This window comes from Nocardia spongicola (genome assembly GCF_047200775.1).
GTDB lineage: Bacteria > Actinomycetota > Actinomycetes > Mycobacteriales > Mycobacteriaceae > Nocardia.
In genome coordinates this window covers 1-115,343 of the sequence record NZ_JBJZOO010000003.1, presented here as the reverse complement: position 1 = coordinate 115,343, position 115,343 = coordinate 1, and the positions used below count along the sequence as shown (strand labels likewise).

Here is a 115,343-nt window from a genome sequence, read left to right as displayed (position 1 = left end):
GACGCTCAGCCCGCGGTCAGCCGTTCGGCCGCCGCGGCGATGCGCTCATCGGTCGCGGTCAGCGCGATCCGCACATGCTCACGCACACCGGGACCGTAGAAGTCGCCGGGGGCCGCGAGGATACCGCGCTCGGCCAGCCAGTCCAGCGTGTCCCGGCACGCAGTGCCGCGCGTTGCCCACAGATACAGACCCGCCTGCGAGTCATCAATCCGAAAACCAGCTTCCAGCAGTGCCTTCCGTAACACTTCGCGGCGTTTCCGGTACCGCTCGCGCTGCTGCGCCTCATGGGCGTCATCGCTGAGCGCGGCCGTCATCGCGGCCTGGACCGGGAACGGCACGATCATGCCCGCGTGCCTGCGCACCGTGAGCAGCTCCGCGACCAGAGCCGGATCACCCGCAATGAACCCGGCGCGATAACTGGCGAGGTTCGAGGTCTTGGACAACGAGTGCACCACGAGCAGGTTGGTGTGGTCGCCCGCGCACACCTCGGGGTCGAGCAGGGACGGTGCGCGGCCCGCCCAGGCCAGTCCGAGATAACACTCGTCGGCGGCGACGATCGTGCCACGCTCACGCGCGAATGCGACCACCTTGCGTAGATGCTCGACACCGAGCACCCGACCGGTCGGATTGGACGGCGAGTTCACATAGATCAACGCGGGCGTCTGCGGCCCGAGCCGGGTCAGCCCGTCGGCGCGGAGTACCCGCGCACCCGCCAGCAGCGCACCGACCTCGTAGGTGGGGTAGGCGATCTCGGGGATGACCACCATATCGCCCGAACCGAGGCCGAGCAGCCGGGGCAATCCGGCGATCAGCTCCTTGGTGCCGACCACGGGCAATACCGCCGCCGGATCGAGACCGGTGATCCCATAGCGCCGCTTCAGCGCCTCGACCGCGGCCGCGCGGAGCTCGGGGGTGCCATGCGTGGTCGGGTAGCCCGGCACCTCGGCGACCGAGCTCAGTGCCGTCCGGATCATCGGATCCACCGGATCGACCGGGGTGCCGACGGATAGGTCGACGATGCCGTCCGGATGAGCGGCCGCTTTCGCCTTCGCCGAAGCGATGGTGTCCCAGGGAAATTCGGGCAGCAGTGCACTGACCCGGCCACGCGGCGGCACCTCTGGCCTCACTCGCTCGCCATCGGGGGCAGTTCCTTGATGAACGGTGGGTCGTAGTCGACCTTGCCGACCTTCGTGGCACCGCCGGGTGAACCGAGATCGTCGAAGAAGTCGACGTTGGCGTTTATATATCCGCTCCACTGATCCGGGGTGTCGTCTTCATAGAAGATCGCCTCCACCGGGCACACCGGCTCACATGCACCACAGTCCACGCACTCGTCCGGATGGATGTACAGCATGCGACCGCCCTCGTAGATGCAGTCCACGGGGCATTCCTCGATGCATGCCTTGTCCTTCACGTCAACGCACGGTTCAGCGATGATGTACGGCACTGCCGCTCTCCTAGTCTGTCCTTGCCTGCGGGATAGTCCGCCCGGCAAACCCTATCCCGGCACCACACGTTACTACTGGTCAGCCTGTCCTAACATCTGGTGCCACGAACTTCACGACACCGCCGGGAAACGGTGATCGGTATCACTGCACCGGCACCGACAACAGCGGCATCCTGCGCTTCGGCGTGCCATAGGTCGTGGTTCGCTCCCGAGCGGGCCTTCCGATACCCTCGGCGATCTCGACCAGCTCGGCAACGGTTTTCGCCGAGCCGTGCTGCGAGCCTGCCATTCGGGAGATGGTCTCCTCCATCAAGGTGCCGCCGAGGTCATTGGCGCCGCTCGACAGCATCACCCTGGTTCCGATGGTCCCGAGCTTGACCCAGCTGGTCTGGATATTGGGGATCCGGCCGTGCAACATGATCCTGGCCAGTGCGTGGGCGGCACGATTATCCCGATTGGTCGGTCCTGGCCGCGCGGCGCCCGCGAGATACAGCGGCGCGCTCTGATGCACGAACGGCAGGAGCACGAACTCGGTGAACCCACCGGTTTCGTCCTGGATGCCACGCAGTACCCGTAGGTGCCCGACCCAGTGTTCCGGATTGTCCACGTGGCCGTACATCATGGTCGAGCTGGACCTGATATCCACTTGGTGCGCTGTGGTGATTACCTCGATCCACGCCGAGGCGGGCAGCTTGCCCTTGGTGAGTACCCAGCGCACTTCGTCGTCCAGGATCTCGGCGGCCGTTCCCGGAATGGTGTCCAGTCCGGCCTCTTTCAGCGCCACCAGCCAGTCACGGATGCTCTGCCCGCCACGCGAAGCGCCGTTCACAATTTCCATCGGGCTGAACGCGTGCACATGCATGGACGGCACCCGACTTTTGACCGCGCGGACCAGGTCCGCGTACCCGCTGACCGGCAGGTCGGGATCGATACCACCCTGCATGCACACTTCGGTGGCGCCGTCCACATGCGCCTCCCATGCCCGATCGGCGACCTCGTCCATGCTCAGTGTGAACGCGTCCGCATCGCCCTTACGCTGCGCGAAGGCGCAGAACCGGCAACCCGTATAGCAGATATTGGTGAAGTTGATATTCCGGTTCACCACGTAGGTGACATCGTCACCGACCGCATCGCGGCGCAGCTGATCGGCCAGCGCGGCGACCGCGTCGAGTTCGGCACCGTCCGCGGTGGCCAGTGCGAGATACTCGGCGTCGCTGAGCCCGGCCGGATCACGTTCGGCGGCGCGCAGCGCGGCGAGTACATCGGCGTCCAACCGTTGCGGCGGCGCCGCCGCGAGATCCCGAGCCTGTTCGCGGATGGTGTCCCAATCCCCGAAAGCACCGACCATCGAGGTGTCCGGTCCGCGGCCATCGCGGGGCCCTTCGTGGTCACGCCCGCTACCGCCACCGAACGCGGCATCACTGCGGTGGTCGGTATTGCGGCCCTCGGTATCGATGGCGGTATCGAGATCCACCCGCCCGGACGATTCCCAGGATTCGTCCGGTTCCTGCCAGGGCAGGCCGATCGGTAGCGCATCCGGGTTCGCCAGGCCGGTGGCCGGATCGGTGAGGGCGGCGACATGCGCACCGATCCGCGGATCCACCCACGGATTGCCCGCGCGTACATACTTAGGATGCGCGGAGGTCCGCTCGACCAGCTGATAGCCCGCCGCCTCGGTGATTTCGCGCAGAGTGTCCAGGTTCGGCCATGGCCGCTCCGGGTTCACATGGTCGGGCGTGACCGGGGAAACGCCGCCCCAGTCATCGATACCCGCATCGATCAGCGCGCGGCATTCGGCATGTGACACCAGGTTCGGCGGTGCCTGTACCGGAACATCGGGGCCGAGCACGATACGGGTGACCGCGATGGTGGCGAGGAATTCCTCGATAGCCGCATCGGGCACATCCCGCATCGCGGTGTCGTCCTTGGCCAGGAAATTCTGCACAATGACTTCCTGGATGTGTCCGAAAGCCTTGTGCTGCTTGCGAATAGCCATGATCGATTCGGCCCGCTCCGCCATGGTCTCACCGATGCCGACCAGGATGCCGGTGGTGTATGGCACCGAAAGGCGGCCCGCGTCCGTGATGGCCCGCAGGCGCACCGCGGGATCCTTGTCCGGGCTGCCGTAATGACAGTTGCCCTTCTCGGTGTAGAGCCGGGTCGCCGTGGTCTCCAGCATCATGCCCATCGACTGCGCCACCGGCTTGAGCCGGGCGATCTCCGCCCACGACATCACGCCGGGGTTCAAATGTGGCAGCAGACCGGTCTCTTCCAGCACCATGATCGATACGGCGCGCAGATAGTCCAGCGTGGAATCGTAGCCGCGCTCGTCCAGCCAGCGCGCGGCTTCCGGCCAGCGGTCCTCCGGGCGATCCCCCAGGGTGAACAGCGCCTCCTTGCAGCCGAGCGCGGCGCCGCGACGAGCGATATCGAGTACCTCATCGGGTTCGAGGAACATCCCCTTGCCCTCGGCACGCAATTTGCCCGGAACAGTGACGAATGTGCAGTAGTGACATTTGTCTCGACACAGGCGCGTCAGCGGGATGAAGACATTCTTGGAATAGCTGAGCGTCTTCGGACGGCCCGCAGAGGCCAGCCCGGCATCACGTATCCGCGCGGCACTGCGACACAACTCGACAAGGTCCGGCCCCGTCGCGTGCAACAGCACTGCGGCCTCGTCCACATTCAATGTGACACCATCACGGGCCCGGCGCAGCGCCCGGCGCATGGCCGACGGTGCGGGCGGGGTGGACGGAACGCTCGGGTTCGGTAGGTCGTTCACGCCCTCGATCATGCGCTACCCATCCGGAACTGTCTCCCTCCAGTGTTCGAAAACAAGGCCAAGCGTACGAGCCGCCTACGTGGCTCTGTTCGCCGAGGAGCCCGCTGGGTATGGGCACCACTGCGCGGTGACAACTACGCGATGAGCACAGCTATTCCAGAGCCGGATGCTCGATAGCGACAGCAAGCACGTAATCGTGCAAACATGACATCATGCCGCAGCTGCGCACGATCATGACCGACCCGGCCTGGCGCCCCAGCCAGAAGGCGAAACTCCTGTGGACCGTACATGCCGTGCTGGCCTGGACGATTCCGTTCGCGGCCCAAATCGTGTGGGCGGTGCTGGACTCCGCGCATCGCGGCTGGCAGCTCACGGTTTTCCTGCTCGCATTGACAGCGGCCGGGCTGAACATAGGCGTGGTGCCGTGGTGGCGGTACGCGGTACACCGCTGGGAGATCACCGACGAGGCTGTGTACACCAGGGTCGGCTGGCTCAATCAGGAGAGCCGGGTAGCACCGATCTCGCGGGTGCAGACCGTGGACACCGAACGTGGACCGCTGGAACGCCTGCTCGGATTGGCGACGGTAACGGTGACGACCGCATCCTCGGCGGGCGCGGTACAGATCAATGCCCTCGATCTGCCGGTGGCCGAGGAAACCGTGCAGCGGCTGACCCGGATCGCCGCCCAGCACCGTGGAGACGCGACGTGAGCGGTCTATCCCGAGGACCGCGGCGCGATATGACCACGCAGAGCTCCGCTCATGCGGGAAAGCACACCATGAGCGAGACAGGCGGCGTACAGGCCGAGCAGCCGTGGCAGCGGCTCGACAAACGGATGCTGTTGGTACACCCTGTCACCGAAACGATCCGATTCATCCCGGTGCTTATCGGCTCGGTGATCCTCAGCACCAGTAGCGACAACCCCCTGGCGAGCATTATCGCGCTACCACTGATCGTCGGGCTCGCTCTCACCCGCTGGCTCACCACGACGTATCGGGTGGGGCCAACGCACGTCGAATTGCGTACCGGGTTGTTACAGCGCAAGAAACTGTCGGTGCCGCGGCCGCGGATCCGGTCGGTTGACATCGAGGCCAGCCTGCTGCACCGGGTGCTCGGTCTCGCGGTACTGGCGATCGGGACGGGGCAGCAAGCCGAATCGGAGGAACAGTTCAAGCTCGACGCCTTGGACGCGCGTGTCGTACCCCAGTTGCGTGCCACGCTGCTCGCGCATACGACAGATCCGACAGAAGAGGAATTCGAGAAACAGAAGAATCCGCTGGAGAATGCCTCGGGCGAAGCAACGGCAAGGCGAACTCCTGCACACGAGATCGGGCATTGGACTCCGGCATGGGTGCGCTACGCTCCGCTATCGCTGACCGGCTTCGCGATCGTCGTACCGATCATCGGGATCGCGTTCCAATACGGACTCGGTGAACTCGCATTCCGATCGGATGTGATGGCAGATATAGAAGACGGTGGCGTCTTCGTTCTTGTGCTGACCGTGGCCGTCTTGTTGTCCGCCACTATTGCGCTGGTCAGCGCCGCGACCTGCGCAGACTATCTGGCCACCTATTTCGGGCTGCGAGTCGTCGATAACGGCAAGACTTTGCAGCTGCGGCACGGCCTGTTCACCACCCGCCAGATCACCCTCGACCTGGCCCGGCTGCGTGGAGCGACAGTGAAGCAACCGCTGCTGCTGCGCTTGGCCGGCGGCGCCGAACTGGAGGCGATCATGACCGGCGAGAATCCGTGCCAGACAATCCTGCCGAAGGCCCCGCGCGCCGCGGTCGAACATACCCTGAGCCATCTGCTCGCCCCGGTCGATATACGCGCCGATGCTATTGCGGCTCGACCGGACGCGATTGCCGATGGCGCGAACGCGGCCGGCGCGCACGCATTCACGGCGCCGGCCAGCGCGCCGCTGATCACGCACGGCTCGGCCGCCCGGCGGCGCAGGTACACCCGGGCTCTGGCACCGGTAGCTGTGATCGCTGCGGTGCTGGCAGGCATTTCGCTTACCGGACAGAACTATTCACCATGGTGGTGGCTGATACCAGGCATTGCCCTACCCGCCGCGCTCGCGCTGGCGGAAGACCGCTACCGTGGCCTCGGGCACACGGTACTTCCCCGCACGAGTATCAGCCCGACCTGGTTGATCACCCAGTCCGGCTCGCTCGACCGGAGCAGAGACTGCCTGGAAGCACCCGGTGTAATCGGCTGGACCGTACGCCAGACCTTCTTCCAACGGCGAGCCGGAGTAGCCACAGTGGTGGCGGCGACCGCCGCGGGCAAGAAGCGCTATTCGGTGGTCGACATCCGCCTCGCCGAAGCATGGGAGCTCATCGAGTCCGTCACACCGGGGCGGCTCGGCCACCGCCTGCCCGCCGAGCACCCCGGCGGCACTGAGCGGTGGCCGAACCACGGCGAAAACCACTGACCGCCGCACCCTGCGCCGGGCCTGCCGCTCTCCCGGCCCCGCCACCGAGCATCCAGCTCAGCCCCGGCTGAAGAGATGTGCGTTCACCTGGAAGTAGATATATACCAAGGGTGGAACTATTCCGCAGAAGAGCAGCAATACGGTAGGCCACGCCGGGCTGAGCAGAAGGTCACCACCGGGTCCGGTGCTCACACACACCAAGAACCCCAACGCCCAGGCGACCACAGGAAGCCCCATAGCGGCGGTACACGAGCTGAGCGACCGCATACCCGCGACAAGCAGAACATTCACCGCGCCTGCCACCGGAGCGGAAACCGGGAAGGCGATCGCGCCGAGATAGGTCGGCAGATACAGCACCTCTAATGACAGCGTGAGCAGAGCATTCAGCACGAGGACACCGGCGATCACCGCATTGAGCACCGGGCCGAAGCGGTGCTGTGCGGTGCCGGATTTTCCGGAGACGTGGTCGTCGAGCTCCGTCGTCACGGTACCGGCGGGTAGCCGAGGAGGGTCAACAGGTTGCTCTGCATCTCGGCGAACGCGTGCAGCGCCGAAATGTACAGATCGTGTTGCTCCTGCCAATACGGCTTCATACTGTCCACGAACGCCACGATCGCGTCCTGGAGTTCCCAGTTGTACATGGTGCCGAGTCTATTCCGGTCCGATCGCGCGTTCCCGCACCCGATCGACAGGAAGGACCACGCCCCGGAATCGAAAGAATCACCGCATCCGGCGAATCGACGAGAGTCATTGCCGGCCGATGGCTCTCGTCGAGTAGCCGAAGAACAGTATCCGGGTCAGACCAAGCCGGCGAACAAGTCGTGTTCCCGCCCATCCGGCCCGAGCGGCCCGAGCCGACCGCGCACCAGGATGAAGTGCTCTTCCGGCAATATCGGCTGCGCGATGTTGTTCGACAGCGCGAATTCCCGTCCGGACGGCGCGACACTGACCTGGGTGGCGTGTGCTCGCAGCGCGGCGCGCTTGGCAGACAGAACCTCGGAGACGTCGAGAACGGTGGTTACCGTGTGGCTCGGCACGCACGCCAGCTCCTCCGGGCCGGGCAGACGCCAACCGGGTGGCAGCGCACCTGGCAGCCCCTCGACCGTGCGCTTGGCCAATGCGGTGGTGTGCAGGCGCAGCATATCGGCGTCGGTGACCGTCCAATAGAACTTCGGGGTATCCCAGCCGCGAGCTGCCGCGGCATGCACCGCGGCCGTGGTGATCTCGTGCGCTCGGATGTGGTCGGGGTGGCCGTAACCACCTTTCGGGTCGTAACCGACCACTACCCGCGGACGCAACCGCAACAGCACCTCCGTCAGCGCCAGTACCGCCTCGTCTCCGGAGCGGGTGAACGCCATCGGCTTGTTCGCCTGCCCCGGAGACGAGGGGGCGGTGCCTGCCATTCCGGAGTCACGCCAGCGTCCAGCACCACCGAGAAAGCACGGGGGGCCCGCGTCGAGCTCCGCGAGCGCGCGGGTCAGCTCCGAGATCCGGTAGCCGCCGAGTTGGTCGGCGTGCTGTGCGGCCAAGAACGCCCACTCATCCCCGATTACCTCGCCTTCCTCACCGAGAGTGCAGGTGAGCACGGTGACCGGCACACCACGACGGCGGTACTGCGCGATCGTCCCTCCAGTGGTGATGGATTCGTCGTCCGGATGCGCGTGGACCAGCAGCAGGCCACCCGGTGCCGCCACGGTCACGGAATCCTGCGCCACATAGCCGCGTCACCGAAAATACCGGCCTGAATGGCACCGCTGAGCGAGGCACCATCCACTCTGGGACCGGCGGCGGCGACCACGTTGTCCTGCACTATCGGCAGCACCGTCGCCATGGACCACAGTTGGGGCTCGATATCGGCGAGCACCGAGTCCACGTCGATACCACGCAGCGCCGCATCGATCGCGGGTTGCAGAGCTGGATCGCACACCCCGGACAGGTTGCTCGGTGCACGCTGCGCCGCCTCCGTCATGGCCTGCACGGCGCCCGTGGCCGCTTCTGCCGGTGGCGGGCAGCCATAGCGGGATGCCAGCACCGTCGCGGGATCCGAACCGGCCACCTCCCAGCCGACAATCGCGTCGACAGTGCCTTCGATCAGTTTCTCGCCGTACAGCTCCTCGGCATCGAGGCTGCGTACTGTGGCATCTATCCCCGCGCTACGCAGCTGGTCGGCAGCGGTATGCGCCACCGCGAGCGCGGTGGCGTCCCTGTTGACCGCACCGATGCGCACGGTCAACGGCTCGCCGTCCTTGACGATGGTGCGTGGCTGTGGTGCGGGTGAGGTCTGCGACAGCATCGGAGGCGGCTCCGGCGCCCGGTTGTACCCGGCCGCGGCGAGTAGCGCGAATGCCTCGTCCTCGGAGGGGCGCGGTGGCGCGGTCGGCACATAGCCGGGATCGGACGGCGCGAGGACTTGAGCGCGCGCCGGTTCCACCCAGTTCCCTGTCTGCGCACCGACCGTCGCGAGCAGGACCGGGTCGAGTAATGCCAGCACACCGGCACGGACCTGTGGATCGCTCAGCTCGCCTACACGTCCGTTGAGCACCAGTTGCAGCACCCGTGACTGTGGCATGATCGCGGTCCGCACCGAGGGAATCGCCCCCAGCTGCGCCTGAGTCGCCACTCCCCCGTGCACCAGAGCCATCTGCACATCACCGGTGCGCAACGAACCCGCCAGTTGCGCGGTAGTACCGGCCCGGCGCAACAGGATCTGGCCCGGTATGGCCGGCGTACCCCAGAAGCGATCGTTACGTTCCAGCAGCATCTCGTCGCGACCGGGGTCCGCCGAGCGGATGCCGAACGGCCCCCCGGAAACCCGGACCCCGTTGACCTGACCGTTCATTCCTCTGGTGAACCCGCCTGGCGCATCCTTCAGCAGATGGGACGGCAGCAGATTGGTGAACAACTCACGCCAGCCGGGGTAGGGCTGCGACATCACCACGGTGACCGTCTTGCCCCCCGCCGACGAACCCACATCCGAGATCAACCGATAACCGGCCGGATCCACAACCCCCGGTTCGGAAATCATCTCCTGCCAGAGGTAATGGAAGTCCTCTGCCGCGATAGGCGCTCCGTCCGACCAGGATGCCTCGTTGCGCAACGTGTAGGTGATGGTGAACGGCTCCTGCGCGGTCACATCGGCCGAGAGCAGCAACGACGCATCCGGCACCCAGACCGTCGCACCCGGTATGTCCGGACTCGGCACCGGCCGGAACGGACTCGGCAGCACCAGCGAAGCGATCGCGGCGGTGGCAGTGGATTGGTCCGAACGAAGATGCGGGTTGAAAGCCGTGCCCACCGTGTCCAAGGCGACGACCACAGTGCTTTCCACCGGTTCCATCGGTGTGGACATCGGGCTATCGGTGCTTTCGATGGGCGGCGGCGGATTAGCCGCACAGCTGCTGATCAGCGTCAGCGCTGCCACAGCCGGCAACAATGTGCGCCACGTCGCGCGTTTTCCTGCGCCCACTTTCACGTTCGGGAACTCTACCGTATGGCCGAGTTCGACCGCAGATTCGCGCTCTTACGAACGAATCTCCGGATCGAGCGATACCCACGGAGAAGAATTCGGAGCCCGCCGCAGCGGCATAGCCATTCACCCAAGAATCCCTTGCCTATCAAGCTGTCTCGACAGATACCAGGACCACAGGTGTGCTGAACAAGACCGACCGGCCAGTGCGTAATTCCGCTGCTTCCAGAAAGGAAACGAAAGCAAGAATTCACTCGGGGATTAACCGGAGAACGAGATATCCGTTGCACGGAGGCCGCCTGCGAAACAGACGAAAACCCCATCCGAAGAAGAGCCTCCGACCGTATTGTGATTTCGGTAACCAATTCTCGGGTGGCCGCGGTGAATTACCGGGCCGGAAACCGGCGCCCCACGGGGACACCGGTTTCCACCTTACCGAAGTGACTACAGGGCCGCGCGATCGCGGGCCTTACGCCGGGACAGTTCACGCGCGCGCTCGTTCTGGCCGAGGATCACCTTACGCACCCGGACCACCTCCGGAGTGACCTCGACGCACTCGTCGGCGGCGCAGAACTCCATCGCGCCTTCCAGATCCAGGGGCAGCGGCTTGGCCAGCGTCTCGATCACATCAGCGGTCGAGCTGCGCATATTGGTCAGCTTCTTCTCCCTGGTGACATTGATATCGAGATCCTCGGCACGCGGATTGACACCGACGACATGGCCCTCGTAGGTGTCCGTGCCCGGCTCGACGAAGAACTGGCCACGGTCGGCCAGTTGGATCATGGCGAACGGCGTCACCGTGCCCGACCGGTCGGATACCAGCGAGCCGGTATGCCTGGCCCGGATCTCCCCCGCCCACTGGGCGTAACCGTGCGACACCGCATTCGCGATACCGGTACCGCGGGTCTCGGTGAGGAAATCGGTGCGGAAACCGATCAAACCGCGCGAGGGGACGATGAACTCCATTCGCACCCAGCCCGCGGCATGGTTGTTCATCTGCACCATCTTGCCCTTGCGTGCCGCCATCAACTGCGTGATCGCGCCGAGATATTCTTCGGGACAATCGATGGTCAGCTCTTCATACGGCTCGTGCACCTTGCCGTCCACCTGCTTGGTGACCACCTGCGGCTTGCCGACGGTGAGCTCGAAGCCCTCCCTGCGCATGGTCTCCACCAGGATGGCCAGCGCCAGTTCACCTCGGCCCTGCACCTCCCAGGCATCAGGGCGGCCGATGTCGAGCACGCGCAAGGACACGTTACCGACCAGTTCCTGATCCAACCGCGACTTCACCATGCGGGCGGTCAGCTTATGGCCCTGCACCCGACCGACCAGCGGCGAGGTGTTGGTTCCGATGGTGACCGAGATAGCGGGCTCATCGACGGTGATACGGGGCAGCGCGACAGGGTTGTCGATATCGGCGAGCGTATCGCCGATCATGATGTCCGGGATACCCGCGATGGCGACGATATCGCCCGCCCCGGCGACTTCGCCCGGCTGCCGCTGGACACCGACTGTCTGCAGCAACTCGGTGATCTTCACCTGCTTGACACCATCGGCGTGCATCCACGCGACGCTCTGCCCCTTGCGCAGCTCGCCATTGTGCACACGGACCAACGCGAGGCGGCCGAGGAATGCCGAGGCATCGAGGTTGGTGACGTGCGCCTGTAGTGGCGCGGTCGGATCGCCCTTCGGCGCGGGAATGTTCTGCAGCAGCACATCGAACAACGCGTCGAGATTCTCCGCGTCCGGCGCGTTACCGTTCTCCGGACGCACCTTGGACGCCTTGCCTTCCCGGCCGGAGGCGTACAGCACCGGCAGATCGAGCGCGAGCTCGGCGGCCTCGGCGGCCGCGTCGTCCAAGTCGGAGGCCAGATCGAGCAACAGATCGTGGCTTTCCTCGACCACTTCTTCGATACGGGCGTCCGGCCGGTCTGTCTTGTTCACCACCAAGATCACCGGCAACGAGGCGGCCAGGGCCTTGCGCAGGACGAACCGGGTCTGCGGCAACGGCCCCTCGGAGGCGTCGACCAGTAGTACGACGCCGTCGACCATGGACAGACCGCGCTCCACCTCGCCGCCGAAATCGGCGTGCCCCGGGGTATCGATCACGTTGATCACGGTGACCGAGCCATCGGGATGGTGGCGGTGCACCGCCGTGTTCTTGGCGAGAATGGTGATGCCCTTCTCGCGCTCCAGATCGCCGGAATCCATCACCCGATCAACGAGCTCGTCCCGTTCAGCGAACGCGCCCGATTGGCGCAGCATGGCGTCGACCAGAGTCGTCTTGCCGTGGTCGACGTGGGCCACAATGGCGACGTTGCGAAAATCGCGTGCAGACGACACGCCTGAATCCTCCTGCTGTTCGGTATTGGTGCCCGCCGACCCCTACAAACAGGTGGAGAATCGAAACTCACCGGGTATCGCGGCCAGCTACACCCTACCGGCAGTCCGGTTCGAGCAACGTTCCAGCCTTTGTACTAAGGGTATGCTAACCATCGTGGGCAAGGTCAAAGCGAAGCAGGTTTCGAGCCTGAAACCGAAGAAGAAGTGCTGCCGGAAGAAGAAGCGCTGCTTGAAGTGCCCCGTCGTGATCATGCGGATGAAGAAGTGCGAAGCCGCGGGAATCCGCGGTAAGGATCTCAAGAAGGCACTCGAGCAGGCCCGCGCTGCCTGACCCCGCCGCCACCGACATCGGGGCGGCCAGAGGCGAGAGGAAGCAGTGTCATGACGCAGCAAACCGTACTCTCCGACACCGAAATCACCGAGGCGCTCACCGAGCTGCCGGAGTGGGAGCGATCAGGCGACAATCTGGTCCGCACTACCCGAGCGGCCACGTTCCCCGCTGGTATCGAACTCGTGCGCCGAGTCGCCGCGGCCGCGGAGGTCGCCGATCACCACCCGGACATCGATATCCGTTGGCGCACGATCAGGTTCGCACTGTCCACCCACTCCGCAGGCGGGATCACCCCGCTGGACGTGGCGCTGGCTCATGAGATAGATCGCCTCATAACACAATCCAGCTGACCGGAGCCCTCCGTGGCCACGCAAGCTCCTACCTCCGGGCTCGACCGCGCGGGGCTGAAACCTATGCGCCCCGCACGGAGCCCTCCGTGGCCACGCGCACTCCCTCCTCCTGGCCTGACCGTGCGGAGTGTGAACCACACCAGATCACCCAGAGATAGAACAGCACGACGCCGAGCACGTCGACAGTGCCGAGCCAGGCCAGCACGCCAGGACGCGAGATCGTCCAGATCGTCTCCTGGAAGAACGACAGTACCCATGGAACCCCGACCAGAGCGGTCACCAACCAGAATCCGATCACGAATCGGACACCTGGCGCCGAACGCAGCGGTCCGTAGACCAACCACAGCACGACGGGAAGCAGCCATACCCAGTGATGTGACCAGGAGATGGGCGAGATCATCAGCCCGAACAGTTGCACCACGATCAGCGTGCCGAGCCGGTCCTCCGACCCGAGCGCGCGCCAGGCCAGATATGCCAGCACCGCGACCACGAGGACAGCCGCTATCCACCACAGGCCGGACTCCACGTCGTAGCCGCGCAGCCGGCTCAGCGCACCGCGCAACGACTGGTTCCACACCGAACCGACCGGTCCGATCCGATCGGCATCACCGAGCAGGGTGCCGAAGTACCTTCGTACCGCATTCGGCGCGATCACGAAGCTCAGCCCTACTGTCATGCCGAAAACCAGTGCCGACCACACCACGGTCGACCACCGCCGCCTGGCGAGGAAGTACAGACCGGTGATCGCGGGCGTCAACTTGATACCGGCGACGATCCCTACCAGCCCGCCGGAGATCCACCACCGGGAACTGCGTACCGCGAGCATCCCCGCGAGCATGAGGAACACGTTGACCTGGCCGTAATCCAATGTGGTCCGCACCGGTTCCAGCCACAGTCCCAGCGCGGTCCAGGCCGCTGTCACCGCCCGCCACCGCGAGGTGCGCAAGGTCTGCGCACCGAGCATGAGTTCGAGGCTGATGTACACCACCGCGTAGAGCGCAGCGACGACCGCGAATAACCAGGCGATCGCGACGACGGTGAACGGCAGATAGTGCAACGGGAAGAACATGACTGCCGCGAACGGCGGATAGGTGAACGGGAGCGGAAAGTCCGGCGTCTTCGCGGCATAGGTGAAGTCGTAGAGCCCGCCGGTCGACAACGCGGACGATCCATCGACGTAGACGTGCAGGTCGACGAGATTCATCCCGTTCTGGGAGAACAGCATCCAGAGCAACCTCGCCAGCACGGACAGACCGAGCACCGGCACGGCCCATCGGAGGTAACGGTTCACATCGCTGGCTTTCGGCTAGGGCGCGTCGGTTCGACATCCCGGACCGCAGGGTGTTCTTCGGCGACGGCACGGACGGATGGCACGGATAGATTAACCGCCGCGCCGATCGGCTCGGCGCCACCCTCGAATCATCGATAACATTTGCATCAATTATCACACCAGCAACATCGCGGGCGCACTCCTGTCTGCTAAACACGGATCGTCCACATAGATTTCGGCCCTATAGCTGTACACGTAGCCGTATTGTCCCTAGAGTGACCCCGAATCGATGTCACTTCGCAATCGAACCCTGATGTACCCGAGGTAAGGACGGCCAGACCAGTGCTTCGCACCCGAGGAACGCGGATCGCATTGTCCGCATTCGCCATCGTGGCGAGTGCCACGCTCGCCGCGCCGACGACAGCAATCGCGGCCCCCGCCCCCGCGGCGACAACCTACAGCGTTCCGATGGTCCCTGAGGGCGTTCCGGTGGACGCTCTGGCCGCGTTGGCGCCTGTTATCGCCCAAGCCATCTCCACTCCGGCGAATATCGCCGACCCGAAGATGATGATCCTGGACCAGGCACGCCAGCTACTGGCGGTCCTGAACCTGCCGCCGCAGATCGAGGCGACGCTGGAACGGATCATCACCTTCCTCGACGGCAGCGGCGGTGGGGGCCCCGAGCTGCCGCAGGACGGCCCGCCGATCGCGCAGTTCCTGTATCCGACCATCGGTAAGGGATGCATCGGCCCGACCTCGGACTCGGTGGGTACCGCACTGGCCGTACCGGGTCCGGCGACTCTGCCTCCGCCCAGCCCCTCGGCCGGTCAGGCCGGATTCGTGTTCACCGCGCTCGGCACCAAAGCGCCGACGCCGGTGCAGAATCCGCCGATGACGGTGCAGTGGCTGAACGTGGACACCATGCAGTCCGGCGCCAAGCAGTTGACCGACGAAGCGAAGATCAACCCGGACGGCCCCGCCACCTTGTCCGCGGTCGCCGATACCGGTTCCGGTCGGATCGTCGCGGTGATCTCCGGCTCGCTGACCACTCAGGCCGACCCCGAAACCGCACCTCGGACCTGTTCCTTCGCGCCGACGCTCGGATTCTTCACGGTCGCCTGAGCTTTCGGTCGTCGACTACCGGGGCAGGTCGAGGGAACGAATCTGTCGCGATGCCATGTGTTGGCGCGGGAACTGTGATAAACCGCTAACCATGACAGGCCTCACCATGACAGGCATCGATCGTCCAGAGCATTCGATCCGGAGCAGAAAATCGCACCGATCGATTCTGTCGATCCGTTCCGAAGGGTCGATTCTATCGATCGGCTCGGCCTACTCGATTCTGTCGATCGGCAGCGTCGGGTCGGTGCTGTCGATCGGGTCGGCGGGGTCGTTCGGGTCAGCGATCTCGGCGTTCTCGTTCAGCAGCCTGGGTTCGGCCTTTTCCGGCTTGTCCCGGTGGTCGCTGTTCTCCTGGCTCGGCGACCGTACGGCGCCAGAGAGTCGTCCCGCGCTGCGTGTCGTCCCAGACGAGCCCGACCTGCGCGTGGCACCGCTGAGCCACTGGCAGACCTAGCCAGTGGCGGCGGTGTACGGCCGCCGCCCGGTCGGCCGCGCCCGACAGAGAACACCGATCACCATTGCCCGTACTGCGGTGTCAGGATGGTATTCAGATCGATGCCGACACCGTCGACGGATTGTTTATCGATCTCGAACTGGTGCAAATGCGCGGCAGGGTGGACGAACCCCTTCGGGGTACCCCAATTGTGCTGCCAGTACCAGGAACCGAGTCCGGCGGCATCGGCCGATCCGATGGTCGGGGTATTCGCGTAGACGCCAGTGCGCTCCTTGCCGAGCACCGCGTGCCAGCCCAGGAGATACGGCGCGATCATGGCAGCGAATTCAGCCGCGGAAGGATTGTCGTCGATAGAGGCGTAGATCGGCACATTATCCGGGCCACCTGCCGCACGGTGCAGTTCGAGGCCGCGCTCAGCGTGCCGCTTACCCGCCTCCAATCCACCGCGCCAGTCCGCGGTCGGGCCCTTGCCGAACTGGTAACAGGAAACGATCTGCAGCCCGGCCGCCCGCAACTGCTCGACCTCCCCCGCCAGCAGCGGCTTGCCCGTCATCCACTGGGCTCCCGGCCTGCGATCGGAGACGTAGCGGATCACACCGAGATAGCCCGCTTCCTTGATCGCCGCGGCGGAGGGAACTCCACCGGCGTAGTCGATCAGGGTGCCGTGCACGGGCCTGGCAGCGGCCGGAACCGCAGTGGCGGCCGCACCGACCACGGTCGCAGCGGCCGCATAAGCGAAAAGATCACGTCGAGATACCGAACTGGAACGCATCGTGGACTCCTTCGCGCAACCCCGCATCGGATGGCAGCGTGCCCGGCGCACCTTCCCCATACTTGATGCGCGCCGGGAGCCTCGAACGTGAACCCATTCCACCACATTCACATTGGAACCGCTAGGCCCATGAACCACATACTTCACATTCGTCACATGCTGATCTCCGCGGGGATCGGCGGATGGTCAGGCCACGTCGTTGATGCGCGCGGCGACATCGATGATGCGAGTCGACGGGTCCGCCAATTCCTGGGCTACCACTGCGGCGACTTGCCGTACCACCTGCTTCTTGATCCGCGCGAGCAGACCGAGAACGGCGGCCCGCACACCGTGCGCGGTGAACTCGAGGTAGATGTCGCCGGGATCCGGCGGCACGACATCGATCACCACCAGTAACGGCTCGGCGGCCCGAGCAGTGAGCGCCAACGGCACCTCCAGCTCGGCCTGATAACGATTGACCTTCAACACATCCACGGTGATGTCCAGGCTTATCGGCAAGGTCAGGTCGAACGCGACCGGGCCAGCGGGACGGTCGGTCAGCCGGGGCAGCCTGATCGTGCCATTGACCGTTACGGTCGCACGATCCCGCGGCCCGGTCCGCAACGGCCCGATCTCGATGGGCCTGCCCGTCAAATGCTCCACCGCCTCGTACACCCGGTGCCGCGTCACTATGCGGGTGAAGAACCGGCGACCGAACTCGTCGTATCCGATCCAGTCGAACTGGGTGTTGTCCAGGTACTCCGAACGTGTGTCACCGATCATGGCCTCGATATCGAAGACCAGACCACGACGGGTCTGCGGCTCGGACAACATGGCGTTCACCCTGGCCGCGACCTCGTTCTGCACTATCCCCGCGACCGGGCCGAGCAGCCATTCCCAGGACGATTCCACTGCCCGCGCACGCAGTACGAAGCTGATATCGCGCCGCGTGATCGGCGGAATATCGATGACGATGAGTAACGGGTCGGCAGTGCGAGCGTGCAACGTCAGATCGATCTCGACCCTGGCCTCCAGCTGCAGCTTTTTCCGGCGCAATCGCAGGGTCAACGCGAGTGACACCGGGATGGTGACCTCGAAGGTCACCTGCGGACCACAGCGCAGGACATGGGGAGCGCCTACCTTGCCCTCAGCGGTGAAACTGGCCAGTTTGGCCGGAGCCAGCGAAACCGGGCCGATGGTGATGCCATGGCCGGTCATGCCGGAAACAGCGGCTTCGATCCGGGCCGCGGTCACGGCGTGCGCCACGAAACGCTTGCCGAATTCCGCGTAGTCGATCCAGGCCGGGGCACTGTTCGAATCGTCGATCAGCTGCATCAGTAGTCCCGCAACACTCATCTCTCGGTGGACAGCCGCTACGGTACTCGTCCGGTTGCGGACCATCCGCGTCCACACACCTCAACCCGAATCCCCGTCCTGCCGATGAGGGGGAAGCAGGGCGGGGATCGGTGACGGCGCTGCCGGGCACCGTCACCTCTATGGTAGGACGGTTCGGCCCGCTGTTTAACAGTGCGGAGCGGACCGATCTACCCACCACATCGCCGATCCGCACACTCACCCGTGCGATACCGCCGGTTTCGAGCCGTATCGGTTTCGAGTAGCACGGGGAGGGCATTGCACAGGGGCCGCACTCGCGGGTGGGACAGTTCTCGACCCAACCGGCCGATGGGGAAGGTACAACCCTGGACGCACTGTGGACATTCGTCATGCACCGTCGACACCAGTTGCTTGTCGACTTCACCCTGCATGTCTCCGCTGTGCTGCAGTCGGTGCTGCTGGCCACGGTGATCGCGGTGCTGATCGGGCTCCTGGTGTACCGCAGTCCGCTCGGCTCTTCGCTCGCCACCGCGCTGGCAGGCGCGGTACTGACCATCCCGTCGTTCGCCCTGCTCGGTCTGTTGATCCCGCTACTCGGTCTCGGTGTCGCACCGACCGTCACCGCACTGGTGATATACGCGTTGCTGCCGATCATGCGTAATACCATCATCGGGCTGACCTCGGTGGATCCCGCCGTCACCGACGCGGCGCGTGGAGTCGGGATGAATCGGCTCCGCGTACTCGCCCGCATCGAATTGCCGCTGGCCTGGCCCGCGATCCTGGCCGGGATGCGGGTGAGTACGCAGCTGAGCATGGGCATCCTGGCCATCGCCGCATACGCCAAGGGCCCCGGGCTCGGCAATCTGATCTTCTCCGGGCTCTCCCGTCTCGGCAGCCCCAATGCGGTACCACAGGCCCTGGTCGGCACGATCCTCATCGTCGTGGCCGCACTCGCGCTCGACGGAAGTTATGCCCTGGTCGGACGGCTTACCACAGCGAAAGGAATCCGTGACTGATCGCCGAATCCGTGCCACCGATACCGCCGAACCGATCGTGTCCGGTGTGGAGATCGTGCTCGATTCGGTCACCAAACACTATCCGGGGCATCGCGATCCGGCAGTGGATCGGGTCTCGATGACCATCCCGGCCGGTGCGATCGTTGTACTGGTCGGTCCGTCCGGCTGCGGTAAAACCACCACGATGCGGATGATCAACCGGCTGATCGAGCCGACCTCGGGAACCATAACCATCGATGGGCGAGATGCCGCCGCCATGCATCCTGATCGGCTGCGGCGCGGCATCGGCTACGCGATCCAGCAGGCAGGTCTGTTCCCGCATCTGACGGTCGCGAAGAATATCGCGACCGTACCCCGTCTGATGGGCTGGGACCGGCGGCGCACGGCAGCCAGGGTGGACGAAATGCTCGAGTTGGTCGGTCTCGACCCGGGTACCTTCCGCGACCGTTACCCGCGCGGACTGTCCGGTGGCCAGCAACAACGTGTCGGGGTGGCGCGGGCGTTGGCGGCCGACCCACCCGTACTGCTGATGGATGAGCCGTTCGGCGCGGTCGACCCGATCACCCGGGGGCTACTCCAGGACGAGTTGCTGCGCCTACAAGACGAACTGGGCAAAACAATCGTCTTCGTTACCCACGATTTCACCGAGGCGGTCAAACTGGGCGATCGAATCGCCGTGCTCGGCAACCGATCGAGGATTCTGCAGTACGACACGCCCGTCGCTGTCCTTGCCGCCCCGGCCGACGAGACGGTCGCAGGCTTCATCGGAGTGGATGCCGCCCGCAAACAGCTCATGCTGACCCGGGTCGGGGATGTCGAGCTCGGCCACTGCCCCACCGCCACCGAGCAGGATTCGGTCGAGCGGCTGCGCAGCGCACTCACCGGCCAGGACCGACCATGGGCACTGGTGCTCGACCGACATCGCCGTCCGCGCCGCTGGGTCTCGGTGGAACAGTTGGCCCACGCGGACTCACTGCGTGAGATCGGCTCACCGCCACGGAATACCTTGTCCCTGCAATCGACCCTGCAGGACGCTCTGGAAACACTACTGACTCACCAGAGCGCGATCGCCATCGTCACCGGCGCGCACGGCGAGTACGTGGGACTGATCACGATCAACACCTTGATCGAGCATCTATCAGCTCTCCGCGCGGAACACAGCGCCGACCACACCGCGGTGAACGGCACACCATGACAACCACCGGATCATCCGCCACCCAGCGCAGAGCCGAACGCATCAGGTTGGTCGCCCAGCCTGTTCTCGTGCTCGCCCTCGCCGCCGGTGTGCTCGGGTGGGCATTCGCCAACGACCTCACCGATACCCAGCAGATCAGTCTCAATGCGGGCACCCTGGCGACCGTCACTCGTCAGCACGTACTGATCACCGCCACAGTGGCACTGATCGTGGTCGTGGTGGCCGTCCCGCTCGGCACCCTGCTCACCCGCCCCGGATTCGGCCGTGCGGCGCCGTTGTTCATCGGTATCGCGAATATCGGCGCGGCCGCGCCCGCCATCGGCCTGATCGTGCTGTGCTACCTCGCCACCCGAACCACCGGCTTCTGGGTCGGCGTGGCACCGATCGCGTTCTCCGCACTGCTACCGGTACTACGCAACACCATCCTGGGATACCAGCAGGTGGACCGGTCGCTCATCGACGCGGGACGCGGTCAGGGGATGTCGGCGGCGACGGTGTTGCGCCGTATCGAATTCCCTCTCGCCGTGCCCTACATCCTGGCCGGACTGCGCACCTCACTGGTGCTCGCCGTTGGCACCGCGACACTGGCGTTCCTGGTCAGCGCGGGTGGCCTCGGCATCCTGATCGATACCGGATACAAGTTGCGCGATAACGTCACCCTGACCGTCGGTGCGGTACTCGCTGTCGCACTGGCCCTGCTGGCGGACTGGCTCGGCGCGCTCGCCGAACGATTCCTCGGGCCGAAGGGGCTGGCATGAGGTGGATACGGCGCACGATCGCACTGCTGCTCGGGCTGTTACTGGTGGCCGCATGTGGGCTGGAATCCGGCGGTGCGATACCACTGCAGGTGGGGCCGGGCAGCATCCGCCCGGTACCCGCACTCGACGGAGTGCGCATCACGGTGGGATCGAAGGCCTTCACCGAGCAGCTCATCCTCGGATATCTCATCGAGTTCGCGCTGTCGGCGGCAGGTGCGAGTATCCGTGATCTGACGAATATCCAAGGGTCGAGCAGTATGCGCGATGCGCAGCTACTCGGACAGATCGACCTCGCCTACGACTACACCGGTACCGGCTGGATCACTTACCTCGGCCACGAAACACCGGTGCCAGGCGCGATCCGCCAGTTCCAGGCAGTCCGCGCCGCCGATCTCGTCGAGCACGGCATGCTGTGGACGGCGATGGCGCCGATGAACAACACCTATGCACTGGCGACGAGCACGCAGACCGCGCAGGAGACCGGGGTACGCACCCTGTCGGACTACGCCGGATTGGCCGCTACCGACCCGGACGCGGCGGCGGTGTGTGTCGGCACCGAATTCAATGTCCGACGGGACGGCTTCCCCGGCATGACCCGCGCGTATGGGATAGCAGGCGACAAGATACCCAAGCGGATCGTCCAGGATGCCGTGGTCTACCAGGCCGTCGCGGATGGGACACAATGCCGCTTCGGCTCCGTAAACGCCACCGACGGGCGGATCCCCGCACTGCGTCTCGTCGTACTGCGGGATGACCGCGACTTCTTCCCGAAATACAACGCGGCATTGGTGATGCGGGAGAAATTCGCCGATAAGTATCCGCAGATCACCACGATCATGGAGCCGATCTCGCGACGGCTCACCAATGAGACCATTACCGAGTTGAATCGTCAGGTCGATGTCGATGGACGCGAACCCGCCGAGGTAGCGCGGGACTGGCTGGTTGCCCAGGGGTTCGTCACCATCCGCTGATCAGTCCGATCCGCTGAGCCGAGCGGATCGGACTGCGGACTCGTTCGCCGATAGGTCGCCGCAGAAATGAACAACGACGCGCCTGCTCCGGTCCCGCCTCTCCCGAGTCCGGACCGTCACGAAAAAGCGTGACTGATGAACCCGAAAATCACCAGGGACAGAACCCAGCCCAGTACGATGATCCCGGCTCCGGCGAGTTGCTGGGAAGTCGTACGCACTCGGCTGGGGATAAGCCAGAAAGCCAGGTATCTATTCACCACAGGCATGGCGATCCAGGTCAGGGCCACGACACTGAGAGCGGACTCGACGAACAGCTGAATGAACAAGGGCACCCCGATATCGTCGAGCGCGGCACCAATGTAGTACAGCACCGCGACTATCGGGTAAAGAGCGAGCAGTACCGTGAAAGCCTGCTTCCAGTTGGGGGGAACATCTGAGGTCGCCCCCTTGTCGAAGCGGAACCAACCGCTGAAACTGGACGCGACTTTACGCACCCGGTAAGTGGTGAAATATTGGTGCCCCGCCACCAAATGTTCGGCGTAGACGTCGGATTCCAGCCAATTGTCGAGATGCCCGTGGGTACCGAAACGGATAACCGCGACCCAGCGCTCCTGGACACCGGCCATGGGCTGGAAGACCTCGGAACCCATGAAGCCTGGGAAGGTCCGTGCCGCCGCGAGCGCCTTGTCCCACCAGTATCCGCAATCCCGCTCATGGCCTGGTCGCACTTCGTGCGAGATGATCGCGGTGACGGGTTGCCGGTAGACAGGCGCACCCCCGAGCAGGACATCCTGGATGCGCTGATCGACGATCAGCGCATATCCCTCCTCCAGCAAGGACTTCCGTACGTCCGAACGAAGCCAGGCGGTGAGTTGTTCGGACTGCGCGAATCGGAAGGCGATGACCCACTGGTTGTCCTCGCTGGATTCGGGCGGATGGACTTCCGTCGCCTCATAACCGGTGAATTCGGTTGCCGCGGCGATCACTCTGTCCTGCCAGCGCCGGTATTCCTCGGCCAGGCCGGGGCGAACGTTTACCGACACCATGAGCGTGGCGCCGCCGGATATAGGATCCAGGTCCGCCGAACCCACCATAGGCTCCATCCTCTCTCAGAGGCTTTCATAGCGTCGAAGTACGCGCCTATCGAAGAGACCGGGCGCCACAAAGACGCTCGGTTGGAAGACCCCGGCCGAAGCTCTCGACGAACAGCTATCGTCGGCTCAGCAACACGGTATTGCTACGACCGGTTGAACCTGAGCATTGGATTCGCGCTATCCGTTGGTCTCATGACCGGCGTCGGGTTGACCGAATTGCAAGGTCGGCATCTCATAGGCGCCGAGCTTGGGACGTGTCATCGCCGGCTGCAAGATTTCGACGAGATACAGCTCGTTGACGAATTGGACCGAGCCGGACAACAGGTGGCTCGTCTTGCCCGCCGCGGCGTGGTCTCGCTCGCCCACGGCAACATGCACGTGCGGTGCCACTTGCTGGGTCTCTTCGTTCCAGGCTATGGTTCCCGAACCCAGGATTTCGACGTGATGATACTCGGCGGCCGACCAGACCGGGCCTTCCGGATCGTCGATATGCTCGCACGTACCCACGAGATGGACGGTGCGGAATGCTCCGAGAAACATCGGTAGATAGCCTGCCCGGATATCGTGCTCGGTACAAAACGCGGTGAGCTGGGCGAAGAACTCTTCGCCGTGGTCGAGAGCGATCCCGAAGGTACGACCAATCGTCAGCTGGGTATATCGCATGGTCCAGAACTCCTCACGGTCGTGGCATCACCCACTCCATCGCGGTGACCAGATCAACGATTCGTGCCGATCGATTCGATGGTGCGGCCGACCACGCCAGACCACTGGGACAGACTAGGCGCTGCCACTGTCTGTGTAGCGCACCGCGGCGTCCAGCAGGGCGGCGTCGGCATAGTGCCCGGCGAGAATGCCGACACCGAAGGCACGTCCGCGACTCGGTACGACGAGTTGCGGGCAGCCGGACAAGCCGGCGGGCGCGGTCAGGAAGAAGGTGGTCAGCCGGTAACTCTCCAGTTCCTGGTCGTCAGCGTGCCGTGACGGCGGCAGGTGCGGCATGATCGGGAGCACGACCGCGGCCCCGTCCGCGACAATGCTGTTCAGACGTTCGCGGTAGTCCGCTCTGGCCTGCTCGTCGGCCCGCTTCTCCGCCTCGGACACGCGGCTGACTTCTTCGGCGTGCTGCAAGCGTCCCGCGATGAGGGGGTGAAAGGCGTCCCGGTGCTCACGGACCCACGCTCCATGTGTCTGCCAGATCTCCCGGTCCACCAGGTTCGCGAACACCGAGGCCGCGGTCTCGGAGACGAAATCCGCGAAAGCCAGGGATGTATCGACTGCGCATCCGAGCACCTCGGACAACGTTCCCACTGTCATCCGGATGGCACGAGCGGCCTCCTCGCTGACCATACTCAAGCAGTCCTCGGGGAAGCGGATACGCGAGATCTCCGTTCGCGGCCGCTCGTCGCCGCCACCGGCTGCGATGGCGAAGGACCTAGTGAGCAACCCTGGATCGGCACACAAGAATCCCACCGTATCGAACGAGGGGGCAAGTGGGAGCACCCCGGCCGTGTCCAGCATCCCATGGGTCGGACGTAGGCCGAACAAGCCGCAGGCTGCCGATGGAACGCGGATCGATCCCGCGGTATCGGTGCCGAGTCCGATATCAGCCGCTCCGCCGGCCACCGCGGACGCGGAACCCGACGACGACCCGCCGGTGAAGCGGTCCGGATAACGGGGGTTCAACGGCGCTTCCCCCTCCCCGGTATTGCCCTCGAGCGAATATGCCAGTTCATCGAGTTTGCTCAACCCGGCGATCGCCGCTCCCGCATCGAGAAGCCGCTCGAGCACGGGTGCGGTCGCCGCGCTCGGTGAGTGGGTCGAGCGCCACGTGGCGAGACCATAGGAAGACGTGTGCCCAGCGATCGCGACCATATCCTTCACTGCGATCGAGTGACCGCTGAGCGGTCCGTCTTGGTACGGAGGCCGCGTTCGTGAGGTCGGCACCCAGCAGTGGAGATCTTCTTCGACCTTTGTCATGATCGTCCGCCCTTCGCCATGAAGGCCCTCGCGCGGGGGAAGGCCGTGAATGGGATGCTGATCAAGATGCGACAGGCTCGAGTCTAGTACTCCAGTGGTAGATCGTGGTGGTCATGCTGTTCTGGCTCGGGACTCGACAGACAGTGGCATGAGGAGATCCAACTGGCCACTGACACAACGCAATTCTCTGTTCGTCCCGATGCCGCTTCGACGCTTGATGGGCGCTACAGCCGGGTCAGGCGTGCCCGAGCGTCGCGGCCGCGTCGGCCGTCTTCCGCACCGGAATCAATGTGGTCAAACCGAGCGCGAGCAGCGCAGCCACCATCGCGATGAGGAAGGTGGTGTGGAAGCCCTCCCGCGACGGCAACATATGCGGGCCGAGCTGCATGGTCATCTGCGATAGGACCACGCCGAGTACCGCCGAGGAGGTCGATGTACCGACCGAACGCATCAACGAGTTCAAACCGTTGGCCGCCGCGGTCTCGGAGAGCGGCACCGCGCTCATGATCAGCGCGGGCATCGCCGCGTAGGCCAAGCCGACGCCCGCCGCCACGATCAGCGACGCGACCATGATCTCCCAGACGCTGTTCATCAACACCACGGCGCACAGGTAACCCACGGCGATCACCGCCGACCCGAGTGCGAGGGTGACTTTGGGCCCTCGGCTGGCCGACAGCCGCGCCGAGACCGGCGAGAGCAGCATCATCATGAATCCGGTCGGCGCCAGCACCAGCCCGGCGTCGACCATGGACAATCCGAAACCGTATCCGGTCTGTTCCGGGGCCATCAACAGCTGCGGGAAGGCCAGCGACATGCCGTAGAGCGCGAAGCCGACGGCAATCGAAGCCACGTTGGTGAACAACACCCGGGGCCGGGCCGAAACCCGCAGATCCACCAGTGGTGAGCGCTGCCGCAGCTCATAAGCACCCCAGGCGAGGAAAACCACCGCTGATACGGCGAACAGGATCAGGATCCGCGCACTGGCCCACCCCCAGTCCGCCCCCTTGGTGATCCCGATGAGCAGCGCCAGCAGCGCCACCGAAAGCCCGATCGCACCACCGAAGTCGAACTTCGCAGGCGTATGCACCGGCGATTCCGGCACGAACAGGAAGACCAGCACGGCGCAGAGGACACCGAGCCCGCCGGAGGTCCAGAACAACGCGTGCCAATCGGCGTTCTGCGCGATGGCCGCCGAGATCGGCAACCCGAGCGCGCCGCCGATGCCGAGGGTGGCGCTCATGATCGCTATCGCGCCACCCACACGCTCGGCGGGCAATTCATCGCGCATGATGCTGATGCCGAGCGGGATGGCACCCACAGCGGCACCCTGCAGCGAACGGCCGACGATTTCGGGCACCAAAGTGGAGGACATCGCACAGACCACCGAACCGGCGATCAGCAGAAGCAGATTCGTGAACAGGACCCGGCGCTTGCCGAACATATCGCCGAGGCGGCCGCTGATCGGGGTCGCCACGGCACCGGCGAGCAGGGTGGCCGTCACCACCCAGGAGGCATTGGCCGCCGAAGTGTTCAGCAGCGTTGGCAGCGACGGAATGATCGGAATGACCAACGTCTGCATGAGCGAGACGACGACACCGACCATGCCGAGTGTCGCGATGAGCAAGGCCGGCACGGGGCGGCGGCGGTCATCGGAACCAGAGGCGGTCGAAGACACATCGGCAGCTACATTCACATGTGTACGTTACACATGCTGTGTATCGTGCACAATTTGATTTGCGCGTGATACGCGCGACATAGTGAGGCCATGTCCGATTCCGGCGCCGACAGCGCAGCACTGCCCCGCCTCGCCTTCGAGCTCGCGCTGTTGGCCCGGCACTTCCCCTCGGCCCTGTCGCGCCGCCCAGGCTTCCAGCTCGACCGCTCGGCATATCTGATCCTGACCAGGCTGGAACTGGACTCCCCGCTGAGTCTGCGCGAGCTGTCCGAAGCATTCCAATTGGATATTTCCACGATCAACCGCCAGGTCCGAGCCATGCTCGAACAAGGATTGGTCGAGCGGGTGCCCGACCCGGCGGGAGGTATCGCCCGCAAGATTCACGCCAGCCCCAAAGGGCTGGAATTACTGACCTCCGACCGCGACCAGAGCCGCCGAGGTATCGGCACGGTAGTAGCCGATTGGAGTGACTCCGATATCGATCAACTCAGCAAGCTGATCTCCCGATTCAACCAATCCATCGAGCACACTGAAGGCAATCCCTGGCCACGCCCGCCGGGCTCGGCGTAAGCCGGAAAATTGGTCGCCCGCACTCGATTCGGGCGGATGGACTTCTGTCGCCTCACAACCGGTGAAGTCAGCAGCCGCGGCGATCATCCGGCCCTGCCGGCGCCGGAATTCCTCGGCGAGGCCTGGTCGAACGTTCACCGACACCACGAGCGTGGCGCCGCCGAATGAAGGGCCAGATCCGCCGAACCTGCCATACCTTCTATCCTCCCTCAGGAACTTTCCCGACGCCGAGATATACGTCCACGGATAGCGACTATGCGGTACGTCCGGTAATTCTCGATATGGAATCAACCGTTGCGGGCGATGCCGAGCCCGGTTCCTCAGCTTTAGGCTCGAGCTTCCGTACCCTGTGACCGCCTTCCCCGAGAAGGAGTCGACAATCGTGACGAAAGCCGGAATAGGTCTCCATTGCTTGGTACCGACTTCGGCGCCGCGACCTGCGCGACATACAGGGCCGCTGTATGGTCACTCGATCGCGGTGAAGGACATGATCGCGCTCACCGGGCATACACCCTCCTACGGCCTCGCCGCGTGGCGCTCGACCCATCCGCCGAGCGAGACGACCGCGCCCGTACTCGAACGGCTCCTCGCCGCAGGCGGGTGGCGACTCCAGCCGGAGTGGCCGCGCACAGCAGAAGGTTCATGACATGGCCAGTGCGGAAGTCACCGCTGAACAATTCGCCGAACGCCTGATGGCCTCGGCACTCGGCGCCATCGACCTGCTCGCGATCCATCTCGGTGATCGGCTGGGCTGGTATCGGGCACTGGCCGAGCACGGTGGCGCCGATGCCGCGGAATTGACCGGATACGCGGGTGGCGACCAACGCTATGCCCGCGAATGGCTGGAACAACAGGCCGCGGCCGGAATCCTGACCGTCACCGCGGAAGGCAGGTTCGAATTACCCGCGGGCGCCGCCGAGGTGCTCACCGATCCGTCCAGCCTGAACTTCCTTGCCCCGCTGGCACGTATGCTGACCACCGCCGCGGTACAGGCACCAGCACTCGTCCGCGCCTACCGGGACGGCGGCGGCGTCGGCTGGTCGGAGTTCGGCGCCGATATGCGCGAAGCGCAGTCCGATATGAACCGGCCCTGGTTCGAGCAGCGGCTCACCACCGCACTGAACACGGTCCCCGAGGTAGCCACGCTGCTCGGCAGGCCGGGAGCGCGAGCCGCCGATATCGGCTGCGGCGGTGGCTGGTCGGCTATCGCGCTGGCCAGGGCCTACCCTGACCTGATCGTCGACGGCTATGACATCGACGAACCATCGGTCGCGATGGCCGACCGCAACGCCGCCGCGGCCGGGTTGTCGGCACGAGCGCGATTCCACCACGCGGATGCCGCGACCGCGCTGGGCGAGCGGGTCTACGACACGCTCTTCGCCTTCGAATGCCTCCACGATCTGCCCTATCCGGTACGGATGCTGGCCGCCATGCGCCGGGCGCTGCGTCCCGGCGGCACGGTGCTCGTCATGGATGAGGCGGTGGCGCCGGATTTCCGGGCACCCGCCGACGATATCGACCGATTGATGTACGGATTCAGCCTGCTGATCTGCCTGCCCGATAGCCGAGCGCATCCCGATTCGGCCGCTACCGGCACTGTCCTGCGCCCCAGCACCCTGCGGCACTACGCGCAGGAAGCAGGTTTCACCGATATCGCACTGCTTCCGATAACCGATTTCGGCTTCTGGCGCTTCTACCAGCTGATTCCGTGACTGATCCCGTGCACACCGGCGGTCAGCTCAGGAAAGCGAATGCGTTCAGCCGCGCCTTCCGCGCAGATAATCGCGCACCACGGCAGCACCGAGACCATCCGAATCGGGCAGCACCACACGGCCACCACTGCGGCGGGCCATCAGATCGACGAACGTGGCCAGTCTCCGGTCCGTACCGAGCATGAATACCGTCAGCGCCGCACCGAGCTTCGCCAGCACGTCGACCTGGGCCATCGTCACAGCTAATGTGCGTTGCGCGGGCGGCCAGGTGAAGTAGACCGCACCGTCCGGCTCCACGTGGGCGGTAGGTTCACCGTCGGTAACCACGAGCACCACGGGCACGGCATCCGGATGCCTGCGCAGGTGCCCGGCGGCAAGCAGCAGCGCGTGGTGCAGGTTGGTGCCCTGCTCCCATACGCCGTCCAAAGCGGTCAGTTCACCGATATCGACCGTAGTGGCCTGCCTGCCGAAAGTGATCACACGCAATGCGTCGGAGCGAAACCGCGTGCCGATCAGGTGGTGCAGCGCCAAGGCAGTGCGCTTCATCGGCACCCACCGGCCTTCCTGCACCATCGACCAGGACGTGTCGACACACAGTGCCACCGCCGCCCTCGCCCGCTGCTCGGTCTCCATGATCTCGACATCGGAGATGTCCAGCCGGACCCGGCGACTGCCCGTCGACGCCGATCGCAGGACCGCATTGCGCACTGTCCTCGGCACATCCCATGGCTCGGTATCGCCGAACTGCCACGCCCTGGTGGCTCCGGTCGGCTCCCCCGCCGCACCGGCCGTGGCGGTGTCCCGCTCACCACGCCTGGACCGCAACTGTCCGAGGATATCCCGCAGCGCTGTTTCCCCGAGCCGCCGTAACGCCTTCGGGGTCAACCGGAGTGTGCCGTCCTGCCCCCGTTCGAACAAACCCTGTGCCCGCAGCTCCCGCTCCAGTTCGGCCAGCAGGGACGCCGCTATTCGCGCGTCAGCACCGAGCTGACGGGACACTGCGTCCAGATCGATATCCTCCAGCCTTGCTCCCGCATAGGACTGACCGAGCTGCTCGGCGAGCGCATCCAGTTCACCGAGGTCCTGCAGGGCCTGCGCACCCGCCCCGAGCCCCAACGGGTCAGGGCCACGGAACCGCTGTCCGGAGTCCCAGTCCTGCCCCGGCCGCAGCGCCCGCAGATGCGCGTCCAATGCGGCGATCTGTTCAGCGATACCCGAGTCGCCGAACGCCTGGCCGCTCAGCTCGGTCAGCTCCGCCCGCTGCTGCTCGGACATCGAATTCAGCATGCGCTGCGCGGCTGCGGCGCGGGCGGCGAGCGCATCGATCAGCTCCTCGATATCGCCGGGCCGCTCCGGGAAGAACTCACCGTACTCGGCCAGGAAATCGGCGAACCGCTGCTCGGTGTCCGCACCTCGCGCATGGGCCGCGAGCAGGTCGTTCAGTTCGGACATCATCCGCCGGACCCGCTCTACCTGCGCGGGTGTGGTGCTCCGCAAGGCTTGTTTCATGCCATGGAAGCGGGACTCCAGCAATTCCCGCCCGAGCAGATCACGGATCTCCCGGTAATTGTCCCGTCCGGTCTCCGATCGCCACTGGTAATCGTCGAGCTCCTCGACCGCGGCCGCTGTGCTCGCGGGCAGCGCATCCAGCTGCGCTTCAGCGAATCTGGCGTCATCGGAAGGATCAGGGAACAGCGCTCCGCGCTCGGCCAGCAGGGCTGCTTCCAGCAGTTCACGTACCTGCCGCAGCGTGCCGTCCAGCCGGTGCCGCCGGGAGATCTCCGCCCGGCGCTGCCACACTCGGCGGGTCAGCTCTTCCAGTCCGGTCATCGTGCTGGTGCCGCGCCGCAACAATTCCCGCAGGGCGGTGCGTGGCGAACTGCCTTCCATCACCTCACGCCCGATCCGATCCAGCGCCTCCCGCAGATCGAGCGGCGGCGCCAGCGGATCCGGCCCGTCGTGATAGGGCCCGTAAGCATAACGATCGGAGGAGGTCATCAGCCGTATACCGCGGTGCCGTCGGTGGCATCCTTGGCGAGCCGACGGGCCAGGTAGAGGGACTCCAGGGCGAACTCGACCGCCGAAGCGATCCGGGGCGGCGGATCGGCCGCACCCACCCCGAGCCGACCGGCGACCTCATGCAGCACCGGGAGCTCGGGCAGCGCGGCAAGGATTTCCTCGCCAAGCACCCGCTCCCCGGTGGTAACCGGATATCCGGCGTCCACGGCCTCGGCCAACGGCCGCAGGTCCAGCCCGCCGAGCCGCGCCCGCGCGGTCTCGGCGAACGCGCTGCGCAGCAGGTGGGTGAGATGTTCCTGCTCCCGCCCCTCCTCACCGGATTCGAACTCCAGCTTGCCGCGCAGCACCCCGGACACGGACTCCAGATCGATGGGGCGGGCCACCGCGGGGTGCTCCCCGGTGACCGCGGCACGGTGCAGCGCGGCGGCGGCAACTGTTTCGGCGGCAGCGACCGCGAATCGGGCGGACACGCCGGAACGCTGGTCGATCGCGGACGATTCACGCAGGTGCCGCACGAACCGCGCGATCACCTCGATCAGCGAGTCACCCACCTCGGCGACCAGCTCGGCCTCTTGGCGGACCAAGGCCATCTCGGCCTCGACGCTGAGCGGATAGTGGGTGCGGATCTCCGCGCCGAAGCGGTCCTTCAACGGGGTGATGATCCGGCCTCGGTTGGTGTAGTCCTCCGGGTTCGCGGTGGCGACGAGCAGCACATCCAACGGCAACCGCAAGGTGTAGCCGCGCACCTGGATATCCCGCTCCTCCATCACATTCAACAGCGCGACCTGGATACGTTCGGCGAGGTCGGGCAGCTCGTTGATGGCGACGATACCGCGGTGAGCGCGCGGCACCAGTCCGAAGTGGATGGTCTCGGGATCGCCGAGACTGCGCCCCTCGGCCACCTTGACCGGGTCGACATCACCGATCAGATCACCGACGGAGGTATCCGGTGTCGCGAGCTTCTCCGCATAACGCTGCGAGCGGTGCCGCCACGCCACAGGCAGATCGTCCCCGAATTCGGCGGCCGACCTACGACCCGCCGGACTGATCGGGTCGAGCGGATGCTCGCCCAGTTCGGCGCCCGCGATCACCGGAGTCCACTCGTCGAGCAGGCCTGCCACCGTACGCAACAACCGGGTCTTGCCTTGGCCGCGCTCCCCCAACAGCACAACATCATGCCCAGCCAGCAACGCGCGCTCCAGCTGCGGCACAACAGTCCGGTCGAAACCGACGATGCCCTGCCACGGGACACTGCCGGAACCGAGACAAGCCAGCAGGTTCTCCCGGATCTCGGACTTCACCCCGCGCGGCAAGTACCCCGCCGCGCGCAGGGCGCCCGCGGTGGTGGGTAAGTGTGCGGGAACATCCACCATCTCGACGCTACGTCCGTTCGGCGTCCGCGTCGACGTGTGGCGGCCGACCCGACTCGGCGCCCGCGTCGGTGTACAGCCGGTCGCGCAGATCAGCCGCCGGGAAATTCGATTCGGCTTGACTTCGACGCAACGTCATTCTCGACGATCAGGACATGAGCGAATACTTCAGTCCCGTTCCCGTACCTGCCCGCGACGCGGCCGCCCCCGAGATCTATCGCGAAATCTACGGCATGCCGATGTTCGCCACCATCCCGACCTCGGATCTCGCCGTTTCGAAAGAATTTTGGACGCGCGGGCTCGGATTCATCGATCTGTTCTCCGTTCCCGGCCAGCTCACCCACCTCAGACGCTGGGCCTTCCAGGATGTCCTGCTCGTTCCAGGGGACCGGATCGGCGAGACTCCAGCGCTGCGCATCAGTTTCTCCTGCGTTCTCGGCCAACTGGAGGAAACTGCCGCTCGCTGCGCCGAACTCGTACCCGGCTGCACCGACGGCCCGTCGGATACACCGTGGAACTCCACGGACCTGACGATCGTCACACCGGAGAACATCCATGTCGTCATGACCGCCGCGCGGCCACTCGATCCGCACAGCGCGCAAGCGGACAGCTTGCGGGCGATGGGCATCGAAGTGCCGCAACCGTAGGTATCCAGCGCGCAGGTCCGTGTCCCGCGCGCTGGATCTACCGGAAAACATCTGTTTCAGTCGAGGACCGCGGTGACTTCGATCTCGACCAGATGCTCAGGCACATCCAACGCCGTAACGCCGATCAGCGTGGCCGGTGGTACCGGGGTAAACCCCAGTTCGGTTGCCGCGCGGGTGATCCCCGCGATGAGCTGGGGCATCTTGTCGGGATTCCAGTCGACGACATAAGCCGTCAGTTTCGCCACATCCGCGAAAGAAGCACCGACCGCGGCCAGCGCGGTGCCGATATTGCGGTAACACTGCGCGACCTGAGCGGCGAGATCACCCACGCCGACCGTGACTCCCTCGGCATCCCAGGCGACCTGTCCGGCGAGGAACACCAGTTTCGACCCCGAGGCGATCGACACCTGCCGGTAGACATCGATCTCCGGCAGTCCTTCAGGGTTTACCAGGGTGATAGCCATACTGCCGCCTCCTTGTCAGGGGAGCCAACCGGCTCCCTCCACTATTCCGGATAACCGAGACATTCACAGTCTCTTGTGGTTACTCAGAAACCGTAGGAGAGTATGCGGTGACATGGAAGAACGCACTTTTCAGTGACTGAGGAACCTTATGGTGACCAAGCAATTCAGCGGTTCGGCCGAAGACGCGGACCTGACCCGCGCGGACTCGTTGGCACGGGAGATCTTCTCCGACGTGGCCAACAAATGGGCGCTACTGATCATCGAATCCATAGGTGAACACACCCTGCGCTTCAGCGAGTTACGCAATGAGATCGAGGGCATCAGCCACAAGATGCTCACGCAGAACTTGCGCATGCTCGAGCGCAACGGCCTGATCGAGCGGACGGTGTACCCCACAGTGCCGCCACGGGTCGAGTACACCCTCACCGAACCGGGCCAAGCGCTGCGCGTGACCATCGACGGCCTATGCAACTGGACTCGCCAGTACCTCGGCCATATCGAGTCGTCTCGATGCCGCTTCGATGCCTGATGGACGGTACATCCGCGGACAATGCCGCCACACACGGCCGGAACACGAAAGCCGAGGTGCGGGCGATTCTCGCCGAGACGGCCCGACCGAAGCACCTACTGTGCGAGCTGTGCAACGGCAGCCGTACCTATGCCGCGGAACTGGATACTCCCGAACAGCCGGAGGCCGGAACAGCGCAGCTGTGATCATCGCCGACACCAACGTCGTATCGGAGCTGTTCAAACCGGCCCCGGCCCCTCGGGTGATCGCGTGGAAGGCCGCGACCTCGAGGACTCTGCGGATCTCGAACGGAACATCGACGTTCAGCAAACTGTCATGGTGAGCGAGCCGGTTACGAAACTTCCGCACGCCCTCGACCGCGGCCACCACCGTGCACCATCAATTCCCGATCTGCTGATCGCGGCGACGGCTGAACAGGGAAAACTCATAGTCCTCCACGCCGATGAAGATTTCGAGATCATCTCTGAGATCACCGGCCAACCGGTCGAACGGCTCCGCTTCTGACTCGTCCCCGACCGCCGAAAACACCGAGCCACAACTGGCGTGCGATGGGTTGTCAGCCAGCAAGATTCACGTCCTGACGCATATCATCCGGGCTACGCCGATCAATACGGCGAGGGACCTGGAGGAGATCATGAACCGGTATCGACCAGCGACCGAGTGGATTGTCAGCGTATGGCACGAGGTATCCGGGCGACGGAACAGGCCGGTACCGGGCTGACCAAAGAGCAACAGTCAGCCCGGTACGACCACGGCCGTAACCCGAGAACCGGTGCACGACCATCAAGATCTCATCGCCTGGACTGCTCCCAGAGCCGCAGATAGACCTCAGCACCATGGAATACGTCGTTCATCATTTCCTGGCCGCCGAGAATCCTGACTGCTTCGAGCCAGTCGGCGTAGGTGCCGTATGTCGCGGTGCCGTCGGTGTTGATATCGAAAGTGCGGTCGCCCCAGCTTTCTCGGTCGAAGGTCACCGCACCGTCGTGAGAAGTGAAGGGGTAATGGACGAGGCCGGGTCCCACCGGCCCACCCTGGCGGGATATGCCGTTCATATCCGACCCGAAACCGAAACCGAAGCCGTCGGTGGAACCGTTCGCGGCGCGCGCTTTTCGCCACTTATCGACGAAGCCCGAGGGAGAACCCGCAGAGGGGGTGACCAAACCTCCTACGGCATAGATACGTTCGTCGGTGCGCTTGGAGTCCCAGCCGTGTGAGGACAGGACACCGGGGTAGCCCCGCTGTTCGATGATGGACATGACTTCATCGGCCATGGCTTCGCTCATGTGATCGATTTCGATGAGGAAACCCTGGTCGATCATCTTGTTGATCAGATACCTGCCGAGATCGGTCAGGCCGAGCGCGTTGCAGTGAGGTCCCTCCGGGTACAGGGGTAGCGGTGCGCCGCCGATCAACGGGCCGGTGAGCTTGCTGAGGAACTGGTTGATATGGCCTGCTATCGGCACCGAGAGCTGGGTTCTGTCGTGTTCGTCGCCTTGGCAGGGCTGCACATTCCAGAAAGTGCCGGTCTGCATGAAGTTGCCCGCGTTAACCAACAAGCCGGTGACGTCACCGTGCATCGTGGTGCCGCCGAAAGCATTGTCGAATTTGTGGATGGGAAAGAAGCTGCTGACACCGAGGTTCCTGAGTTCGACCAGCCAGCGGTCGACATCGGCCGTGGTGCACTTCGGTTGGCCGAGGAATACGCCGCAGCCCATGGGGTCGGACAGTTCCATACCGAGAACCACAGCGAGCTTGCCCGACGCGGCGACCCGGCGCGCTTCGGCGGGTTCGGTGACGATACGGAAGAAGCCTTGTCCTGGGCCACCAGCCTGGGCGTCGATGTAGTCCTGTAGCGCGCGCATGCTCTCGACCTGGATACGCGCGGAAGCCATATCATCGCAAGGGTTTCGGCGATCGGTCATCATGGTGCACAGCGACTCGTTGTCGACCAGGTCGACGGTTATCACGCGGAGGCCGGCCTTCCACGCTCGCGCGACGCTGGTCCAGTAGGTGCCCTCGGTGGTGAGCATGGACGGCTTCGGCCAGTCGCGGAAGCTGGGCCAACCGCGAGTGTCGTACGCGTGGGTGGGTTCACCGAAATCGATGAAATTGGCGACTGTGCCGTTGGTACCGGTCCGGTACGCGCAATCGGGTAGTGCGTAGGTCACACCGTACGGATGCCATGGGCGGCCACAGTGGAAGTTGCCGCCCATGAATTCATAGGCAGAGAGGTGCAGATGCGTGTCGATGGTGCCGACGATCGAACCGTCCGCGCCGACACTCGGGCCAGGCGTGCCGGTGGCGCCGATCTGTGCCTCAGGGAAGTCCGCACACCCGGTGTCCTGGACGAACACGGCGGGTGTACTGGTCTCGGTCGCCTCATTGGTGAGCGTGAATCCACCCGTGCCGGAACCGTCCACCCGCCAGACCGCGGTGGCCGATGGCTTCTTCGCGGGATGGATCGACCCCGCCGAGGCATCGAGTACCTCATGATTCCGCCCATAGAGCAGGTATTCACCGAGCGTTGTCGCGCGCATCCGGTACGGTCCCGCCTCCGGAACCAGTGGCCCGTCCGGGGTTTCGATCCGGTAGCAGCCGTTGACCAGCGAATAGCGGGTTTGCCCCGGTTCGGAAACCGGTTCAGCGGCGGCGAATCCCGGACCCGATCCGGTGAGGCCGGCGGCCATCAGGGTGGCAGCGATACATGCTGATAAGTACTTCAAATGCACTTCTCCTGAGAAAGGAGATATTGAAGCGCAAAGCTTCTCACTCTGAAGTGTTGATGTTTCACATTTAATGCAGCCGAGACCCACATCCGCGGTGACTGTATTCGGCCCGCCGATGCGTATCAGCACCGCCAAAGTACTATGGAACAAAGCCTTTTCGTGGCGATTTCTCAGACAATCCCCGACACGGAAGATGGCGCTGAACATCCACCATCACACACGTCGATGTACGAGTGTCTGGCGACAGGAGTTGTCGGCGGTCTGCAATACCTTGCGCCCATGGCAGATATGTTCGAGTTTCTGATCTCGGTCGACCTGCGGGATGAACTCTCTGCAGCAGATGTTGCGGAGCTGCGCTGGCAGCTGGGGTCGGGTGCGGCTCCCGAGGACGGCTTTCGAATCGAAAGCGGGGCCTGCTTCGCCATCGAAGGCGATGACGGAGAGCCGGTTCCCCTGGACCCCGAGCCTTTGCTCGGTCTGCACGGGCCTGCGTGGAAGATCGGGGGAATGCTCCACGCGAACCTCGAACGGAGTTCGGCCGGCTGGCATCTCGAAGCTCGGCAGGAGCTACACGCCGAGACGCTTCAGGAAATGACCGAGCTGATGCTCTGGCTGTATCGGCGCGTGGATCTCGGAATGGTCGGTCCCGATGGCTCGGTAGAGCTTGGGCGTTTGCGCTGGCACGAGGATGCAGAATCGACACCGCTGATGGTCAGCGATGCCCACGTACCTTGGCCGCAACAGCCAGACGGCTCAATATCCTACCCTGCCGTAACATGCTGGCGTACAAGCTATCTCCCTCTTTGTCTTTACCTCCACTTCTCCGGACGCCTCCACGAGACGCCAGTGGCGCTGTCGGTAACCGTGTCCGGCAGCAGGGAGTTACGGATGTGACTCATACCCAGATGAGAAGAGTGGGGCATAAGAGCCTTCAGCTCGGCAGAAAACCGTTTTGGCGGGAACACAGCGATCGTGACGAAGCTCGGATTGACGTGGCTAGCCATCCGGACCGCGGGTGCCAGGTCGCTGTCGGCCGAGATCAACAAAGCCGTGTCTATGGACTTGCTCGCGGCGTCGGCGACGAGCGAGACTGCGATGTTGACATCAGTCTCCTTCTCCTCGTGGCGCTGCCACTGGTCACCACATTGGCGGCATGTCATTGTCTTCGACTGGTACCGGCCCTGGACGATCTCGATCCGGCTGCCGTTCGTGGCCTTCAGCGCTGCTAGATAGTCGCTCTGACGCGCCGCGCCCTGCAGATCATTCAGCACTGGTGCGGTGAAGTAGTGAACCTTGACCAGGGTGCTCCGAGGGCGAAGGCGCTCAGCGAGTTTGACCAGGTCGAGCCACAGGAACTTATGTGCGCTCTTCGCCTTGAGTCCGTAGTACAGATTGAACCCATCGACGTAAACCGAGAACAGTTCGGACACCGGTGCGGCAGCTTTCGGACGTAGGGATTTTGTGATGCAGGTCTAGTACCAGACACGCCATCCGTGCGTTATGATGCTCTCATACCCCGCCATCGCCTTGCGGCGATTGGCTCGACGGCCTCTTTTCGGAGAGGCCGTCTTTGTATCTGTAACCCCAGGAGTCACTGGGGTTCGACCGCAGCTTGCCACTCGAGATGCCACGGCGAATCCGGTTCAGGTGTCCGGCCGAGTAATCAGTACGGTGAGCCGCCGAGCCGACCGAGTGCTCGGCTGTCCGTTGACACTCCGAGACACTACAACTATGTGGATCGAACCAGTTTCAGTGAAGGCCGGGTGTCCACTCGAGTGGACTCCTTCGCACCTTCTCCACGGTTCGCCATGACAGTGTGCAGTGCCGTCCCGAACGTCATCGCATGGAGTTCCGCGACCGGAAGTCCGAGTTCAGCCGCTACCTCGGCAACCCTGGCACGACCTTCCCTGCTACGGAAAATAGTGCCGAACACCCGAGAGGTTTCATGCTGAGGCATGCCCGCAGGCTCTCCCGAGCGGTATCCGAGTTCGGATAACCGCACACAGTTCTGACGATGCCCCCACTCCGTGAGCCTGCCGGCTTCACGCAGGGCATAGTTCAACGCCATCGCGGAAACTCTGAAGTACTTCTTGTACTCCACGATGTCAGCAGCCGAGGGTTCCCGGGGGACGCTGCTGTGGAGCACGCTCGGCGGCATCAGCAGGGCGGAGGCAAACCTGTCCGCCTCTCGTTCGATCGCGTTCCCGCCCTCGGGTAGCCCTGGATGCAGAACAAGGTGGCCGATCTCGTGAGCGAGGTCGAATCGCGACCGCTCCGGCGTCTTCGATATGGACAGGAAGACATACGGCTTACCGTTGCACCACACGCTGAACGCGTCGACAAGGTCGGTACCGCGCGGGAGGGACAGAACCCGTATCCCCTTCGACTCGGCCAACTGAATCAGGTTCGGTAAGGGGCGCGTGCCCAAACCCCACAGCGCCCGAACCGACGCCGCAGTATCGACAGGATCGGTATTGTCGACTTCCGGTAGCGAGACCTCAGGCAGGTGGAAGTATCTGTCGATCCACTCGTAGAGTTCGATACCGATCTGCCCGGCGGCGATCGCCGCATGCCGCTGCCCGGATGACGCCCGACGCCGCGCTCGGAAAAACACCTGGTCCTCCGACAAATGTTCGACCGGGGGAAGGGCGAAGAATTCCGGGGTACATCCGAGCACCGCAGCAAGCGCCTCGACAGCAGAAGCTGGTGGGCCCTTGCGTTCGTAGTCGTTGATCGTGCGCGCCGAGACCGCCATCGCCGCAGCGAGAGCGGTCTTCGTCAGCCCAGCTCGATGCCGAGCGAGGGTTACCCGTGATGGTTCAGGGCGACTACCGTCCACGGCTCGAGATGGGGAAGTCGATATCGTCGTCGCCGTCGACATCGAGCGGGAGCGGGAAATCGTGCGAGATCGGCGGGACGATGATCCGGTACTTCCAGTCGACAATCCGACCGTCGACGATCTTCGATGGGAGGGACAATTCAGCTCGCGTCTCGTTGGGATCTTTGGCCCGATGGTAGAGCAGCACCCAAGTAAGGATCTCCTCGGCGCCGGCCCCGGCGATCGGCAGGGCGATGTCCAACGGCAACGCAAGTTGATTACTGCCCACAGCCCCCTCGGTGGACGGACCACGCTTGTTCTTGGTCGACGGGATCGGACCACCTTCCCGCCCTGTACCGCTGGTCCCCCCGATCACCATGATCGAGATCTTCCCGTCCGACCGGACCACCCGCGGCGAGTTCTGCAGCTCCCCCAGCGCCCACTCATGCTTCTCGACGAGCCTGTTCCGGAGAGCCGCCACCGTAGCGATCCATCGCTCCATACCCGCGGCGATGCCTGGGTGATACTCGGTCACATTCGAAGCCGCTTGCTCACCACTGTGCAACGCTGCGTGAACGACGTCGACTGTGAGCCCGAGATTCGCGAGTGCGCGATGTGCCTCCGCGGCTGGGGTGAGCGGACGAAGAAGCGGTTCATCGGCTGCTGGCTGAGTCATGCTCACATCGCTCCTAAGCGGTCGGTTCCGGCGACGCACATCCTCTCATGATCATGTCGAAAACCGGAAGAAGCGCAGCTCGGCCAGTCGTCATTACCGTCTTATTTCCGATCCGATCAGCGACAGGCTCAGCTGCTCAGTAGCACTCCCAGTGGACACTGACCTTGGTGAAGTCGCGGGCGGCTAAATCCTGTGGGGTGATGAAGCAGTAGAGGATGCCGAAGTCTCCCCACCCCATGTCGATTTCGAGGTCGGTGTCGAATTGGGCGAGTAGTAGCGGACCCGACGGTTTGAAGTCGGGGTAGAAGTGTTGTTCTGCAGCAGTACCGGGCAGCAGGCCGCGGTCGGATTCACCCTGGATTTCGGTGGCCCAGCCACCGAGCTGGTGCCAGGCCCAGGAATGGGTGAAGAAGGCGTGATCGAAGGCTTCGAATCCGTCGCACATGTCATCGTCGTCGTCGTTATCATCGAACAGCTTTTCTGTGAACCACGTCGATCCGGGGATGGTCTCGACCACTGCGTAGGTCATGTCGACACGTCGGATGATGCGGTTGTCTTTTGCGAGGTCCGGCGGCAAGGGTCTCTCGTTCAGGACCACGTCGTCCGGGAAGAACAGGCACGCCCCGGCCCACCCGTTTGTATCTCCGAACACCGAGATCCTTCCGGAGGAAGGGAGATTCAGATCCAACTTCGGCAGGGTGGCGAGATCGATGGTGGCGACGTGCTCATAATGACCGTGATCGGCTCCAGGCCAGGCGAATCCGTCCGGCAACTGTGGCAGGCCACCGAAATAACCTATGATCGGGTCATCTTCCCGAGCGTGCCGTAGCCGCAATCCTTCACGGATCGCCAGCTCGATCTCGGGGTGGAATTCTTCGGGGATATGCAACCGCATCAAAGCGCGGAGGTCGGGCTCAGTCACGTTAACGATCGTGCCAGCACGCCCCGACAACCCCCAACGAGAATCCGGGCGTCGAACATCCTCTTCTGCCGTATCTCGCGCTGAACGAGCCGGTCATCGCAGGGCGCCTACGAAACAACAGGGTCGCTGCTGAGGCCGCGTAGGCGGCGGCCTCATGCGGGTTTCATCGCTACATCAGACGTTGAACCTGAATTCCACGACATCGCCATCGGCCATCACATAGTCCTTGCCTTCCATCCGGACCTTCCCCGCCGCCTTGGCCGCCGCCATCGATCCGGCCTCGACCAGGTCGCCGAAGGCAACGACCTCCGCCTTGATGAAGCCGCGTTCGAAGTCGGTGTGGATGACCCCCGCCGCCTTCGGCGCGGTATCGCCCTGGTGGATGGTCCAGGCGCGGGCCTCTTTCGGGCCCGCGGTGAGGTAGGTCTGCAGACCGAGTGTGTGGAAACCGGCGCGGGCCAGGGCGTGCAGGCCGGGTTCGGACTGGCCGATGGATTCCAAGAGTTCGATGGCGGATTCCTCGTCGAGTTCGAGGAGTTCGGCTTCCACCTTGGCGTCGAGGAAGACCGCGTCGGCCGGGGCGACCGCGGCTTTCAGCTGCTCCAGCTTCGCCTCATCGGTGAGTACCGACTCATCGGCGTTGAAGACGTAGAGGAAGGGTTTGGTGGTGAGCAGGGAAAGTTCTTTCAGCAGTTCGGTGTCTACCTTGTCGCCCGCGGCGAACAGGGTGGTTCCGCTGTCGAGGATCTCCTGTGCGGCTTTGGCGGCCTCGGCGACCGGTTTGCGGTCCTTCTTGACCTTGGCTTCCTTCTCCAGCCGTACGACCGCTTTCTCCAGGGTCTGCAGGTCGGCGAGGATGAGTTCGGTCTCGATCACTTCGATATCGGCGCTTGGATCGATCCGGCCGTCGACGTGCACGACGTCGTCATCGGCGAAGACCCGCACCACCTGGCAGATGGCATCGGCTTCGCGGATGTTGGCGAGGAACTTGTTGCCGAGGCCTGCGCCCTCGGAGGCGCCCTTCACGATGCCTGCGATATCGACGAAGGACACGGTGGCAGGCACGATCCGCTCGGAGCCGAAGATCTCGGCCAGGGTGTTCAGCCGCGGATCGGGCAGCGGGACCACGCCGACGTTGGGCTCGATGGTCGCGAACGGGTAGTTCGCGGCGAGCACGTCGTTCTTGGTCAACGCGTTGAACAGCGTCGATTTTCCGACGTTGGGCAGGCCGACGATTCCGAGGGTGAGACTCACGAGAAATAGAGTCTACGCGGGGCGCGGACTCCCCCGCCCCGCGCCCGGTCGTCCGGCCAGGAGCACGGTGCGCGCCTACAGTTCCGCCTATGCGCGCACCGCCGGAGTGACTCGGCTGATCAGGGGATCAGCACAACTTTGCCGAGGTTGGCGCGTGCTTCGATGACGGCATGCGCGGCGGCGGCGTCTTCCAGGGCGAATTCGGCGTGCACGGCGGGGCGCAGCTGACCGGAGGCGAAGTATTGCCACAGCTCTTGTCGCCAGTGCTCGTACTGGTCTGGCTGTTCCCGCGCGGCGCGGTCCAGCTGGAAGCCGAGCACGGATTTGGCATCGGTGAGCAGGTCGGAGGCCTGAATGATGCCGCCGCCGCTGCCGTAGGCGACCAACCGCCCACCAGGGGCCAGAGCCGAGAGCGCGGCGGTGAGCACATCGCCGCCGACGGCGTCGAGCACGTAGTCGGCGGGAACGCCCAAGGACTGCTCCTGGTACTCGATCACCTCATCGGCGCCGAGTTTCTGCACGAACTCCGCTTTGGCGAGATCGGATACCGCGCCGACCACCCGTGCCGCGCCGCGGACCCGCGCCAGCTGGACCGCGAGATGTCCGACGCCGCTCGCGGCGGCGGTGATGAGCGCGGCCTCGCCCTCCTGCGCGGCGGCGGTGTCGAGTGCGCCGAGCGCCACCAGGCCGCTGCGTACCAGCGCGACCGCGTCGAGGGCCGAGGCTCCGTCCGGAATCGGCGAGGCCTCGGCGGCCGGAAGCACCGCGTAGTCGGCATAGCTGTGTCCGGAGACCAGGCCGGTGACCCGGTATCCGGGCGTGTACCCGTCGACGCCCTCACCGACCGCGATCACTTCACCGGCCACCTCGCCGCCCAATGCGATCGGTTCACGCTGCTCACGCACCGCCCGCACCACCGGGAGAGTCACCCCGATCGCCTCGACACGGATCAGCAGCTCGCCAGGTCCCGGCGTCGGCGTCTCGACCGAGACGAGCTCGAGCACATCGGGACCACCGCTGTGCTCGTATCGCACCCGCCGCATTGCACCTCCAGAATTCGTCAGAAGGCGCAACGGTAACCGGAGTACGGCGCGTGATCACACTCCGCCACACGGTGTAGTGCCACATCTCACCGTGTCCTGGCAGTGGCGGAGAGCCGGTGTCGTTGATCCCGACGCGCTGTTCGCCCGCGCCACGGCCGCAGGCGCCGAAGTAGTCCGTGATCTGCGCGATGAGGACTACGGGTCGCGTGGCTTCACCGTCCGTGATCCGGAGGGCAATCTCTGGAGCTTCGGCACCTACTGGGGCGCCTAACGCCCGCCGAGCCCCGACATCGCGATGCCGCGGATGAACGCGCGCTGGGCGATCGCGTAGATCACCAGCAGCGGAAGCAGGATGACGACCGCGGCGGCCAGGAGAATCGGCCACTGGGTGTGGTACTGGCCTTGTAGCCGGACCAGACCCAGTGTCGTGGTGGCGATGTCCTCACGCTGGATCATGATCAGTGGCCAGAGGAAGTCGTTCCATACGGTGATCCAGGTGAGCACGGCGAGCACCAACACGGCGGGGCGGGTATGTGGCAGCAGCACCCGCCAGTAGACCTGCCAGGTGGAGCAGCCGTCGAGGATGGCGGCCTCCTCCAGTTCGGCAGGCAGGGTGCGGAAGAACTGACGCATCAGATAGGTGCCGAACGCACTGCCGAACAGGCCGGGCACGATCATCGCCCACGGGGTGTCTACCCAGCCGAATGTTCGCATCAACAGGAATTGCGGGATCACCGTTACGGTCAGCGGCACCATCAAGGTCGCGAGATAGGCGAGGAACAGCAGTTCGCGGCCGCGAAAGTGCAACCGCGCGAAGGCATAACCCGCCAAGGAGCAGAAGAAGACCTGCCCAGCGGTAACGCATACCGCGTAGACCGTTGTGTTGAGCAGCATCCGCCCCAGCGGCAGTAGCTCGAAGACTTTGCTGTAGTTCGACCATTGCGGGCGCCGCGGTAGTAGCGCGGCATCGGTGAGCTCGCCGTTCGGTTTCAGCGATCCGGCCACCGCCCACAGAATCGGCAGAAGCGCGCACCACGCGATACCGCCGAGCACGACGTACCCCACGGTCCCGCGCGCCATCCGCCGTACGATCGCCCGGTCCACCCTGCCGCGCGTGCCGTCCGCAGACCCCGCGGTCACGTCTCCACCTCCGCCCGCCGGGCCATCCGCAGTTGCAGCAGCGTACACAGCAACAGCATCGCGAAGATCACCCAGGCGAGCGCGGAGGCGTAACCGATCTCGTAGAAGCCGAAGGCATTCTGGAACAGCATGATCCCCAGCAGGTAGGTGCCGGTCTCGGGGCCACCGTTGCCACCGGTCAGCGCGTAGGCCTGATCGAAGGCCTGCACCGAGTTGATGACGGTGACGACGAGGACGAACGACAGCGGACCGCGGATCAATGGCACGGTGATCGCGCGGAAACGCCGAAACGCCCCGGCGCCGTCGATCTTCGCCGCCTCGTAGAGCGGCTCCGGCACCCCTTGGAGAGCGGCGAGCAGGATCACCGTCGCGAACGGCACACTCTTCCAGACCGTGACGATACTGAGCGCCACCAGTGCCCAGTTCGGATCGGTCAACCAGGGCACGGCGCCGAGACCGAGCTTGCCGAGCGCGACATTCAGCAGCCCATCCTCGGTGAACAGGAACCGCCACACCACCGCCATAGCGACGGCCGAAGCGACCAGCGGAAGAAACGCCAGCGTACGAAATACGCCGATACCGGCCAATGGTCGATTCAGGACCGCGGCGACAGCGAGCCCGATGGCCACCGTCGGCACCACGGTCAGCACCGTGAAAAGGACGGTATTGCGTACCGCGATGCGAAACAGCGGATCGGAGCCGAACAGCCGCAGATAGTTGTCCAGACCGACGAACCGCATGGGGCCGAACAAGTCCCAAGAATGAAAACTCAGATAGAGCGAAAACCCCAAGGGGAACAAGAGGAAAACCACGACGGCCACCAGATTGGGCGCGACGAATGCCCACCCCGCACGTTCTCGTCTGCGAGCCAGACGGGAGGGGGCGCGCCGGATGGCTTCGCCCTTGCGGTGCACTCGCCCAGCACGGTTCATGACACGCCGAGCACGATAGTCATGACGCCCCCGACAGGACCGTTCACGATGAGCCCGACAGAGCGGTTCATGATGGGTCCAACAGCGCGTCGATATCGGCCGCGACGCGGCCGTGCAATGAGGCGGCGTCGGCGGCGCCACGCAGGACCCGGTTGCCGCCGCGTTCCAACAGGGCCGAGATCTTGCCCCAGATCGGGGTCACCGGCAGCGGGCGGGAGTGGGCCGGACCATCGGTGAATACCTCGAGATTGCCGATCCCGCGGTGTGCGGCGGCGAAGCCGGGCGAGCGCATCGCCGAACCGAGCACCGGGACGAACAGGCCGGATGCGGCGATGATCTCCTGACCTACCGGACCGGTCGCGAATTTGACGAATTCCCAGGCCTGTTCGATACGCGGGCTGTCAGCGGCGATGGCAAGGCCAGTGCTGCCGACGGCGGTGACGGCGCCTTGGCCGCCGTGCGGACCGACCGGCAGCACCGTCACATCGAGTGCGAGATCGTCGTGTCCGGCGAATTCCGCGTAGAGCCAGTGGCCGCCGAGCGCCATCGCCGCGCGACCGCTGCGGAACAGATCCGGCGCCGAAACCGAGAGCGTTTCGGCCGCGCTCGGCGCTACGCAATGACGCACCGCCAGATCCGCGTAGAACTGGAATCCTTCGGCGAAGCGTGGATCACCGAGGTTGCTCCTGGTCGGATTCACCGGTGGGGTGAACCACTCGGCGCCGTTGTTCCTGCCGAAACAGGCCGCGGAGAAATACGGCACCCAGGCGTCGACGAAACCCCATCTGGTCCGCCCGGACCGCGCGCGCCCGGTCAGCGCGCGGGCGGCGTCGAGGAACTCGGCATAGGACCAGGCATCGGGCCAGCGGGCGGGCGGTGTGATCCCGGCCTCGGCAAAATATTCCCGGTTGTAATACAGGAACACTCCCGACCACTGTTCGGGCAAGGCGTACTGGCCACCCGCGTAGCCGAAGGTGTCGTACAACGCCGGATAACTGTCGGCGCGGAGCGCGGCGGCGTAGCCGGGATCGCGGTCGAGCAGCGTATTCAGATCCAGCAGCACACCGCGGTCGGCCAATCCCGCATACAGCAACTCCCAGGCCATCAGCACATCCGGGCATTTACCTCCCGCGCAGTAGGTGAGCATCTGCTGCAGCGGGTCCGGACCGGACATTATGGTGCGGATTCCGATATCCGGGTGGCGTTTGCGGAATTCCTCGATGATCCGCAGCCGCACCAGCGCCTCTTGTGGCCGGGCCTGGAAGAAGAAGGTCAGCGCGTTGTCTTCGGTTCCGCAGCCGCCCGCCGCCAGCAGCGCGGCGGCGGGCACCGCCCCGAGCAGCGTCCGGCGCCGGACCAGGGTGGCGGGATCGGCACGCGGCACAGCCCTCCTTCAGGACGGATGTGGAGCTCCTCGGATCGCATGGCGTTACACGCCCGGTCCGCGGCGGTGCCGACCGGCGCAGGAACAATATTCCACGCTACGAGCCCAACTCCTGGAATCGGCACGACGGTGATTGCCGATCGGATATGTTGACGCATGTTTCCGCACGGTACTGCGCGGTTCCCAGGAAAACGTGTTCCACAGGAGAGTAGGCGGATGGCGACAATCGAATATCTGCGGACCGATCCCGACCTACCACCTGTCGGTGTGGTCGACCGGTCCCCGATCACTCCGGCCAAGAGGGCCATCTTCGCCGGGATCGCCGTCTTCGGCGCCCTCGCCTGGGCGGTTCTCGCCATCTCGCGTGGTGAATCGGTCAACGCGGTGTGGATCGTTATCGCCGCGGTGTGCACGTACATCACCGCCTACCGGCTCTATGCCAGGTTCATCGAACACCGGATCACCAAGCCACGCGACGATCTGGCCACCCCCGCCGAGATCCTGGAGAACGGCAAGGACTACATGCCGATGGACCGGCGGGTGCTCTACGGGCACCATTTCGCCGCCATCGCGGGCGCGGGTCCGCTGGTCGGTCCGGTGCTGGCCGCGCAAATGGGCTATCTGCCCGGCACTCTCTGGATCGTGATCGGTGTAGTGCTGGCCGGTGCGGTGCAGGACTATCTGGTGCTGTGGATCTCGATGAAGCGGCGCGGTCGCAGCCTCGGGCAGATGGCCCGCGACGAGCTGGGCGTGATCGGCGGCTGGGCGGCGATGCTCGGCATCGTCGTGATCATGATGATCCTGCTCGCGGTGCTCGCGCTGGTGGTGGTGAACGCGCTCGCGCACAGTCCGTGGGGAGTCTTCTCGATCGGCATGACCATTCCGATCGCGCTGTTCATGGGGGTGTATCTGCGGTTTCTGCGGCCCGGCCGGGTCGGTGAGGTGTCCGCGATCGGGTTCGTCCTGCTGATTCTCGCCATCGTGAGCGGTGGCTGGGTATCGGAAACCGAGTGGGGTGCCGACTGGTTCACTCTCGCGCCGGTGACCCTCTGCTGGCTGCTCATCGGCTATGGCTTCATCGCCTCGGTGCTTCCCGTATGGCTGTTGCTCGCGCCGCGGGATTATCTGTCCACCTTCATGAAGATCGGCACCATCGGTCTGCTCGCGGTCGGCATCCTGATCACCATGCCGGTGCTGCAAGCACCCGCGGTCTCCAGCTTCGCGGTGTCCGGCACCGGTCCGGCCTTCGCGGGCTCACTGTTCCCGTTCCTGTTCATCACCATCGCCTGCGGTGCGCTCAGCGGCTTCCACGCACTCGTCTCTTCCGGGACCACGCCCAAGCTGCTGGAAAAGGAGTCGCATGCGCGGATGATCGGCTACGGCGGCATGCTGATGGAGTCGTTCGTCGCGGTCATGGCCATCATCACCGCCTCGATCATCGACCAGCATCTGTACTTCGCGATGAACGCGCCCGCCGGGCTCACCGGCGGCACCGCGGAGCAGGCCGCGGCCTATACCAACAGTCTCGGGCTCAACGGTCCGCCCACGACACCGGAGCAGTTGAGCCAGGCGGCGAGTGATGTCGGGGAGACGACCATCGTCTCCCGCACCGGTGGTGCGCCGACCCTGGCCGTCGGCATCGCCGAGGTGTTCCACCAGTTCCTCGGCGGCGCGAGCATGAAATCGTTCTGGTACCACTTCGCGATCATGTTCGAGGCCCTGTTCATCCTCACCACGATCGACGCGGGCACCAGGGTGGCGCGGTTCATGTTGTCGGATGTACTGGGTAATTTCGGCGGGGCGGCGAAACGGTTCCGCGATCCGTCATGGCGGGTCGGTGCGTGGCTGTGCTCGGCCCTCGTGGTCGCCGCCTGGGGTTCGATCCTGCTGATGGGCATCACCGATCCGCTGGGCGGCATCAACTCCCTGTTCCCGCTGTTCGGTATCGCCAACCAATTGCTCGCGGCCATAGCCTTGACCGTGGTTCTGGTGGTCGTGGTGAAGAAAGGCCTGGTGAAATGGGCCTGGATTCCCGGTATCCCGCTGGCCTGGGATCTGGTGGTGACCATGACCGCGTCCTGGCAGAAGATCTTCTCCGCCGACCCGAAGCTCGGGTTCTGGAAACAGCACGCACTCTGCCGGGCCGCACGAGACGCCGGAGAGTTGTGCCTGACAGCGAAGACCCAGGACGATATGAGCGCGATCGTGCGCAATACCTTCATCCAGGGCACCTTGTCGATCGTGTTCGCGGTGCTGGTGCTGCTCGTGGCGGTCGTCGGCGCTGTGGTCGCTTTCCGTGCCTGGCGCAGTGGTGATACCACGACCACCGAGACACCGCAGCAGCCGTCGAAGATCTTCGCCCCGAGTGGTTTCATCGCCACCAAGGCGGAGAAGGAGGTCCAGCGCCAATGGGACGAGCTGATCGCGGTCGGACGGACTACCGACCCCGATACCAAGCACATCCACGCACGATGAACCGGGCTATGGCCACGGGTGCCGACCGATCCACCCGATCGGTCGGCACCCGGCTGCGCACCGTGGCCTCTGCCTGCGGCGCGGGCATCCGCGCAGGCATCTGGTGGTTCGACTCGGTCCTCGGCGGGCGGGACTACCAGCGCTACATCGAGCATCTGCGACGCACGCACCCGGACCGCGACATTCCCACCGAACGGGAGTATTGGCAGCGACGATATGTCGAAGCGGACCGCAATCCTGCCAATCGCTGCTGTTGAGTGCCCTTCCGGAGCGGAAATCCCGATCGACGCGCACCGGACGAACCCGGACGCGGACCCAGCTACCGGCACCGAGCCGGTCGTACTGTCCGCCCCGGTGCGCGGGGCGGGCTCGGCTCCGCTGCGCGCGAGTGCCCGGACCGCGTACGGCAGCACTGGTCATTGCTCGGACCTCGGCCTATAGCGGTGACAACGACTGACACCCATGGCGGATTTCCGCTAGCGCAGGTCCGAGGCTACTGCCACTGTGGTGGATGTGACGAGCACGGTATTGGATTTCGAACGGTGTTACCGAGCGGTGTCGACCCGCGACGCACGATTCGACGGGCAATTCTTCACCGCCGTGCGAACCACCGGAATCTATTGCCGACCCTCGTGCCCCGCGGTCACGCCGAAGCCATCCAATGTGTCGTTCCTACCGACTGCCGCCGCGGCCCAGCAAGCCGGATATCGTGCCTGCCGCCGCTGCCTGCCGGACGCGGCGCCCGGCTCACCACGATGGAACACCAACGCGGATCTCGCGGCACGCGCGATGCGGCTGATCGGGGACGGTGTCATCGAACGTGGCGGAGTATCCGCGCTGGCAGGCGCACTCGGCTATTCGCAGCGGCAACTGACCCGGGTGCTGAGCACCGAGCTCGGCGCCGGACCGCTGGCCCTGGCCAGGGCGAATCGGGCACATACCGCGCGATTGCTGATCCAGACCACCACGATGTCCATGTCCGATATCGCGTTCGCGGCAGGCTTCGCCTCCATCCGCCAGTTCAACGATACGGTGCGTGAGGTCTTCGCGGTCAGCCCGAGCACCATGCGGGCCGAGGCGCGGCGCGCGAAATCCGGGGTGCCCGCTCCCACCGGCGCGGGCAGGCTCACACTGCGGCTGCCCTACCGGGAGCCCCTGGACCAGGCCTGGCTGGAGTGGTTCCTGTCCGCGCACCTCGTCCCGGGCATGGAGTTGTGGGAGGACCACGCCTACACCAGAAATCTGCGCACCCCACACGGGCACGCCACCGCCAGGTTGAGCTTCCAGCACCGCCATGTGCGGGCGGAACTATCCCTGCACGATATGCGCGATCTGGCGCCGACAGTCTCCCGGCTGCGGCATCTGCTGGATCTGGACGCAGACCCCGTCGGAATCGATGCGGTACTCGGCAGCGCATACACCTGGTCAGAGCCGGTCCCGCCACCACAGCCGAACAGCCATATCGGATATCCACCGGACACAGACACATCGCAGGCCCCCGCGGCAATACCCGATCTCGATCACTCCGACCCCCGGCGGCCGGCGTTCCGGCCCGGTATCCGAGTACCCGGCTGCCTGGACGGAGCCGAACTCTTACTACGCACCATGATCGGGCAGCAGATCTCGGTATCCGCCGCGGCAACACATACCGCCAGGCTGGTCGAGGCACTCGGCACCCGGGTGACCGGTCCGCTCCCGCTGCTGTTCCCCACCCCTGAGTCGATCGCCGCACACGGCGCCGAAGTCTTGACCGGCCCGGCCCGGCGGATTCGCGCCATCACCGCGGCCGCCGAAGCACTGGCCTGCGGTGCATTAAACCTGCACCAGGGCCGCACCGCCACCGAACTGCGCAATGAACTACTCGCACTGGACGGCGTCGGACCGTGGACGGCCGACTACGTAACGATGCGCCTGCTCGCCGATCCGGACATCCTGCTCGGCACCGATCTGGTCGTGCGCCGCGGCGCGACCCTGCTCGGTATCGACTTATCGGATACCGCGCGCTGGGCGCCCTGGCGGTCGTACCTGTCGATGCGGCTGTGGCAGGCGGCGCTGGCCGAGCGGACAGCATCCTCGACGACCATACGCAGGCCATCCTCGCGTTCACCCCATCGCAGCGCACCACGAAAGCACACCACGACGAAAGGCTCGGCCGAATCATGAATGATAACGGCGTTATCCATACCGATACGAGCAGAACAAGAAACACCACAGCCGATTTCGCGATAACCGATACCGCGCTCGGTCCGTTCACCGCCCTTGTCGACGTTGACGGCGCGGTCCTGGCCGCCGGCTGGACCGACGACGCAGAAAACTTACGCGGTCTGATCCACACCACACTGCGCCCAGTTCAACTGCGGCAACGGGACTCGCTCGGCGCGGTGACCGAAGCCATCACCGCCTACCATGCCGGTGATCTCACCGCGATCGACCCGATTCCGGTTCGTCAGCGCTCCGGGCAGTTCCTGACGCACGCCTGGGAAGTGTTGCGTACCGTCCCGGCGGGCAGCACGCTCACCTACACCGAATTCGCAACCAAGGCAGGTCGTCCCGAGGCCACCCGTGCCGCGGCCAACGCATGCGCCCGCAACGCCGCCGCACTGTTCGTGCCCTGCCATCGGATCCTGCGCACCGGCGGCGCACTCGGCGGCTTCCGCTGGGGGTTACCGGTGAAACGCAAGCTGCTCGACCATGAAGGGGTACATCCCGGCTCTGCGCGCACCGAACGACCCTGACCGGGTGCATTCCGGCAACGACCGATCATCGAGGACATACCTGGTGTTTCGCTCCTGAAATGCGTTGAGAATATTTATCGAGTGATTCGATGATTTCTTCCGGGGTTTTGCGCCGAACCAATGGCTCGGGTCGGCGTTCCATTGCTCGATCAGACTGTGACGTCTTTGTCGGGCTGCCTATTCGGTACCGTTCTCCCGGTCGTAGTACACCGTGATGGACGGCCAGTCCCCGTCTGCAGTGATCTCGTTATGAAGGATCAGGTCCGTAACGGTGATGTCACCCAAATCCTGCAGAGTCGCCGCAACCGTTTTCAGCAGCTTGGGTACATCTGCTTGCCCCTCGCCCAGTGGGTTGGACTGCGAGAAATGGAGTGTTGTGTACTCCTGTCTGCCCACCTGGACCTCTTTCGAAACTCTGCAGACTGCTATTGCTCCGGCACAGGGTAACCGATCTCAGGCGATGGTGGCCTGCAGCCGAGAACCGGTCTGACCGCGCACCACATGCAATCTGCTGGGAATACGCTGCCGCATCTCGTCCACATGGCTGACCACGCCGACCACCCGGCCCCCTGCCCGCAGTTCGTCGAGCACCCCCATCACCGCGTCGAGGGTGTCGGCGTCCAGACCACCGAAACCCTCATCGATGAAAAGAGTGTCCAGCACTATTCCACCGGATTCGGCCGCGACCGTATCGGCCAAACCGAGCGCCAAGGACAGGGCGGCCATGAATGTCTCACCGCCGGAGAGCGTTTTGGCCGGACGAATGGCACCGGTGTAGTCGTCGCGGATATCGAGCCCGAGTCCACCGCGACGACCGTACCGTCCTGCTTTATCCGAGTGGACGAATTCATAACGCCCACCGGACATTCGCCGTAGTCGCACCGATCCGGCCTGCGCCACCTCTTCCAGGCGGGCGGCAAGGACATAGGAGTGCAAGGACATCCGGCGGTTGTTCGCACCCCGCCCGGCGACCACATCGGTGAGCCCATCCAGTTCTTCGAAGGCCCGCTGCGCGGGGGCGATCCGGTCGACCGCGGCCCAGAGCTGACCGCCCAGTTCCGCGAGTCGGCTCGCCCGTCCACTCACCTCGGTATGGGCCGCGACCGCGGTGTTCAGCGCCTCCTGCGCGGCCGCGACCCGCGCGTCCAGCTCCGTCGGATCACCGGGCTCCCGTGCCATCGCCGCCTGGATCTCCGGTTCCGCCAGCACAGCTTCCGCATGCGCGCGGGCCCGGTCGGCCGCCACGAGTTCCGCTTCGATCTCGTCCTGCCGCACGCGGGTACGGGATGCGGCGGCGATCACTTTCGCGTACGCGCTCAATACGGCGATGTCATCGCGGACAGCGCCGGGCGTGGTATCCGTGGCGGGATCATCGGTGCCGAAACCTGCCGCGCGGGCCAGCTTTTCCACCCGGTCGGCAAGCGCCGCTACTTGGTCGGCCGCCGCTTCCGCTTCCGCACGGGCATCGCGCAATGTGGTCGCCTCGGTGACCAGGGCGGTGAGCCGGGCGCGGCGGCGGTCGATGGTCTCATCGGCGCCTGCCACCGCGCGCAGCCGTTCGGTGAGCTCGGTGCGGCGTATCTCGGCGGCGGCGAGGGTGGCCGCGATCGCGCTGCGCCTGGCCTCGTATTCGCGTAGCTGCTCGTGTACGCGCGTTTCCTCCTCGCGCAGCCTGTTGCGCTCGGTGGTCAGACTGTCGGCGCGTTCGGCCAGTTCGGCCAGGTCCGCATAGCGATCGGCCGCGCTGCGCACCGCCGCGGCGAGTTCCACCCGATCGGCATCGCCGCCGCGGGCGATGAGCGCTTCGATCTCGCGCTCCAGCTGGGTGATACCGGCCATGGCATGGTCCCTGGTGCGCTCGGCCGCACGCTCGGCCGCCATGGCGTGCTCTTCTTCGGCTTCGGACACCGCGGTCGCGGTGGGCTGGGCAGGCGCGGGATGCTCGGCCGAACCACACACCGCGCACGGGTTTCCGTCGACCAGCTCACCGGCCAGCTCGGCAGCCATTCCGGTCAGCCGTCGCTCCCGCAGGTCGATCACCCGCTCCTTGGCATCGAGGTGCGCCGCGCGTGCCGTATCGAACTCCACCCTGGCATGGTCGAGCGCACTACGGCGGGCAGCAAGCTCGACGGCTGCCGTGGCCGCGGTCTGCAGTCGTTCGGTTTCCTTACGCAGCCCGGGCAATATCGCAGCCGCTTCGGTCGCCTCACGTAATCCGGTTTCGGCCGTAGCGAGTGCGGCGGGCAGCTGATCGCATCGCTGGGTGAGCGTGTGGATACGTCGCTCCACTGTCGCGTCTTCGGCGCGCAAGGCACCGAGTTCCTTGTCGAGCCGGGTGAGCCCGTCGGCATCGGCGCGTACTTCGTCCAGCCTGCCGATCTGTCCGCTCCAGCGCTGGATCGCCGCATCGATATCGGCATCGGCGCGCAGCCGCACCGCGGTATCGGTCCCGAGGGCATCAGCCGCACGCGGTTGTTCCCCGAGCAGCTCTTCCCTGCCGAGATCAGCGCTCGCCGGTTCCAGCAGCCGGGCCGTCAAGCGCTGGGCCGCCTGTTGTTTCGCACCATCCAGTCGCCGCTGCTCCCGGACCGCCGACCGCGCCTCGTCGATGGCCTCCGCTACCGGCTCGGCGTGCCGCGCCAGCTCGAGTTCGGCCTGCATGGCGCCGCGCCGCGGCGCGGACGAGGCGTGATCGTCCAGCTGTTGCCGCGCCACGGCCGAGCGACCGCGCAGCTCGTTCCACCGACGCTGTTGTGCCGCGTGCTCCCTCGTCTGTGCCGCGACACGTTCGCAGCGTTCGACTTCCGCCACCGCTGTGGCCAGCTCAGCGCGGGCAGTAGCCAACAGCTCCTGCGACCAGCCGACCGACTCCATCAGACCGACCGAGTCCCCTACTCCGGCGGCCATACCCACCTGAATGATCAGTCGCTTGATGCTTTCGGTGCGGGTATCCAGATCGGCCGCGGCGGTGCGGCGCCTATCGGCGAGCCACTGCTCGGCAGCACCGAAACGCCTGGTGTCGAAGAGCTTTTCGAGCAGTTTCTCGCGCTCTTCGTTATCCGCTCGCAGGAACCGCGCGAAATCGCCCTGTGGCAGCAGCACCACCTGGAAGAACTGATCGGCGCTCATACCGAGCAGTCGCAGGACCTCGGCGCCGATATCGGGTATCCGGGACAGGTTTTCGCCGTGGCCGTCCAACCAGGTCAGTGTCGCCTTGGCAGGCACGGTACGCATACCGCTGCCATCCCGTTTGGGCCGCTCGAATTCCGGGCTGCGGGTGAGGCGCAGCCGCCGCCCACCCAGGGTCGCCTCCAACACCACCTGCGGCGGTGTCCGTTCCGATGCGTGATCGGAGTGCAACCGCTTGCTCTCCCCGCGCGCACCTGGCACCTTGCCGTAGAGCGCGAACGCGATCGCGTCCAACACCGTGGTCTTGCCCGCTCCGGTCCGGCCGTGCAGCAGGAACAGACCGTCGGCGCCGAGCTCGTCGAAATCGACAGTGGCGGTGCCCGCGTACGGGCCGAATGCGGTGATCTCCAGCTTGTGCAGCCTCATACCGTGCCGGTGCCCTGTTTCCGCGGGAAGCCCACGTTGTTCCCCCTTCCCCGCATACTCATGCGGGCACTTCGTCGAGGCCGGTAGCCGCGTGCTCGGGTTCGGCGACCGCGGCGGACAGCGCACGTTCCAGCCACGCCATATCACTCGAGTCCGGCAACCCGCGGACGTCGGTGAGGAAGCTGCGGGCTACTTCGATATCACGGCGGCCGTGCACTCGCTCACGGTAGTGCAATTCCGGATTACCTTCCGGGCGCATCCATTCCACGTGCACGGCATAAGGGAACCGTTCCCGTAGCTTACGCATGGCGTCGACCGGGCGGGCCGGATCGGTGAGCACGGCCGAGACATAGTGCTGTTCGGCCGCGCTGTGGCGCGCATCGCTCAGCAACTCCTCCACCGTGCCGGTGAGCTTGCTCAGGCCCCGGATTATCGGCAGCTGCCTGCGACGAACCGACTGCAGGCCGGAGGCGTCCAGGTCGACGATCCAGACCGCCTTACGCTGTGCGCTCTCCCCGAACGAATACGGCAACGGGGAGCCGGAGTAGCGCACCGACTCGGCCAGGGTCTGCGGTGAATGCAGATGACCGAGCGCCACATAGTCGATGTCGTGGAAGGCGGCCAGCGGCACCGTCTCCACTCCGCCGACGGAAATCGACCGCTCCGATCCGCTCGCCTCCCCACCGACGACGAACGCATGTGCCAGCACAACCGTGCGCACGCCGGGCCGCCGCGCGATATCGGCACGAATCCGGGCCAGCACCGCGTCCAAAACCTCGGCGTGGGAGCGGGCGTGCGGTACACCGAGTTCGGTGCGAACGATCTCCGGTTCCAGATACGGGATGCCGTAGCACGCCACGGGCCCGTGCTCGTCTGCCAGCAGCACCGGCCGATCGGCCGCGGCTGTGGTGGTACGCAGATGCAATCCGCCCGCCGCGGCAAAACTCGCACCCGCACCAAGCCGGGCAGGCGAATCGTGATTACCCGAGGTGACCACGATCTGTGCTCCGGCCGCACGAATGGCTTCGAACCCCCGGTTACATACCGCGATGGCGTCGGCGCTCGGAATCGACCGGTCGTACACATCACCGGGTAGCAGCACCACCTCGACCGCTTCCTCGGCCACCAGTTCCGCGATCGCGGTCAGCGAACGTTCCTGGTCGGCAAGCAGATCGACCCCGTGAAACGTCCGCCCGATATGCCAGTCCGAGGTATGCAGCATCCGCATGTCGCGAAACCGTAGGACAAGCCGCCATCCGACTTCAACCCGGATGCCACATTCCTGATCGACACCGCCCCTGATCACGGTGTCCCGCGTCATCGGCTTCCGGTCGCGGCAGCGGCTGCTGTCCGAGACCAGGCAGCGCCGGACACCCTCGGAAGAACAGTCGGAACCGGAGGTGGCGGCACAGCGCGACCACGATGAATCCCGGTCATGCGGTAATCGACACAGCGTGAGCGGCAGCACAATTGTCCGGACCGCCTCGGTACGCAACTCGGCAGCTCCGTGGTGACTTCTCTCGACCGGACCATAGCCGAGTGAGCAGGCATATAGTCGTGCCACCACAGTGCAGGGCGCGCAGGCAACTAGTCTGCATACCGTGGCTGCTTCCCAACGTGCGCGATCCCGGGTGCCCGCGCCGCAACGTTCCCTCGTGCCTTCGGTGCCGGGAATCCCGGTCGGCGGGGCGATACTCATCGCTGTCGCCTGCACGTTTCTGGGATTTCTCATCGATGCCCTCGGCGGCGGCAAGGAGCTGACCGGCACCTTCGCCGCGCTGTACACAACGGGGTGTGTGACGGCTGTCGCCGCCGTGCGTTACCGGGGCCTGTTCGACGTCATGGTGCTTCCGCCACTGCTGCTGTTCCTGGCTGTGCCGTTGGCCTACCAGCAGCTGTCCGGGGCCGATTCGACCTCGCTGAAAGACATCCTGCTGAATCTGGCGATCCCGCTGGTAAGCCGGTTCCCGACCATGATGTCGGCTACGGTCATCGTCCTGCTGATCGGCGGTGCTCGCATCCTGATGCACCGCAGGACCGAGGGGACGGACGGTTCGACCGCACCACGGCGCGGTAGCAGTCGGGGCACATCGCGGACCGGGAAGAAAGCGGTGCAGGCCAGGTCCGCCCGCACTTCCGGCACGCTCGCGGAGGCGGCGCGGCGCAAAACCCGCCATCCGAAGGACGAACCGGAACCGAAGCAGGTCGATAAGCCCCCGACCGGGTCGGCTCGCCGGGCCACGACACAGGTCGCCGATACTCCACCCCGGGCCACTTCCTCCCGGCCACGGGAAGACCGCGCCAACGCGCGCGGCACCGCCGCCAAGACCATGGCCATGCCCCGCGTGCAGAACACACCGCCGCGCGGGCCGGGGCGTCGCGATATTCCGCCACATCCGCAGCCCGCGGTACGCTACCGCGATACGGCCCGTGCCGAACGGCGGCGACCGGAGAACTCTTGAACCGAGCCCGCCCCGCCTGCTCACGGGGCGGGGGCACTCGGCTCAGCGGCGAGCGTCGCGTAATTCCCGCGGCAGCGCGAAGACGAGGGTCTCATTGGCCGTGGTGACCGGCTGGACATCGCTGTAACCGTGCTCGGCCAGCATGTCGAGGACCCCACGGACCAGCACCTCAGGAACAGACGCACCCGAGGTGATGCCGATCGTGCGGACATTGTCGAGCCAGGCCGGGTCGACCTCGCGGGCGAAGTCCACCAAGTGGGCTGCCTTCGCACCCGCGCCGAGCGCGACCTCGACCAAGCGCACCGAGTTCGAGGAATTACGGGAGCCGACCACGATCACCAGATCGCATTCCGGCGCCATCGCCTTCACCGCCACTTGGCGGTTCTGCGTGGCGTAGCAGATGTCATCACTGGGCGGGTCCTGCAGACCGGGGAACCGTTCCCGCAGTCGTTGCACCGTCTCCATCGTCTCGTCCACACTCAACGTGGTCTGCGAGAGCCAGATCACCTTCGACTCGTCACGCACCCTGATCGTGTCGACCGCGTCGGGTCCGTCGACCAGCTGAACGTGTTCTGGCGCCTCACCGGCGGTACCTTCGACCTCCTCATGGCCCTCATGCCCGATGAGCAGGATGTCGTAGTCGTCGCGGGCGAACCGCTTTGCCTCCTGGTGCACCTTGGTCACCAGCGGGCAGGTCGCATCGATGGTGTGCAGCCCGCGCGTCGCGGCGGACTCGTGCACCGCGGGAGAGACACCGTGCGCGGAGAACACGACGACCGCGCCTTCGGGGACCTCGTCGGTCTCGTCGACGAAGATCACGCCGCGCTCACGCAGTGTCTCCACCACATGCCGGTTGTGCACGATCTCTTTACGCACATAGATCGGCGCGCCGTGCTTCTCCAACGTCTTCTCCACGGTTTCGACCGCGCGGTCCACACCGGCGCAGTACCCACGCGGCTCGGCGAGCAGTACACGTTTTCCGCCGTCGGCGGCCGGGGCGGCGCCTGCCGATCGGGCGATTCCGACGTTCAAGGGGATGGCCGCTGACATGCCCACAGGATACGTGCGACCCGAGTCCCCGCCACGTCGGGGAGTTGCCTCTCACATCCTCCAAGCACGAGCCCGCTCCGAGCGGTAGCCGGGATATCCAGCCACCGGAAGCTGACCGGCGCCGGTACACGACCGCGAAAATTCGCGGGAGTCGCACACCCCGCTTATCGATGATGTGCGTCTATCCTCCACATATGATCGCAGCGCCGCGAAATCCGGGCCGATCCGTCACGCGCCGAGGCGGACGAATATTCGAATCCTGCGCACACCTCCTTTGCATGACACACCTTTTCGGGCAGGCTAGGACCATGTTTCGACCACCCTTTATGGCCCGTGTCGCCGCAGGCGCCGCCGTGTACGCGATCGAAGAGACTCGTCGACTCCCCACAGCGGCAATGCATTTCCCGATCACAGCCATCAGTCAGATGCTGCAGACGACCATGCACATCCAGCAGTTCATAACCAGCCTGGCGCTGAAGGGCGACGCGGTTTTCGAGCATTTCTCCGACCATCCGGTCGAACAGCCGGAGTGGGCCACCTTCGACGAAGACCTCGCCGATAAACCGGACTCCGGCCCCCGCGCAACCAGCCGATTCGATCAGCACACCGCCGACGACGCCACGGCCGCCACCACAAAAGAATCGCCCCTGGCATCCGCACCCTTCACCGCGGAGAGCTCCATCCGCAGCGCCGAGACCAACGGCCATACCCGCCATGAGCCCGAGGCCGCTGAACCAGAGCCCGATATCGCCGAACCGGAAATCGCCACCCGCTACAACTACGCCACCATGACCTTGGCCCAGCTGCGCGCCCGGCTGCGTATGCTGACCCTCGAAGACCTCGAGGCGCTGCTGGAATATGAGCAGCGCACCCGCGCGAGGGCACCATTCGTAACCATGCTGACGAATCGGATCGCCACCGTGCAGGCCCAGTGACCGAACCAGGAACACCCCCGGCACCGCCGGTTGGCCGGGGCACCTCCGGCCAACCGGCCGACGCACCCGCGAATTCCGCGGAGCACCCGTGGCCGGTCCGCTCGGTGGCCATCAAGGTCGCCCAGTGGATCGACCGGCTCGGCAGCATTTGGGTGGAAGGGCAGATCACCCAGATCAACCTGCGCCCCGGCACCCGGACGGCATTCCTGGTGTTACGCGATCCGTCCGCTGATATGTCCCTGTCGGTGACCTGTGCACCGGATCTGATCCGCGCTTCCTCCGTCCCGCTACAGGAGGGCAGCCGGGTAGTGGTCTACGGCAAACTCTCCTTCTTCACCGGACGAGGAACGATCTCGTTGCGCGCCATGGAGATTCGCCCTGTCGGCATCGGCGAACTACTGGCCCGCATCGAACGCCTCAAGGCACTACTCGAGGCCGAGGGACTGTTCGATCCCCGGCTCAAGCGACCGCTCCCATTCCTGCCTGCCACAATCGGACTGATCACCGGCCGTGCGAGCGCCGCGGAGCGCGATGTGCTGAGCGTCGCACAAAATCGTTGGCCCGCAGTGCGTTTCGAGATAAGGAATACCGCGGTGCAGGGACCGAATGCGGTGCCTCAGCTACTCGCCGCGCTGGCCGAGCTCGATAGCGACCCCGCCGTGGAAGTGATCGTGCTCGCACGCGGCGGCGGCAGCGTAGAAGACCTGCTGCCGTTCTCCGATGAGGCACTGTGTCGCGCTATCGTGGCCGCGACCACCCCGGTGGTGAGCGCGATCGGCCACGAGCCGGACACCCCGCTCAGTGATTCGGTCGCCGATCTGCGCGCCGCCACCCCGACCGATGCCGCCAAGCGGGTGGTCCCGGATGCCGCCGCGGAGCTGTCCGGTATCCGGGAACTACGCGCCCGCGCCGCGGCCGCATTACGCGGCTGGGTCGAGCGCGAGACCAGAACACTCGCCCAACTGCGTTCCCGACCTGTGCTCGCCGACCCGCTGCGCGATATCGACCAGCGTCGAGAGGAGATCGAGCGGCTGCGCACAGCGGCGCGGCGGAGCGCCGAACAGCTGCTTCGCACCGAATCCACAGCGACCGGACATCTGCGTGAGAAACTCACCGCGGTGGGCCCGGCCGCGACACTGGCCCGTGGCTACGCTGTCGTACAGCGCGTCACCGGCCAGGAACGCCAAGTGGTGCGCTCGATCGCGGACGCACCCGCGGGCAGCCAACTGCGGATCCGGGTCGCCGATGGCGCTGTCACGGCTGCCGCGCTCGGCACCGAGGCGCTCGGCGGGACGCATACCGACACCGGGAGGAACTGATCATGGCCGAATCCGGCAAGTCGACACCAGAGAACACGGCGGGAGCCGTCGAGGACGGCGACTCCGATATCGCCGGGTTCGGCTATGAACGCGCCCGCGACGAACTGGCAGGCATCGTGAAGATCCTGGAACAGGGCGGCCTCGATCTGGACGAATCCCTCACCCTATGGGAACGCGGTGAAGCTCTGGCCAACCGCTGTGAGCGGCATTTGGAGGGCGCACGCCTGCGCGTGGCGGATGCCCTGCACCGCACAGATTCGGAGCAACACGAATGACGATCCGCCGTGCCACCCCGGATATCCGCACCACCGACTTGGCCACCAGCCGCGAGTTCTACCGGTCGTTGGGCTTCCATGAGGCAATGGATCTGGGCTGGGTGGTGATCATGGCCTCCCCCACCAACCCCACCGCCCAAGTGCTGCTCTTCAGCTCGGATACCGAGGAACTCCAGCCGGACATGAGTGTGGAAGTCGAGGATGTCGACGCCGTACACGCGACGATGACCGCCGCGGGCGCCGACATCGTCTATCCCTTACGCGACGAGCCGTGGGGCGTACGCCGCTTCTTCGTCCGCGACCCGAGCGGAACCATTGTCAACGTGGTGAGTCACCGGGCGACAGCCGCCGCAAACGAGTAAGGCCGGGTATCTCAGCGCTGCAGCGGCACAGCGGTGGTAATCGCCTCGGCCAGGGTGAGGAAGGCCGCCCGGTCACCAGCACCGGTGATCAACACTCTGGACTGACCGAGATCGGCGATCCACGCGGTCTCCTCGCCCGGCTCGGCATAGGCCGTCCACTGCTGTGCGGCGACCTGTTCGACACCGCTGGCGTACCGGGAGCCGAGCACGAACCGGGACAGCGCTTCCTCTGTCGCACTGCTCTGGGTGAATCGCATATACGTGCCCTGCGGCGTGATGTAGCCAACGGTGCTGACCGCCCCACCACCCGCGCCGCTGATCGACTCGCGACTGCCCGAGTTCGGCGTCCAGCCCTCCGGCACGTCCGGATTACGGATCGGGAACGGCAGAGTCCGAGCGTCGGCGGTGAGCGCGGCCCGCACATCGAAGTGCGGGATCTGCCCCTGGGTCGGGCCACTCGCGGCGAAACTGCACTGGCTGGCCAGTCCGGCGAATACCACAGCGATCGCCACCAACGGGATCAGCGACCAGAACAGATCGCGGTAGTCGTTCATGATGCGTGGCTTTTGGTACGGCACGCTCCCAGTATCCACTCGCGCGGCCGCACTCCGCCGCGCACCCCGCTCCCCGAACAGGGGTAACAGCCGTGTCCTGCCGAATGAGACAATCGACTGGTACGCATCGATGCACAGGAGGCACCCCGCAATGACGGCAACTTCCCCGACTCCGAGCCGCCGCGAGGCGCCCGACCGCAACCTCGCACTCGAGTTGGTCCGCGTGACCGAAGCCGGAGCGATGGCCGCGGGCCGGTGGGTCGGGCGCGGCGATAAAGAAGGGGGAGATGGCGCTGCTGTCGACGCCATGCGACAGTTGGTCAGCTCGGTGTCCATGCGCGGCATCGTCGTCATCGGCGAGGGCGAGAAGGACGAAGCGCCGATGCTGTACAACGGCGAGGCCGTTGGCGACGGCACCGGCCCCGAGGTGGATTTCGCGGTGGACCCGATCGACGGCACCACCCTGATGTCCAAAGGCTCCCCCGGCGCGATCTCCGTGCTCGCCGTGGCCGAGCGGGGCGCGATGTTCGACCCATCGGCGGTGTTCTATATGCACAAGATCGCCGTCGGCCCCGAGGCCGCCGACGTCATCGATATCTCGGCGCCGATCAGTGAGAACATCAGCAGGGTCGCCAAGGTCAAGAACTCCTCGAAGTCCGACCTGACCGTCTGCATCCTCGACCGTCCCCGGCACGCGGAACTGATCCAGCAAGTGCGCGATGCGGGCGCCCGCATCCGCCTGATCTCCGACGGCGATGTCGCGGGCGCGATCGCCGCGGCCCGCCCCGACTCCGGCACCGATATCCTGGTCGGCATCGGCGGCACCCCCGAAGGCATCATCGCCGCCGCCGCGATGCGCTGTATGGGCGGCGCACTACAAGGCATGCTCGCCCCGAAGGACGACGAAGAAAAGCAGAAAGCCATCGACGCGGGCCACGACCTCGACCGCGTACTGACCACCGAAGACCTGGTCTCCGGCGAGAACGTCTTCTTCTGCGCCACCGGCGTCACCGATGGCGACCTGCTGCGCGGTGTCCGCTATTACAGCGGCGGCGCATCGACCCAGTCGATCGTCATGCGCTCGAAGTCCGGCACCGTCCGCATGATCGATGCCTACCACCGCCTGACCAAACTGCACGAATACTCATCGGTCGACTTCATCGGCGACGAACACGCGGTCCCGCCGCTGCCCTGATCCCTCATCGCCTGTGGCGCTGCCTGATTCCGCAGCGCCACAGGATCCATCACCACACCTAGCTGTACAGAGCTGAGATCTTCGGCCCGTGAACAGAAGCGGCACGACCTGCAATGCTCAGGTCGCAACGGTGTCGGCAGGCGCATCTTCTCTGCCCACTCATCGGTGGCCGGGCTTCCGGATGTGACGGTCTCGCCCCACAGCAACCGAAACCCGGCAACAGGCTGCCGGGTTTCGGTTGCGCGTCAGTAGTTCACTCGGGCGAATCGAGGAGATCACGCAGGTTGTCCACGGCGGTCCTGGCCGCCTGGCGGACATCCTCGTGCGGGTCTTCCAGCAACGGCTCGATCAACCCGATCGCGTCGGTCACCTGGAGGTCGTCGAACACGTCGATGATCGTCTCCCGCACGATATAGCTGGTATCGCCGAGGCCCTGCACCAACGCCGGATACACTGCCTCCAGCTCCGTATAAGCCAGGTACTCCAACACTTTGGCACGCACGAACTCATCCGGGTGCCCTTTCATACCGCGGATGGTGTCGCTCAGGTCGGTGTTCCCGGACAAACGGAGAAACCAGATCGCGTCCCCAGCGATCAACGGCTCGGGATCACCCACCCGAAGCTTGGCCTTTTCGACGAGTTTCGGATCCTCACCCTGGTATAGGGACAGTACGACCAGTGCCGCGCGCCACTGTGAGACACGTCGACCGTCCAACTCCGCAAAGAGCACCTCGATACCGGCTCGACCGTGCTCGTACAGCTTCTTGGCGACCTCTTCGTAGTAGTGGTCGTACTCGTCATCGGCCGAAAACCACTCCACAAGGTCCGCCAACGACAGACCCGTGAGATGCTCGCGTATCTCATCGGAGTCCACATTCTCGGACCAAGGTTCGCCCGCTGAGCTTTCTTCTTCAGTCACCTAATTCCACATTCTCTCTTGATTTCGCTGATGGTTTTGCCTTTGAACTCACCTGGGAACTCCCTTTGGATACTTCCCGGAAGATCATAGGAAGTGGCGCTGCCGTTATCGACCTTAGCCTTAAGATTGTTCATCTTGGCTCGATCCGATTTTCCTTTATTCTTAGCAAGCAGGCGGGGTGCCTCCTTAAAAAGCTTCATGGCTTTACTACACGAGTCCTTCGATGGAGCGGCGACAAACTGCGCATCAGCAGTAGCATAGGTCGGTATCGCCGCCACAGCGGCACTCGAGCCAACGGAAGCCCCCATCAGCACCGCCCCGGCCACAACAACAGCGCTGATCAATCTTTTGCCGTACATATCAGTATTCCCTCCACGGTTCCGTCAAGCATCAAGGTCGATGCAGTCCTTGCCGCACCCTGCGCGATGCGGCAAGGATCATGGCGACGGTCGTCGGTTCTATGCACCCCGCAGGGGATGAATCCGAAGTTTTTGTCCGTCAATGGTGTTGGACGGGGAGAACCGAGGAACGGTTCCACAGAACGACCACATAGTGATGCGGCTCACCACGAGAGAGACTCGATCAATCGGCTACCAGGATTTGCTGGGGCGATTCGGACAACCGGGTGCGCACCTCAGGCGTGGCAGCGTCATGCGTTGTGGCCCCGGCATAGGGTCGAAAGCATGACCGAGGAGACGCAGTACCGCATCGAGCATGACACCATGGGCGAGGTTCTGGTTCCGGTGGACGCCCTGTGGCGGGCGCAGACCCAGCGGGCCGTAACGAACTTCCCGATCAGCGGGCGTGGTCTGGAGCGTGCGCAGATTCGCGCACTCGGCCTGTTGAAGGCCGCGTGCGCCACGGTGAACCGCGACTTGGGCCTGCTCGATCCTGGGAAAGCCGATGCCATCATCGCCGCGGCGAACGAGATCGCGGACGGTATCCACGATGATCAGTTCCCGATCGATGTCTTCCAGACCGGCTCGGGAACCAGCTCGAATATGAACGCCAACGAGGTGATCGCCTCCTTGGCCGAACTCAAGGGTGTCGTCGTGCATCCGAACGACGATGTGAATATGTCGCAATCGTCCAACGACACCTTTCCCACCGCGACACATCTCGCCGCTACCGAAGCGGTCATCACCGATCTGGTGCCCGCGCTGGAACATCTGCGCCTGGCGCTGCTGGACAAGTCGGCCGAATGGCGCACTGTGGTGAAATCCGGCCGCACTCACCTGATGGATGCCGTGCCGATCACGCTCGGCCAGGAGTTCAGCGGCTACACCCGGCAGATCGCGGCGGGCATCGACCGCGTGATGGCCGTGCTGCCCCGGCTCGGTGAGCTGCCGATCGGCGGGACAGCGGTCGGCACCGGACTGAACGCGCCGGAGGGTTTCGGCACGAAGGTCGTCGCGGAGCTGGTGCGCGCCACAGGGATCGACTCATTGCGCGAGGCCGAGAACCACTTCGAGGCGCAGGCGGCCCGGGACGGCCTGGTCGAGGCATCCGGTGCCCTGCGCACGATCGCGGTGAGCCTGACCAAGATCGCCAACGATATCCGCTGGATGGGCTCGGGTCCGCTGACCGGACTGGCCGAAATCCAGCTGCCCGATCTGCAGCCGGGCAGTTCGATCATGCCGGGCAAGGTGAACCCTGTTCTCCCTGAGGCGGTTACTCAGGTCGGCGCACAGGTGATCGGCAATGACGCCGCGGTCGCCTTCGCCGGCGCGAACGGCGCCTTCGAGCTGAATGTGTATATCCCGGTGATGGCCCGCAATCTGCTGGAGTCGATACGCCTGCTGGCAAATGTCTCACGACTGTTCGCCGACCGGTGCGTGCGTGGTCTGGTCGCCAATGTCGAGCATCTGCGCACGCTCGCCGAATCCTCGCCTTCGATCGTCACACCGCTGAACTCCGCGATCGGCTATGAAGAAGCGGCCGCGGTGGCCAAAGAGGCGCTCAAAGAGAAGAAGACCATTCGCCAGACCGTCATCGACCGCGGCCTGTTGGGGGAGCAGCTGACCGAGGAGGAACTCGACCGCCGTCTCGACGTGCTCGCCATGACCAAGGCACAGGAACACGACTGACCGAACCGGCGGGCTCGAATGCCACGGTGCGTCGAGGGCCGCGCTACCGTGGTATTCGGCCGGCCGGAGTGCTCAATCGCGCAGATACGCCAGTTCGGCGCGCGCCGATTCGCCATCCGAACCGAAATCGGTGCGGGTGAAGACCTTCCACCGCCGCAACAAGGGAGCGAAAACCAGCTCGCCTTCCTCGGCGCGATCATAGATTCCCGCCTCGGCGAGCACCGTATCGCTGCAGCGACCATCCGCCAATTCCGCCGTGGGAACCTGGAAGCCCGCGATCTGCTCGGCGACAGCGCGCATGGTCTGGTCCGGTACCAGATCGAAGGCCGCGGCGACCAGGTCGGCGAAGAACTCCGCCTGGAGTTCTTCGTCCCGCGCTATCCTCCCGGCAATGGCATCGACCTGCGGGTTCTCCCCGAGCGCCGCGATATTGCGATGCCGGACCGCGCTGGCAGCCTCCTCGAAGGCGCAGGTGGCGAGCATATCGAGCAGGTGCATCGCCGGACGACGGAAACCTTTGGTCATCTGCGCCATGCGCAGTCGCTCCAGCTCTTCCGGGTCGGCTGCCCTGGTGACCATGAGGTAGTTGCGGATCACGATCCCATGGCGGTTCTCCTCGGCTGTCCAGCGACCGACCCAGCGCCACCACGCGCCCGTACGCAGGTGCTTGCCGACCTCACGGTGATAGGAGGGCAGATTGTCGGCGATCAATACGGAGACCGTCAGCGCCGCCAGGGCGGTTTCGCTGAGCGTGGACTGTTCGGGCGCCCACGCCGCGCCGCCGAGGAATGCGAAGTTTCGCCCCTGCACCCACGGCACGAGATCGTGTGGTTGCCATTCTTCGGCGGTATCGATGTGCTTGCGCAGCAGCAGATCTACATCCACCGCGAGCGATTCGAGCAGTTCGCGGTCGGTCAGGAGAGTATGCACCGAGCCACCCTAGCGGTTCGGCCCTGGCAGCGGGATGGATGGACGGGATGGATAGGAAAACGAGACCGTGCGGCGGCCGCAGTACCGCCGAAACCGGACTACGGCTTCGGCGTGACGGTGATAACGCCATCGACCACGGTGATGATGCCACCGGTGAAATCGCTCTGCTTCCCGCCGGGAATGGTCTTCTCATCACTGACCGGATGGCCGAACTGCCCCTGCGCACCACCGTTCTCCTGCCATGCCTTACGGATCTCACCCCATACGATGCGGGGTTCACTGTCCCTGGCCAGGTAGATGGTGCCGCCGGTGAAGTCTTGGTATTCGCTGGCATCAGGGCCGCTTTCCTCGGCGGCCAGCGGAAGGCCGAGCGGACCGTCCGGACCGCCGTTGCGCAGGTATTCGTGGTAGATCTCGCCGGATACCGCGATCTCACCGGCCACCGTCGCGATCCTGGTCTCCTCCGCGGCCTCCACCGTAGTAGCCGTCTTGCGCGAACCGGTGCGATAGGTCGTTTCCAGGGTGCGGGGGGCCGCGGTAGTGGTCGTCATGCCCTCGGCGGCGGTGCTGCCGTCCTCGTCGTCGCCGCAGCCGAGCACGATCAACCCGGTCGTAGCGAGCGCCACGGTGATTCCAGCCGTTCGTCGAGCGAAGTGGTGCATGTCCATCCTCTCGCAATGGGCTACCAGCACCCCACGGGCTCCGTGCCGCCGTGCGTAGCCTCGGCCGATTGCCGATATGACTCGGTGGTCACCGAGTGATCACCGAGTCATATCGGACAGCTATCGCGGCGGATAATACCCGGCGGACAGGCCGCGGCACAGAACACCGGACAACACGCCTGAATCAGGCGTGCGGACCGTACTCCTCCAGCATCTCGGTGACCAGAGCGGCGATCGGCGAGCGCTCACTACGGGTCAGCGTGATATGCGCGAAAAGCGGGTGACCTTTGAGTTTCTCGATCACCGCGGCGACGCCGTCGTGTCTGCCGACCCGAAGATTGTCGCGCTGGGCCACATCGTGGGTGAGGACCACCCGCGACCCGGTTCCGAGCCTGCTGAGCACGGTGAGCAGGACATTCCGCTCCAGCGACTGGGCTTCGTCGACGATCACGAACGAATCGTGCAGCGATCGTCCACGAATATGGGTCAGCGGCAGTACCTCCAGCATGCCGCGACTGAGCACTTCCTCCATGACCTCTCGACTGGCCAGACCGTCGAGCGTATCGAAGACGGCCTGCGCCCACGGTCCCATCTTCTCGCTCTCGGTGCCGGGGAGATAACCCAGATCCTGACCGCCGACCGCGTACAGCGGGCGGAAGACCACCACCTTGCGCTGCGTGCGCCGCTCCAGCACCGCCTCGAGGCCCGCGGTCAACGCGAGCGCGGATTTGCCCGTACCCGCTCGCCCGCCGAGCGAGACGATCCCGACGCTCTCGTCCAGCAACAGGTCCAGCGCGATGCGCTGTTCGGCGGAACGGCCGTGCAATCCGAACGCCTCACGTTCCCGGACCAACCGCACCTGTTTGTCCGGGGTGACCCGGCCGAGCGCACTCGAGCCCGCGCTGAGCAAGCGGATACCGGTGTGGCAGGGCAGTTCCCGGGCATCATCGAGATCGATCAGCGATTCGGCATAGAGCTGATCGATCTGCCCCGGACTGACATCCAGCTCCACCATGCCGGACCACCCTGAGGTGACCACATCCTGCGCGTGATACTCGTCGGCCGGTATGCCCACCGCACTGGCCTTGACCCGCAGCGGGATGTCTTTGGAAACCAGTACTACCTCACGGCCCTCGGCTGCGAGGTTGAGCGCGCAGGCCAGGATCCTGGCATCGTTGGTGTCGGTACGGAACCCGATCGGAAGGACGGTGGGATCGGTGTGGTTCAGTTCCACCTGCAGCGTCCCACCCTCGGCGCCGATCGGCACCCGCTGATCCAGCCTGCCGTACTGCAAACGCAGATCGTCCAGGTTGCGCAGGGCTTCCCTGGCGAACCAGCCCAGTTCATGATGATGCCGCTTGGCCTCGAGTTCACCGATGACCACCAGGGGTAGCACCACATCGTGTTCGCCGAATCTGGTGAAAGACCAGGGATCCGAGAGCAGAACGGACGTGTCGATGACGAACACCTTGCCGGGCGCGTGCGCGGAGCTGTCCCCCTTCGCGGCGGCTCCGCTGTGCGCGGAGCTGAAGTTCGCCGAGGGAGCGGAAACGGAGCGTGCAGCAGTCACGGTGGGCTCCTCTGTGTTCATGCGGAACTCGCACGAACGATCTCGCTGGACCGGGTCCGTCCTGATAGATCCGACGTTGCCGTCAGATGCCACGAGGGCCGGGCGCCGGCCCTCTCGCACTGAATAGCTCAGTCACGGTCAGGACCTCCCGTACGAGCCACACCGCCGCGGCCCGCATACCCGACGCTACCTGCGAATCATGCTTCCGCGCTCAGAGACGGAAGGGCATGTCCGTGAATTTGTCGTAAACCGGAGCATCATGCGGGCACACGCTCGAGTGTCATGCGGACAACACAGCAGGATTAGTGATTCCGGACCGGGCCGAGCGCCGGCTCCGGCAGGCGGTACACATCACGACCGAACCTGCGGCAATCGAGGCGCGTAATTCCCGCAAATCGCACCGAGCTCGAGTAGCGCGGGCCCGGCACGGCAGCAGCGCTGGACCGCATATGCGTGGATGGGATGCTCGCGGACGTTCGATACGACGGATAGAGTCGCTGATATGTCCGGTGCAGAGGAAGAAGAGGATCTGACGAAGCTGTCGTCGAAGGAACTCCACGACCGAGCGATCAAGCTCGCCGTGCGACGCGGTGATGTGAAGTTCTTATGGCGTTTGCTCACCTCGATCCCGGCCGCGGAGGCCGCCGCGGGCAATGTCGCCGAGAGCGAGGCGGATATCAAATACATCCTGCCCTTGATCGACGACTACATCCACGCGGGCGACGGTGCGGTCGCCGAGGTATTGCGTCCGATGTACTGGCAGTACCTGACCCAGCACTCCTGAGCCGGATCAGCCCCTTGTGAACGCCGCGCGCCAGAGACCGACGACGATACCGCGCAGGAAGTTCTCCCAGCTGAAGTGATCGTGCCACAAGATGATTCGGCCATCGCGCAGCTCGAAGGTTCCGGTCACCCAGAACCCGATACGCACCGGGCCGAAGCGTAAGTAGTCGGTGCGATCGGTGAGCACCACCTCGCCGTCCGCGGCGATATGGTGTATCTCGACGTCGAATCCGAGCCAATCGCGGCGCAGAGCGCGCAGTGCGCCACCGACTCGACGGATACCTCGCGCATCAGGTAGTGAGGTGTTCTTCCAGACGATATCCGGATGTAGCAGATCGATCGACTCTTCGGGCGCGCTCATAGCCAGTGCGGTAAAGAATTCCCGCACCGTAGTGATCGAGTCCTGTTTCAGGTCGAGTTCATCGGTCATGGCCATAGCCTAAGCCGCACCGGCCGACCACGTCACAGTATCCGTGCCAGAAGCATTATCGGATCAGCCAAGCAGGCGCCAATCCTCCAGGCCGTCGTACAGTGGAATGTCCGCTGCCAGCTTGCGCACCCGGCCGCGCAGCGCATCCGCATCGGCGGTACCGCTCAGCGCGCCGGCGATGATATCGGCGACCTCGGTGAACTCGGTATCTCCGAAGCCACGGGTGGCCAGGGCCGCGGTACCGATACGCAGACCGGAGGTGACCATCGGCGGACGCGGGTCGAACGGAACGGCATTGCGGTTGACCGTGATTCCGATCTCATGCAGCAGATCTTCCCCTTGCTGACCGTCGAGCTCGGAGTTGCGCAAGTCGACGAGCACCAGATGCACATCGGTACCGCCGGTGAGCACACTGATGCCCTTATCGGCGACATCGGCCGCGGTGAGGCGCTCGGCGAGGATCTCGGCGCCGGATAGTGTGCGTTCCTGACGATCGCGGAACTCCTCGCCCGCGGCGATCTTGAAGGCGACAGCCTTGGCGGCGATGGCGTGCATGAGCGGACCACCCTGCTGTCCGGGGAACACCGCGCTGTTGAGTTTCTTGGCGAACTCCTGCTTGGCCAGGATCAGACCGGAGCGCGGACCGCCGAGAGTCTTGTGCACGGTCGAGGAGACCACATCGGCATAGGGCACCGGGGAGGGGTGCAGTCCCGCGGCGACCAGGCCGGCGAAGTGTGCCATATCCACCCACAGGTAGGCGCCGACCTCATCGGCGATCGAACGGAACGCCGCGAAGTCCTGGTGGCGCGGATAGGCCGACCACCCTGCCACGATCACCTTCGGCCGCGCGCCGAGGGCGATATCGCGCACCTCGTCCATATCGACGCGGTGATCTTCCTTACTCACCCCGTAGGAGTGCACTTCGTAGAGCTTGCCGGAGAAGTTCAGCCGCATGCCGTGGGTGAGGTGACCACCGTGCGCGAGATCGAGGCCGAGCAGCTTATCGCCCGGATCCAGCAGCGCCATCAGCACCGCGGCATTCGCCTGAGCGCCGGAATGCGGCTGTACATTGGCGAATTCGGCGCCGAACAGCTCCTTGGCCCGTTCCCGCGCCAGATTCTCCACCACATCGACGTGCTCACAGCCGCCGTAGTAGCGCCGACCCGGGTATCCCTCGGCGTACTTGTTGGTGAGCACACTGCCCTGCGCCTGCAGCACCGCACGTGGCACGAAGTTCTCAGAGGCGATCATCTCGAGCGTATCGCGTTCACGGGCGAGTTCACCTGCCATCGCGGCAACGAGCTCAGGATCGAGCTCACCGAGGGACTGGCTATTGACAGAGGCGGTCGTCTGCGTCACGCGCTCAGTCTATTGGCCCCGGCCCGCGGCTCCCGGCAGGGGGTTCGTCCTGCCAGGGCGCGATAGTTTCGATCAGGATGTCACGATCGCACCGTCCTGCCGTGCTGTGGGATATATCCCCGCAATCGCGCACTCAGCGGAGTTCACCGTCGGCGGGCAAGTAGCTTTCCAACAGTGCCGTGAGATGTCGCTGGGCGTCTTCCATCGGCTGCGCGGATTTCATCGCCCGTGCCTGCATAATCGCGCCTTCTATCGCACTGAACACGAAGCTGCTGAACGAGCGCGCGTCATGCGCGCATAGGCCCGCGGCGGTCAACGCCGTCTCGAGCCTGCCGTGCCAGTCGGCGAAAACAGCACCGGCGGCGGCTTGCACATCGGGGTCGGACTCGGCCAACGCCGCACCCGCGATCGGGCATCCCGCACGGTACTCGGTCTTCTCCAGTGCGGCGATCCACCAGCTGATGAGCGACTCGAACCAGTGCTGGGGCGGCGCGGCGGTGATCGTGTCGATCACCGCGCCGATCCGGTCGCCCGCGACCTGGGTCGCGGTCTCGATCAGCTCGGCTTTACCAGAGGGAAAGTGCTGATAGAGCGAATTGCGCGAGGAGTTGCTGCGCTCCAGCAAGGAGGCCAGCCCAGCCGCGTGTACACCCTGCTCACGAACCAGTTCGATAGCGCTGTCGATCAGCCTGATACGTGGGCCCGCGGTCATGCCTGCTCCTTGCTCACAGTTGCGTGAACCAATCGGTTCATGTTGCAATGATCGCAGATGTGAACCGATCGGTTCACAGAGAGGATGGGGTAATGTCCGAAACCACGCTCGACCTGGCCGAACTATCGGGTCTTGAACTACTCCGAACCGCGCTGACCGGGACGAACCGTCCTCCGTCGATCGTCGATCTGCTCGGTATGGACATCGAGGAGCTCGAATACGGCAAGGCGGTTATGGCCCTGCGCACCCGGCCCGATTTCGCCAACCCACTCGGCACCACACATGGTGGTATCTGCGCGACCCTGCTCGACTCGGTGATGGCCTGCGCCGTACACACCACGCTGGAAGCAGGCATCGGCTACACCACACTCGAACTGAAGGTCAACTACATCCGCTCGGCCCCAACCGACGGCCAGCGGCTCACCGCCACCGGAAGCACGATCCATGTCGGCCGCACCACCGCGACCGCCGAAGGGCAGGTGGTCGACGAGCAGGGTCGCCTGATCGCGCACGCCACCACCACCTGCGTCATCTTCCGCGGTAATCGCTGATCCGAGGAGAATGGCCGCGCCCGAACGCACGCCGCGCGACGCGATACGGACGTTCCGTGGCCTCGCATAGGACCGCTCCCCGAATCACTCACTCCGTGAACCATGAAAAAGTCCGCGAGTGCGACGATTTCAGTATTCCTCAGGCTGCGGCGCGCACCGCGCCCGGCGTGAGCGGTTCGTCGAGCAACCTGCGGAACCGGTCGGCTCGGTCGGCGGCATCGACCGCCCGGTCGAGCCACCCGCCGAGCAGCCGGTAGCCCTCCACATAGGTGGAGATATAGGCCCGCCACAGCGGCGAGGACAGGAAGCGCAGCGATTGCCGTGCCCGCTGTGGCGTCATCAATCCCCAAGTCTGCAGGAACTCCGCCACCTCGTCGGGGGAACGCCGCCGGTCGTGCAGCAGTAGCGCGGCATCCTGCCGCACACCGAGCAACATGGCCGAGGCATCGGCAAGGCGTTCGGCTCGTTCACCGTCGAAGCGCAGGCCGAGATCGGCGTAGATCTCTTGCGCCCACCTGCCCCAGCCCGGTCCGATGACCGAACGCAATGCCAGATCGGCCAAGCCCTCGGCCATCAGGCATTGCGGGGTGTTCACCAGAAACAACGTCTGCTCGGTCTGGCCAGCGGCGACCAGCCCGGCCTCCTTGCGGCAGTGCTCGGTGTGATGCCCCGGATAGGCTTCGTGCGCGATCAACTGCGGTAGATGCGCCATGTGCTGGGTGAGGTCGGCGTTGATCGCGACTCGGGAATGGTAATTGCCCAGGTAGTAGTTGAACCCGGACCAGGGCTTGTCCCCGACCACCTCATAGGTGACGTGCTCGTGCTCCGGGAGCGGATAACGGGCGCGGACCAGTTCGCGCAGGGCGCCGGAGAATGCCTCGACACACGCCGACAGCCGCTCCGGCGGGATCTCGTCGGCCTTACGGTGCGCGGCCATCCGTTCGGTCAAGGAACCGTCCCCAGCGAGCACTTCGTCCATCCGTCGATGCGCCTGGCGGTAATCGGCTACATCACCGGGTGCGATATCGACGTCGAAATACGCCGCGACCTCCTCGACGAACCCGATCCGCTCCCCGGCGAACTTGCGCCCGGAGCATTCCAGCGCCCGCAAGTGCACGTCAAGGAATGCCACACGCTCCGGCGCCAACCCGGCATCCGGCAGCGCCACCCGCAACTCGGCGGCCCGCCTTGCCAACTCGCGCGGCTGCGGTGCCTGCGCATTCTGCACCTCGCGGCGCAGCGCGGGATCACCGGTGTAGGCGTCGACGAATCCTTCCTCCAACCGATCGAAGGCGAGGCCGAGCCGCAGGTATTCGGTCACGAACGGATGCGCTTCCATACCGGCCGACAGTAGTGGGTGCTACCTCGGTCATCGACTCGGTTACCCCTAGGTAGTGGTACCCCACTCAGCCCACCACGATGACACGGAGCAGAATTCGGTTATGCGGCGACAGCTTGACCGAATCTCACCGGATCCGCACCAGCGCTGTGCGTGTTTGTCGATGCGGAGCGTCGGGTAAGTGGCACGAATGAGCGAGCCGAGTCCTTATGTGGAATTCGACCGGAAACAGTGGCGGACACTACGTAAGTCGACTCCCCTGGTGCTCACCGAAGAAGAACTGATCGGCCTGCGCGGTCTGGGGGAACAGATCGATCTCGAAGAAGTCGCGGAGGTCTATCTCCCGCTGGCTCGGCTCATCCATCTCCAGGTGGCCGCGCGTCAGCGTCTGTTCGCCGCGACCGCGACCTTTCTCGGCGATACTCATCCGGACCGCCAGGTACCCTTCGTAATCGGTGTCGCGGGCAGCGTCGCGGTGGGTAAGTCCACCACTGCCCGCGTACTTCAGGCACTGCTGGCCCGCTGGGATCATCACCCGCGAGTGGACCTGGTCACCACCGACGGATTTCTCTATCCCAGCGCGGAACTCATCCGGCGCGGCATCATGCATCGCAAGGGTTTTCCGGAGAGCTACGACCGCCGCAAGCTGCTGCGATTCGTCACCGAGGTGAAATCCGGTGCGGCCGAGGTGTGCGCGCCGGTGTATTCCCACGTCTCCTACGACATCGTGTCAGGGCAACTGCACTGTGTACACCAACCCGATATTCTCATCGTCGAGGGACTGAACGTCCTGCAGACCGGGCCGCGACTGATGGTCTCGGATCTGTTCGACTTCTCGATCTACGTCGACGCACGCATCGAGGATATCGAGAAATGGTATGTACAAAGGTTTCTCGCGCTGCGGGCAACCGCGTTCGCCGATCCGGACGCGCATTTCCACCACTACTCCGGATTCACCGACGAACAAGCGACCGCCGCCGCCCAAGAGATCTGGAACAACACCAACCGCCCGAATCTGGTGGAGAACATTCTGCCAACCCGGCCACGGGCGACCTTGGTATTACGTAAAGACACCGACCACAGCATCAATCGATTGCGGCTACGAAAATTGTGATGTGAATTACATTTCCCATACTGCGGGCGTCGTGAGCGGCGGCATCACCGGCATACCGCCGCGCGAGCGAATCAGATACCGAATCGACGGTGCCGCGCGGCATAGTCGCGCAGCGCGCGCAGAAAATCCACTCGCCGGAACTCCGGCCAGTACGCCTCGGTGAACCATATTTCGGAGTACGCGCTCTGCCACAGCAGGAACCCGGATAGTCGCTGCTCCCCGGAGGTGCGGATAACGAGATCCGGGTCCGGCTGCCCGGAGGTGTAGAGGTGCTGGCCGATCGCGTTCACCGTAATCGCCTGTACCAGGTCTTCGCCGGACTCCCCCGCGGCGATCTCCTGGCGGACCAGTGAACGAACCGCATCGGTGATCTCTTGTCTGCCGCCGTAGCCGACCGCGACATTGACATGCACACCCGAACGTTCCTCTGTGCGCTCGACCGCGGCGCGCAGTCGCTTGGCGATCAACTCGGGAAAGCCTTCCAACGAGCCGACCAGACGCACGCTCCAGTCCTGCTCCGGAGCCGAAAGTTCCTCGACCACATCGGTGATCACCTCGAACAACGTCTCCAGTTCATCCGCACCGCGCTGCAAGTTCTCCGTGGACAACAGATAGACGGTCACCATTTCGATGCCCTCGGCCGCACACCAGCCGACCAGCTCGGCGATCTTCAGCGCCCCTACCCGATGACCATGACTGACATCGGTGAAACCGTTCTCCCGCGCCCATCGGCGATTGCCATCGCACATCACCGCGACATGCCTGGGATGTTGCTTGCCTGCAAGCTGCCTGGACAGCCGGGCCTCGTAGATGCGATACGGCAGGCTGCGCACCTGACTCGGAAGTTCCACGCGGGCAACCCTACGCCTCGACGCCCTGATCCCGGCAGCGACCGCGATACGCCGGTACAGTGGCCAGGAGCCCGAAGCTACGGCTACGTAGGTTACCGACGGTTCAGCTGAGGAGGTAACTCGTGTCCGAGTTGGTCGGCGCCGCCGACACGCCCCTGGTCGCAGTAGCGCCTGCGCCGGGGGACGAAACGCGCCCAACGGCACCGGACAGCAGGCCGCGGATGCGCGGCTGGATCCATACCTGGGCCGCCGGTGTGGCGGCAGTGGCCGCAGGCGTACTGATCGCTACCGCCGCCACGGTCTCGGCGACCGCGGGATGGGCAACACTGATCTACGGCCTCACGGTGTGCGGGCTGTTCGGCATCAGCGCGACCTATCACCGGGTGACCTGGCCGACCACCACTGCCCGTATCAGGATGAAACGGGCGGACCACTCGATGATCTTCCTGTTCATCGCGGGCAGCTACACCCCGTTCGCCCTACTCGGTCTGCCCGAGCGCACCGGGCGGGCAGTGCTGGCCGTGGTCTGGGCAGGCGCCATGGCCGGTGTAGCCATGAAACTTCTCTGGCCGACCGCACCCCGATGGGTCGGCGTCCCGCTGTATCTGCTGCTCGGCTGGGCCATCGTGCCGGTAGCCGGGGAATTGAACAGCCAGGTCGGCCTCGCCCCGCTCCTGCTGCTGCTGATCGGCGGCCTGTGTTACAGCGGTGGCGCCATCCTCTACGCGACCAAATGGCCGAACCCATGGCCGACCGTTTTCGGTCACCACGAGTTCTTCCACGCGGCCACGGTGCTCGCGGCGCTGACCCACTACGCGGCAGTCTGGCTCGTGGTATGGCGTTGAACGCGACCCGATAGAACCAGAGGCGAAGGCAGCACGCGATGATCGCGAAACTCGCCGTATGGGCACTCACCGCGCGGGCCGGTCTGGCGGTGATGGTCACCACGGCCAATCTCAGCGGCGTCGCGGTGATCTTCACCCAGCTGTGGCTGAACGGGTTCATCGACAGACTCGGTGCGAACTGGCTGCACGCACTGGGACTCGCGGGTATCTATCCGGCGGCGGGGATCCTGCTCGGTGTCCTGCTCGCGGTGCGCGATCGGAGAGTGTATTTCGGCTGGTTCGATGCCAGGCGCACACCGACAGCTGCGGAAGCTCGCCGCATGCTCCGGCTGCCTGCCGTGATCAGCTCGAGGGCGCTCGCGGTGTGGATTCCCGGGGTGATCGTGGCGACCGCGATCTTCGAACATCTGACCCCGGACAACGACCGAGGGGTGACCGCGGCGCTGTTCACGCTCGGCGCGTTCGAATCGGCAGCGGTTACCTTCCTGATTGTGGACCGCCTGATCCGGCCGACCATTCCGGTAGTCGCCGAGGTGCTCGGCTGGACGATGCACTGGAGTTCCTCTGTACTCGCACGGGTCGTGGTGACCTGGACGGTGGCAGCGGCGCTACCACTACTCATGCTGATCGTCGTGCTCGCCGACCCCGCCTCGGACCCCACCGACCGAGTCCGGACCGCCATCTACCTGTCCGTGGTCGGCATCGGGGTCGGCGCACTGGCAACCACTTTTCTCGCGCGGGCCGTCGCCGCACCGATGCACACCCTGCACCGGGCGCTGGACCGGATCACCCAGGGTGAACTGGGCGTCCAGGTGCCGATCGGCAACACCAGCGAGATCGGCAGGCTGGAGCACTCGGTCAATGAGCTGGCCGCGAATCTGCGCGAGCGGCAACGGATGCGCGAGGTATTCGGCAGACATGTCGGGCCGGAGGTGGCCGAACGCGCACTCGCGCGGGGAGCGGATCTCACCGGTGACGTCCGCGAGGTGACCGCTCTGTTCGTCGATGTGACCGGCTCGGTGGAACTGTCCACCGGACTACCGCCCCAAGAGTTCGTCGCCAAACTGAATCGGCTGCTCGCCATCGTCGTCGCGGCGACCGAAGAGAACAACGGACTGGTCAACAAATTCGAAGGCGATGCGGCACTATGTATCTTCGGCGCGCCGATCGCCCTGCGCGACAACGCGACCACGGCCCTGCGCGCCGCGCGGCGCATCCGCGATGAGGTGCTCGCCTCCGGCGAACTCGATATCGGCATCGGCGTGGCGCGCGGACCGGTCTTCGCCGGCGATGTCGGCTCGGATACCCGGCTCGAATTCACAGTGATCGGCGATGCGGTCAACACCGCCGCCCGCCTCACCACCGCGGCCAAAAGCGTGCCACGGCGGATCCTGGTGAGTACCGCCGTGATCGAGGCCGCCACAGTGCAGGAGAGATCCGAATGGACCTTCTACGACACCGTGATACTGCGTGGCATACAAGAGCCAACCGGCTGCTGGACCGACAGCGATATCCCCAGCACTCCGGTCTCTTCTCCAGCCACCCGCAGCGACCACCCCGGTAGAAAAACGTCATCGGACGAAACAAATCAGGTCATCCACATACACACCGGAGTAGTGGAGCAGGAAGACGAAGCAATGCCGAGCGCTGAAATGAACTCCCCCGCCATCGATGAACGAAGCCTCGTCCGGAATCGGAAAAATCACTGAACACCGTGGGCCGGAGTCGAGTGCCTGGCACTCGATCTTCCCGATGCCCTACCGCTCCTCCTACGCCACCACCAAGGCAGCACTACGCAATTTCGCGATCACCGCGCGCTCAGAGAATCACCCTTCGGGATATTGCTCACCGCTGTCGAACCAGGCCGGGTCGACACCGACCTGCGGGAACGGCAAATAAGATACCTCACCGAAAACCCTGTTCGCACCGCCTATTCCACTACCCGCATGGAGATACTCGACGCGGGGCAGACCGAGGGCGTCACCCCGGAGAAAATCGCCACCCGCATCCGCACAGCGATCGAAGCCAACCGGCCTCACCCCCTTTACACTATCGGCAACAACGCCCCCGCCATGCTCACCGTCCGCAGGATATCCCCCGCACGATCATGGAACGCTTGATCGCACGCACCCACGAAATTTCCCGGCGAGGCCTCACCGTCAACAGAATCTGAAGAATACGAAAGCAACGAGAACATCACGAAATAAACCACAGAAATCCTTTTCGAGATTTTATCTATAAAAATTCGATACATTGAAAAAACCGACTGGTATGGTAAGTTGCGCATAAGCGCCCAGTAGCCAATGAGCCATCTCGGTGCGTCTCGATGGGTACCCATTTCCGAAGCCCACCGTCGCCATTGAGTGCGAACGCGCAGGCACTGCAATCATGTTTCGGCCCAGGAGTTCATGTGTCTGATATTGCTATTGTCGGTATCGGTTGCCATTACGCCGGTGGCATCGAATCCCCGGAAATGTTCTGGGATCTCGTAGTCAGCAAACGCGACGGGGTACGAGAGATCCCACCCGAGCGCTGGGACTGGCGGCGTTTCTACGATCCGGACAAACGCACCCCCTCACATATGTATGTCAAACGAGCGGCGTTTCTGCACAGCGATCCATGGGCGTTCGACCATGATTTCTTCGGTATCTCACCGCGTGAGGCGGCGGGGATGGATCCGCACCAGCGGTTGGTGCTCCAAACCGCGTGGGAGGCCTTCGACGACGCTGGGATCGCAGGCCGGATTTCCGGCTCCTCGATCGGGGTGTACATGGGCGCGTTCACCATGGACCAGGTAGGCGTCGTATCCATCCCGCAGGCGCTGCCGTACACCGATGTGCACACCGCGGAGAGCGCATCGTACACGATGGTCTCCAACCGGTTGGCCTACGCGCTGAACCTGGTTGGGCCCGCGATCACGGTGGACACCGCATGCTCGTCGTCGCTGGTGGCGTTTCATCTGGCCTGCCAAGGTATCGACAACGGCGACTGCGAGATGGCCGTCGCGGGCGGGGTGAACGTGCTGATAGAGCCACAAACGTTCGTCATGATGTGTAAGGGGGGTTTCCTGGCCGCCGATGGACGCAGCAAAGCCTTCGACGCCTCCGCCGACGGCTACGGCCGGGGTGAAGGGGTCGGGATGGTGGTGCTGAAGAAACTCGACGCCGCCCAACGCGATGGCGACCGGATCTACGCGGTGGTGAAAGCCACCGGTTCGAATCAAGACGGTCGCACCACCGCGATCACGGTGCCGAATGCCGACCTGCAAGAAGAGCTGGCCGAAGAAGTCACCCGGCGGGCGGGGATCGCTCCGGATGAAATCACCTATGTTGAGGCGCACGGCACCGGCACCCCAGTGGGAGATCCGCTGGAGCTGAAAGCCATCGGCCGCGCCTACGGGACAGTTGAAGGGCGGACCACGCCATTGGGGGTGGGGTCGGTGAAAACACAATTGGGTCACACCGAGGCCGCCTCGGGGATCGCGAGTGTGATCAAGTCCGCGCTGGCCATCTACCACCGCACCATCGCCCCGCAGTGTTGGCTGGGCACCCCGAACCCGGATATCCCGTTCGAAGAACTGAACCTGCGGTTGCAGCTGGACGCTGAGAAAGTCGGCCCTGAGGTAGAACGGTTCACCATCGCAGTGAACAGCTTCGGTTACGGCGGCACCAACGCCCATGCCATCCTCCAGGAGTACCTGGCACCCGAACATTCCGGCGGGAACGGCCGAGTGCGCACCCCCCGGCATTACATGGTGCTGCCACTGTCGGCACGCAGTGAGCAAGCCGTGCGGGAGCTGGCGAGTGGGTTCGTCCAGCGGATCGCCGAGGGCGCTGATGTCGGCTGGTTGGCCGAGGCGGCGTGGACCCGACGCAACCATCACCCGTTCCGAGCCGGAATCCCCTTCGCCGACAACACCGAATTGGTTCAAGGGCTGATGGAATTCACCAAGGGGGCCGGGCGAGTGAGCCGGATGATCACCAGCAAGGTGGCCGAGCCGGTGTTCGTGTTCACCGGGATGGGCCCGCAGTGGTGGGCCATGGCCCGCGGACTGCTGGAGGCCGACGGGGTGTTCGCCGCCGAAGCAGCCCGCATCGACACCGAGTTCCAGCAGATCGCCGGCTGGTCGATCACCGAAGAACTGCTACGCCCGCAGGAGCAGTCGCGGGCGACCTCCACGGTGGTAGCGCAGGCAGCGAACTTCCTGGTACAGGTGGCATTGGTGGCCGAGCTGGAAGCGTTGGGTATCCGCCCCGCGGTGGTGATCGGCCACAGTGTCGGGGAGGTAGCCGCCGCCTATGTGACCGGAGCCTTATCACTACACGACGCGCTGCTGGTGGGGTATCACCGGGCGCAGTCGCAGGCCACTACCGCCGGGTCGGGCGGCATGCTCGCGATCGGGCTGCCCCTGGCCGAGGCACAAGAGCTGCTCGAAGGGGATACCCGGGTGGATATCGCGGCGATCAACAGCCCCTCGGCGGTAACCCTGGCCGGAGACATCGCCCGCCTCGATGAGATCGCCGAATCCCTCACCGGAGACGGGGTATTCGCCAAACGCCTGCAGGTGGAGGTGCCCTACCACAGCTATCTCATGGATCCCATCCTCGACGAACTACGCACCGCGCTGGCCGGGCTACGCCCCTCCCCACCACAGATCCCGCTGTATTCCACCGTCACCGGCACCCGCCTCACCGATGCGGCGATGGACGCCGACTACTGGTGCGGCAACGTGCGCCAGCCGGTACGCTTCGCCGACGCGACCCGCGAACTCATCGCCGCGGGCAACCGAGTGTTCCTGGAGATCGGCCCACACCCGGTACTCGGCGCCGATATTCGCGAAATCCTGCGCACGGCAGGCGAAACCGGCACCACTGTCGCGACCCTCAACCGCAAACAACACGACACCGACAGCATCCGGCAGACCATCGCGGGACTGTATGCCGCTGGGGTCCTGGACATCGAGGGATTGTTCGCCGAGCTACCGTCTCCCACTCCACACCTCGACCTACCGGTCTACCCCTGGCAGAAAACCCACCTGCGCAACGAAATACCTATCGACCGGCTTCTCCGCTACGGCACCCCAGAAGGCTACGTCATGCTGGGCGACAAAGACCTGGAAGGCAGCCAGAGCTGGCAACTGGAATTGAGTACGCAGGCCCTGCCGTGGCTGGCCGATCATGTGATCAATGGCACCCAGATCCTTCCCGCCGCAGGCTATCTGGACGCAGTACTCAGTCTCGTGCTGCTGCGTACCGAATCCACGCAAGCGGGAATGGAGGATGTGCGGTTCGTCTCCCCGCTGCTCATCGAGGACGGGCGAATACCGCTCATGCGCCTGGATCTGGAGGAGTCGACCCGTCGCTTCACCATTCGCTCCCGCAGCCTGGCCGACTCGGCCTGGACGGTGCACGCCACCGGCCGCTTGGTCGAAGGCAGCTTCGACGAGGTCAAAGGCGAGATCCCTTCCACTGCTTCGCTGGGCGAAATCACCGCGGACGACTACTATGCCCTCCTGGCCGCGAGCGGGCTGGAATACGGACCGGCATTCCGGAGGATCACCGAGATCCGGGTCTCGGACACCACAGCGGTGGCGACCCTTGACGGCACTATTGCCCGCGAGGGCCGGTACGCCGCGCACCCCGCGGTCGTCGACTCCGCCCTCCAGACCGTCTCCCTTCTATTGATGGGATTGTTCAACAAGGATGATGGCGCCTTGGTCCCGGTGGAAATTCGTGAGGTGCGCCTACGAGCACCGCTCCCCGACAAGATCACCGTAGTGGCGCGGCTGACCCCGAACACCGGGATCACGGATATCGACCTGCTGGATGCCAACCACAACATCTGCATGCAGATCATCGGTGGGCAGTCCAAGTCCATCACGCCCCGACCTGCCCCGATGCAACTCATGGCCGACTTCTTCTACGAAGAGGCCTGGCAGATGCGCGATCCCATCGATAACGACGCCCTGCCCACCACCAGAGACCTGGCCACCCTGATCGTGGCGATGGACACCGCGACCACCCCGACCGCCGAACAGATCCTGCGCGTCACCACCCCCGGCTCGGCAGGCGCCGACCTGTTCCTCGTCGGCGATCCCGAGCGCGAAGATCTGGAATCCGCCCTGACCGAACAGTTGCGCACGACCCACACCCGTACCGACGCCGAGCGCCTGCGCCTGGTTGTGGTCGCGGGCACCGGCTACGACGACATAGACAATCTGTGGAGCCTGCGCCGTATCGCGGTGGCCACCAAGGAATTCCTCGACACCTGGCAACAGGAACACGGTATCGAGCAGGAACCTCTCGGCGACGACAACTTCTACGCCTCGCTGATCACCGAAAACGCCTGCACTCACCCGGAAGCCGATACCGCGCCCAACCCGAGCCAGGCCGCGTTGGCAGGCGCCCGCCGGGTGCTGCTCACCGAACAGCCCGAGTTGCGGTGGCGGCTGATCGATCTCGATGGCCGAGTCACCGATACCGACCTCACCATGGAGTTGATGATCCCCGGTGCGTACACCTACGACCACACCGACGAGGTTTTCCTGCACGACAGCGCCCGCTGGACCACCGTAGTGAGCCGCACGCTGCAGGATCGCCTCGACGCCATCGACGAGCCCGTACCGCTGACCGACCCGGGCACCAACTTCCGGCTGGAGCTGCCCAAGACCAAGACCCTCTCCCGGCTGAGCTGGCGGCAATGCGACCGACGCGATCCCGGCCCCGGCGAAGTCGAAGTGCGGATGACCGCGATCGGCCTCTGCTACAAGGATTCGATGAAGGTCATGGGTGTGCTCGGCGAGCGCGAACTCGGCGATACCTACTACGGCCTCGACCTAGGGATGGAGGGTATCGGCACGATCGCCCGTATCGGCGCAGGCGTCACCGGATTCGAGGTCGGCGATCCGGTCTCGGTGAGCTGCAGGGACATGATCCGTCGCTACAACACCCTCAGCGCGGACAGAACATTTCCTGTCACAGCAGACTTCGAGCCCGGCTGGGTCAGCAGTTCGACCTCGTTCCTATCCGCGGTATACGCGCTGGAAGATCTGGCCCGACTACAGCCGGGTGAGACGGTGCTGGTGCACGGCGCGGCCGGCGGTGTCGGCTCGGCCACGGTCCAAGTCGCCAAACAACGCGGCGCCAGAGTGATCGGCACCGCGAGCACCGATGAACGTCGCGCCTACGTACTCGAGCAGGGTGCCGACTACGCGGTGAACTCCCGCTCACTGGATTTCGTCGATGAAGTGTTGGCCTTCACCGAGGGGCGGGGCGCGGACGTGATAGTCAACTCCGCACCCGAGGAGATCCTGGTGCAGAACTTCAAAGCGGTCGCGGAATTCGGCCGCATCGTCGAGATCGGCAAAGCCGACGCCTACTTCGGCGGTACGCTCGAGTTGCGGCACTTCGCCAAGAACGTGGCCTACTTCTCGCTCGACCTCGACCGGATGCTGAAGCAACGGTTCGAATCTTTCATCGAGAAGGCCATCGAGACGTTCAACCGATTCGGTGACGGCACCTACCGGCCATTGCCCTACCAACTGTACGGCACCGCCGATGTCGCGCACGCCTTCGAGGAGGTCGCGCGTTCCAGCCGGATCGGGCGTGTGGTGCTGGACATGACCGAGCAGACGCCACTGATACGGCCACAGCTCCCCGAGGTGACCATCGAGCCCACCGCCCGGTATCTGATCACCGGCGGGTTCGGCGGCTTCGGCCTGGCCGTCGGACGCTGGCTGGTCGACAAAGGTGCCCAGCACCTGACCCTGCTCGGACGCCACGGCGCCACCACCGACGACGCCCGCAACCAGCTCGCCGCGTGGAAGCACCAAGGCATCGAGGTGGTCACCGAGTTGGTCGATGTGGCCGATGCGGAGGCGATCACCGCGATGATCGTCCGCACGCATTCCCCCGAACATCCACTGCGGGGCATCTTCCACATCGCGGGAGTGCTGGATGACAAGCTTATCGGCGATATGGACCGTGCCGGACTGACCAGGGTGTTCCGGACCAAGGCCGTTGGGGCACGCTCGTTGTGGGAGGGCGCGGTAGCGGCCGGGGCACGACTCGACCAGTTCGTCCTGTTCTCCTCCAGTAGTGCCATCTTCGGAAATTCCGGCCAATTCTCTTATACCGCGGCTAATTTCACGATGGAAATGTATGCGCAAAGCCTTGCCGGACAGGGTGTCCCCGCACTGGCGGTCGGCTGGGGTCATATGTCCGGCGCGGGGATGGCCGCAGCCAACGAGAGCCTTGCTCGTTATCTGATCAACGTGGGATTCGAACCCATGGATATGAACGATGGACCCCAGTACCTGGAACAAGCACTACGACTCGATGTGTCCCGGGCCACTCTCTGCCCGATGGACTGGTCCCGGATATCGGGAACTAGACCACAGATGACGCTGATGGGGCGGTTGGAGAACCTGGTCGCGGCCGCGGCGCAGCACGGTTCGGCCTCCGCCCGGCTGCGAGCCGAGCTCACCGACCTCGACGAGGCCGCGCGCAAGAACGTCATCGCACATATGCTCGCCGAGCTGCTGTCGTCGGTCATGGGGGTGTCGGCCGAGGCGATCGACCTGACCGTCCCCTTGCCGGAACTGGGTCTGGACTCGCTCATGGCGGTCGAATTCGACTCGCTGACCATGCAAACCCTGGATATCAGCCTGTCGACGCTGAAGCTCGGGCGGTCGTTCAGCTTGGATCAGGCAAGCACCGCGGTAGCCGAGGCGATAATCGGAGAAACCGATTCGACGGGGCAGCAGGCCACACCGGCCGACACCCCACAGGAAACACCAGTAGAGGTTCCGGCATAACCGAGTCGGCACAAGATCTAGTACGCGGGCCCGCGGCGAGCCACCCGTTCACCGCGTGGCCTCGGCACTAGTTCCGCTGGAGCGCCGCGCGGAGCTGGTCCGGGGTGGAGACCGGGAGGTCGCACACCGAGCCGCGACATACATACGCGGCGGCGGCATCGCGAACCAGCGGACGATCGGCCAGCAGCGGAACGGCATTCGGTGCGGCGGCCAGAACAACCGAACCGCCGGGAGCGGCCAGTCGAGCGGTGGTGAGCAATTCGGTGGGATGGGCAACGGATTCGGTGGTGGCGATAGCGACCTGCAGTGGCCCACGCAGGGCCGCCTCGGCCACCGCGAGCCAATGCCCCGCCGAACGGGGAGCACGCGCCAAGACCACCGCGCCGCATTCGAGTGTGCGATCGGCGAGCTCGCGATACCGCGCGGCATACGCGGGATCGCTCACCGCCGCGGCGGTGAGCAGCGCTTCGGCCAGTGCCGACGCACCGGCCGGGGTGGCGCCGTCGATCGGGTCGCGCGGACGGGCGATAAGTGTTTCGGCGTCGTCGGCGGTATCGAACCAGCTACCGGGACGCTCGGGATCGGCGAAATGCTCGATCGCCGTATCCAGCAGTCGTTGCGCATCGGTGAGCCAATCGAGTTCACCGGTGGCCTGGTGCAGTGCGAGTAGTCCGGTGACCAACCAGGCGTGATCCTCCAGAATGCCGGGTGCCTGGCCTGCTGTGCCGCCGAGCGATGCCCGCCGCAGCCTGCCGTCCACCACATGCTCGGCCAACAGGAAACGGGCGCAGCGAACCGCCACGGTCACCCACTCCGGCTCGTCCACCGCGGTCGCCGCTTCGACGAGCGCGGTGATCGCCATCCCGTTCCACGCGGTCACCACTTTGTCGTCGCGCCCGGGTTGCGGGCGACGATCACGAGCTGTGCTCAGCATCGCCCGCACCCGCTCCAGGCGCGCATAGCCCTGTGCCCCGGACGGCTCGGTGTACCGGGTCAGCACGGAAGTTCCCTGTTCGAAGTTTCCCGCGGTGGTGACCCCGAAGAATTCGGCGGCCCACGCCCCATCGCTCGGCCCGGCCACACCGGTCAGTTCGGCAGGCGTCCACACATAGGTTGCGCCCTCGACACCGGGTGTATCCGGCTCCAGCTGGGTATCGGCGTCCAGCGCCGAAGCGAAGCCACCGTGCGCGGTCCCCAGATCATCGAGCAAGAACCGTACGATCTCCCTGGCGACCCTGCACGGCAATGTTTCCGGCGCCCCAGCGGATTCCGGCACCTGCGCGCCCGTACGCCGCGCCAAATGCGCGTAGACACGCAACAACTGCGCGTTGTCGTAGAGCATCTTCTCGAAGTGCGGCACCACCCACGCGGCATCCACCGAGTACCGCGCGAATCCCCCGCGCAGCTGGTCGTAGATGCCGCCACGGGCCATCGCCTCCGCGGTACGCACGACCACGTCGAACACCGTGGCGTCCCCGGTCCGCTCCCAGTGCCGCAACAGGCCCTCCAGCAGCGCCGACGGCGGGAACTTCGGCGCACTACCGAATCCACCATGTGTGCTGTCCTCCGCGCGGAGCACAGCAGCGACGGTGTGCCCGAGCAGATCCGCCGTGATCGTCATCTCGGCATCGGGCAGTCCCGCTGTCTGCGCGCGCAGCGCCGCGGATACCTCAGCGGACGCCTGCTGTACCTCGTCCCGCCTGGTACACCAGGTATCGGTGATCGCGGTGAGCAACTGGGTGAACGACGGCATACCGCCACGCGGGACTTTCGGATAGTAGGTACCGCAGTAGAACGGTTCCCCGTCCGGAGTGAGGAAACAGGTCATCGGCCAGCCGCCCTGCCCCGTCATCGCGACCGTGGCGTTCATATAGACCGCGTCGAGATCGGGCCGCTCCTCCCGATCGACCTTCACACAGACGAAGTCATCGTTCATCTGGCTCGCGGTCGCCGCGTCTTCGAACGACTCGTGCGCCATCACATGGCACCAGTGGCAGGAGGCGTACCCGACCGAGAGCAGAATCGGCACGTCCCTGGCCCGTGCTTCGGCCAGTGCCTCGGCATCCCACTCCCGCCAGTGCACCGGGTTGTCCGCATGCTGACGCAGGTACGGCGATGTGGCACTACCGAGCCGATTCATAACCTCCACTCTCCCACGATGCCTCTAGATCAACGAGCAAAGTCGCTGCCACCGGATTCTTCGCTTTCATCGGGGTTCTCATGCGCATCCGGGGTCGGCAACGACGTGTCCACGCACTTGCCGTGATCACACTGGTCTGTGCCGGCTACGGCAATCCGGACGCGCAGCCCCTTCCGGCAGGCTGCGCACCGATCAGCTCGACTCGGCGCGGCCGTCCGAGTCCACGCCCTTCACTCCCGTGCCGCGGCGTGTGATGCCGTGCTCGGTTCCCTCATCGGCCTCCTGGTCCGGTTCGGGGTGCTCGGGTTCGAAAGTCGCAGGCAAGCCCTTGATATGCCGGTTCATCGACCGGATCAGCAAGAAGGTGCCCACGAGCAGGAGAAGGACGAGGACGAGCCCGAGTGGCGAGGCCTTGCCGAACTCCGGTCCGGTCGGAGTGGTGGGTGACTGAGCGAGCAGGACCAGCATCACGACAGTTCATCCTCGATTCCCGCGAACAGATCGGTCTCCGGCACCGCGGTCCGCACCCGGGTCCTGGCCAGTTCGAACTCCTCGGTCGGCCACAGTCGCTGTTGTATCTCCAGCGGGATAGCGAAGAACGCGCCGTTGGGGTCGATCTGTGTCGCATGTGCGCGCAGCGCGTCGTCACGCTGCGGAAAGTACTTGGCACATTCGATCTGGGTAGTGATCCGTGAGAACACGTCGCCGCGTTCAGCGGCGTACTTGCGCATCCGGTCCAGCCATTGTTGCAGCGGGAACGGTTCACCGAGACGCTCGTACTCCTCGGCGAACACCTCCATCCGCCGCATGCTGAACCCGTGGTCGTAGTACAGCTTCAGCGGTGTCCACGGCTCACCGGCGTCGGGGAAACGCTCGGGGTCGCCCGCTGCCTCGAACGCGGCCACCGACACCTCATGGCAGCGGATGTGATCGGGATGCGGGTAACCGCCCGTCTCGTCGTAGGTGGTCATCACGTGCGGTTTGAACTCACGTATCACCCGGACCAGCGCCTCGGTCGCCTCCTCCAGTGGCACCAGCGCGAAGCAGCCCTCCGGCAACGGTGGCAGCGGGTCGCCCTCGGGCAGACCCGAGTCGATGAAACCGAGCCAATGCTGGCGCACGCCGAGCGCGCGGGCGGCGGCAGCCATCTCCTCGCGGCGGATCTCTTCGATCCGCTCCAGAACACCGGGTGTGTCCATGGCCGGGTTCAGGATGCTTCCACGCTCTCCGCCGGTCAACGTGACGACGAGAACATCGTGCCCTTCATCGGCGTAGCGGGCGGTGGTCGCGGCGCCCTTACTGGATTCGTCGTCGGGATGGGCGTGCACCGCCATGAGGCGAAGGCCACTCACTTCTCGTTCACCGTCGCTCTCGGTCGCGGGTGTCTAGGCTTCGTTACCTATAGTTCCATCCGATCCGTATTTGTTCCGACCTACCCCCCAGGAGCGACCACCATGAGCGAGCCAGCGCCGCGCACGGGCGGTGACGCGCACGCTGTGGCGGCGACACCGAACAGCCAACGGCCCGACCGGTACGGAACACGACAGGCACCGAGGCGGCGCTGGATCGCGCCGGCCCTCGGCGCGCTCGTCGTCTTGGCCGGGTTCGGCGTCGCCTATCTCGGCTTCCAGAAATACGGCCCGAAAGACATCGAGGCCGAGCAGCTCGGCTACACCGTGGTCGACGATTCGACCATGACCATCCGCTTCAAGGTAACCCGTGCCGACCCCGCGCAGCAGGTGGTGTGCTTCGTCCGCGCGATGGCAAGAGATGGTTCCGAGCTCGGCCGCCGCGAAGTACTCATCGAGCCTTCCGACAGCACGGCGGTGCAACTGACCACTGTCGTTCGGGCATCGGCACGGCCGGTGTCGGGCAGTGTCTACGGATGTAGTGCCCAGGTGCCCGGCTATCTTCGGACCGGCTGATCGCCACGATCACCGAGCTCGGCGGCTGCTTCTACAGCAGCGACACAGCGGCGGTGACCTGTCTACGAAAGCAACTCCGACCTGCGCATTTGTGGATCATGCTAGAATGGCGTGATACACGGTTCCGGGGCTCGGAGCCGTGTTTGCTGCATTGACGGCCAGCGCTGAGGGTTCGGGTATGCGAGTTTGCCCGCGACCGGGGGCCTGTAGGGGTTCGACGAACTTCCCAGGATCGCTCCAGCCGTCGACCGGTGCATGCCCGCAGCCAGCGGGTACACACCAGTGCTCAGGGAATCCCGGCCTGCCGGGAACAACTACTAGGGAGTGATCGAGATGACTGAGACGCAAGTGACCTGGCTGACCCCGGAGTCGCACGACAGGCTCAAGAGCGAACTCGACGCGCTCATCGCCAATCGTCCGGTCATCGCCGCCGAGATCAACGAACGCCGTGAAGAAGGCGACCTCAAGGAGAACGGCGGATATCACGCCGCCCGCGAGGAACAGGGGCAGCAAGAAGCGCGTATCCGCCAGCTGCAGGAGTTGTTGAACAACGCCAAGGTCGGGGTCGCCCCGACCAAATCCGGCGTCGCACTGCCCGGGTCGGTCGTCAAGGTCTACTACGACGGCGACGAATCGGATACCGAAACGTTCCTGATCGCCACCAGGGAAGAGGGCCTGCGCGATTCCAAGCTGGAGACCTATTCGCCGAACTCCCCGCTCGGCGGCGCGCTCATCGATGCCAAGGTGGGCGAGACCAGGGAGTACACCCTGCCCAATGGCAACACCATGAAGGTCACCCTGCTCAGCGCCGAGCCCTACCACAGCTGATACCCCTCGGCCGTGGCGCACGGCCGAGGCAGACAAGCCCCGCGTACCCGAGCGGCCGTACCCGAACACGGGGTACGGCCGCTCACTCATACCGGCGAACCTAGCTCAACGCCTGCTCGATGTCCGCGAGTAGGTCGCTGACATCCTCGATACCGACCGAAAGCCGCACCAGATCCGCGGGCACCTCCAACTCGGAGCCCTCGGTCGAGGCATGGGTCATCGCCGCTGGATGCTCGATCAGCGACTCGACGCCACCCAGCGATTCGGCAAGGGTGAACACCGTGGTCCTGGCGCAGAACTTACGCGCGGCCTCCACATCGCCACGCAGGCGCACCGAGATCATCCCGCCGAATCGCCGCATCTGCTTCTCCGCGACAGCGTGGCCAGGATGCTCCGGCAAGCCGGGATAGATCACCTTCGCGATCGCCGGATGCCGGGACAAGAAATCCGCGAGAGTTTCGGCATTGTCGCAGTGCCGGTCCATCCGCACCGCGAGAGTCTTGGCGCCACGCAGCGTGAGGAAAGCGTCGAACGGACCGGGTACCGCGCCCGCACCGTTCTGCAAGAACGCGAACGCCGCGTCGAGTTCCGGGTCGTCGGTGATCAGCGCGCCCCCGACGACATCGGAGTGGCCACCGAGATACTTGGTAGTGGAGTGCACCACGATATCGGCGCCGAACAACAGCGGCTGCTGCAGATACGGGGTGGCGAAGGTGTTGTCGACCACGAGCTTGGCACCCGCGGCGTGCGCTACATCGGCCAGCGCGGGGATATCACCGATATTCAGCAGCGGATTGGTCGGGGTTTCGATCCACACCAGTTTGGTGTTCGGCCGGATGGCGGCACGGATCGCGTCCACATCGGATACCGGGGCAGGGGAATGCTCGATACCCCACTGCCGGAACACTTTGTCGATCAGCCGGAAAGTGCCGCCGTAGGCGTCGTCGGGAATCACGATGTGGTCGCCAGGGCGCAGTACGGCCCGCAACGCACAGTCCGTCGCGGCCATCCCCGAGGCGAACGCCCGGCCGTAGCGGCCCGCTTCCAGGGCGGCGAGGTTCGCCTCCAGCGCGGTGCGGGTCGGGTTTCCGGTGCGGGCGTATTCGAAACCGCCGCGCAAACCGCCCACACCGTCCTGGGCGAACGTCGAACTCGCGTAGATGGGCACATTCACCGCGCCGGTCTGGGGATCGGGATCGAACCCGGCGTGCACGGCCCGTGTAGAGAATCCCAGCTCGCTCATGGGCTCAGCCTAATCGGCAGGATTCCCGGACCTGTTGCCGGTGGGCTCTTGCGGCGGGTCAGTGCGCGGGCGAGCAGGTCCGGACCGCCACAGCGGCGCCGCCCACAGTGGAATATCACCAATTCTTCAGAAGAAATTTCACACAAATCACCTATCAACAGAAATTTTTGTTATCACTACGAGTATCGAGCCCACCTCCTCCGGGTCCGCCCGATTAGGCTGAGGTCATGGTCACTGTCGAAGAACTGTTCGCCACCGATGCGCTGCTGTCCGCGGACGAGCGCGAGATCCGGGATACCGTCGCCGCTTTCGCGGCCCAGCGGCTGCGACCGCATATCGCGGACTGGTTCGAGTCGGGTTCCTTCCCGGCGCGCGAACTCGCACCCGAGCTGGGCAAACTCGGTCTGCTCGGTATGCATCTGGACGGCTACGGTTGCGCGGGCATGTCGGCGACCACCTATGGTCTGGCCTGCCAGGAGTTGGAGGCTGTCGACTCCGGCGTGCGCAGCATGGTCTCGGTACAAGGTTCCCTGGCGATGACCGCGATCCACAAGTACGGCTCCGAGGAGCAGAAGCAGCAGTGGCTGCCGGAACTCGCCGCGGGCCAGGCACTCGGCTGCTTCGGGCTGACCGAACCCGACTTCGGCTCCAATCCCGGCGGTATGCGGACCAGGGCGAAGCGCGACGGCACCGACTGGGTGCTCAGCGGCTCGAAGATGTGGATCACCAATGGGTCGGTAGCCGACGTCGCGGTGGTCTGGGCCCAGACCGAGGAAGGGGAAAAACAGGTGATCCGCGGGTTCCTCGTACCTGCTGGCACACCGGGATTCACGGCGCGGGAGATGCACCGCAAGCTGTCGCTGCGCGCCTCGATCACCGCGGAACTGGACTTCGACGACGTCCGCCTGCCCGCCGATGCGGTGCTGCCGGGATCACGCGGACTCGCCGCGCCGCTTGGGTGCCTGAGCGAGGCACGCTTCGGCATCGTTTTCGGTGCGCTCGGTGCGGCCCGCGACTGCCTGACCGCGACCATCGAGTACGCCCGCACCCGCGAGGTGTTCGACAAGCCGTTGGCCGCCTATCAGCTCACCCAGGCCAAACTGGCCGATATGGCCTTGGAGTTCGGCAAGGGGCAACTGCTCGCGCTGCATATCGGGCGGCTGAAGGATCAAGGAGTGGTCACGCCCGAACAGGTGAGCGCGGGCAAGCTGAACAGCTCGCGCGAGGCCATCGCGATCGCACGGGAATGCCGCACCATTCTCGGCGCCAACGGCATCACACTCGACTATCCGGTACTTCGCCACGCGAACAACTTGGAGTCGGTGCTCACCTACGAGGGCACCTCCGAAGTACACCAGTTGGTGCTCGGCCGGGCCTTGACCGAAGCCAACGCCTTTCGCTGACCGGGCTTTCCCCGCGCCACCCTGTGGGAAAGCCCTATCCGGCCGGTTTCGGCTCACGGTGAACCGCCGTGCTCGAAGCGGTCGGAATACTCACCGGATTTCGGGTGCGCGCTATCGCCCGCCGACGTTTCCTCCTCGCTCAGGCCGGATCCGCTCCGACCTGAGCGAGGTGCTCTTGTGGCCTGCTGGTCGAGCCAGAGCTGCTCGCGGATAGCGTCCGGCCGCCCGCATCGGCAGGCATCGGCACGCAGCTCGGCCAGAGACATCTGCTCCCCCAAGCAGCCGAGCATACTGCCGACCATATCCCGCACCGCCTGAGCGACTGCGCCCGCGATCACCACAATGCCGACCGCGACGACCGGCTCTGGCAGCCGAGCGATGAGGTCATCGACCATATCGCTGACCGGATTCGGGCCGAAGACACTGAGGCCGAGCTGCAGCGCGATCAACAGGATCACGGCATACACCAGCTTCGCCACGATCTCGGAGGCCGCGTAGCGACTGCGCGACAGCAACTCCCGGATCCCGCCGCGCGCCACGAACCGGTCGAATCCGGCCCGCCGCAGCACCTTGTGCACGGCCATGGCGACCGCTTTGGCGACCAACCAACCGATGAACAGGATAAGCAGAAAACCGGCCAGCTCGGGCCCGAACATGACAAGAGAACTCCACATGCCGGACAATCCCTGCTGAAAATCGATAGCCGAGCCGGAAGTGCGCATACCGACATCCCTTCGCTATCCGATGATTTCGCTCTCCGATAACACCACTGACACCGTGCCGGTAGCCACGATCAGGTCGGCCCCGATTACCTCCCGCACGGTTATACCGCGCCGCTTACCCCTGAATTGCGATTTGCTGATCAACAGCCGCATTTCTCTTCATTCGCCATCTCGGTTCCCTTGCGACACCCTCGCCGAGCGGGCAGCCGAGAGCACCGGCGAGGATCGCGCACCTGATCGGAATTCCATGCCCGCCGCTACCGGAGTTCCGCGCCGCGAAACCCCTTGAACTATGCGTTCTGCTCAGGAAAAGTCGATATCACCTGTCACGAGCCGGATGTAGGCGGGCGGATCGCACCGCGGGCCGACCGATAACCGAAGAGAGGATGAGTATGGAGATCCTGGAATACCCAGGCGCGACCGTCATGGGTATCGAAGTGGTGGCGCGCTGGCAAGATCTCGGCGCCGAAGTCTCCCGCGCGTGGGGTCGCGTCTTCGCATCGTCGGCGGAACTGCCGGTGCGCGCATCCGGACAGCTGGTCGAGGTATCGCTGGAGATCACCGAGGGGCGGTACCGCGAGTTACTCGGAGCGGTGGTCGACCGTAGCGAACCATGTCCTGACGGATTCTCCGTGGTACGGATCGCGCCACAGCGCTTGCTGTTCCACCGGCACGAAGGTCCCGTGGTCGATATCGCGAAGAGTTTCGGGGCGATGCTGGCCTGGGCCGAACGGGAAGGGAACACACCGACAGATTTCAAACTCGATGTGGGATACACGCCGACGGGCGAAGAGACCGCACACGACCTCTATGTCGGGCTCGATCCGGTGATGCCATGGCATCGAGTCAGGGGCGCGGCGCAGCAGAGCCGGGCGGAAATGCGGTGAGCGGGCGGTCGCGTTGATCCGTCCCTGATATGACGAGGCGGTGACCGGGTGTTCCGGTCACCGCCTACGTCACTATGGAGGGATCGAGCCGTGGGTCAGCGCTGAGCGTTCGCGGGACGCATCATGGTGAACACGTACATCAGCAGCGCACCGAGCCCAGCACCGACCGGCCACGACAACGCGGTCACCTCCTGCGTATCGGGTACAAGGGCGACGAGCACCGCTATCGTGCCCGAGATAGCCAGAGCGGCGAGTGCTTTGGGGTTGAATCCACGAGAGAAGTAGTACGCACCCGACGGTGTGTCGGAATAGAGCTCGGCGACGGCCGTGCGCTGCCGCCGCACCAGGTAGTAGTCGACGATCAGGATGCCGAACACCGGGCCCATCAGCGCACCGACGCCGCCGAGGAAGTAGATGATGAAGTTCTCGTTCTGCCACAGTTTCCATGGCAGCACCAGGATCGACAGCACTGCGGTGATGATGCCGCCGGTACGGAAGGAAATGTACTTCGGTGCCGCATTGGAGATGTCGTAGGCCGGGGAAACGAAATTCAAGACCACATTGATGCCGACGGTCGCCGTGGCGAACAATACGGCGGCGATGACCACAACCACATCGCTGTCGATATCGGCGACCAGCTCCACCGGATCGCTCAACACCTCGCCGTATACCTTCAGGGTAGCCAGCGAAATGACAATGGACAGGACCACGAACGCGGTCTCGTTGAACGGGATGCCCCACGCGTTACCGCGCAGCACCGCACGCTTGCTCGGGGAGAACCGCGCGAAATCGGCGTAGTTGACCAATGGTCCCGCCATGAACGACACCATCAGGAAGGCGACACCAACGAACGCGGCCACGGTGGCGCCGCCCGACAGCGGTTCACCGACGCGGGCGTTGAAGTCGATGCTCCATTCCGCCTTGCCCAGAATCCATATCGCCAGCGCGATCATGCCGAGCCACACCACAGGGCCGGCGAAATCCGAGGCCTTACGCACAACCTCCATGCCGTAGTTGATGATCGCCAACTGCACGGTCCACAGCACGAGGAACGCGATCCACCCCAGCGTGGACAGGCCGAGGAAGCTGGATTCGGTCCACGACGCCAATCCCGGTGATACCCGCAACAGCAGCACCATCAACGCGGTGGAGGCCAGGTAGGTCTGGATCCCGTACCAGAACACCGCCACCACGGCCCGCAGCAGCGCCGGGATATTGGCGCCGAACACACCGAAGGCGGCGCGGGCGAATACCGGGAACGGCACCCCGACCCGCTGGCCCGCGACGCCGACGAGATTGCTGCCGAGCCACAGCACGAGCACCCCGGTGAACAGCGCGAGCATGGTCTGCCATCCGGTCATGCCGAGAGCCAGCATGCCGACGGCGAAGCCGTAGCTGGCGATACTGTGCGCCGAGGTCATCCAGAGACAGAAAATGTCCCAGGTACGCCAGGTCGCTGTCTCCTTGGTTGTGGGTGCCAAGTCGTCGTTGACCAGCGTGGAACTGCCCGGCGCGCGGTCGAGCGGCCGTACCCGAGTTTCGGTCATCAGGTGTCCTTTGTGCTACAGAGGGTCGTACTTCAGTGGTGCTAGCTATTCCGCGGAAAACCGAGGTCTATGCCACCATGGCTCGGGTCGAGCCAGCGGGAGGTGATCGCCTTCTCCTGGGTGAAGAACGCGAACCCGTTCGGGCCATACGCTTTCGCATCGCCGAACAGCGATGCCTTCCAGCCGCCGAAGCTGTGGTATGCCACCGGTACCGGAATCGGCACATTCACGCCGATCATGCCGACGCTCACCTGTCGCTGGAAGCGCCGCGCCGCGCCGCCGTCGTTGGTGAAGATTGCTGTGCCGTTGCCATAAGGCGAAGAGTTTATGAGATCGACGGCGGGCTCGAACCCATCGACCCGTACCACCGAGAGCACCGGCCCGAAAATCTCATCGCGGTAGACCGCCGAAGTGACCGGCACCTGGTCGATCAGAGTGGGGCCGAGCCAGAAGCCGTTCGGGTCGCCGTCCACGGTGGTGTCGCGGCCGTCGACGACCAGACGCGCCCGGTCCGCGACGGCGGTATCGAGGTACCCGGCTACCCGGTCGCGGTGTTCGCGGGTGATCAGCGGCCCCATATCGCAGCCACGGCGGCCGTCGCCCGTGCGCAGGCCGGTCATCCGCGTGGCGATCCGGTCGACCAGATCGTCGGCGATGGCCTCGACCGCGAGCACCACGCTGACCGCCATACACCGTTCGCCTGCCGAACCGAAGCCCGCGTTGACGGCCGCGTCCGCGGCCAGATCCAGATCGGCGTCCGGGAGGACGAGCATGTGGTTCTTGGCCCCGCCGAGCGCTTGCACGCGTTTACCGTGCGCGCTCGCGGTCCGATACACGTACTCGGCGATGGGGGTGGAGCCGACGAACGAGATCGCGGCGACCTGCGGATGGGTGAGCAGCGCGTCCACCGCCTCCTTATCGCCGTGCACGACGTTCAGCACACCCGAGGGCAGCCCGGCCTCGGCCGCTAGCTCGGCCAGCCAGTTCGCCGCCGAGGGATCCTTCTCGCTCGGCTTGAGCACCACTGTGTTCCCCGCGGCGATCGCGATCGGGAAGAACCACAACGGCACCATGGCCGGGAAGTTGAACGGGCTGATGATGCCGACCACGCCGACCGGCTCGCGCACCGAGTACACATCGATCCCGGTCGAAGCGTTCTGGCTGAACTCGCCCTTGAGCAGGTGCGGCATGGACAGCGCGAATTCGACCACCTCCAGCCCGCGGGCGATCTCACCTGCCGCGTCGGCGAGTACCTTGCCGTGTTCCGCGGTCAGGATGTGTGCCAGCTCCCCGCTGCGGGCGTTGAGGAGTTCGCGGAAGTTCAGCAGGAAGCGGTGCCTGGTGGCGATCGAGGAGTCGCGCCAGCCCGGTAATGCGGCGGTGGCCGCGGCGACCGCGACGCCGACATCGTCAGCGGTGGCCATCCGCACACTACGCTGCGGGGTGCCAAGCGCTGGGTCGTATACCGGCGCGGTGCGAGCGGATGCACCGGTCCAGGGTTTGCCGTCGACCCAGTGATCGACGATATCGGTGGTCATGGGATTCGTCATCAGATCTCCTCGGCGGGCAGGGCGGTCAATACCTCACGCAGTACGGCAGCGCCCTCGGCGACTTCGGCCTCGGTGACCACGCACGGCGGCGCCACGTGAATGCGGTTGTCGGCGAGGAACGGCAGCACCCCCCTGGCGATCAGCTCGGACTTCACCCGCGCCATGGTCGCCGCAGGCACCGGTTCACGGGTCTGCCGATCGGCGACAAGTTCGATCGCCCAGAACACGCCTTCACCACGTACTTCGCCGATCACCTTGCAGTCATGCGCCAGCTGCGCCAGAGTCGGGCCGAGCACGGTGTGGCCGATCCGCTCGGCGTTCGCCACGATCCCTTCGACGGCCATGACATCGAGCGCGGCCACGATCGAGGCCGCGGCCAGCGGATGCCCGCTGTAGGTGAGACCGCCGGGGAAGACGGTCTCGTCGAAGGTGCGTGCGATGGCATCGGAGATGACCACGCCGCCCACCGGGACGTACCCGGAGTTGACGCCCTTGGCGAAAGTGATCAGATCAGGTGTCACCCCGTGGCCGTCGAAGGCGAACCACCGTCCGGTGCGGCCGAATCCGCACATCACCTCGTCGAGAATCAGCACGATCCCGTACCGGTCGGTGATCGCGCGGACGCCGGCGAGATAGCCGGGTGGCGGCACCAGGATGCCCGCGGTGCCCGGCACGCTCTCCAGCAGGATCGCCGCGATGGTCGAGGGTCCTTCGCACTGCACAACCCGCTCCAAGTGCCGCAGCGCCCGCTCACACTCCTGTTCGACGCTGGTCGCCCAGAACTCGCTGCGATACAGGTAAGGGCCGAAGAAATGCACATGGCCGCGGGCGTACTCATTGGGCATCCGCCGCCAGTCTCCGGTCGCGACCACTGCCGCGCCGGTATTGCCGTGGTAGGAGCGATAGGTCGAGAGCACCTTGTCGCGGCCGGTGTGCAGCCGCGCCATCCGGATCGCGTTCTCGTTCGCGTCCGCACCACCGTTGGTGAAGAACACCTTCTCGAACCCGTCCGGCGCCAGTGCGGCGATCCGCTGGGCGGCCTGGCCGCGGTGCAGATTCGCGGCCGCCGGTCCGATGGTGGTCAGGCGGGCCGCTTGTTCGGCGATCGCGGCCGTGACCACCGGATGTTGATGGCCGATGTTCACATTGACCATCTGACTGGCGAAATCGAGGTATTCCCTGCCCGCGTGATCCCACACCAGGCAACCCCGGCCGCCTGCCAGCACCAACGGATCCAGTGCGGATTGCGCCGACCAGGAGTGGAACACATGCGCGCGGTCGAGTTCGTAAGCGCGCGCGCCGAGGTCAGCGCGCACGGCGGTCACGCCGTCACCTTTGTCGCCGTAATATGCTGCCGCAGTTGCGGAATGATGGTCTCGCCGTAGACGCGCAAGGTCTCCTCCTTGTTGTCGTGTTGCAGGTAGCCCGCGAACTGGTCGACACCGAGGTCGGCGAGTTTCCGCAGTTTGGCGATATGCTCCTCGGGCGTGCCGAGGACACAGAAACGTTCGACGATATCGTCGGAAACGAACTCGGCGTGGGTGTTGCCCGCGCGGCCGTGCTGGTTGTAGTCGTATCCTTCTCTGCCCGCGATGTATTCGGTCAACGCGCGCGGCACCCGCCCGTCGTCGCCGTAGCGCGCGACGATATCGGCGACGTGATTGCCGACCATCCCGCCGAACCAGCGGCATTGCTCACGCATATGCGCGCTATCGGTGCCGATATACATCGGCGCGGCCACACAGATCGTGATCGCATCAGGGTCGCGGCCCGCAGCGGCCGCCGCCTCGCGGACGGCGCCGATCATCCATTCGGCGATATCGAGATCGGCCAGTTGCAGAATGAATCCATCGGCCACCTCGCCGGTCAGCGCGAGCGCTTTCGGTCCGTAGGCGGCCACCCAGATATCCAGTGCCGAGCCGACGCTCCAGGGAAACTGCACGGTGGTACCCGCGTAGTCGACCGGCCGGGAATTGGCCAGTTCCCTGATCACGTGGATCGACTCGCGCAGGGTGCGCAGTGTAGTGGGTTTACCGCCGCCGACTCGCACCGCCGAATCGCCGCGGCCGATGCCGCAGATGGTGCGGTTGCCGTACGCCTCGTTGAGCGTGGCGTACAGCGATGCCGTGACGGTCCAGTCCCTGGTCGCCGGATTGGTCACCATCGGCCCGACCATGATCCGTTTCGTCTCGTGCAGGATCTGGCTGTAGAGCACATACGGCTCCTGCCACAGCACGTGCGAATCGAAGGTCCACAGATGACTGAACCCGTGTGCCTCGGCGAGTTTCGCCAGCTGTACAGTGCGCGCCGCGGGCGGATCGCATTGAAGTACCACTCCGAATTGCATTGGCTCTCCTCAGATCAGGTACTGACTCCGGTCACGGCGCACGAATTGGCCGTCGCCCTTACGGCCGCGGTATTCGCCATCGGCGACAATGACCTTGCCCCGGGAGAGCACGGTGTCGACGTGCCCGTCGATCTCGTAGCCCTCCCATGCCGAGTGGTCCATATTCATGTGGTGGGTCTTGCCGAGGCCGATCGAGGTGTGGCCGTTCGGGTCGTAGACCACGATGTCGGCATCGGCACCTGGGGCGAGCACACCCTTGCGGCCGTAGAGGCCGAACATGCGGGCCGGGGTGGTCGAGGTGATCTCCACCCAGCGTTCCAGCGTGATCTTGCCATCGACCACCCCCTGGTACATCAGATCCATCCGATGTTCGATGGATCCGATGCCATTGGGAATCTTGGAGAAATCACCGATACCCATCTCCTTCTGCCCCTTCATACAGAAGGGACAGTGGTCGGTGGACACCATCTGCAGGTCATTGGTGCGCAATGCCTGCCAGGCCTGGTCTTGATGTTCCTCTTGCCTGGAGCGTAAGGGTGTCGAGCACACCCACTTCGCTCCATCGAAACCCGGCGCGCCGAGATTGTCCTCCAACGACAGGTACAGGTACTGCGGACAGGTTTCGCCGAAAACGTTGCGGCCACGGTCGCGGGCCGCGGCCAATTGGGCGACCGCCTGTTTCGCGGAGACGTGCACCACATACAGCGGCGCCCCGGTGAGATCGGCGAGCATGATCGCCCGGTGGGTGGCCTCCTCCTCCAGCTGCCAGGCGCGGGCGATGCCGTGGTAATACGGGTCGGTCTTGCCCTCGGCCAACAGCTGGGCGACGAGCACATCGATGGCGGGGCCGTTCTCCGCGTGCATCATGGTCAGCAGCCCGGTATCGGCGCCGAGCTGCATGGCGCGCAGAATCTGCGCGTCGTCGCTGTAGAAGACGCCGGGGTAGGCCATGAAGAGCTTGTAACTGGTGATGCCCTCCTCTGGCAGCTGCCGCAACGCTGCCAGGGATTCGTCGTTGACATCACCGATGATCTGGTGGAACGAATAGTCGATCGCGCACTGTCCGGCCGCCATATCGTGCCAGGTCTGCAAGCAGTCCGGCACCCGCTCGCCGAACTTCTGCACCGCGAAGTCGATGATCGTTGTGGTGCCGCCCCAGGCGGCGGCTCTGGTGCCGGTCTCGAAATCGTCGGCGGCGGTGGTACCGCCGAACGGCATCGACAGGTGGGTGTGCGCGTCGATACCGCCGGGGATGACGTACTTGCCGGTCGCGTCGACGACAGTGTCCACGGTCTCGGCCAGATTCGCCCCCAGTGTGGTACTGCCCGGCTGCACCAGCGCGACGACGCGTTCACCGTCGATCAGGATGTCGGCCGCGCCGCGTCCGGTCGCCGAGACGACCGTTCCGCCCGTGATCAGTGTGGTGGCCATCTGTCCTCCCGGTTCAGGGCGCCACGATGGCGTCGTAGGAATCCGGCCGCCGATCGCGATAGAACTGCCATTCGCCGCGGACTTCGCGCACCAGGTCCAGATCGATATCGCGGATCACCAGTTCATCGGTGTCGGCGGAGGCGATCTCACCGACGTAGTTCCCGCGTGGATCGACGAAATACGAACTGCCGTAGAAGGTGACGGCATCATCACCGAACTCGGCGGTCTCGGTACCGATGCGGTTGTTGGCCGCGATGAAGTACTGGTTCGCGGCGGCCGCCGCGGGCTGTTCCAATTCCCAGAGCCGGTTGGACAGACCCGGTTTGGTGGCCGATGGGTTGAACACGAGCTCGGCCCCGCCGAGGCCGTAGGCGCGCCATCCTTCGGGGAAATGCCGGTCGTAGCAGATATAGACCCCGATCTTGCCCACTGCGGTATCGAATACCGGATAGCCCACATTGCCGGGCCGGAAATAGAATTTCTCCCAGAATCCGGGCAGCTGCGGAATATGATGCTTGCGGTATTTGCCGAGATAACTGCCGTCGGCGTCGAGCACCGCCGCGGTGTTGTAGAGCACGCCGGGCCGATCTTCCTCGTATACCGGCAGCACGATCACCATCTGATGCCGCCTGGCCAGTTCCGCGAACCGCTCGGTGGTCGGGCCAGGCACCGGTTCGGCGTACTCGTAGTACTTCTTGTCCTGCACAGTGCCGAAATACGGCCCGTAGAACAGCTCCTGGAAGCAGATGACCTGCACGCCCACCGCGGCAGCCTGCTCGACGAAATCCTCATGTTTGGCCAGCATCGACTTCTTGTCGCCGGTCCATGTCGCCTGGGTGATAGCGGCCCTGATTGTCGGCACCTGTCGACCTCCTACCGAAGTTGGTTATGTTATCTTCGAAGGTAAACATTTCCTGAATATTTCAGTCAGTACCGAAAGTGTAAATCGCGCTTCGTGATCGAGAAGTGGAAATGGACGAGCGAATCCAGATCGATGACCCCACCCCCGCCGGGATCGCAGGCGCCATCGCCCGCCTCATCACCAGCGGCGAGCTGCGTGCGGGCGACCGGCTGCCCACGGTGCGGGAACTGTCGGCCCAGCTCGGGGTCAGTCCGGCGACCGTGAGCCACGGCTGGCGGGCGCTGGCGCAGGCCGGGCTGGTGGTATCCCGTGGCCGCAGTGGAACTTTCGTCACCGGCGGCGGGGCCGAACCGGCGCCGTCCAGGACCGACGGGATGACCCGCGGCGCCACCGCCGCGCGGCTGGACCTGTCCCTCGGCACACCCGATCCCGCACTACTGCCCGAGATCGGCTCGATCCTGTCCCGGCTGGCACTCAATGCCGAGACCACCGACTATCACCAAGCCCCCGTAGTTCCCGAACTCGGACGGTTGCTACAAGCGGACTGGCCCACCGGGTCCGGCGCGCTGACCGTCGTCGACGGCGCGATGGACGCCATCGTCCGCAGCCTGCACGCCGTGGTCCGGTTCGGCGACCGGGTGATCGTCGAGGACCCAACCTTCCCCTATATTCTCGACTACTTGGAATCTATTGGAGCGCAACTTATTCCGGTCACTATGGATGAAGAGGGCGTGCTACCGGATGAGTTCGCGCGCGCAGTGGCCACCGGGGCAGGCGCCGCGGTCCTGCAACCGCGGGCCCAGAATCCCACCGGCGCATCGATGAGCGCCGACCGCGCCGAAGAACTCGCCGCGATCCTGCGTCGCGCTGACCAGCGGTGCCTGATCATCGAAGACGATCATTCCGGTCCGGTCGTCCCCGCTGCGGATATCAGTATCGGCCGCCTGCTACCCGACCGCGTATTGCATGCGCGCAGCTACTCCAAATCACACGGCCCCGATCTGCGGATCGCGGCACTCTCCGGACCGCAGGACATCATCGAACGCATCGTCGCCACCCGGGTCCTCGGCCCCGGATGGACACCACGCATCCTGCAACGCCTGCTGTACGAAATGCTCCGCGACGATACGGTCACCCGCACCGTCGAACACGCATGCACGCAATACCAGCTCCGCCGTCATGCCCTCGCCGACGCACTACGCCACCATGGCGTATCCCTCGCCGAGGGGCAGGGACTCAACGTGTGGATACCGGTCACCGATGAACGCAACGCACTGATCCACCTGGCCGCCAACGGTATTCGAGTGGCTCCAGGCGGCCCCTTCTTCGTCGCCGACCGCGGCCACCCACACGCGGTGCGCGTGACGAGCGCGCCCCTCACCGAGGGTATCGACGATGTCGCCGCCGTCCTGGCCGTAGCCGCGGGCCCCCGCCAGTCGGAATACTTCTCTCTCGACCAGGGTTCCGGATCGGCTCGGTAACAAGGCGCTGCGCCGACCGGCACCGGTTGAACGATGTCCGCTCGCAGCGTCGCCACGGATACCGACTGCTTCACCCTTGGGATGAGCGGAGTCATTCGGTGGCACCAAAGCGCTGTTGGGCCACCATTCGACTAGCGTCGGCAATTCACAACGGGTGACAGCAACGCACGGAAGACGCTGCTGTGCACTATGCGTGGACTGCTGCCGAAATCATGGCAGTGGGCGGCGTTGCGACCGGCCGCCCCACCACGCGACCACGCCTACTTTCCGATGCTGCCGGTACTGAGGAACCCGAGCAGGTCGTGCCGGGTGATCACCCCAACAGGCTTACCGTCCTCCACGACCATGAGCGCATCGGTATCCGAAAGCACCTTCGTCGCCGCCGAGATGGGCTCGCCCGAACCGATCAGCGGGAACGACGGGCTCATATGCTTGGCCACCGAATCGGTCAACTGGGCCCGGCCTTCGAAGACCGCCGACAGCAGATCACGTTCGGACACACTTCCGGCGACCTCACCCGCCATCACCGGTGGCTCCGCACCGACCACCGGCATCTGGGATACGCCGTACTCGCGCAGGATCTCGATCGCATCGCGCAGCGTCTCCGACGGATGGGTGTGCACCAGATCCGGCAACTCACCGGACTTACCCCGCAACACATCACCGACCAGCGGTTCGGCCGCACCGTCCAGCCGTTCCCGCAGGAATCCGTACGAGCTCATCCACTGATCGTTGAAGATCTTCGACAGGTAGCCACGACCGCCGTCTGGTAACAGCACCACGATCACCGCGTCCGGATCGCGGCGCGCCACCTCGATGGCCGCGACCACCGCCATACCGCAGGAACCACCGACCAGCAGGCCCTCCTCGCGGGCCAGTCTGCGGGTCATATCGAAGGAGTCCGCATCGGATACCGCGATGATCTCGTCCGGCACGGCGGGATCGTAGGCGGACGGCCAGAAGTCCTCGCCCACGCCTTCCACCAGATAGGGCCTGCCCGTACCGCCGGAGTACACCGACCCTTCCGGATCGGCGCCGATGATCCGCACCGTCCCGCCGGAGACCTCCTTGAGGTAGCGGCCGGTGCCGGTGATGGTGCCGCCGGTGCCGACACCAGCGACGAAGTGGGTGATCTTGCCCTCGGTATCGCGCCAGATCTCCGGGCCGGTGGTCTCGTAGTGACTGTCCGGGCCGCCGGGATTGGAGTACTGATCAGGCTTCCACGCGCCATCGATTTCGCGGACAAGGCGATCGGAGACGCTGTAGTAGCTGTCCGGGTGCTCCGGCGGCACCGCGGTCGGGCACACCACGACTTCGGCGCCGTAGGCGCGCAGCACATTGCGCTTGTCCTCGCTGACCTTGTCCGGGCAGACGAACACGCACTGGTAACCGCGCTGCTGCGCGACCAGTGCCAGACCGACACCGGTATTGCCCGAAGTGGGCTCGACAATGGTGCCGCCTGGGCGTAGCTGCCCCGACTTCTCGGCGGCATCGATCATCTTCACCGCGATGCGGTCTTTGGAGCTACCGCCAGGGTTGAGATATTCGATCTTGGCCGCAACCAGTCCCTCGTTCGCCCCAACGACCGAGTTCAACCGGACCAGCGGCGTGTTGCCGATGAGATCCACGACATGATCCGCGATGCGCATGCCCCCATCGTTGCAGATGCGCTAACTGTGGGTTCGCGCACGCCGCGGATAGCCGGTCGGAAATTACCGGTAAGCCGCCGCCTGCCTGCTTAGGATCACTGCCATGCAGCAGTCCGCAGGCATTCGTGCCGCAACCGTGCTGGCCGGATCAGCGGTGGCCCTCGCGATCGGATCCGCGGTACCGGCAGCAGCGGCGACCATCGAATTTCCGCAGGTGCCGACGATGGCTCATGGCGGTCTGTGCTGGACCACCATCCGCGCCTGGGCCGATACCAGCCCGGAATGGCCGGGCCGCGCCATCCTCAACGTCCGCGCGCTCCCCGTATCCGGAATCGGACCAGGCGCCTACCCGCTGGCGCCACTGTGCGCGGTACGGGCGACGGTCGACTGGCGCAACGTCACCACGGGGGCGACCGGCAGCTACATCAACACCGTGGTCACCGGGATCTACGGCAGCATCCAATACGCGCTGTTCCAGAACACCGGGCCCGGCCTTGTCGAGGTCACCATCTCCACCGACACGGCGAACATCCCAGCTCACGGCTCCTTTGTGGTACCGGGCTGAAACCGAACGGGGTAACTGTTTTCGCCGTTGATCGCGGCGCCGTACGGAACAACCCCGGCTTTCCGGACTCCGGTATGCGACGTAGATTCGATACCGACCCGCGAGTAATACGGTGGGTCGACCGAGATCGTCCGACAAAGGAGTCCTCATGCCCGAGGCCGTCATCGTTTCGACCGCACGCTCCCCGATCGGCCGGGCCCGCAAGGGTTCGCTGATCGATATGCGGCCTGACGATCTGACCGCACAGATCGTGCGCGCAGCGCTCGACAAGGTGCCTGCCCTCGACCCCGCCCAGATCGATGACTTGATCCTTGGTTGCGGTTCCCCCGGAGGCGAGCAGGGCTTCAATATCGCACGCATTGTCGCGGTACAGCTCGGCTACGACTACGTGCCCGGCACCACCGTGCACCGTTACTGCGCCTCGTCCCTGCAGTCCACCCGGATGGCGTTCCACGCGATCAAGGCAGGCGAAGGCGATGTGTTCATCTCCGCGGGCGTGGAGACCGTATCGCGTTATGTGAACGGTTCCGCCGACAGCTGGCCGAACACGCAGAACCCCTTGTTCGCCACGGCGCAGGAGCGCACCGCGAAGACCGCGGAGAGCGGCGGGGTCGTCTGGCACGACCCGCGCGAGGACGGCCTGCTCCCCGATGCCTATATCGCGATGGGACAGACCGCGGAGAACGTCGCGTCGTTCACCGGTATCACCCGCGAAGAGCAGGACCGCTGGGGTGTCCGTTCGCAGAACCGCGCCGAGCAGGCGATCGCGAACGGTTTCTTCGAGCGGGAGATCACTCCGATCACGCTGCCGGACGGCACCGTGGTCAGCACAGACGACGGTCCGCGCGCCGGGGTCACCTATGAGGCGGTCGCCGGGCTGAAGCCGGTGTTCCGCCCGGACGGCACGGTCACCGCGGGCAACTGCTGCCCGCTCAACGACGGGGCCGCGGCGCTGGTCATCATGAGCGACACCAAAGCCGCGGAGCTGGGTCTGACCCCGCTGGCGCGCATCGTCTCCACCGGTGTCTCCGGCCTGTCACCCGAGATCATGGGCCTCGGCCCGATCGAGGCGTGCAAGCGCGCCCTGGCGCTGGCCGGCAAGACCATCGATGACATCGATCTGGTCGAGATCAACGAAGCGTTCGCGGTGCAGGTACTCGGATCGGCTCGGGAGCTGAAGATCGACGAGGACAAGCTGAACGTCTCCGGCGGCGCGATCGCACTGGGGCACCCGTTCGGCATGACCGGCGCAAGGATCACCACCACACTGCTCAACAATCTGCAGACCCACGATAAGCAGTTCGGTCTGGAGACCATGTGCGTCGGTGGCGGCCAGGGCATGGCGATGGTTATCGAACGCCTGAGCTGAGAAACGACAGGGCGGTCGCCGGTATACCGGCGACCGCCCTGTGACCGTTATGGCTAGTCGTTCTGGAAGTAGCTCAGCAGTCGCAGGATCTCGACATACAGCCATACCAGGGTGATGGTGAGGCCGAGCGCGACACCCCAGGCCGCCCGCTCCGGCGCCTGCGCGCGGATCAACTGGTCAGCGGCGTCGAAGTCGAGCAGGAAGCTGAACGCGGCGATAGCGATGACCACCAGGCTGAAGATGATCGCCAGCGGGCCGCCGTCCCGCAGGCCGAGACCACCGGAGATGAAGAAGCCGGCGATCAGGTTGCCGATCATGAGGACAAAGACACCGATCAAGGCGCCGACGATGATCCTGGTGAACCGCGGTGTCACCCGGATGGCGCCGGTCTTGTAGACCACGAGCATACCGGCGAAGACACCGAAGGTGCCGAGCACCGCCTGGCCGATCAGGGCACTACCGCCTGCCCCGCCGAACTCGATATTGGTGAACATGAACGACAGCGCACCGAGGAAAAACCCCTCGGCGACCGCGTAGGACAGCACGAGTGCCGGGTTGTCCATCTTGTTGCCGAAGGTCGCGATCAGCACCAGCACCAGACCGACCAAACCGCCGCCGATCACGAACAACGGGGCGAGCGAGGTGTTCGCGTTGGTGAGGCCGTAGGAGATGATCGCGGACACCGCGAGCACCGCGAGGGTGATGCCCGTCTTGGTCACCACATCGTCGATGGTCATCGCCCTGGTGCTCGGGGGCGCCTGCGGGTAGGACTGTTGGTACTGCGGGTGCTGCTGGTACTGCGGGTGCTGGGCGTACTGGTTGCCGAACTGTCCTGCGGAGGCCGCACCGGATCCGAACCCGGCGTATCCACCGCCTTCCTGCTTGGGCAGGTTCCTGAAAACCGGATTGCTCGTGGTACGCAAAACATGCCTCCTGTCGTCTCGACTCCCGTGGATGCTACCGCCGTCGAATCATCTGGTCAGCATGCCATGAGGACCGTTATGTCTAAATTCAACGTGTAGTGGGCTACCGTTGGTTCCCGATCTCGGACCACCGTGCCCTTATCGTGTGCCACGCAGCCCACGCACGGACCGAGTCACCGTGAATTTCCGATTACGCCCGATCACTTCGGTCCGGCCCACCATCCGATCGACCACGGACCGATAGTTGAGATGTGAGTTGTATACCGTCCACAACTCACCGCCGGGGCGTAGCACCCGCCCGGTCTCGGCGAACATCTTGATCGCCGATCCGGTGTGCACTGCCGCACCGACATGGAACGGCGGATTACACAAAACCAGGTCGGCACTGTTGTCCGCGGCCGAGGACATCGCATCATCACGGACGACGGTCACCCGGTCGGCGACCCGGTTCACCTCGGCAGTGGCCCGAGCCGAGGCGACCGCGGCGGCGGATTGATCGGTGGCGACCACGGCGATCTCCGGCCGTGCCGTAGCCAGCGCCACAGCCAAAATACCGGTGCCACAGCCGAGGTCGATAGCATCACGAGCATCCGGCTTCATCAGTTTCAAATATTGGAGCAGGAATCTGGTCCCGATATCCAGGCGAGCCCCGGAGAAAGCCGCACCGTGCGCGACGATATCCAGCCCCAGCTCGTCGAGCCGGTCCCGCACCGGAAAAGGCGGGTCGCCCGTGGGTTTGGCGCCGAATATCAACAGCGCGCGCGACTTCTGTTTGCCCCGGCTGGCACGTACTTCGGAGAACGATTGCGCCAGTACGTCGTTCATCGATTTGGTCAGGTATTTGTCCCGGCCGCCCGCGAATACCTCGACCCCTGGATCGGCGTAGCGGGCGACGGCATCGGCGATTTCGGCCAGACCGGCCAGCGCACGAGGCATGCGAAGCAGTACCACTCCGGCATCGCCGAGCAACTCTCGTCCGAGGGGGTGTGCGGTGTAGCAGTCCGATAGACCGGCCGCACGAGCATTGTTCGCGAGAGCCAGTTCACCGGTGAGCAGATCCTGATGCACCCGGACATCGCGTAGGTCGTGTCCCGCGATGGCACCGAGAGTCAGCGCACCGTAGTTGTCACCGATTACGACCACTTTTCCGCTACCGGCGGTCGCCACGGCGTCGGCGGCGACTTCGAGAATCAACCGATCGGCGGCGTCTACCGCGTAGAGGTTCGGCGCCTCCACATCCGGGTAACGCCGCAGCAGGCCGAGTACGTCGTCGACATCTCCCACACCTCAAGTGTGCTAAATCGTTGCCCCATGGTTGCGCCCACCCCACCCGATCGGCTGTGACACGGTCTCCGGCAGCGTGGCTGTCCGTGTGAAACGCACCGGCACAAACGAATCGCGACTTGCGCTGGTTACGCCCCTTACCGCAGTCTGCTGAGTAGCATCGGTCCATGCGCAATCGGATAGTGCTGGTCGTCGCGGTCACGGCGGTACTGCTCGCGGGCTGTGGCGACAATGATTCGGCCTCGGAAACTCCCGGCGCCTCGCTCGCCGGATCATCGGTCCCCGCGGCGCCCGATCCACCGCGGGACGACTCCCCCGACCCGGGCGACGACTCCCCCAAACAAAGCACAGCTTCCAGCGACGCCGCGCTCACAGTCACCGATATCCAGCTGGAGCGCGGACCGGGCTCCGATCGTGTGGTCTATCACCTCGGTGGGAACGGCACACCCGGTTGGATCGTGCGATACACCGACCACGCCGCGCAGGACGGCAGCGGTAATCCGGTCGACGTGTCGGGCCGGTCGATCCTCGAGGTGCGTATCCTCGGCTCGACCTACCCCTTCGACAGTGGCGTGGCGCCGTACACCGGCCCGGACCCGGTGCACGATCCCGAGGTACCCGGTATCGCGGGCGTCTACGGGAGCACGGTATTCGAAGGCGCCACCCAATCATTCGTCGGCATACAGGCCGATCATCCGGCCTTCACCGTGCGCACCATGGCCGACCCGACCAGACTCGTAGTCGACATCACCCGCCCGTGATGAAGGAGCGTCCTGTGGTCGTCGCTCGAACCGGCTCCCTCCTCGCCCTGACCGCGGTTACCGCACTGAGCCTTACCGGATGCGGCAGTACCGATACCGGGCGCATCGACGAGCACGGCAGCTCGGTAAGCGCGGAAATCCTGACGAGCGCACCGGTACTCACCGAGTACAACGATGCCGATGTGACATTCCTGCACCTGATGTACCCCCATCACGCACAAGCCGTCGATATGGCCAGGCTGGCGCCGAGCCACACCGACAACCGGCGGCTGCTCGCGCTCGCCATGACGATCGAGCAAGCGCAGATACCCGAGATGCAAGAGTTCACCGCTCTACTGCAAAGCTTCGGAAAACGCGCACCCACTACGAGCGAAGGACATACCGATCACGAGGCGCCCGGCATGATGTCCACCGAACAGATGACGGCGCTGCGAACGGCATCGGGTCCGGATTTCGACCGGAAGTGGCTGACCATGATGACCGAGCACCACAGTGGCGCCATCACCATGGCCGAGACCGAACTCGCCAAAGGAACGAACCCGGAAACACAAGCCATGGCCCGCTCGATCATCGAGACCCAGCAAGCGGAGATCAACCAGATGCGCACCATGCTCGGCCAGATCTGATCGCCGAAGCGCGCCGACCGAGCTCTACCCGCGTTCCACCGCGGTCACCCATGCCATACCGGCAGTCGCTGGTATCAGTTCCCCGGGCGCGTCATGGTCCGCTCGGCGCCATATGGGCCGCGCGAACGCCTGCGCTGTCGCGCGAGCACAACGAGAACCACGCCGAGCAGCGCGAAGACCGCCGTGATCGTGGCAGCTGTGACGGCGACACGATCGAACCCCCATGCCGCGAGCACCGCCGCGGTGATCGCGAGTATCGCCGCGACGAACAACAGTCCGTACCCCGGCCAGTTCCTGGTATCGGCCAACACCGCCCCCTGCTGCGCGGCACCCTGTCTGGCACCGGAGTCGCGCGCGACATCAGGAGCACCATCGAGCGGGGGGATCTCCCACGGCTGGTCATCCGCTGTCATGGTGCTCCTCACTCCTCGAACCGGCGGCAGTGCCCGGACCTGCTGTGGGGAGGATGCCCGGATCCGCTCTGCCGAAACGCGAGTGCGGGCCAAGGGCTCAGGGCCGCTTTCAGTGGTAGGACTTGGCGACTCCGCAGACGTTCGACCTCTCGGCCCACCCGACCGCGAGGATGCTGACCACCGCATTCAAGTCACAGTCATGAACCGCACCCCATCCGCGTGTCCAGGTACGCATATGCAACAGCTTGATGTCTCCGGCCACACCACACACCGAACGCCTCCGGGCCGAGGACAACCACCGGTCCGCCTTCCGGACCACAGGCTCCCCACCACGCGTTGTTCCGGCGTTCTCCATGACATCGGCTCCGAATCCCGACACGATCGCCACCAACGCCACAGTGGCCGGAATCAGCTACCGGACAATCTATTCCAGATCAATACAGCATCCATCGACAGATTCCCTCTGCCAGACGACACTATCGAGCGGCTGTTTCAGGAAAACGACGAAATATGAGAAGCGATGCAGTACGTCGATCGACCGGGCCCGCTGCCGTTTCCGTCAGACAGCACATAACCAGAGCAAGAGCGTGCCAGCGACCACCTGATCACAATATCGGAGAAATTCAAGATCAATATAACAAAAACGCAAAAGAGAAACAGAACGCCTATGCGCATATTCATATGCAACATTTATATGTACACATCTAGATAGTAAAGTCTCATGGTACATTTTCCATAGACGCCTAGAGGGAAAAGCCTCCCGAAACATCTCGGCAGGATACCCGCGTCACAATCTCGACGACTGAAGACGAAGATTCTACGTAGGTGGAAAAATTTACCTCATCTATAGGAGTTCATGTGTCCGATATTGCTATTGTCGGCATCGGTTGCCACTATGCCGGTGGCATCGAATCCCCGGAAACGTTCTGGGATCTCGTAGCCAACAAACGTGACGGGGTGCGGGATATTCCTCCTGAGCGTTGGGATTGGCGGCGCTTCTATGATGCGGACAAGCGCACTCCCGCGTATATGTATGTCAAAAGAGGGGCGTTTCTGCACAGTGATCCATGGGCCTTCGATCCGGATTTCTTCGGCATCTCCCCCCGTGAGGCGGCGGGGATGGATCCGCAGCAGCGGCTGGTATTGCAGACCGCATGGGAGGCCTTCGACGACGCCGGGATCGCGGGCCGGATCTCCGGCTCCTCCCTCGGGGCGTATATCGGCGCGTTCACCACCGACCAAATGGGCCTGGTATCCACTCCGCAATTGGCGCCGTATTTCGATATGCATACCGCCGGTAGCGCCTCGTACACGATGATCTCCAACCGGCTGTCCTACGTACTCAACCTGGTCGGCCCGGCCATCACCGTGGACACCGCGTGCTCCTCCTCACTGGTGGCCTTCCACCTGGCCTGCCAAGGCATCGCCAACGGCGACTGCGAGATGGCCATCGCGGGCGGGGTGAACGTCATGGCACAGCCCCAAACGTTCGTCATGATGTGTAAAGGTGGGTTCCTTGCCACCGATGGGCGCAGCAAAGCCTTCGACGCCGCCGCCGACGGCTACGGCCGCGGCGAAGGCGTCGGCATGGTGGTACTGAAGAAACTCGATGCCGCCCAACGCGACGGCGACCGCATCTACGCCGTGGTCAAAGCGACCGGCTCCAATCAGGACGGCCGCACCACCGCCATCACCGTCCCCAACGCCGACCTGCAAGAACAACTTGCCAAAGAGGTTGCCCAACGCGCCGGGATCTCCCCCCACGACATCACCTACGTCGAAGCCCACGGCACCGGCACCCCCGTCGGGGACCCCCTCGAACTGCAAGCCATCGGCCACGCCTACGGCGCCGTCGATGGACGTGTCGAACCCCTCGGAGTGGGCTCGGTGAAAACACAACTGGGTCACACCGAAGCCGCCTCCGGTATCGCCAGCGTGATCAAAGCCGCCCTGGCCATCTCCCATCGCACCTTGCCCCCGCAATACTGGCTGGAAACCCCCAACCCCGACATCGCCTTCGACGAGTTGAACCTGCGCCTGCAACTGGACGCCGAACCCATCGACCCACAAATAGAGCCAGTCACCATCGCGGTCAACGGGTTCGGCTACGGCGGCACCAACGCGCATGTCATCCTCCAGGAATACCAACCACCCCAACACACCAAGGGAAACGGACACGCACGCACCCCTCGCCACTATGGAGTCCTGCCGATCTCGGCACGCAGTGAGCAGGCCGTCCGCGATCTGGCCCGCGGATTCGTCGAACGCATCGCCTCCGGCACCGATCCGGGCTGGTTGGCCGAAGCGGCCTGGACCCGCCGCAACCACCACCCCTACCGCACCGGATTCCCCTTCACCGACCACACCGACCTTGTCCAGGGGTTGATGGAGTTCGCCGAAGGCGCCGGGCCGATCAACCGAACCGTGACCAGCAAGGCAGCCGAACCGGTGTTCGTGTTCACCGGCATGGGCCCACAATGGTGGGCCATGGCCCGCGGATTATTGGAAGCCGAAGGCGCT

The 115,343-nt window shown here is 64.8% G+C and carries 107 protein-coding genes; 47 read left to right on the top strand and 60 right to left on the bottom strand.

Annotated features, from left to right (window positions below; translation table 11 throughout):
• Window positions 1-5: 5 nt before the first annotated feature.
• From dapC to ACL02S_RS08330, 3 genes are all read right to left on the bottom strand, one after another.
• Entirely contained in the window at window positions 6-1,127 is a 1,122-nt protein-coding gene (dapC, locus tag ACL02S_RS08340) for a succinyldiaminopimelate transaminase (RefSeq protein ID WP_412801749.1), read from the bottom strand.
• Window positions 1,124-1,447 carry a ferredoxin gene (gene fdxA / locus ACL02S_RS08335; protein ID WP_412801748.1) on the bottom strand — a complete coding sequence of 108 codons (324 nt, stop codon included), beginning with the start codon at window positions 1,445-1,447 and terminating at the stop codon, window positions 1,124-1,126. The genes dapC and fdxA overlap by 4 nt, the downstream gene beginning before the upstream one ends.
• A 142-nt stretch (window positions 1,448-1,589) precedes the next feature.
• Window positions 1,590-4,241 carry a bifunctional FO biosynthesis protein CofGH gene (locus tag ACL02S_RS08330; protein WP_412801747.1) on the bottom strand — a complete coding sequence of 884 codons (2,652 nt, stop codon included), beginning with the start codon at window positions 4,239-4,241 and terminating at the stop codon, window positions 1,590-1,592.
• 200 nt (window positions 4,242-4,441) lie between these two features.
• On the opposite strand from ACL02S_RS08330, the gene ACL02S_RS08325 reads away from it, so the two are divergent.
• Window positions 4,442-4,939, top strand: coding sequence for a PH domain-containing protein (locus ACL02S_RS08325; RefSeq protein ID WP_412801746.1), 498 nt, complete (start codon window positions 4,442-4,444; stop codon window positions 4,937-4,939).
• A gap of 29 nt (window positions 4,940-4,968) precedes the next feature.
• The gene (locus ACL02S_RS08320; protein ID WP_412801745.1) at window positions 4,969-6,666 is read left to right on the top strand and encodes a PH domain-containing protein; all 1,698 of its coding nucleotides are present in this window, start codon (window positions 4,969-4,971) and stop codon (window positions 6,664-6,666) included.
• A 57-nt stretch (window positions 6,667-6,723) separates the two neighbouring features.
• Here the strand turns inward: ACL02S_RS08320 and ACL02S_RS08315 are convergent, their stop codons facing one another.
• From ACL02S_RS08315 to typA, 5 genes are all read right to left on the bottom strand, one after another.
• Window positions 6,724-7,152, bottom strand: coding sequence for a hypothetical protein (locus ACL02S_RS08315; protein ID WP_412801744.1), 429 nt, complete (start codon window positions 7,150-7,152; stop codon window positions 6,724-6,726).
• Window positions 7,149-7,307 carry a hypothetical protein gene (locus tag ACL02S_RS08310; protein WP_412801743.1) on the bottom strand — a complete coding sequence of 53 codons (159 nt, stop codon included), beginning with the start codon at window positions 7,305-7,307 and terminating at the stop codon, window positions 7,149-7,151. The genes ACL02S_RS08315 and ACL02S_RS08310 overlap by 4 nt, the downstream gene beginning before the upstream one ends.
• Window positions 7,308-7,463: 156 nt before the next feature.
• Window positions 7,464-8,381 carry an N-acetyl-1-D-myo-inositol-2-amino-2-deoxy-alpha-D-glucopyranoside deacetylase gene (gene mshB / locus ACL02S_RS08305; RefSeq protein ID WP_412801742.1) on the bottom strand — a complete coding sequence of 306 codons (918 nt, stop codon included), beginning with the start codon at window positions 8,379-8,381 and terminating at the stop codon, window positions 7,464-7,466.
• Window positions 8,363-10,015: an ABC transporter family substrate-binding protein gene (locus ACL02S_RS08300; protein WP_412801741.1), complete on the bottom strand. Its 1,653-nt coding sequence runs from the start codon at window positions 10,013-10,015 to the stop codon at window positions 8,363-8,365. The genes mshB and ACL02S_RS08300 overlap by 19 nt, the downstream gene beginning before the upstream one ends.
• Window positions 10,016-10,576: 561 nt before the next feature.
• Window positions 10,577-12,475, bottom strand: coding sequence for a translational GTPase TypA (typA, locus tag ACL02S_RS08295; RefSeq protein ID WP_412801740.1), 1,899 nt, complete (start codon window positions 12,473-12,475; stop codon window positions 10,577-10,579).
• A gap of 154 nt (window positions 12,476-12,629) precedes the next feature.
• Between typA and ACL02S_RS08290 the strand changes: the two genes are divergently transcribed.
• Together ACL02S_RS08290 and ACL02S_RS08285 are read left to right on the top strand one after the other, a co-directional pair.
• The gene (locus ACL02S_RS08290) at window positions 12,630-12,806 is read left to right on the top strand and encodes a hypothetical protein (RefSeq protein ID WP_412801739.1); all 177 of its coding nucleotides are present in this window, start codon (window positions 12,630-12,632) and stop codon (window positions 12,804-12,806) included.
• Between the two features lie 50 nt (window positions 12,807-12,856).
• Entirely contained in the window at window positions 12,857-13,156 is a 300-nt protein-coding gene (locus tag ACL02S_RS08285; RefSeq protein ID WP_412801738.1) for a 4a-hydroxytetrahydrobiopterin dehydratase, read from the top strand.
• 61 nt (window positions 13,157-13,217) lie between these two features.
• On the opposite strand, the gene ACL02S_RS08280 is transcribed toward ACL02S_RS08285, so the two are convergent.
• On the bottom strand, window positions 13,218-14,447 hold the full coding sequence (locus ACL02S_RS08280; protein ID WP_412801737.1) for a mannosyltransferase: 1,230 nt from the start codon (window positions 14,445-14,447) through the stop codon (window positions 13,218-13,220).
• A 321-nt stretch (window positions 14,448-14,768) separates the two neighbouring features.
• On the opposite strand from ACL02S_RS08280, the gene ACL02S_RS08275 reads away from it, so the two are divergent.
• Together ACL02S_RS08275 and ACL02S_RS08270 are read left to right on the top strand one after the other, a co-directional pair.
• Window positions 14,769-15,548, top strand: coding sequence for an Rv1157c family protein (locus ACL02S_RS08275; protein WP_412801736.1), 780 nt, complete (start codon window positions 14,769-14,771; stop codon window positions 15,546-15,548).
• 106 nt (window positions 15,549-15,654) lie between these two features.
• Window positions 15,655-16,002 carry a hypothetical protein gene (locus ACL02S_RS08270; RefSeq protein WP_412802073.1) on the top strand — a complete coding sequence of 116 codons (348 nt, stop codon included), beginning with the start codon at window positions 15,655-15,657 and terminating at the stop codon, window positions 16,000-16,002.
• Window positions 16,003-16,060: 58 nt separating this feature from the next.
• Here ACL02S_RS08270 and ACL02S_RS08265 read toward each other — a convergent pair whose 3' ends face one another.
• Both ACL02S_RS08265 and ACL02S_RS08260 read right to left on the bottom strand, forming a co-directional pair.
• A complete protein-coding gene (locus ACL02S_RS08265; RefSeq protein WP_412801735.1) occupies window positions 16,061-16,774 on the bottom strand; it encodes a DUF1906 domain-containing protein in 714 nt (237 codons plus the stop codon).
• 186 nt (window positions 16,775-16,960) lie between these two features.
• On the bottom strand, window positions 16,961-18,109 hold the full coding sequence (locus ACL02S_RS08260; protein WP_412801734.1) for a hypothetical protein: 1,149 nt from the start codon (window positions 18,107-18,109) through the stop codon (window positions 16,961-16,963).
• Between the two features lie 344 nt (window positions 18,110-18,453).
• Here ACL02S_RS08260 and ACL02S_RS08255 point away from each other — a divergent pair, with 344 nt between their 5' ends.
• From ACL02S_RS08255 to ACL02S_RS08240, 4 genes are read left to right on the top strand one after another with little or no spacing between them, the layout of a single operon-like run.
• Window positions 18,454-19,104, top strand: a complete 651-nt coding sequence (locus tag ACL02S_RS08255) for an ABC transporter permease (RefSeq protein ID WP_412802072.1) — start codon at window positions 18,454-18,456, stop codon at window positions 19,102-19,104.
• Entirely contained in the window at window positions 19,097-20,299 is a 1,203-nt protein-coding gene (locus ACL02S_RS08250; RefSeq protein ID WP_412801733.1) for an ABC transporter ATP-binding protein, read from the top strand. Before ACL02S_RS08255 ends, ACL02S_RS08250 begins: the two co-directional genes overlap by 8 nt.
• Complete coding sequence (locus tag ACL02S_RS08245; RefSeq protein WP_412801732.1) at window positions 20,296-21,057, top strand: ABC transporter permease; 762 nt, start codon at window positions 20,296-20,298, stop codon at window positions 21,055-21,057. The genes ACL02S_RS08250 and ACL02S_RS08245 overlap by 4 nt, the downstream gene beginning before the upstream one ends.
• Window positions 21,054-22,028 (top strand): glycine betaine ABC transporter substrate-binding protein, encoded by a 975-nt coding sequence (locus ACL02S_RS08240; protein ID WP_412801731.1) that lies wholly within the window; start codon window positions 21,054-21,056, stop codon window positions 22,026-22,028. The genes ACL02S_RS08245 and ACL02S_RS08240 overlap by 4 nt, the downstream gene beginning before the upstream one ends.
• Before the next feature lie 116 nt (window positions 22,029-22,144).
• Here ACL02S_RS08240 and ACL02S_RS08235 read toward each other — a convergent pair whose 3' ends face one another.
• The 4 genes from ACL02S_RS08235 to ACL02S_RS08220 all read right to left on the bottom strand — a co-directional run bounded on the left by ACL02S_RS08235 (window position 22,145) and on the right by ACL02S_RS08220 (window position 26,792).
• The gene (locus ACL02S_RS08235) at window positions 22,145-23,122 is read right to left on the bottom strand and encodes an antibiotic biosynthesis monooxygenase (protein WP_412801730.1); all 978 of its coding nucleotides are present in this window, start codon (window positions 23,120-23,122) and stop codon (window positions 22,145-22,147) included.
• A gap of 177 nt (window positions 23,123-23,299) precedes the next feature.
• On the bottom strand, window positions 23,300-23,785 hold the full coding sequence (locus ACL02S_RS08230) for a PPC domain-containing DNA-binding protein (RefSeq protein ID WP_412801729.1): 486 nt from the start codon (window positions 23,783-23,785) through the stop codon (window positions 23,300-23,302).
• Between the two features lie 114 nt (window positions 23,786-23,899).
• Window positions 23,900-25,099: an amidase family protein gene (locus tag ACL02S_RS08225; RefSeq protein WP_412801728.1), complete on the bottom strand. Its 1,200-nt coding sequence runs from the start codon at window positions 25,097-25,099 to the stop codon at window positions 23,900-23,902.
• Between the two features lie 235 nt (window positions 25,100-25,334).
• Window positions 25,335-26,792, bottom strand: a complete 1,458-nt coding sequence (locus ACL02S_RS08220; protein WP_412801727.1) for an MFS transporter — start codon at window positions 26,790-26,792, stop codon at window positions 25,335-25,337.
• Between the two features lie 72 nt (window positions 26,793-26,864).
• Here ACL02S_RS08220 and ACL02S_RS08215 point away from each other — a divergent pair, with 72 nt between their 5' ends.
• From ACL02S_RS08215 to ACL02S_RS08205, 3 genes are all read left to right on the top strand, one after another.
• Window positions 26,865-27,344: a MarR family winged helix-turn-helix transcriptional regulator gene (locus ACL02S_RS08215; protein WP_412801726.1), complete on the top strand. Its 480-nt coding sequence runs from the start codon at window positions 26,865-26,867 to the stop codon at window positions 27,342-27,344.
• A 478-nt stretch (window positions 27,345-27,822) separates the two neighbouring features.
• A complete protein-coding gene (locus ACL02S_RS08210) occupies window positions 27,823-27,990 on the top strand; it encodes a hypothetical protein (protein ID WP_412801725.1) in 168 nt (55 codons plus the stop codon).
• Window position 27,991: 1 nt separating this feature from the next.
• Entirely contained in the window at window positions 27,992-29,056 is a 1,065-nt protein-coding gene (locus ACL02S_RS08205; protein ID WP_412801724.1) for a class I SAM-dependent methyltransferase, read from the top strand.
• A 45-nt stretch (window positions 29,057-29,101) separates the two neighbouring features.
• Here the strand turns inward: ACL02S_RS08205 and ACL02S_RS08200 are convergent, their stop codons facing one another.
• Genes ACL02S_RS08200 through ACL02S_RS08190 form a run of 3 tightly spaced genes read right to left on the bottom strand, consistent with a single transcriptional unit; the run spans window position 29,102 to window position 32,584 of the window.
• A complete protein-coding gene (locus ACL02S_RS08200) occupies window positions 29,102-31,054 on the bottom strand; it encodes a vWA domain-containing protein (protein ID WP_412801723.1) in 1,953 nt (650 codons plus the stop codon).
• Window positions 31,054-32,448 (bottom strand): ATP-binding protein, encoded by a 1,395-nt coding sequence (locus tag ACL02S_RS08195; RefSeq protein ID WP_412801722.1) that lies wholly within the window; start codon window positions 32,446-32,448, stop codon window positions 31,054-31,056. The genes ACL02S_RS08200 and ACL02S_RS08195 overlap by 1 nt, the downstream gene beginning before the upstream one ends.
• Window positions 32,449-32,455: 7 nt before the next feature.
• On the bottom strand, window positions 32,456-32,584 hold the full coding sequence (locus tag ACL02S_RS08190; protein ID WP_412801721.1) for a hypothetical protein: 129 nt from the start codon (window positions 32,582-32,584) through the stop codon (window positions 32,456-32,458).
• A 16-nt stretch (window positions 32,585-32,600) separates the two neighbouring features.
• On the opposite strand from ACL02S_RS08190, the gene ACL02S_RS08185 reads away from it, so the two are divergent.
• Window positions 32,601-33,092, top strand: a complete 492-nt coding sequence (locus tag ACL02S_RS08185; RefSeq protein WP_412801720.1) for a VOC family protein — start codon at window positions 32,601-32,603, stop codon at window positions 33,090-33,092.
• A 56-nt stretch (window positions 33,093-33,148) separates the two neighbouring features.
• On the opposite strand, the gene ACL02S_RS08180 is transcribed toward ACL02S_RS08185, so the two are convergent.
• Window positions 33,149-33,556 carry a RidA family protein gene (locus ACL02S_RS08180; protein ID WP_412801719.1) on the bottom strand — a complete coding sequence of 136 codons (408 nt, stop codon included), beginning with the start codon at window positions 33,554-33,556 and terminating at the stop codon, window positions 33,149-33,151.
• 148 nt (window positions 33,557-33,704) lie between these two features.
• On the opposite strand from ACL02S_RS08180, the gene ACL02S_RS08175 reads away from it, so the two are divergent.
• The 3 genes from ACL02S_RS08175 (at window position 33,705) to ACL02S_RS08165 (ending at window position 34,589) form a co-directional block, all read left to right on the top strand.
• A complete protein-coding gene (locus ACL02S_RS08175) occupies window positions 33,705-34,085 on the top strand; it encodes a winged helix-turn-helix transcriptional regulator (RefSeq protein ID WP_412801718.1) in 381 nt (126 codons plus the stop codon).
• Window positions 34,085-34,270, top strand: coding sequence for a hypothetical protein (locus ACL02S_RS08170; RefSeq protein ID WP_412801717.1), 186 nt, complete (start codon window positions 34,085-34,087; stop codon window positions 34,268-34,270). The genes ACL02S_RS08175 and ACL02S_RS08170 overlap by 1 nt, the downstream gene beginning before the upstream one ends.
• Window positions 34,271-34,400: 130 nt before the next feature.
• On the top strand, window positions 34,401-34,589 hold the full coding sequence (locus tag ACL02S_RS08165; protein ID WP_412802071.1) for a PIN domain-containing protein: 189 nt from the start codon (window positions 34,401-34,403) through the stop codon (window positions 34,587-34,589).
• A 287-nt stretch (window positions 34,590-34,876) separates the two neighbouring features.
• Here the strand turns inward: ACL02S_RS08165 and ACL02S_RS08160 are convergent, their stop codons facing one another.
• Complete coding sequence (locus tag ACL02S_RS08160; RefSeq protein ID WP_412801716.1) at window positions 34,877-36,811, bottom strand: peptidase; 1,935 nt, start codon at window positions 36,809-36,811, stop codon at window positions 34,877-34,879.
• A 282-nt stretch (window positions 36,812-37,093) separates the two neighbouring features.
• Between ACL02S_RS08160 and ACL02S_RS08155 the strand changes: the two genes are divergently transcribed.
• Window positions 37,094-37,708 (top strand): hypothetical protein, encoded by a 615-nt coding sequence (locus ACL02S_RS08155; RefSeq protein WP_412801715.1) that lies wholly within the window; start codon window positions 37,094-37,096, stop codon window positions 37,706-37,708.
• Here ACL02S_RS08155 and ACL02S_RS08150 read toward each other — a convergent pair.
• The 6 genes from ACL02S_RS08150 to ACL02S_RS08125 all read right to left on the bottom strand — a co-directional run bounded on the left by ACL02S_RS08150 (window position 37,624) and on the right by ACL02S_RS08125 (window position 43,527).
• A complete protein-coding gene (locus ACL02S_RS08150; protein WP_412801714.1) occupies window positions 37,624-38,244 on the bottom strand; it encodes an NYN domain-containing protein in 621 nt (206 codons plus the stop codon). The genes ACL02S_RS08155 and ACL02S_RS08150 overlap by 85 nt on opposite strands.
• A gap of 299 nt (window positions 38,245-38,543) precedes the next feature.
• A complete protein-coding gene (locus ACL02S_RS08145) occupies window positions 38,544-39,695 on the bottom strand; it encodes an ImmA/IrrE family metallo-endopeptidase (RefSeq protein WP_412801713.1) in 1,152 nt (383 codons plus the stop codon).
• Complete coding sequence (locus ACL02S_RS08140; protein WP_412801712.1) at window positions 39,643-40,308, bottom strand: hypothetical protein; 666 nt, start codon at window positions 40,306-40,308, stop codon at window positions 39,643-39,645. Before ACL02S_RS08140 ends, ACL02S_RS08145 begins: the two co-directional genes overlap by 53 nt.
• Window positions 40,309-40,444: 136 nt before the next feature.
• Window positions 40,445-41,230: a DUF1963 domain-containing protein gene (locus tag ACL02S_RS08135; protein WP_412801711.1), complete on the bottom strand. Its 786-nt coding sequence runs from the start codon at window positions 41,228-41,230 to the stop codon at window positions 40,445-40,447.
• A gap of 174 nt (window positions 41,231-41,404) precedes the next feature.
• Window positions 41,405-42,484 carry a redox-regulated ATPase YchF gene (ychF, locus tag ACL02S_RS08130; RefSeq protein ID WP_412801710.1) on the bottom strand — a complete coding sequence of 360 codons (1,080 nt, stop codon included), beginning with the start codon at window positions 42,482-42,484 and terminating at the stop codon, window positions 41,405-41,407.
• Between the two features lie 119 nt (window positions 42,485-42,603).
• Window positions 42,604-43,527: a quinone oxidoreductase family protein gene (locus ACL02S_RS08125; protein WP_412801709.1), complete on the bottom strand. Its 924-nt coding sequence runs from the start codon at window positions 43,525-43,527 to the stop codon at window positions 42,604-42,606.
• Here ACL02S_RS08125 and ACL02S_RS08120 point away from each other — a divergent pair.
• The gene (locus ACL02S_RS08120; RefSeq protein WP_412802070.1) at window positions 43,433-43,798 is read left to right on the top strand and encodes a VOC family protein; all 366 of its coding nucleotides are present in this window, start codon (window positions 43,433-43,435) and stop codon (window positions 43,796-43,798) included. The two genes, ACL02S_RS08125 and ACL02S_RS08120, sit on opposite strands and share 95 nt — an antisense overlap.
• On the opposite strand, the gene ACL02S_RS08115 is transcribed toward ACL02S_RS08120, so the two are convergent.
• The 3 genes from ACL02S_RS08115 to ACL02S_RS08105 all read right to left on the bottom strand — a co-directional run bounded on the left by ACL02S_RS08115 (window position 43,795) and on the right by ACL02S_RS08105 (window position 46,983).
• A complete protein-coding gene (locus ACL02S_RS08115) occupies window positions 43,795-44,607 on the bottom strand; it encodes a carbohydrate ABC transporter permease (protein WP_412802069.1) in 813 nt (270 codons plus the stop codon). The genes ACL02S_RS08120 and ACL02S_RS08115 overlap by 4 nt on opposite strands.
• Before the next feature lie 56 nt (window positions 44,608-44,663).
• Complete coding sequence (locus ACL02S_RS08110; RefSeq protein ID WP_412801708.1) at window positions 44,664-45,599, bottom strand: carbohydrate ABC transporter permease; 936 nt, start codon at window positions 45,597-45,599, stop codon at window positions 44,664-44,666.
• 67 nt (window positions 45,600-45,666) lie between these two features.
• Window positions 45,667-46,983: an ABC transporter substrate-binding protein gene (locus ACL02S_RS08105; protein ID WP_412801707.1), complete on the bottom strand. Its 1,317-nt coding sequence runs from the start codon at window positions 46,981-46,983 to the stop codon at window positions 45,667-45,669.
• A 216-nt stretch (window positions 46,984-47,199) separates the two neighbouring features.
• Between ACL02S_RS08105 and ACL02S_RS08100 the strand changes: the two genes are divergently transcribed.
• From ACL02S_RS08100 to ACL02S_RS08085, 4 genes are all read left to right on the top strand, one after another.
• Entirely contained in the window at window positions 47,200-49,458 is a 2,259-nt protein-coding gene (locus tag ACL02S_RS08100; protein WP_412801706.1) for a carbon starvation CstA family protein, read from the top strand.
• A gap of 86 nt (window positions 49,459-49,544) precedes the next feature.
• Complete coding sequence (locus ACL02S_RS08095) at window positions 49,545-49,715, top strand: CstA-like transporter-associated (seleno)protein (protein ID WP_412802068.1); 171 nt, start codon at window positions 49,545-49,547, stop codon at window positions 49,713-49,715.
• A 256-nt stretch (window positions 49,716-49,971) separates the two neighbouring features.
• Window positions 49,972-51,621 (top strand): Ada metal-binding domain-containing protein, encoded by a 1,650-nt coding sequence (locus ACL02S_RS08090; protein WP_412801705.1) that lies wholly within the window; start codon window positions 49,972-49,974, stop codon window positions 51,619-51,621.
• Entirely contained in the window at window positions 51,618-52,193 is a 576-nt protein-coding gene (locus ACL02S_RS08085) for a methylated-DNA--[protein]-cysteine S-methyltransferase (protein ID WP_412801704.1), read from the top strand. Before ACL02S_RS08090 ends, ACL02S_RS08085 begins: the two co-directional genes overlap by 4 nt.
• Before the next feature lie 177 nt (window positions 52,194-52,370).
• Here ACL02S_RS08085 and ACL02S_RS08080 read toward each other — a convergent pair whose 3' ends face one another.
• From ACL02S_RS08080 to ACL02S_RS08070, 3 genes are read right to left on the bottom strand one after another with little or no spacing between them, the layout of a single operon-like run.
• Window positions 52,371-52,589 carry a hypothetical protein gene (locus tag ACL02S_RS08080; protein ID WP_412801703.1) on the bottom strand — a complete coding sequence of 73 codons (219 nt, stop codon included), beginning with the start codon at window positions 52,587-52,589 and terminating at the stop codon, window positions 52,371-52,373.
• 57 nt (window positions 52,590-52,646) lie between these two features.
• Window positions 52,647-55,748: an AAA family ATPase gene (locus ACL02S_RS08075; protein ID WP_412801702.1), complete on the bottom strand. Its 3,102-nt coding sequence runs from the start codon at window positions 55,746-55,748 to the stop codon at window positions 52,647-52,649.
• 58 nt (window positions 55,749-55,806) lie between these two features.
• A complete protein-coding gene (locus tag ACL02S_RS08070) occupies window positions 55,807-56,976 on the bottom strand; it encodes an exonuclease SbcCD subunit D (RefSeq protein ID WP_412801701.1) in 1,170 nt (389 codons plus the stop codon).
• Window positions 56,977-57,349: 373 nt separating this feature from the next.
• On the opposite strand from ACL02S_RS08070, the gene ACL02S_RS08065 reads away from it, so the two are divergent.
• Window positions 57,350-58,210 carry a DUF6542 domain-containing protein gene (locus ACL02S_RS08065; protein ID WP_412801700.1) on the top strand — a complete coding sequence of 287 codons (861 nt, stop codon included), beginning with the start codon at window positions 57,350-57,352 and terminating at the stop codon, window positions 58,208-58,210.
• Between the two features lie 42 nt (window positions 58,211-58,252).
• Here ACL02S_RS08065 and ACL02S_RS08060 read toward each other — a convergent pair whose 3' ends face one another.
• Window positions 58,253-59,260, bottom strand: a complete 1,008-nt coding sequence (locus ACL02S_RS08060) for a 4-hydroxy-3-methylbut-2-enyl diphosphate reductase (protein WP_412801699.1) — start codon at window positions 59,258-59,260, stop codon at window positions 58,253-58,255.
• 308 nt (window positions 59,261-59,568) lie between these two features.
• Between ACL02S_RS08060 and ACL02S_RS08055 the strand changes: the two genes are divergently transcribed.
• The 4 genes from ACL02S_RS08055 to ACL02S_RS08040 are packed head-to-tail and all read left to right on the top strand — an operon-like array spanning window position 59,569 to window position 62,151.
• Complete coding sequence (locus ACL02S_RS08055; RefSeq protein ID WP_412801698.1) at window positions 59,569-60,195, top strand: lipid droplet-associated protein; 627 nt, start codon at window positions 59,569-59,571, stop codon at window positions 60,193-60,195.
• Window positions 60,192-61,514, top strand: a complete 1,323-nt coding sequence (xseA, locus tag ACL02S_RS08050; protein WP_412801697.1) for an exodeoxyribonuclease VII large subunit — start codon at window positions 60,192-60,194, stop codon at window positions 61,512-61,514. Before ACL02S_RS08055 ends, xseA begins: the two co-directional genes overlap by 4 nt.
• Before the next feature lie 2 nt (window positions 61,515-61,516).
• Complete coding sequence (locus ACL02S_RS08045; RefSeq protein ID WP_412801696.1) at window positions 61,517-61,789, top strand: exodeoxyribonuclease VII small subunit; 273 nt, start codon at window positions 61,517-61,519, stop codon at window positions 61,787-61,789.
• Window positions 61,786-62,151 (top strand): VOC family protein, encoded by a 366-nt coding sequence (locus tag ACL02S_RS08040; protein WP_412801695.1) that lies wholly within the window; start codon window positions 61,786-61,788, stop codon window positions 62,149-62,151. The genes ACL02S_RS08045 and ACL02S_RS08040 overlap by 4 nt, the downstream gene beginning before the upstream one ends.
• Window positions 62,152-62,162: 11 nt before the next feature.
• Here the strand turns inward: ACL02S_RS08040 and ACL02S_RS08035 are convergent, their stop codons facing one another.
• Complete coding sequence (locus ACL02S_RS08035) at window positions 62,163-62,729, bottom strand: DUF4245 domain-containing protein (protein WP_412801694.1); 567 nt, start codon at window positions 62,727-62,729, stop codon at window positions 62,163-62,165.
• Between the two features lie 127 nt (window positions 62,730-62,856).
• On the opposite strand from ACL02S_RS08035, the gene glpX reads away from it, so the two are divergent.
• A complete protein-coding gene (gene glpX / locus ACL02S_RS08030; RefSeq protein WP_412801693.1) occupies window positions 62,857-63,900 on the top strand; it encodes a class II fructose-bisphosphatase in 1,044 nt (347 codons plus the stop codon).
• Window positions 63,901-64,153: 253 nt separating this feature from the next.
• Here glpX and ACL02S_RS08025 read toward each other — a convergent pair whose 3' ends face one another.
• Both ACL02S_RS08025 and ACL02S_RS08020 read right to left on the bottom strand, forming a co-directional pair.
• Entirely contained in the window at window positions 64,154-64,819 is a 666-nt protein-coding gene (locus tag ACL02S_RS08025; protein WP_412801692.1) for a HEAT repeat domain-containing protein, read from the bottom strand.
• Window positions 64,816-65,178, bottom strand: coding sequence for a hypothetical protein (locus ACL02S_RS08020; RefSeq protein ID WP_412801691.1), 363 nt, complete (start codon window positions 65,176-65,178; stop codon window positions 64,816-64,818). The genes ACL02S_RS08025 and ACL02S_RS08020 overlap by 4 nt, the downstream gene beginning before the upstream one ends.
• 324 nt (window positions 65,179-65,502) lie before the next feature.
• Between ACL02S_RS08020 and ACL02S_RS08015 the strand changes: the two genes are divergently transcribed.
• On the top strand, window positions 65,503-66,906 hold the full coding sequence (locus ACL02S_RS08015; protein WP_412801690.1) for a class II fumarate hydratase: 1,404 nt from the start codon (window positions 65,503-65,505) through the stop codon (window positions 66,904-66,906).
• 72 nt (window positions 66,907-66,978) lie between these two features.
• Here ACL02S_RS08015 and ACL02S_RS08010 read toward each other — a convergent pair whose 3' ends face one another.
• From ACL02S_RS08010 to phoH2, 3 genes are all read right to left on the bottom strand, one after another.
• The gene (locus tag ACL02S_RS08010; protein WP_412801689.1) at window positions 66,979-67,836 is read right to left on the bottom strand and encodes an acyl-ACP desaturase; all 858 of its coding nucleotides are present in this window, start codon (window positions 67,834-67,836) and stop codon (window positions 66,979-66,981) included.
• Between the two features lie 98 nt (window positions 67,837-67,934).
• Window positions 67,935-68,498 carry an LGFP repeat-containing protein gene (locus tag ACL02S_RS08005; RefSeq protein ID WP_412801688.1) on the bottom strand — a complete coding sequence of 188 codons (564 nt, stop codon included), beginning with the start codon at window positions 68,496-68,498 and terminating at the stop codon, window positions 67,935-67,937.
• A gap of 184 nt (window positions 68,499-68,682) precedes the next feature.
• A complete protein-coding gene (phoH2, locus tag ACL02S_RS08000; protein WP_412801687.1) occupies window positions 68,683-70,068 on the bottom strand; it encodes an RNA 5'-3' helicase PhoH2 in 1,386 nt (461 codons plus the stop codon).
• 502 nt (window positions 70,069-70,570) lie between these two features.
• On the opposite strand from phoH2, the gene ACL02S_RS07995 reads away from it, so the two are divergent.
• The gene (locus ACL02S_RS07995) at window positions 70,571-70,852 is read left to right on the top strand and encodes a hypothetical protein (protein WP_412801686.1); all 282 of its coding nucleotides are present in this window, start codon (window positions 70,571-70,573) and stop codon (window positions 70,850-70,852) included.
• Between the two features lie 6 nt (window positions 70,853-70,858).
• Here ACL02S_RS07995 and ACL02S_RS07990 read toward each other — a convergent pair whose 3' ends face one another.
• From ACL02S_RS07990 to ACL02S_RS07980, 3 genes are all read right to left on the bottom strand, one after another.
• The gene (locus ACL02S_RS07990; RefSeq protein ID WP_412801685.1) at window positions 70,859-71,281 is read right to left on the bottom strand and encodes a limonene-1,2-epoxide hydrolase family protein; all 423 of its coding nucleotides are present in this window, start codon (window positions 71,279-71,281) and stop codon (window positions 70,859-70,861) included.
• 63 nt (window positions 71,282-71,344) lie between these two features.
• A complete protein-coding gene (glyA, locus tag ACL02S_RS07985; protein WP_412801684.1) occupies window positions 71,345-72,640 on the bottom strand; it encodes a serine hydroxymethyltransferase in 1,296 nt (431 codons plus the stop codon).
• 133 nt (window positions 72,641-72,773) lie between these two features.
• Window positions 72,774-73,352 (bottom strand): TetR/AcrR family transcriptional regulator, encoded by a 579-nt coding sequence (locus ACL02S_RS07980; RefSeq protein ID WP_412801683.1) that lies wholly within the window; start codon window positions 73,350-73,352, stop codon window positions 72,774-72,776.
• 92 nt (window positions 73,353-73,444) lie between these two features.
• Between ACL02S_RS07980 and ACL02S_RS07975 the strand changes: the two genes are divergently transcribed.
• Window positions 73,445-73,903: a PaaI family thioesterase gene (locus tag ACL02S_RS07975; RefSeq protein WP_412801682.1), complete on the top strand. Its 459-nt coding sequence runs from the start codon at window positions 73,445-73,447 to the stop codon at window positions 73,901-73,903.
• A gap of 139 nt (window positions 73,904-74,042) precedes the next feature.
• Here the strand turns inward: ACL02S_RS07975 and ACL02S_RS07970 are convergent, their stop codons facing one another.
• Window positions 74,043-75,242 carry a DUF885 domain-containing protein gene (locus tag ACL02S_RS07970; RefSeq protein WP_412801681.1) on the bottom strand — a complete coding sequence of 400 codons (1,200 nt, stop codon included), beginning with the start codon at window positions 75,240-75,242 and terminating at the stop codon, window positions 74,043-74,045.
• 181 nt (window positions 75,243-75,423) lie between these two features.
• On the opposite strand from ACL02S_RS07970, the gene coaA reads away from it, so the two are divergent.
• Window positions 75,424-76,356 (top strand): type I pantothenate kinase, encoded by a 933-nt coding sequence (coaA, locus tag ACL02S_RS07965; protein WP_412801680.1) that lies wholly within the window; start codon window positions 75,424-75,426, stop codon window positions 76,354-76,356.
• Between the two features lie 71 nt (window positions 76,357-76,427).
• Here the strand turns inward: coaA and ACL02S_RS07960 are convergent, their stop codons facing one another.
• The gene (locus ACL02S_RS07960) at window positions 76,428-77,207 is read right to left on the bottom strand and encodes an isoprenyl transferase (RefSeq protein ID WP_412801679.1); all 780 of its coding nucleotides are present in this window, start codon (window positions 77,205-77,207) and stop codon (window positions 76,428-76,430) included.
• A gap of 221 nt (window positions 77,208-77,428) precedes the next feature.
• Here ACL02S_RS07960 and trhA point away from each other — a divergent pair, with 221 nt between their 5' ends.
• From trhA to ACL02S_RS07940, 4 genes are all read left to right on the top strand, one after another.
• Window positions 77,429-78,052 carry a PAQR family membrane homeostasis protein TrhA gene (trhA, locus tag ACL02S_RS07955; RefSeq protein ID WP_412802067.1) on the top strand — a complete coding sequence of 208 codons (624 nt, stop codon included), beginning with the start codon at window positions 77,429-77,431 and terminating at the stop codon, window positions 78,050-78,052.
• A gap of 38 nt (window positions 78,053-78,090) precedes the next feature.
• The gene (locus ACL02S_RS07950; RefSeq protein ID WP_412801678.1) at window positions 78,091-79,761 is read left to right on the top strand and encodes an adenylate/guanylate cyclase domain-containing protein; all 1,671 of its coding nucleotides are present in this window, start codon (window positions 78,091-78,093) and stop codon (window positions 79,759-79,761) included.
• A gap of 132 nt (window positions 79,762-79,893) precedes the next feature.
• Entirely contained in the window at window positions 79,894-80,172 is a 279-nt protein-coding gene (locus ACL02S_RS07945) for a hypothetical protein (protein WP_412801677.1), read from the top strand.
• A 290-nt stretch (window positions 80,173-80,462) separates the two neighbouring features.
• Window positions 80,463-86,867: a type I polyketide synthase gene (locus ACL02S_RS07940; RefSeq protein ID WP_412801676.1), complete on the top strand. Its 6,405-nt coding sequence runs from the start codon at window positions 80,463-80,465 to the stop codon at window positions 86,865-86,867.
• Between the two features lie 67 nt (window positions 86,868-86,934).
• Here the strand turns inward: ACL02S_RS07940 and ACL02S_RS07935 are convergent, their stop codons facing one another.
• From ACL02S_RS07935 to mca, 3 genes are all read right to left on the bottom strand, one after another.
• Complete coding sequence (locus tag ACL02S_RS07935) at window positions 86,935-89,007, bottom strand: thioredoxin domain-containing protein (protein WP_412801675.1); 2,073 nt, start codon at window positions 89,005-89,007, stop codon at window positions 86,935-86,937.
• 192 nt (window positions 89,008-89,199) lie between these two features.
• Window positions 89,200-89,475: a hypothetical protein gene (locus tag ACL02S_RS07930; RefSeq protein ID WP_412802066.1), complete on the bottom strand. Its 276-nt coding sequence runs from the start codon at window positions 89,473-89,475 to the stop codon at window positions 89,200-89,202.
• On the bottom strand, window positions 89,475-90,341 hold the full coding sequence (gene mca, locus ACL02S_RS07925; protein ID WP_412802065.1) for a mycothiol conjugate amidase Mca: 867 nt from the start codon (window positions 90,339-90,341) through the stop codon (window positions 89,475-89,477). The genes ACL02S_RS07930 and mca overlap by 1 nt, the downstream gene beginning before the upstream one ends.
• Before the next feature lie 120 nt (window positions 90,342-90,461).
• Between mca and ACL02S_RS07920 the strand changes: the two genes are divergently transcribed.
• Together ACL02S_RS07920 and greA are read left to right on the top strand one after the other, a co-directional pair.
• Entirely contained in the window at window positions 90,462-90,932 is a 471-nt protein-coding gene (locus ACL02S_RS07920) for a DUF4307 domain-containing protein (RefSeq protein ID WP_412801674.1), read from the top strand.
• Window positions 90,933-91,265: 333 nt separating this feature from the next.
• Window positions 91,266-91,760, top strand: coding sequence for a transcription elongation factor GreA (greA, locus tag ACL02S_RS07915; RefSeq protein ID WP_412801673.1), 495 nt, complete (start codon window positions 91,266-91,268; stop codon window positions 91,758-91,760).
• Window positions 91,761-91,860: 100 nt separating this feature from the next.
• Here the strand turns inward: greA and ACL02S_RS07910 are convergent, their stop codons facing one another.
• Entirely contained in the window at window positions 91,861-93,003 is a 1,143-nt protein-coding gene (locus tag ACL02S_RS07910; RefSeq protein WP_412801672.1) for a cystathionine gamma-synthase, read from the bottom strand.
• A gap of 227 nt (window positions 93,004-93,230) precedes the next feature.
• Between ACL02S_RS07910 and ACL02S_RS07905 the strand changes: the two genes are divergently transcribed.
• On the top strand, window positions 93,231-94,406 hold the full coding sequence (locus ACL02S_RS07905; protein ID WP_412801671.1) for an acyl-CoA dehydrogenase family protein: 1,176 nt from the start codon (window positions 93,231-93,233) through the stop codon (window positions 94,404-94,406).
• Between the two features lie 53 nt (window positions 94,407-94,459).
• On the opposite strand, the gene ACL02S_RS07900 is transcribed toward ACL02S_RS07905, so the two are convergent.
• Window positions 94,460-95,128: a mechanosensitive ion channel family protein gene (locus tag ACL02S_RS07900; protein WP_412801670.1), complete on the bottom strand. Its 669-nt coding sequence runs from the start codon at window positions 95,126-95,128 to the stop codon at window positions 94,460-94,462.
• A 386-nt stretch (window positions 95,129-95,514) separates the two neighbouring features.
• Between ACL02S_RS07900 and ACL02S_RS07895 the strand changes: the two genes are divergently transcribed.
• Window positions 95,515-96,015, top strand: a complete 501-nt coding sequence (locus tag ACL02S_RS07895) for a GyrI-like domain-containing protein (RefSeq protein WP_412801669.1) — start codon at window positions 95,515-95,517, stop codon at window positions 96,013-96,015.
• 95 nt (window positions 96,016-96,110) lie between these two features.
• On the opposite strand, the gene ACL02S_RS07890 is transcribed toward ACL02S_RS07895, so the two are convergent.
• Genes ACL02S_RS07890 through ACL02S_RS07865 form a run of 6 tightly spaced genes read right to left on the bottom strand, consistent with a single transcriptional unit; the run spans window position 96,111 to window position 103,752 of the window.
• The gene (locus ACL02S_RS07890) at window positions 96,111-97,562 is read right to left on the bottom strand and encodes an NCS1 family nucleobase:cation symporter-1 (RefSeq protein ID WP_412801668.1); all 1,452 of its coding nucleotides are present in this window, start codon (window positions 97,560-97,562) and stop codon (window positions 96,111-96,113) included.
• Between the two features lie 41 nt (window positions 97,563-97,603).
• A complete protein-coding gene (locus ACL02S_RS07885; RefSeq protein ID WP_412802064.1) occupies window positions 97,604-99,100 on the bottom strand; it encodes a CoA-acylating methylmalonate-semialdehyde dehydrogenase in 1,497 nt (498 codons plus the stop codon).
• 11 nt (window positions 99,101-99,111) lie between these two features.
• Complete coding sequence (locus ACL02S_RS07880; protein ID WP_412801667.1) at window positions 99,112-100,437, bottom strand: aspartate aminotransferase family protein; 1,326 nt, start codon at window positions 100,435-100,437, stop codon at window positions 99,112-99,114.
• Window positions 100,434-101,459, bottom strand: a complete 1,026-nt coding sequence (locus ACL02S_RS07875) for a TIGR03842 family LLM class F420-dependent oxidoreductase (RefSeq protein ID WP_412801666.1) — start codon at window positions 101,457-101,459, stop codon at window positions 100,434-100,436. The genes ACL02S_RS07880 and ACL02S_RS07875 overlap by 4 nt, the downstream gene beginning before the upstream one ends.
• 9 nt (window positions 101,460-101,468) lie before the next feature.
• Complete coding sequence (hydA, locus tag ACL02S_RS07870) at window positions 101,469-102,890, bottom strand: dihydropyrimidinase (protein WP_412801665.1); 1,422 nt, start codon at window positions 102,888-102,890, stop codon at window positions 101,469-101,471.
• Between the two features lie 13 nt (window positions 102,891-102,903).
• Window positions 102,904-103,752: a nitrilase-related carbon-nitrogen hydrolase gene (locus tag ACL02S_RS07865; protein ID WP_412801664.1), complete on the bottom strand. Its 849-nt coding sequence runs from the start codon at window positions 103,750-103,752 to the stop codon at window positions 102,904-102,906.
• Between the two features lie 110 nt (window positions 103,753-103,862).
• On the opposite strand from ACL02S_RS07865, the gene ACL02S_RS07860 reads away from it, so the two are divergent.
• Window positions 103,863-105,233 (top strand): aminotransferase-like domain-containing protein, encoded by a 1,371-nt coding sequence (locus tag ACL02S_RS07860; RefSeq protein WP_412801663.1) that lies wholly within the window; start codon window positions 103,863-103,865, stop codon window positions 105,231-105,233.
• A 260-nt stretch (window positions 105,234-105,493) separates the two neighbouring features.
• On the opposite strand, the gene ACL02S_RS07855 is transcribed toward ACL02S_RS07860, so the two are convergent.
• Complete coding sequence (locus ACL02S_RS07855; RefSeq protein WP_412801662.1) at window positions 105,494-106,882, bottom strand: cystathionine beta-synthase; 1,389 nt, start codon at window positions 106,880-106,882, stop codon at window positions 105,494-105,496.
• 103 nt (window positions 106,883-106,985) lie between these two features.
• Here ACL02S_RS07855 and ACL02S_RS07850 point away from each other — a divergent pair, with 103 nt between their 5' ends.
• Together ACL02S_RS07850 and ACL02S_RS07845 are read left to right on the top strand one after the other, a co-directional pair.
• Window positions 106,986-107,447, top strand: a complete 462-nt coding sequence (locus ACL02S_RS07850; protein ID WP_412801661.1) for a hypothetical protein — start codon at window positions 106,986-106,988, stop codon at window positions 107,445-107,447.
• Window positions 107,448-107,595: 148 nt separating this feature from the next.
• The gene (locus tag ACL02S_RS07845; protein WP_412801660.1) at window positions 107,596-108,816 is read left to right on the top strand and encodes an acetyl-CoA C-acetyltransferase; all 1,221 of its coding nucleotides are present in this window, start codon (window positions 107,596-107,598) and stop codon (window positions 108,814-108,816) included.
• A gap of 53 nt (window positions 108,817-108,869) precedes the next feature.
• Here ACL02S_RS07845 and ACL02S_RS07840 read toward each other — a convergent pair whose 3' ends face one another.
• Both ACL02S_RS07840 and ACL02S_RS07835 read right to left on the bottom strand, forming a co-directional pair.
• Window positions 108,870-109,739: a Bax inhibitor-1/YccA family protein gene (locus ACL02S_RS07840; protein WP_412801659.1), complete on the bottom strand. Its 870-nt coding sequence runs from the start codon at window positions 109,737-109,739 to the stop codon at window positions 108,870-108,872.
• A gap of 138 nt (window positions 109,740-109,877) precedes the next feature.
• Window positions 109,878-111,023, bottom strand: coding sequence for a class I SAM-dependent methyltransferase (locus tag ACL02S_RS07835; RefSeq protein WP_412801658.1), 1,146 nt, complete (start codon window positions 111,021-111,023; stop codon window positions 109,878-109,880).
• A 167-nt stretch (window positions 111,024-111,190) separates the two neighbouring features.
• Here ACL02S_RS07835 and ACL02S_RS07830 point away from each other — a divergent pair, with 167 nt between their 5' ends.
• Complete coding sequence (locus ACL02S_RS07830; RefSeq protein ID WP_412801657.1) at window positions 111,191-111,784, top strand: AMIN-like domain-containing (lipo)protein; 594 nt, start codon at window positions 111,191-111,193, stop codon at window positions 111,782-111,784.
• 14 nt (window positions 111,785-111,798) lie between these two features.
• Window positions 111,799-112,410: a DUF305 domain-containing protein gene (locus ACL02S_RS07825; protein ID WP_412801656.1), complete on the top strand. Its 612-nt coding sequence runs from the start codon at window positions 111,799-111,801 to the stop codon at window positions 112,408-112,410.
• Window positions 112,411-112,484: 74 nt separating this feature from the next.
• On the opposite strand, the gene ACL02S_RS07820 is transcribed toward ACL02S_RS07825, so the two are convergent.
• Window positions 112,485-112,823, bottom strand: a complete 339-nt coding sequence (locus ACL02S_RS07820) for a hypothetical protein (protein WP_412801655.1) — start codon at window positions 112,821-112,823, stop codon at window positions 112,485-112,487.
• 109 nt (window positions 112,824-112,932) lie between these two features.
• Window positions 112,933-113,211: a hypothetical protein gene (locus ACL02S_RS07815; protein ID WP_412801654.1), complete on the bottom strand. Its 279-nt coding sequence runs from the start codon at window positions 113,209-113,211 to the stop codon at window positions 112,933-112,935.
• Window positions 113,212-113,681: 470 nt separating this feature from the next.
• Here ACL02S_RS07815 and ACL02S_RS07810 point away from each other — a divergent pair.
• On the top strand, window positions 113,682-115,343 hold a 1,662-nt coding region (locus ACL02S_RS07810; protein ID WP_412801653.1), incomplete at its 3' end, for a type I polyketide synthase.

Bases quoted from the DNA above. Each gene is read 5' to 3' on its own strand.
- ACL02S_RS08330 (WP_412801747.1), bottom strand. From the start codon at position 4,241: ATGATCGAGGGCGTGAACGACCTACCGAACCCGAGCGTTCCGTCCACC.
- ACL02S_RS08325 (WP_412801746.1), top strand. From the start codon at position 4,442: ATGCCGCAGCTGCGCACGATCATGACCGACCCGGCCTGGCGCCCCAGC.
- ACL02S_RS08320 (WP_412801745.1), top strand. From the start codon at position 4,969: ATGACCACGCAGAGCTCCGCTCATGCGGGAAAGCACACCATGAGCGAG.
- ACL02S_RS08310 (WP_412801743.1), bottom strand. From the start codon at position 7,307: ATGTACAACTGGGAACTCCAGGACGCGATCGTGGCGTTCGTGGACAGT.
- ACL02S_RS08300 (WP_412801741.1), bottom strand. From the start codon at position 10,015: ATGTCCACACCGATGGAACCGGTGGAAAGCACTGTGGTCGTCGCCTTG.
- ACL02S_RS08285 (WP_412801738.1), top strand. From the start codon at position 12,857: ATGACGCAGCAAACCGTACTCTCCGACACCGAAATCACCGAGGCGCTC.
- ACL02S_RS08270 (WP_412802073.1), top strand. From the start codon at position 15,655: ATGACAGGCATCGATCGTCCAGAGCATTCGATCCGGAGCAGAAAATCG.
- ACL02S_RS08265 (WP_412801735.1), bottom strand. From the start codon at position 16,774: ATGCGTTCCAGTTCGGTATCTCGACGTGATCTTTTCGCTTATGCGGCC.
- ACL02S_RS08260 (WP_412801734.1), bottom strand. From the start codon at position 18,109: ATGAGTGTTGCGGGACTACTGATGCAGCTGATCGACGATTCGAACAGT.
- ACL02S_RS08245 (WP_412801732.1), top strand. From the start codon at position 20,296: ATGACAACCACCGGATCATCCGCCACCCAGCGCAGAGCCGAACGCATC.
- ACL02S_RS08240 (WP_412801731.1), top strand. From the start codon at position 21,054: ATGAGGTGGATACGGCGCACGATCGCACTGCTGCTCGGGCTGTTACTG.
- ACL02S_RS08235 (WP_412801730.1), bottom strand. From the start codon at position 23,122: ATGGTGGGTTCGGCGGACCTGGATCCTATATCCGGCGGCGCCACGCTC.
- ACL02S_RS08230 (WP_412801729.1), bottom strand. From the start codon at position 23,785: ATGCGATATACCCAGCTGACGATTGGTCGTACCTTCGGGATCGCTCTC.
- ACL02S_RS08225 (WP_412801728.1), bottom strand. From the start codon at position 25,099: ATGACAAAGGTCGAAGAAGATCTCCACTGCTGGGTGCCGACCTCACGA.
- ACL02S_RS08215 (WP_412801726.1), top strand. From the start codon at position 26,865: ATGTCCGATTCCGGCGCCGACAGCGCAGCACTGCCCCGCCTCGCCTTC.
- ACL02S_RS08205 (WP_412801724.1), top strand. From the start codon at position 27,992: ATGGCCAGTGCGGAAGTCACCGCTGAACAATTCGCCGAACGCCTGATG.
- ACL02S_RS08200 (WP_412801723.1), bottom strand. From the start codon at position 31,054: ATGACCTCCTCCGATCGTTATGCTTACGGGCCCTATCACGACGGGCCG.
- ACL02S_RS08195 (WP_412801722.1), bottom strand. From the start codon at position 32,448: ATGGTGGATGTTCCCGCACACTTACCCACCACCGCGGGCGCCCTGCGC.
- ACL02S_RS08190 (WP_412801721.1), bottom strand. From the start codon at position 32,584: ATGACGTTGCGTCGAAGTCAAGCCGAATCGAATTTCCCGGCGGCTGAT.
- ACL02S_RS08185 (WP_412801720.1), top strand. From the start codon at position 32,601: ATGAGCGAATACTTCAGTCCCGTTCCCGTACCTGCCCGCGACGCGGCC.
- ACL02S_RS08180 (WP_412801719.1), bottom strand. From the start codon at position 33,556: ATGGCTATCACCCTGGTAAACCCTGAAGGACTGCCGGAGATCGATGTC.
- ACL02S_RS08175 (WP_412801718.1), top strand. From the start codon at position 33,705: ATGGTGACCAAGCAATTCAGCGGTTCGGCCGAAGACGCGGACCTGACC.
- ACL02S_RS08170 (WP_412801717.1), top strand. From the start codon at position 34,085: ATGGACGGTACATCCGCGGACAATGCCGCCACACACGGCCGGAACACG.
- ACL02S_RS08165 (WP_412802071.1), top strand. From the start codon at position 34,401: ATGGTGAGCGAGCCGGTTACGAAACTTCCGCACGCCCTCGACCGCGGC.
- ACL02S_RS08155 (WP_412801715.1), top strand. From the start codon at position 37,094: ATGGCAGATATGTTCGAGTTTCTGATCTCGGTCGACCTGCGGGATGAA.
- ACL02S_RS08145 (WP_412801713.1), bottom strand. From the start codon at position 39,695: ATGTCGACGGCGACGACGATATCGACTTCCCCATCTCGAGCCGTGGAC.
- ACL02S_RS08140 (WP_412801712.1), bottom strand. From the start codon at position 40,308: ATGACTCAGCCAGCAGCCGATGAACCGCTTCTTCGTCCGCTCACCCCA.
- ACL02S_RS08125 (WP_412801709.1), bottom strand. From the start codon at position 43,527: ATGCGGCGGGTGCGATACGAGCACAGCGGTGGTCCCGATGTGCTCGAG.
- ACL02S_RS08115 (WP_412802069.1), bottom strand. From the start codon at position 44,607: ATGGCGCGCGGGACCGTGGGGTACGTCGTGCTCGGCGGTATCGCGTGG.
- ACL02S_RS08110 (WP_412801708.1), bottom strand. From the start codon at position 45,599: ATGAACCGTGCTGGGCGAGTGCACCGCAAGGGCGAAGCCATCCGGCGC.
- ACL02S_RS08100 (WP_412801706.1), top strand. From the start codon at position 47,200: ATGGCGACAATCGAATATCTGCGGACCGATCCCGACCTACCACCTGTC.
- ACL02S_RS08085 (WP_412801704.1), top strand. From the start codon at position 51,618: ATGAATGATAACGGCGTTATCCATACCGATACGAGCAGAACAAGAAAC.
- ACL02S_RS08075 (WP_412801702.1), bottom strand. From the start codon at position 55,748: ATGAGGCTGCACAAGCTGGAGATCACCGCATTCGGCCCGTACGCGGGC.
- ACL02S_RS08070 (WP_412801701.1), bottom strand. From the start codon at position 56,976: ATGCGGATGCTGCATACCTCGGACTGGCATATCGGGCGGACGTTTCAC.
- ACL02S_RS08060 (WP_412801699.1), bottom strand. From the start codon at position 59,260: ATGTCAGCGGCCATCCCCTTGAACGTCGGAATCGCCCGATCGGCAGGC.
- ACL02S_RS08055 (WP_412801698.1), top strand. From the start codon at position 59,569: ATGTTTCGACCACCCTTTATGGCCCGTGTCGCCGCAGGCGCCGCCGTG.
- ACL02S_RS08045 (WP_412801696.1), top strand. From the start codon at position 61,517: ATGGCCGAATCCGGCAAGTCGACACCAGAGAACACGGCGGGAGCCGTC.
- ACL02S_RS08040 (WP_412801695.1), top strand. From the start codon at position 61,786: ATGACGATCCGCCGTGCCACCCCGGATATCCGCACCACCGACTTGGCC.
- glpX (WP_412801693.1), top strand. From the start codon at position 62,857: ATGACGGCAACTTCCCCGACTCCGAGCCGCCGCGAGGCGCCCGACCGC.
- ACL02S_RS08020 (WP_412801691.1), bottom strand. From the start codon at position 65,178: ATGTACGGCAAAAGATTGATCAGCGCTGTTGTTGTGGCCGGGGCGGTG.
- ACL02S_RS08015 (WP_412801690.1), top strand. From the start codon at position 65,503: ATGACCGAGGAGACGCAGTACCGCATCGAGCATGACACCATGGGCGAG.
- ACL02S_RS08005 (WP_412801688.1), bottom strand. From the start codon at position 68,498: ATGCACCACTTCGCTCGACGAACGGCTGGAATCACCGTGGCGCTCGCT.
- ACL02S_RS07995 (WP_412801686.1), top strand. From the start codon at position 70,571: ATGTCCGGTGCAGAGGAAGAAGAGGATCTGACGAAGCTGTCGTCGAAG.
- ACL02S_RS07990 (WP_412801685.1), bottom strand. From the start codon at position 71,281: ATGACCGATGAACTCGACCTGAAACAGGACTCGATCACTACGGTGCGG.
- ACL02S_RS07980 (WP_412801683.1), bottom strand. From the start codon at position 73,352: ATGACCGCGGGCCCACGTATCAGGCTGATCGACAGCGCTATCGAACTG.
- ACL02S_RS07975 (WP_412801682.1), top strand. From the start codon at position 73,445: ATGTCCGAAACCACGCTCGACCTGGCCGAACTATCGGGTCTTGAACTA.
- ACL02S_RS07970 (WP_412801681.1), bottom strand. From the start codon at position 75,242: ATGGAAGCGCATCCGTTCGTGACCGAATACCTGCGGCTCGGCCTCGCC.
- trhA (WP_412802067.1), top strand. From the start codon at position 77,429: ATGCGCGGCTGGATCCATACCTGGGCCGCCGGTGTGGCGGCAGTGGCC.
- ACL02S_RS07950 (WP_412801678.1), top strand. From the start codon at position 78,091: ATGATCGCGAAACTCGCCGTATGGGCACTCACCGCGCGGGCCGGTCTG.
- ACL02S_RS07935 (WP_412801675.1), bottom strand. From the start codon at position 89,007: ATGAATCGGCTCGGTAGTGCCACATCGCCGTACCTGCGTCAGCATGCG.
- ACL02S_RS07930 (WP_412802066.1), bottom strand. From the start codon at position 89,475: ATGCTGGTCCTGCTCGCTCAGTCACCCACCACTCCGACCGGACCGGAG.
- mca (WP_412802065.1), bottom strand. From the start codon at position 90,341: ATGGCGGTGCACGCCCATCCCGACGACGAATCCAGTAAGGGCGCCGCG.
- ACL02S_RS07920 (WP_412801674.1), top strand. From the start codon at position 90,462: ATGAGCGAGCCAGCGCCGCGCACGGGCGGTGACGCGCACGCTGTGGCG.
- greA (WP_412801673.1), top strand. From the start codon at position 91,266: ATGACTGAGACGCAAGTGACCTGGCTGACCCCGGAGTCGCACGACAGG.
- ACL02S_RS07910 (WP_412801672.1), bottom strand. From the start codon at position 93,003: ATGAGCGAGCTGGGATTCTCTACACGGGCCGTGCACGCCGGGTTCGAT.
- ACL02S_RS07905 (WP_412801671.1), top strand. From the start codon at position 93,231: ATGGTCACTGTCGAAGAACTGTTCGCCACCGATGCGCTGCTGTCCGCG.
- ACL02S_RS07900 (WP_412801670.1), bottom strand. From the start codon at position 95,128: ATGCGCACTTCCGGCTCGGCTATCGATTTTCAGCAGGGATTGTCCGGC.
- ACL02S_RS07895 (WP_412801669.1), top strand. From the start codon at position 95,515: ATGAGTATGGAGATCCTGGAATACCCAGGCGCGACCGTCATGGGTATC.
- ACL02S_RS07890 (WP_412801668.1), bottom strand. From the start codon at position 97,562: ATGACCGAAACTCGGGTACGGCCGCTCGACCGCGCGCCGGGCAGTTCC.
- ACL02S_RS07885 (WP_412802064.1), bottom strand. From the start codon at position 99,100: ATGACCACCGATATCGTCGATCACTGGGTCGACGGCAAACCCTGGACC.
- ACL02S_RS07875 (WP_412801666.1), bottom strand. From the start codon at position 101,459: ATGCAATTCGGAGTGGTACTTCAATGCGATCCGCCCGCGGCGCGCACT.
- hydA (WP_412801665.1), bottom strand. From the start codon at position 102,890: ATGGCCACCACACTGATCACGGGCGGAACGGTCGTCTCGGCGACCGGA.
- ACL02S_RS07860 (WP_412801663.1), top strand. From the start codon at position 103,863: ATGGACGAGCGAATCCAGATCGATGACCCCACCCCCGCCGGGATCGCA.
- ACL02S_RS07855 (WP_412801662.1), bottom strand. From the start codon at position 106,882: ATGCGCATCGCGGATCATGTCGTGGATCTCATCGGCAACACGCCGCTG.
- ACL02S_RS07850 (WP_412801661.1), top strand. From the start codon at position 106,986: ATGCAGCAGTCCGCAGGCATTCGTGCCGCAACCGTGCTGGCCGGATCA.
- ACL02S_RS07845 (WP_412801660.1), top strand. From the start codon at position 107,596: ATGCCCGAGGCCGTCATCGTTTCGACCGCACGCTCCCCGATCGGCCGG.
- ACL02S_RS07830 (WP_412801657.1), top strand. From the start codon at position 111,191: ATGCGCAATCGGATAGTGCTGGTCGTCGCGGTCACGGCGGTACTGCTC.
- ACL02S_RS07820 (WP_412801655.1), bottom strand. From the start codon at position 112,823: ATGACAGCGGATGACCAGCCGTGGGAGATCCCCCCGCTCGATGGTGCT.